The organism is Streptomyces sp. NPDC049887, assembly GCF_040656535.1.
GTDB lineage: Bacteria > Actinomycetota > Actinomycetes > Streptomycetales > Streptomycetaceae > Streptomyces.
This window is the reverse complement of sequence record NZ_JBFAMM010000004.1, coordinates 54,967-170,309: the sequence shown is the minus strand read 5'-3', so window position 1 is coordinate 170,309 and position 115,343 is coordinate 54,967. Positions and strand designations below refer to the sequence as shown.

92 protein-coding genes, 4 tRNA genes and 2 pseudogenes (2 of these 98 only partly in view) are annotated in these 115,343 nt (G+C 72.0%); 57 read left to right on the top strand and 41 right to left on the bottom strand.

Translation table 11 applies throughout. The features are described from left to right. Positions 1–2,167: the 5' portion of an MMPL family transporter gene (locus AB0J10_RS06845; RefSeq protein ID WP_363058569.1), read on the bottom strand. Its footprint begins 176 nt before the window's first position; 2,167 of the gene's 2,343 nt are visible here — the first part of the coding sequence; the start codon lies at positions 2,165–2,167; its stop codon lies beyond the left edge, outside the window. Between the two features lie 165 nt (positions 2,168–2,332). On the opposite strand from AB0J10_RS06845, the gene AB0J10_RS06840 reads away from it, so the two are divergent. Continuing rightward, positions 2,333–3,010 carry a TetR/AcrR family transcriptional regulator gene (locus AB0J10_RS06840; protein WP_363058567.1) on the top strand — a complete coding sequence of 226 codons (678 nt, stop codon included), beginning with the start codon at positions 2,333–2,335 and terminating at the stop codon, positions 3,008–3,010. A 111-nt stretch (positions 3,011–3,121) separates the two neighbouring features. Continuing rightward, positions 3,122–3,433 carry a heavy-metal-associated domain-containing protein gene (locus AB0J10_RS06835; RefSeq protein ID WP_363058564.1) on the top strand — a complete coding sequence of 104 codons (312 nt, stop codon included), beginning with the start codon at positions 3,122–3,124 and terminating at the stop codon, positions 3,431–3,433. A 725-nt stretch (positions 3,434–4,158) separates the two neighbouring features. Here the strand turns inward: AB0J10_RS06835 and AB0J10_RS06830 are convergent. Then, on the bottom strand, positions 4,159–5,448 hold the full coding sequence (locus AB0J10_RS06830; protein ID WP_363058562.1) for a citrate synthase: 1,290 nt from the start codon (positions 5,446–5,448) through the stop codon (positions 4,159–4,161). Between the two features lie 168 nt (positions 5,449–5,616). After that, positions 5,617–7,845 carry an ATP-dependent RecD-like DNA helicase gene (locus AB0J10_RS06825; protein WP_363058560.1) on the bottom strand — a complete coding sequence of 743 codons (2,229 nt, stop codon included), beginning with the start codon at positions 7,843–7,845 and terminating at the stop codon, positions 5,617–5,619. A gap of 718 nt (positions 7,846–8,563) precedes the next feature. On the opposite strand from AB0J10_RS06825, the gene AB0J10_RS06820 reads away from it, so the two are divergent. From AB0J10_RS06820 to AB0J10_RS06795, 6 genes are all read left to right on the top strand, one after another. Then, complete coding sequence (locus AB0J10_RS06820) at positions 8,564–9,664, top strand: LacI family DNA-binding transcriptional regulator (protein ID WP_363058558.1); 1,101 nt, start codon at positions 8,564–8,566, stop codon at positions 9,662–9,664. A 189-nt stretch (positions 9,665–9,853) separates the two neighbouring features. After that, positions 9,854–10,798 carry a helix-turn-helix domain-containing GNAT family N-acetyltransferase gene (locus AB0J10_RS06815; RefSeq protein WP_363058556.1) on the top strand — a complete coding sequence of 315 codons (945 nt, stop codon included), beginning with the start codon at positions 9,854–9,856 and terminating at the stop codon, positions 10,796–10,798. Then, the gene (locus tag AB0J10_RS06810; protein ID WP_363058554.1) at positions 10,795–11,577 is read left to right on the top strand and encodes a sugar phosphate isomerase/epimerase family protein; all 783 of its coding nucleotides are present in this window, start codon (positions 10,795–10,797) and stop codon (positions 11,575–11,577) included. The genes AB0J10_RS06815 and AB0J10_RS06810 overlap by 4 nt, the downstream gene beginning before the upstream one ends. Before the next feature lie 540 nt (positions 11,578–12,117). After that, on the top strand, positions 12,118–12,606 hold the full coding sequence (locus AB0J10_RS06805) for a hypothetical protein (RefSeq protein WP_363058552.1): 489 nt from the start codon (positions 12,118–12,120) through the stop codon (positions 12,604–12,606). A gap of 478 nt (positions 12,607–13,084) precedes the next feature. Further along, the gene (locus AB0J10_RS06800; RefSeq protein WP_363058550.1) at positions 13,085–14,920 is read left to right on the top strand and encodes a glycoside hydrolase family 3 protein; all 1,836 of its coding nucleotides are present in this window, start codon (positions 13,085–13,087) and stop codon (positions 14,918–14,920) included. Positions 14,921–15,078: 158 nt separating this feature from the next. Beyond that, entirely contained in the window at positions 15,079–15,651 is a 573-nt protein-coding gene (locus tag AB0J10_RS06795; protein WP_363058876.1) for a hypothetical protein, read from the top strand. A 168-nt stretch (positions 15,652–15,819) separates the two neighbouring features. On the opposite strand, the gene AB0J10_RS06790 is transcribed toward AB0J10_RS06795, so the two are convergent. The 7 genes from AB0J10_RS06790 to AB0J10_RS06760 form a co-directional block, all read right to left on the bottom strand. Beyond that, entirely contained in the window at positions 15,820–17,274 is a 1,455-nt protein-coding gene (locus AB0J10_RS06790; RefSeq protein WP_363058548.1) for a S28 family serine protease, read from the bottom strand. A gap of 99 nt (positions 17,275–17,373) precedes the next feature. Next, on the bottom strand, positions 17,374–17,754 hold the full coding sequence (locus AB0J10_RS06785; RefSeq protein WP_363058546.1) for a hypothetical protein: 381 nt from the start codon (positions 17,752–17,754) through the stop codon (positions 17,374–17,376). Positions 17,755–17,922: 168 nt separating this feature from the next. Then, positions 17,923–21,660: an ABC transporter ATP-binding protein gene (locus AB0J10_RS06780; RefSeq protein ID WP_363058544.1), complete on the bottom strand. Its 3,738-nt coding sequence runs from the start codon at positions 21,658–21,660 to the stop codon at positions 17,923–17,925. Between the two features lie 231 nt (positions 21,661–21,891). After that, positions 21,892–22,794: a serine hydrolase gene (locus AB0J10_RS06775; RefSeq protein WP_363058874.1), complete on the bottom strand. Its 903-nt coding sequence runs from the start codon at positions 22,792–22,794 to the stop codon at positions 21,892–21,894. A gap of 588 nt (positions 22,795–23,382) precedes the next feature. After that, complete coding sequence (locus AB0J10_RS06770) at positions 23,383–25,065, bottom strand: thiamine pyrophosphate-binding protein (protein WP_363058542.1); 1,683 nt, start codon at positions 25,063–25,065, stop codon at positions 23,383–23,385. Continuing rightward, entirely contained in the window at positions 25,062–26,033 is a 972-nt protein-coding gene (gene speB, locus AB0J10_RS06765; RefSeq protein ID WP_026164802.1) for an agmatinase, read from the bottom strand. The genes AB0J10_RS06770 and speB overlap by 4 nt, the downstream gene beginning before the upstream one ends. Before the next feature lie 69 nt (positions 26,034–26,102). Continuing rightward, on the bottom strand, positions 26,103–27,581 hold the full coding sequence (locus AB0J10_RS06760) for a sodium:solute symporter (protein WP_363058539.1): 1,479 nt from the start codon (positions 27,579–27,581) through the stop codon (positions 26,103–26,105). Between the two features lie 188 nt (positions 27,582–27,769). Between AB0J10_RS06760 and AB0J10_RS06755 the strand changes: the two genes are divergently transcribed. The 4 genes from AB0J10_RS06755 to AB0J10_RS06740 all read left to right on the top strand — a co-directional run bounded on the left by AB0J10_RS06755 (position 27,770) and on the right by AB0J10_RS06740 (position 37,949). Further along, positions 27,770–29,329, top strand: coding sequence for a PucR family transcriptional regulator (locus tag AB0J10_RS06755; protein ID WP_363058537.1), 1,560 nt, complete (start codon positions 27,770–27,772; stop codon positions 29,327–29,329). A 489-nt stretch (positions 29,330–29,818) separates the two neighbouring features. Further along, positions 29,819–31,165, top strand: coding sequence for a beta-ketoacyl synthase N-terminal-like domain-containing protein (locus AB0J10_RS06750; protein WP_363058535.1), 1,347 nt, complete (start codon positions 29,819–29,821; stop codon positions 31,163–31,165). A gap of 69 nt (positions 31,166–31,234) precedes the next feature. After that, on the top strand, positions 31,235–37,636 hold the full coding sequence (locus tag AB0J10_RS06745; protein ID WP_363058533.1) for a type I polyketide synthase: 6,402 nt from the start codon (positions 31,235–31,237) through the stop codon (positions 37,634–37,636). Positions 37,637–37,739: 103 nt separating this feature from the next. After that, positions 37,740–37,949: a DUF5988 family protein gene (locus AB0J10_RS06740; protein WP_363058531.1), complete on the top strand. Its 210-nt coding sequence runs from the start codon at positions 37,740–37,742 to the stop codon at positions 37,947–37,949. Positions 37,950–38,000: 51 nt separating this feature from the next. Here AB0J10_RS06740 and AB0J10_RS06735 read toward each other — a convergent pair whose 3' ends face one another. Further along, positions 38,001–38,300, bottom strand: coding sequence for a hypothetical protein (locus tag AB0J10_RS06735; RefSeq protein ID WP_363058529.1), 300 nt, complete (start codon positions 38,298–38,300; stop codon positions 38,001–38,003). Continuing rightward, on the bottom strand, positions 38,297–38,614 hold the full coding sequence (locus tag AB0J10_RS06730) for a hypothetical protein (protein ID WP_363058527.1): 318 nt from the start codon (positions 38,612–38,614) through the stop codon (positions 38,297–38,299). Before AB0J10_RS06730 ends, AB0J10_RS06735 begins: the two co-directional genes overlap by 4 nt. Before the next feature lie 120 nt (positions 38,615–38,734). On the opposite strand from AB0J10_RS06730, the gene AB0J10_RS06725 reads away from it, so the two are divergent. From AB0J10_RS06725 to tesB, 4 genes are all read left to right on the top strand, one after another. Then, positions 38,735–39,526 carry a helix-turn-helix transcriptional regulator gene (locus tag AB0J10_RS06725; protein ID WP_363058525.1) on the top strand — a complete coding sequence of 264 codons (792 nt, stop codon included), beginning with the start codon at positions 38,735–38,737 and terminating at the stop codon, positions 39,524–39,526. Then, the gene (locus tag AB0J10_RS06720) at positions 39,523–39,741 is read left to right on the top strand and encodes a DUF397 domain-containing protein (RefSeq protein WP_363058523.1); all 219 of its coding nucleotides are present in this window, start codon (positions 39,523–39,525) and stop codon (positions 39,739–39,741) included. The genes AB0J10_RS06725 and AB0J10_RS06720 overlap by 4 nt, the downstream gene beginning before the upstream one ends. Before the next feature lie 202 nt (positions 39,742–39,943). Continuing rightward, a complete protein-coding gene (locus AB0J10_RS06715; RefSeq protein ID WP_363058521.1) occupies positions 39,944–41,101 on the top strand; it encodes an acyl-CoA dehydrogenase family protein in 1,158 nt (385 codons plus the stop codon). Between the two features lie 4 nt (positions 41,102–41,105). Then, positions 41,106–41,981, top strand: a complete 876-nt coding sequence (gene tesB, locus AB0J10_RS06710) for an acyl-CoA thioesterase II (protein WP_363058519.1) — start codon at positions 41,106–41,108, stop codon at positions 41,979–41,981. 44 nt (positions 41,982–42,025) lie between these two features. On the opposite strand, the gene AB0J10_RS06705 is transcribed toward tesB, so the two are convergent. Then, positions 42,026–42,763, bottom strand: a complete 738-nt coding sequence (locus AB0J10_RS06705; RefSeq protein ID WP_363058517.1) for an alpha/beta fold hydrolase — start codon at positions 42,761–42,763, stop codon at positions 42,026–42,028. A 274-nt stretch (positions 42,764–43,037) separates the two neighbouring features. Between AB0J10_RS06705 and AB0J10_RS06700 the strand changes: the two genes are divergently transcribed. Continuing rightward, entirely contained in the window at positions 43,038–44,153 is a 1,116-nt protein-coding gene (locus AB0J10_RS06700; RefSeq protein WP_363058515.1) for a cation diffusion facilitator family transporter, read from the top strand. On the opposite strand, the gene AB0J10_RS06695 is transcribed toward AB0J10_RS06700, so the two are convergent. Together AB0J10_RS06695 and AB0J10_RS06690 are read right to left on the bottom strand one after the other, a co-directional pair. Continuing rightward, positions 44,089–44,868 carry a phosphatase gene (locus AB0J10_RS06695; protein WP_363058513.1) on the bottom strand — a complete coding sequence of 260 codons (780 nt, stop codon included), beginning with the start codon at positions 44,866–44,868 and terminating at the stop codon, positions 44,089–44,091. The genes AB0J10_RS06700 and AB0J10_RS06695 overlap by 65 nt on opposite strands. 89 nt (positions 44,869–44,957) lie before the next feature. Further along, complete coding sequence (locus AB0J10_RS06690; RefSeq protein WP_363058511.1) at positions 44,958–45,548, bottom strand: TetR/AcrR family transcriptional regulator; 591 nt, start codon at positions 45,546–45,548, stop codon at positions 44,958–44,960. 98 nt (positions 45,549–45,646) lie between these two features. Here AB0J10_RS06690 and AB0J10_RS06685 point away from each other — a divergent pair, with 98 nt between their 5' ends. The 10 genes from AB0J10_RS06685 (at position 45,647) to AB0J10_RS06640 (ending at position 58,827) form a co-directional block, all read left to right on the top strand. Further along, the gene (locus AB0J10_RS06685; protein ID WP_363058509.1) at positions 45,647–47,278 is read left to right on the top strand and encodes a carboxyl transferase domain-containing protein; all 1,632 of its coding nucleotides are present in this window, start codon (positions 45,647–45,649) and stop codon (positions 47,276–47,278) included. Positions 47,279–47,307: 29 nt separating this feature from the next. Next, the gene (locus AB0J10_RS06680; RefSeq protein ID WP_363058507.1) at positions 47,308–49,326 is read left to right on the top strand and encodes an acetyl-CoA carboxylase biotin carboxylase subunit; all 2,019 of its coding nucleotides are present in this window, start codon (positions 47,308–47,310) and stop codon (positions 49,324–49,326) included. Continuing rightward, positions 49,323–50,276, top strand: coding sequence for a hydroxymethylglutaryl-CoA lyase (locus tag AB0J10_RS06675; protein ID WP_363058505.1), 954 nt, complete (start codon positions 49,323–49,325; stop codon positions 50,274–50,276). The genes AB0J10_RS06680 and AB0J10_RS06675 overlap by 4 nt, the downstream gene beginning before the upstream one ends. A gap of 2 nt (positions 50,277–50,278) precedes the next feature. Then, positions 50,279–51,445: an acyl-CoA dehydrogenase family protein gene (locus AB0J10_RS06670; protein WP_363058503.1), complete on the top strand. Its 1,167-nt coding sequence runs from the start codon at positions 50,279–50,281 to the stop codon at positions 51,443–51,445. A gap of 171 nt (positions 51,446–51,616) precedes the next feature. Beyond that, positions 51,617–52,657: an ABC transporter substrate-binding protein gene (locus AB0J10_RS06665; RefSeq protein ID WP_363058501.1), complete on the top strand. Its 1,041-nt coding sequence runs from the start codon at positions 51,617–51,619 to the stop codon at positions 52,655–52,657. 3 nt (positions 52,658–52,660) lie between these two features. Next, the gene (locus tag AB0J10_RS06660; protein WP_363058499.1) at positions 52,661–53,509 is read left to right on the top strand and encodes a siderophore-interacting protein; all 849 of its coding nucleotides are present in this window, start codon (positions 52,661–52,663) and stop codon (positions 53,507–53,509) included. A gap of 249 nt (positions 53,510–53,758) precedes the next feature. Next, a complete protein-coding gene (locus tag AB0J10_RS06655) occupies positions 53,759–55,201 on the top strand; it encodes an aspartate aminotransferase family protein (protein ID WP_363058497.1) in 1,443 nt (480 codons plus the stop codon). Beyond that, entirely contained in the window at positions 55,185–56,465 is a 1,281-nt protein-coding gene (locus AB0J10_RS06650) for a lysine N(6)-hydroxylase/L-ornithine N(5)-oxygenase family protein (RefSeq protein WP_363058495.1), read from the top strand. Before AB0J10_RS06655 ends, AB0J10_RS06650 begins: the two co-directional genes overlap by 17 nt. Then, positions 56,462–57,049 (top strand): GNAT family N-acetyltransferase, encoded by a 588-nt coding sequence (locus AB0J10_RS06645; RefSeq protein WP_363058493.1) that lies wholly within the window; start codon positions 56,462–56,464, stop codon positions 57,047–57,049. Before AB0J10_RS06650 ends, AB0J10_RS06645 begins: the two co-directional genes overlap by 4 nt. Continuing rightward, positions 57,046–58,827 carry an IucA/IucC family siderophore biosynthesis protein gene (locus tag AB0J10_RS06640; protein ID WP_363058491.1) on the top strand — a complete coding sequence of 594 codons (1,782 nt, stop codon included), beginning with the start codon at positions 57,046–57,048 and terminating at the stop codon, positions 58,825–58,827. Before AB0J10_RS06645 ends, AB0J10_RS06640 begins: the two co-directional genes overlap by 4 nt. Positions 58,828–59,078: 251 nt before the next feature. Here the strand turns inward: AB0J10_RS06640 and AB0J10_RS06635 are convergent, their stop codons facing one another. Continuing rightward, positions 59,079–60,689 carry a beta-N-acetylhexosaminidase gene (locus AB0J10_RS06635; RefSeq protein ID WP_363058489.1) on the bottom strand — a complete coding sequence of 537 codons (1,611 nt, stop codon included), beginning with the start codon at positions 60,687–60,689 and terminating at the stop codon, positions 59,079–59,081. Positions 60,690–60,941: 252 nt separating this feature from the next. Here AB0J10_RS06635 and AB0J10_RS06630 point away from each other — a divergent pair, with 252 nt between their 5' ends. From AB0J10_RS06630 to glmS, 3 genes are all read left to right on the top strand, one after another. Beyond that, on the top strand, positions 60,942–61,805 hold the full coding sequence (locus AB0J10_RS06630; RefSeq protein WP_363058487.1) for a DUF4429 domain-containing protein: 864 nt from the start codon (positions 60,942–60,944) through the stop codon (positions 61,803–61,805). A gap of 125 nt (positions 61,806–61,930) precedes the next feature. Continuing rightward, positions 61,931–62,206 carry a hypothetical protein gene (locus AB0J10_RS06625; RefSeq protein ID WP_138055133.1) on the top strand — a complete coding sequence of 92 codons (276 nt, stop codon included), beginning with the start codon at positions 61,931–61,933 and terminating at the stop codon, positions 62,204–62,206. An 84-nt stretch (positions 62,207–62,290) separates the two neighbouring features. Further along, complete coding sequence (glmS, locus tag AB0J10_RS06620; RefSeq protein WP_363058485.1) at positions 62,291–64,108, top strand: glutamine--fructose-6-phosphate transaminase (isomerizing); 1,818 nt, start codon at positions 62,291–62,293, stop codon at positions 64,106–64,108. A gap of 113 nt (positions 64,109–64,221) precedes the next feature. Here glmS and AB0J10_RS06615 read toward each other — a convergent pair whose 3' ends face one another. Together AB0J10_RS06615 and AB0J10_RS06610 are read right to left on the bottom strand one after the other, a co-directional pair. Continuing rightward, positions 64,222–64,791: a GPR1/FUN34/YaaH family transporter gene (locus AB0J10_RS06615; RefSeq protein WP_363058483.1), complete on the bottom strand. Its 570-nt coding sequence runs from the start codon at positions 64,789–64,791 to the stop codon at positions 64,222–64,224. Between the two features lie 177 nt (positions 64,792–64,968). Beyond that, on the bottom strand, positions 64,969–65,490 hold the full coding sequence (locus tag AB0J10_RS06610; protein WP_363058481.1) for a universal stress protein: 522 nt from the start codon (positions 65,488–65,490) through the stop codon (positions 64,969–64,971). 1,297 nt (positions 65,491–66,787) lie between these two features. Here AB0J10_RS06610 and AB0J10_RS06605 point away from each other — a divergent pair. The 3 genes from AB0J10_RS06605 (at position 66,788) to AB0J10_RS06595 (ending at position 69,206) form a co-directional block, all read left to right on the top strand. Next, a complete protein-coding gene (locus AB0J10_RS06605; protein ID WP_363058479.1) occupies positions 66,788–67,984 on the top strand; it encodes a helix-turn-helix domain-containing protein in 1,197 nt (398 codons plus the stop codon). A gap of 10 nt (positions 67,985–67,994) precedes the next feature. Continuing rightward, complete coding sequence (gene orn, locus AB0J10_RS06600; protein WP_363058477.1) at positions 67,995–68,600, top strand: oligoribonuclease; 606 nt, start codon at positions 67,995–67,997, stop codon at positions 68,598–68,600. A 533-nt stretch (positions 68,601–69,133) separates the two neighbouring features. Beyond that, a tRNA-His gene (locus AB0J10_RS06595) sits at positions 69,134–69,206 on the top strand. Between the two features lie 410 nt (positions 69,207–69,616). Here the strand turns inward: AB0J10_RS06595 and AB0J10_RS06590 are convergent. Further along, the gene (locus AB0J10_RS06590) at positions 69,617–70,168 is read right to left on the bottom strand and encodes a hypothetical protein (RefSeq protein WP_363058475.1); all 552 of its coding nucleotides are present in this window, start codon (positions 70,166–70,168) and stop codon (positions 69,617–69,619) included. Between the two features lie 378 nt (positions 70,169–70,546). Between AB0J10_RS06590 and AB0J10_RS06585 the strand changes: the two genes are divergently transcribed. Beyond that, a complete protein-coding gene (locus AB0J10_RS06585) occupies positions 70,547–70,699 on the top strand; it encodes a hypothetical protein (protein WP_363058473.1) in 153 nt (50 codons plus the stop codon). Positions 70,700–71,039: 340 nt separating this feature from the next. Here the strand turns inward: AB0J10_RS06585 and AB0J10_RS06580 are convergent, their stop codons facing one another. Next, the gene (locus AB0J10_RS06580; RefSeq protein WP_363058872.1) at positions 71,040–72,107 is read right to left on the bottom strand and encodes a LacI family DNA-binding transcriptional regulator; all 1,068 of its coding nucleotides are present in this window, start codon (positions 72,105–72,107) and stop codon (positions 71,040–71,042) included. 250 nt (positions 72,108–72,357) lie between these two features. Here AB0J10_RS06580 and AB0J10_RS06575 point away from each other — a divergent pair, with 250 nt between their 5' ends. The 4 genes from AB0J10_RS06575 to AB0J10_RS06560 are packed head-to-tail and all read left to right on the top strand — an operon-like array spanning position 72,358 to position 77,063. Then, positions 72,358–73,671: an ABC transporter substrate-binding protein gene (locus tag AB0J10_RS06575; protein WP_363058471.1), complete on the top strand. Its 1,314-nt coding sequence runs from the start codon at positions 72,358–72,360 to the stop codon at positions 73,669–73,671. Between the two features lie 17 nt (positions 73,672–73,688). Then, positions 73,689–74,708, top strand: coding sequence for a sugar ABC transporter permease (locus AB0J10_RS06570; protein WP_363058469.1), 1,020 nt, complete (start codon positions 73,689–73,691; stop codon positions 74,706–74,708). Positions 74,709–74,720: 12 nt separating this feature from the next. Beyond that, positions 74,721–75,611 carry a carbohydrate ABC transporter permease gene (locus tag AB0J10_RS06565; RefSeq protein ID WP_363058870.1) on the top strand — a complete coding sequence of 297 codons (891 nt, stop codon included), beginning with the start codon at positions 74,721–74,723 and terminating at the stop codon, positions 75,609–75,611. 45 nt (positions 75,612–75,656) lie between these two features. Beyond that, on the top strand, positions 75,657–77,063 hold the full coding sequence (locus tag AB0J10_RS06560) for a GH1 family beta-glucosidase (RefSeq protein ID WP_363058467.1): 1,407 nt from the start codon (positions 75,657–75,659) through the stop codon (positions 77,061–77,063). Between the two features lie 136 nt (positions 77,064–77,199). Here the strand turns inward: AB0J10_RS06560 and AB0J10_RS06555 are convergent, their stop codons facing one another. The 3 genes from AB0J10_RS06555 to AB0J10_RS06545 all read right to left on the bottom strand — a co-directional run bounded on the left by AB0J10_RS06555 (position 77,200) and on the right by AB0J10_RS06545 (position 80,977). Next, a complete protein-coding gene (locus AB0J10_RS06555) occupies positions 77,200–78,678 on the bottom strand; it encodes a cellulose binding domain-containing protein (protein ID WP_363058465.1) in 1,479 nt (492 codons plus the stop codon). A 203-nt stretch (positions 78,679–78,881) separates the two neighbouring features. Then, on the bottom strand, positions 78,882–80,291 hold the full coding sequence (locus AB0J10_RS06550; protein WP_363058463.1) for a HAMP domain-containing sensor histidine kinase: 1,410 nt from the start codon (positions 80,289–80,291) through the stop codon (positions 78,882–78,884). Continuing rightward, a complete protein-coding gene (locus AB0J10_RS06545; RefSeq protein ID WP_363058461.1) occupies positions 80,288–80,977 on the bottom strand; it encodes a response regulator transcription factor in 690 nt (229 codons plus the stop codon). The genes AB0J10_RS06550 and AB0J10_RS06545 overlap by 4 nt, the downstream gene beginning before the upstream one ends. 69 nt (positions 80,978–81,046) lie before the next feature. Here AB0J10_RS06545 and AB0J10_RS06540 point away from each other — a divergent pair, with 69 nt between their 5' ends. Further along, complete coding sequence (locus tag AB0J10_RS06540) at positions 81,047–81,601, top strand: hypothetical protein (RefSeq protein ID WP_363058459.1); 555 nt, start codon at positions 81,047–81,049, stop codon at positions 81,599–81,601. 91 nt (positions 81,602–81,692) lie between these two features. Here AB0J10_RS06540 and AB0J10_RS06535 read toward each other — a convergent pair whose 3' ends face one another. Both AB0J10_RS06535 and AB0J10_RS06530 read right to left on the bottom strand, forming a co-directional pair. Further along, positions 81,693–82,559 carry a fused MFS/spermidine synthase gene (locus tag AB0J10_RS06535; protein WP_363058457.1) on the bottom strand — a complete coding sequence of 289 codons (867 nt, stop codon included), beginning with the start codon at positions 82,557–82,559 and terminating at the stop codon, positions 81,693–81,695. A gap of 113 nt (positions 82,560–82,672) precedes the next feature. Next, entirely contained in the window at positions 82,673–83,155 is a 483-nt protein-coding gene (locus AB0J10_RS06530) for a hypothetical protein (protein WP_363058868.1), read from the bottom strand. A 272-nt stretch (positions 83,156–83,427) separates the two neighbouring features. On the opposite strand from AB0J10_RS06530, the gene AB0J10_RS06525 reads away from it, so the two are divergent. Continuing rightward, on the top strand, positions 83,428–84,807 hold the full coding sequence (locus tag AB0J10_RS06525) for a tetratricopeptide repeat protein (RefSeq protein ID WP_363058455.1): 1,380 nt from the start codon (positions 83,428–83,430) through the stop codon (positions 84,805–84,807). A 7-nt stretch (positions 84,808–84,814) separates the two neighbouring features. On the opposite strand, the gene AB0J10_RS06520 is transcribed toward AB0J10_RS06525, so the two are convergent. Beyond that, the gene (locus tag AB0J10_RS06520; RefSeq protein ID WP_363058453.1) at positions 84,815–85,435 is read right to left on the bottom strand and encodes a histidine phosphatase family protein; all 621 of its coding nucleotides are present in this window, start codon (positions 85,433–85,435) and stop codon (positions 84,815–84,817) included. Positions 85,436–85,809: 374 nt separating this feature from the next. Between AB0J10_RS06520 and AB0J10_RS06515 the strand changes: the two genes are divergently transcribed. From AB0J10_RS06515 to AB0J10_RS06490, 6 genes are all read left to right on the top strand, one after another. After that, positions 85,810–86,985, top strand: coding sequence for a hypothetical protein (locus AB0J10_RS06515; RefSeq protein ID WP_363058451.1), 1,176 nt, complete (start codon positions 85,810–85,812; stop codon positions 86,983–86,985). 130 nt (positions 86,986–87,115) lie between these two features. Next, the gene (locus AB0J10_RS06510) at positions 87,116–88,705 is read left to right on the top strand and encodes a hypothetical protein (RefSeq protein WP_363058449.1); all 1,590 of its coding nucleotides are present in this window, start codon (positions 87,116–87,118) and stop codon (positions 88,703–88,705) included. An 8-nt stretch (positions 88,706–88,713) separates the two neighbouring features. Beyond that, the gene (locus tag AB0J10_RS06505) at positions 88,714–90,048 is read left to right on the top strand and encodes an AAA family ATPase (protein ID WP_363058866.1); all 1,335 of its coding nucleotides are present in this window, start codon (positions 88,714–88,716) and stop codon (positions 90,046–90,048) included. A 180-nt stretch (positions 90,049–90,228) separates the two neighbouring features. Next, entirely contained in the window at positions 90,229–90,588 is a 360-nt protein-coding gene (locus tag AB0J10_RS06500) for a hypothetical protein (RefSeq protein ID WP_363058447.1), read from the top strand. Between the two features lie 223 nt (positions 90,589–90,811). After that, positions 90,812–91,480 (top strand): bifunctional DNA primase/polymerase, encoded by a 669-nt coding sequence (locus tag AB0J10_RS06495; RefSeq protein WP_363058445.1) that lies wholly within the window; start codon positions 90,812–90,814, stop codon positions 91,478–91,480. Further along, positions 91,471–91,544 (top strand) — tRNA-Lys (locus tag AB0J10_RS06490). The genes AB0J10_RS06495 and AB0J10_RS06490 overlap by 10 nt, the downstream gene beginning before the upstream one ends. A gap of 85 nt (positions 91,545–91,629) precedes the next feature. On the opposite strand, the gene AB0J10_RS06485 is transcribed toward AB0J10_RS06490, so the two are convergent. Beyond that, positions 91,630–92,916: a M6 family metalloprotease domain-containing protein gene (locus tag AB0J10_RS06485; protein ID WP_363058443.1), complete on the bottom strand. Its 1,287-nt coding sequence runs from the start codon at positions 92,914–92,916 to the stop codon at positions 91,630–91,632. Positions 92,917–93,201: 285 nt separating this feature from the next. Here AB0J10_RS06485 and AB0J10_RS06480 point away from each other — a divergent pair, with 285 nt between their 5' ends. Further along, positions 93,202–95,058: an EAL domain-containing protein gene (locus AB0J10_RS06480; protein ID WP_363058442.1), complete on the top strand. Its 1,857-nt coding sequence runs from the start codon at positions 93,202–93,204 to the stop codon at positions 95,056–95,058. A 203-nt stretch (positions 95,059–95,261) separates the two neighbouring features. On the opposite strand, the gene AB0J10_RS06475 is transcribed toward AB0J10_RS06480, so the two are convergent. From AB0J10_RS06475 to AB0J10_RS06465, 3 genes are all read right to left on the bottom strand, one after another. Further along, a complete protein-coding gene (locus tag AB0J10_RS06475) occupies positions 95,262–96,419 on the bottom strand; it encodes an LLM class flavin-dependent oxidoreductase (RefSeq protein WP_363058440.1) in 1,158 nt (385 codons plus the stop codon). Between the two features lie 63 nt (positions 96,420–96,482). Continuing rightward, on the bottom strand, positions 96,483–97,220 hold the full coding sequence (locus tag AB0J10_RS06470; RefSeq protein WP_363058438.1) for an aspartate/glutamate racemase family protein: 738 nt from the start codon (positions 97,218–97,220) through the stop codon (positions 96,483–96,485). After that, positions 97,217–98,059, bottom strand: a complete 843-nt coding sequence (locus AB0J10_RS06465) for a decarboxylase (protein ID WP_363058436.1) — start codon at positions 98,057–98,059, stop codon at positions 97,217–97,219. Before AB0J10_RS06465 ends, AB0J10_RS06470 begins: the two co-directional genes overlap by 4 nt. A gap of 99 nt (positions 98,060–98,158) precedes the next feature. Here AB0J10_RS06465 and AB0J10_RS06460 point away from each other — a divergent pair, with 99 nt between their 5' ends. After that, positions 98,159–99,112 carry a D-2-hydroxyacid dehydrogenase gene (locus tag AB0J10_RS06460; protein ID WP_363058434.1) on the top strand — a complete coding sequence of 318 codons (954 nt, stop codon included), beginning with the start codon at positions 98,159–98,161 and terminating at the stop codon, positions 99,110–99,112. Further along, positions 99,102–100,520 (top strand): amidase, encoded by a 1,419-nt coding sequence (locus AB0J10_RS06455; RefSeq protein WP_363058432.1) that lies wholly within the window; start codon positions 99,102–99,104, stop codon positions 100,518–100,520. The genes AB0J10_RS06460 and AB0J10_RS06455 overlap by 11 nt, the downstream gene beginning before the upstream one ends. A gap of 126 nt (positions 100,521–100,646) precedes the next feature. Here the strand turns inward: AB0J10_RS06455 and AB0J10_RS06450 are convergent, their stop codons facing one another. Continuing rightward, positions 100,647–101,138: a DUF3830 family protein gene (locus AB0J10_RS06450; protein WP_363058430.1), complete on the bottom strand. Its 492-nt coding sequence runs from the start codon at positions 101,136–101,138 to the stop codon at positions 100,647–100,649. A 42-nt stretch (positions 101,139–101,180) separates the two neighbouring features. On the opposite strand from AB0J10_RS06450, the gene ehuB reads away from it, so the two are divergent. The 6 genes from ehuB to AB0J10_RS06420 all read left to right on the top strand — a co-directional run bounded on the left by ehuB (position 101,181) and on the right by AB0J10_RS06420 (position 105,258). Beyond that, positions 101,181–102,062, top strand: a complete 882-nt coding sequence (gene ehuB, locus AB0J10_RS06445; protein ID WP_363058428.1) for an ectoine/hydroxyectoine ABC transporter substrate-binding protein EhuB — start codon at positions 101,181–101,183, stop codon at positions 102,060–102,062. Next, positions 102,059–102,718, top strand: coding sequence for an ectoine/hydroxyectoine ABC transporter permease subunit EhuC (ehuC, locus tag AB0J10_RS06440; protein ID WP_138055042.1), 660 nt, complete (start codon positions 102,059–102,061; stop codon positions 102,716–102,718). Before ehuB ends, ehuC begins: the two co-directional genes overlap by 4 nt. Beyond that, a complete protein-coding gene (gene ehuD / locus AB0J10_RS06435) occupies positions 102,715–103,365 on the top strand; it encodes an ectoine/hydroxyectoine ABC transporter permease subunit EhuD (RefSeq protein ID WP_363058426.1) in 651 nt (216 codons plus the stop codon). Before ehuC ends, ehuD begins: the two co-directional genes overlap by 4 nt. Next, positions 103,355–104,122 carry an ectoine/hydroxyectoine ABC transporter ATP-binding protein EhuA gene (ehuA, locus tag AB0J10_RS06430; RefSeq protein WP_363058424.1) on the top strand — a complete coding sequence of 256 codons (768 nt, stop codon included), beginning with the start codon at positions 103,355–103,357 and terminating at the stop codon, positions 104,120–104,122. The genes ehuD and ehuA overlap by 11 nt, the downstream gene beginning before the upstream one ends. A gap of 167 nt (positions 104,123–104,289) precedes the next feature. Further along, on the top strand, positions 104,290–105,048 hold the full coding sequence (locus AB0J10_RS06425; protein WP_336553923.1) for an IclR family transcriptional regulator C-terminal domain-containing protein: 759 nt from the start codon (positions 104,290–104,292) through the stop codon (positions 105,046–105,048). Between the two features lie 136 nt (positions 105,049–105,184). After that, positions 105,185–105,258, top strand: a tRNA-Lys gene (locus AB0J10_RS06420). Between the two features lie 825 nt (positions 105,259–106,083). Here the strand turns inward: AB0J10_RS06420 and AB0J10_RS06415 are convergent. The 4 genes and pseudogenes from AB0J10_RS06415 to AB0J10_RS06400 form a co-directional block, all read right to left on the bottom strand. Next, the gene (locus tag AB0J10_RS06415) at positions 106,084–106,671 is read right to left on the bottom strand and encodes a lytic polysaccharide monooxygenase (RefSeq protein ID WP_363058422.1); all 588 of its coding nucleotides are present in this window, start codon (positions 106,669–106,671) and stop codon (positions 106,084–106,086) included. A gap of 143 nt (positions 106,672–106,814) precedes the next feature. Beyond that, a complete protein-coding gene (locus AB0J10_RS06410) occupies positions 106,815–108,728 on the bottom strand; it encodes an SPFH domain-containing protein (protein ID WP_363058420.1) in 1,914 nt (637 codons plus the stop codon). Next, positions 108,725–108,979, bottom strand: a pseudogene (locus AB0J10_RS06405) (peptidoglycan-binding protein); the annotation flags it as partial. The pseudogene AB0J10_RS06405 and the gene AB0J10_RS06410, both read right to left, overlap by 4 nt. 381 nt (positions 108,980–109,360) lie before the next feature. Next, positions 109,361–110,155: pseudogene (locus AB0J10_RS06400) on the bottom strand (peptidoglycan-binding protein); the annotation flags it as partial. Positions 110,156–110,833: 678 nt separating this feature from the next. Here AB0J10_RS06400 and AB0J10_RS06395 point away from each other — a divergent pair. Next, a tRNA-Lys gene (locus AB0J10_RS06395) sits at positions 110,834–110,907 on the top strand. A 203-nt stretch (positions 110,908–111,110) separates the two neighbouring features. Further along, complete coding sequence (locus AB0J10_RS06390) at positions 111,111–111,614, top strand: helix-turn-helix transcriptional regulator (protein ID WP_363058418.1); 504 nt, start codon at positions 111,111–111,113, stop codon at positions 111,612–111,614. 36 nt (positions 111,615–111,650) lie between these two features. On the opposite strand, the gene AB0J10_RS06385 is transcribed toward AB0J10_RS06390, so the two are convergent. The 6 genes from AB0J10_RS06385 to AB0J10_RS06360 all read right to left on the bottom strand — a co-directional run. After that, positions 111,651–111,899, bottom strand: coding sequence for a hypothetical protein (locus AB0J10_RS06385; protein WP_363058416.1), 249 nt, complete (start codon positions 111,897–111,899; stop codon positions 111,651–111,653). A 19-nt stretch (positions 111,900–111,918) separates the two neighbouring features. Next, complete coding sequence (locus tag AB0J10_RS06380; protein ID WP_363058414.1) at positions 111,919–112,218, bottom strand: IS3 family transposase; 300 nt, start codon at positions 112,216–112,218, stop codon at positions 111,919–111,921. A 20-nt stretch (positions 112,219–112,238) separates the two neighbouring features. Further along, the gene (locus tag AB0J10_RS06375; protein ID WP_363058412.1) at positions 112,239–112,532 is read right to left on the bottom strand and encodes a transposase; all 294 of its coding nucleotides are present in this window, start codon (positions 112,530–112,532) and stop codon (positions 112,239–112,241) included. A gap of 136 nt (positions 112,533–112,668) precedes the next feature. Beyond that, on the bottom strand, positions 112,669–113,355 hold the full coding sequence (locus AB0J10_RS06370) for a hypothetical protein (protein ID WP_363058410.1): 687 nt from the start codon (positions 113,353–113,355) through the stop codon (positions 112,669–112,671). Between the two features lie 76 nt (positions 113,356–113,431). After that, entirely contained in the window at positions 113,432–115,267 is a 1,836-nt protein-coding gene (locus AB0J10_RS06365; RefSeq protein ID WP_363058408.1) for a hypothetical protein, read from the bottom strand. 66 nt (positions 115,268–115,333) lie between these two features. Then, a protein-coding gene (locus AB0J10_RS06360; RefSeq protein ID WP_363058406.1) for a hypothetical protein crosses the window boundary here: on the bottom strand, positions 115,334–115,343 show its 3' end. It continues 206 nt past the right edge of the window; only the last 10 of its 216 coding nucleotides appear in the window; its start codon lies beyond the right edge, outside the window; its stop codon occupies positions 115,334–115,336.

The window sequence follows — 115,343 nt, the reverse complement described above, 5'->3', positions numbered from 1 at the left end:
TCGCATGGAGCGCCCGCAACGGAGCCGGGGCCCACCAGGTGGCCCTGCCCGTCAGCTTCATCACCGAGGGGACCAGCAGACTGCGCACCACCATGGCGTCCATGAGCACGGCGAGGGCGATGCCGAGGCCGAGCATCTTGGTGTTGCTCACCCGCGAGGTGCCGATCGCGACCATCACCACCGCGAGGATCACGGCCGCTGCGGTGATCAGCCCGCCGGTGCGGCGCAGCCCGAAGGCCACGGCGTGCTCGTGGTCGCCGGTGCGGTCGTACTCCTCCTTGATACGGGAGAGCAGGAACACGCCGTAGTCCATGGACAGCCCGAAGGCGACGCAGAACATCAGCACGGGAAGCGTCGTCTCGATCGCGCCCGTGGCGGTGAAGGAGAGGGGGCCGGAGAGGTGCCCCTCCTGGAAGATCCAGACCACGGCCCCGAACATCGCTGTGAGACTGAGCCCGTTGAGCACCACGGCCTGAAGTGGGATCAGCACACTGCCGGTGAGCAGGAAGACGAGCAGGAGAGTGACGACGGCGATGATCGCCGCGGCCCACGGCAGCCGTTCACCGATCGCGTCCTTGGAGTCGACCAGCATCGCCGCGGCGCCGGTCACGGAGGTCTCGAACGGGGCGGGCTCCGCGCGGAGGTCGCGGACCAGCCGCTGCGACTCCTCGCCGACGGACTCCTCCTCGGGCAGCACCGTGAACACCGCGTGCTCGCCGGAGACCAGCGGTCCGTCGACACGCAGTACGCCAGGAAGGGCCTCGACGCGCTCACGGTACCGGGCGTACTCGGCAGGGGTGGCAGGGCCCTCGGCGAAGACGTCGAGGCCACCGCCCGGGCTTCCGGGGAACCCCTCCCGGATGTGCTGCTGCACGACATGGGACTCCGCACCGGACGGGAGCTGGCGGTCGTCCGCCGGTCCGAACCGCACCCCGAGGAAGGGCAGCCCGAGCAGCACCAGCCCGGCGGTGGTGGCCACCGCGAAGACAGGGGCCCGGCGCATCACCAGGCGCACCAGCCGGGCCCAGCCCACCCCGTCGGCGTCTGCCGCCGAACTCGTTTCGGAGTGCGGCCGCCCGGCGTCGCCCGCCCTCTGCGGACCACCGCGACGGAACAGCTTCCGCAGATCGAGTGCGTTCACGCGGTCGCCGAGCAGCACCAGTGCGGCGGGGAGCAGCAGGAGCGCGGCCGCGGCGGCCAACAGGACCACGGCGATCCCCGCGTAGGCGAACGACCGCAGGAAGTACTGCGGGAAGACCAGCATCGCGGCCAGTGACACGGCCACCGTGAGCGCCGAGAAGAGCACCGTACGGCCGGCGGTGCGGACGGTGGTCGCGATCGCCTCCCGGCTCTGCGCCCCGGCAGCCAGTTCCTCCCGGAAGCGGCGCACGATGAACAGGGCGTAGTCGATGGCGAGTCCGAGGCCGAGGGCCGTCGTGAGGTTCTGTGCGAAGACCGAGACGTCGGTGAACTCGGTCAGTCCGCGAAGCACGGCGTTCGTCCCCAGGATGGCGACGATGCCGATGCCCAGCGGCAGCAGCGCCGCGACCGCGCTGCCGAAGACCATCACAAGCAGGAGCAGCGTCACCGGCAGCGCGATCAGCTCGGCACGCAGAAGGTCCTCCTGGATGGTCGTCTCCATCTCGTGCATGACCGCGACGGGCCCGCCGACGGAGACGTGCACGGGCCCGTGCTTGCCCCGGTACTCGGGCGCGATGCGCTCCAGCACCCCCGCGGCCGTCTTCTCGTCTCCTTCGATCCGGGCGGCGACGAGTGCCTCACGACCGTCCTCGGCGCGCAGGGCGGGCGACTTGGTCCGCCAGTAGGAGCCGACGCCCGTCACGCCCTCCTCACCGGCCAGCCGCTCGGTCAGCCGCTCGGCCTCGGCGGCGACGGACGGATCGTCCACACCCTCGGGACCGGTGCCGACGAGGAGGAGCAGATTGGGCCGCGCGGCGGGGAACTCTCGGTCGAGGGCTTCGGTCGCATACGTCGACTGCGCATCGGGGTCCTCCCACCCTCCGCTGCCCATCCGGTCGGCGACCCCGCCGCCCGCGAGGACGGCGAGGGCGGTGACGACGAGGGCGAGAAGCAGCGACAGCCGTGGTCGCGCGGTGACGAAACGGGTCCAGCCGCCCGGGCGCGGCTCGTGATTGACGTCGGACATCGGGTGGTGTTCCCCTCCCCCGAGACCGGTGCCGCGCAGGAGGCAGCACGGGTCGGCCATTGCCATAGACTGGCAAACACGAGTCATCGCTCGCGTTCCACAAGAATGCGAGCGCACACTCGCGTTTGTCAACCGAGCCCGGAGAACTGGGGATTGGTGGTTCACATGCCAGAGGCACCGGATGCCGGGGAACAAGGCGGGTCCGCGCAACCGCGCCGCCGCCAGGCACGGGGCGAGCGCCGGATCGCCCAGCTCCTGGAGGCCGCCGCCGGCGTGTTCTGCCGCTGCGGCTACACCGCCGCGAGCACCAACGCCATCGCCCGCGAGGCAGGCGTCTCACCGGGCACGCTGTACCAGTTCTTCCCGAACAAGGAGGCGATCGCCGTCGAGCTGGGCGGTCGACTGATGCAGCGCTGGCGCGAAACCCACGGCGCCGCATTCGACACCCTCGACCCGACCCTCCCGCTCGACGAACTGCTCGACTCGGTCCTGGATCCACTGATCGAGTTCAACTGCGCGAACCCCGCCTTCACCGTCCTCATGCACGGATCCGAGATCCCCGGCCGGATCACGGAGGAGCACGACGCCGTGCACTCGGCACTGCTCGAGCGCGTCGAGCAGGTCCTCGGCGACTTCCTCCCGAACTCCGCACCCGCCGAGCTCAGCCGTGTCGCAAACATGACGTTCTCCGCGGTCAAGGCGGGACTGGAGCTGATCCTCGCCCACGAGGGAGCACAGCGGGAGGCGTACAGGACCGAGCTGAAGAGGCTGGTGCACCGCTACCTCCAGCCACTGGTCGACGCCACCCCGCAGCCGGAGGGCACTCGCACTCATACCCCCTAGGGGTATAAAGTGAAGCGGGGGTCGGGGGAGTCACGCACCCCCGGACCCCGACGCACCACTTCGCCGGACGAAGTGACCACCGAGCGACACACCCGCACAGAGGAGAACGCCATGACCGCCGAGACGAACACCGGCACCATCGAGGCAAGCGGCTCCTGCTGCTCACCCACCGGCTCCTGCCACGGCAGCGCGGCGGACACCGAGCCGAGCGGCACCACCTCGGTCTACCTGGTGAAGGGCATGACGTGCGGCCACTGCGAGGGCGCCGTGACCGAGGAGATCTCCGCGATCGCCGGCGTCACGTCCGTCACGGCCGTCGCCACGACCGGACGGGTCACCGTGGTCTCGGCCGCACCGCTCGACGAGACGGCCGTGCGCGCGGCGGTCGACGAAGCGGGCTACGAGCTCGTGGGCGAGGCCTGACCTCCGCGCACGGCCATTCACCTCGCCCCTCCCCGACCGGGCACCGGCTCCGCCGGAACACCTCGACCACGCCTCCTGCCGCCCCGAACCTCCACCCGGGGCGGCTTCGGCGTTCCCGGCCCTTCGGCAGCCCCCGCGGCCCGCGGAGGCGACCCTCGCCCCGTCGGTCCCGCCAGAGAGCCCCGCCCGGACCAGCCCGCCCTCACGGCCCCTCCCCGGCCTTCGGCGACACGGGCCGGCCGTCCCCGGCCCCCTCGAATCCCGCGGTCCGGGAATTGCCAGGACCTACTCATCCGTTTCCGTGGCCGACGGGAGGCTGCATCTGCGATCCTTCACGTGGTACACAGGACCTTCACAAAGAGACCCAGATCACAGATATTTATGGGTAACCATTCGGGCTCTTCGCGAGTCTAAGTGGGCGATGCCAGAGCGTCTTGGGGGACGCTCATGGGATGTCTTGGGGGACGTCCCAGGCAAGCGTTGGCCGGGGCACGTACGACCGGGGAGCTTTGAGCGGCCCTCCCGAAGATACGTACCCCGGCAGACCGCGTCGCGAAGAGCTTCTGCTGGACACCAGCAGACGCCCGGCCGGATCCCGTGGGGGGAATCCGCACCGGGGATATGGGAAGCGCCCCGCTTGCCGACCCGTGGGGGGATCGGCAGCGGGGCGCTTCTCTGCGTACAGGACCCTCGCACCGGGGCGCGACGGGAGTGCCGAGCAGACCTCAGCGGGCCTCGACCGGGACGAAGTCGCGCAGGACCTCGCCGGTGTAGATCTGGCGCGGGCGACCGATGCGGGAACCCGGCTCCTTGATCATCTCGTGCCACTGGGCGATCCAGCCCGGAAGGCGGCCGAGGGCGAAGAGCACGGTGAACATCTCGGTCGGGAAGCCCATGGCCCGGTAGATCAGACCGGTGTAGAAGTCCACGTTCGGGTACAGCTTGCGCTCGACGAAGTAGTCGTCGGACAGCGCGTGCTCCTCCAGCTTCAGGGCGATGTCCAGCAGCTCGTCGGACTTGCCCAGGGCGGAGAGCACATCGTGGGCGGCAGCCTTGATGATCTTGGCGCGGGGGTCGAAGTTCTTGTAGACCCTGTGGCCGAAGCCCATCAGGCGGACGCCGTCCTCCTTGTCCTTCACCTTGCGAATGAAGGTGTCGACGTCGCAACCGGTGGCCGCGATGCCTTCCAGCATCTCCAGCACGGACTGGTTGGCGCCACCGTGCAGCGGGCCCCACAGGGCGGAGATGCCGGCGGAGATGGAGGCGAACATGTTCGCCTGCGAGGAGCCCACCAGGCGCACGGTGGACGTCGAGCAGTTCTGCTCGTGGTCCGCGTGCAGGATGAGCAGCTTGTCGAGGGCGGCCACGACGACCGGGTCCAGCTCGTACTCCTGGGCCGGGACCGAGAAGGTCATCCGCAGGAAGTTCTCGACGTAGCCCAGGTCGTTGCGCGGGTAGACGAACGGGTGACCGATCGACTTCTTGTACGCGTAGGCGGCGATCGTCGGGAGCTTGGCCAGCAGCCGGATGGTGGAGAGGTGGCGCTGCTTCTCGTCGAACGGGTTGTGGCTGTCCTGGTAGAAGGTCGACAGCGCGCTGACCACGGACGACAGCATGGCCATCGGGTGGGCGTCGCGCGGAAAGCCGTCGAAGAACCGCTTGACGTCCTCGTGCAGCAGCGTGTGCTGGGTGATCTCGCCCCGGAACGCAGCCAGCTGGTCGACGGTCGGCAGCTCGCCGTTGATCAGCAGATAGGCCACCTCGAGGAAGCTGGAGCGCTCGGCCAGCTGCTCGATCGGGTAGCCGCGGTAGCGCAGGATGCCCTGCTCGCCGTCGAGGTAGGTGATCGCGGATTTATAGGCGGCCGTGTTGCCGTAACCGCTGTCCAGGGTCACCAGACCGGTCTGCGCCCGGAGCTTCCCGATGTCGAAGCCCTTGTCGCCGACGGTGCTCTCGACCACCGGGTAGGTGTATTCACCGTCCGCGTACCGCAGTACTACAGAGTTGTCGCTCACGTCATCCCTCACCGACGTAGTGCCTCTTCTTCGAGGTGCCCTGACTGTCTCTACCATCCCCCATTTGGCTGAGGAGAGTGCACTCGGGGTCGACCATTCGGCCGGTCAGCGGCACTCAGTGCCGCCCAGCCTGCTCATCCTGCCCCCTTCGCCCCGGTTCCGGAAGTGTTAGGTGATCTTTGCCACGAACGCTCCACCTGTCAGCCTGTGGTCGAGTGCGGTAAAGCGCCTGCCTGCCGAGACGGTGCGGACCGCCTGCCCTACCGCCCTGCGGGAGCCGACGAGCACGACGAGCTTCCTCGCTCGCGTGACGGCCGTGTAGAGCAGGTTCCGCTGGAGCATCATCCAGGCCCCCGTGGTGACCGGGATCACCACGGCCGGATACTCGCTGCCCTGGGAGCGGTGGATCGTGACGGCGTACGCATGGGCGAGCTCGTCCAGCTCGTCGAAGTCGTACGGCACCTCCTCGTCCTCGTCCGTCAGCACCGTCAGCCGCTGCTCGACAGGATCGAGTGAGGTCACCACGCCGACCGTGCCGTTGAAGACTCCGTTCTTCCCCTTTTCGTAATTGTTGCGAACCTGAGTGACCTTGTCGCCGACGCGGAAGACCCGGCCGCCGAACCGCTTCTCCGGCACATCGGGGCGGGCGGGGGTGATCGCCTGCTGCAGGAGACCGTTCAGGGTGCCCGCGCCGGCGGGGCCCCGGTGCATGGGCGCGAGGACCTGCACATCGCGCCGCGGGTCCAGCCCGAAGCGGGCGGGAAGGCGCCGGGCGGCGACGTCGACGGTGAGCCGGCCCGCCTCCTCGGTGTCGTCCTCGACGAAGAGGAAGAAGTCGCTCAGCCCCGCTGTGAGGGGCTGGGCACCGGAGTTGATCCGGTGGGCGTTGGTGACCACGCCCGACTGCTGGGCCTGCCGGAAGATACGGGTGAGCCGGACGGACGGGACCGGACTGCCGTCCGCGAGCAGATCGCTGAGGACCTCTCCGGCGCCGACGCTCGGGAGCTGGTCCACGTCGCCGACCAGCAGCAGATGGGCGCCCGGCGCCACGGCCTTCACGAGCTTGTTGGCCAGCAGCAGGTCCAGCATGGAGGCCTCGTCGACCACCACGAGATCGGCGTCGAGCGGCCGGTCCCTGTCGTAGGCGGCGTCTCCGCCCGGCTTCAGCTCCAGGAGCCGGTGCACGGTGGACGCCTCGGCTCCGGTCAGCTCCGCGAGCCGCTTGGCCGCCCTTCCCGTGGGTGCGGCGAGGACCACCTTGGCCTTTTTGGCACGGGCGAGCTCGACGATGGAGCGGACCGTGAACGACTTGCCGCAGCCGGGGCCGCCGGTCAGGACGGCCACCTTGCGGGTGAGGGCGAGCCGGACCGCCTGCTCCTGCTCGGGCGCCAGCTCCGCGCCCGTGCGCGCGGCGAGCCAGGCCAGCGCCTTGTCCCAGGCCACGTCCCGGAAGGCAGGCATACGGTCCTCGTCCGTGCGCAGCAGCCGGGTCAGCTGGGCGGCGAGGGACAGCTCGGCGCGATGGAAGGGCACGAGGTAGACCGCGGTGACCGGGTCCCCGCCCTCGGGCGAAGGGACCTGCTGCCGGACGACCCCTTCCTCCTCGGCCGCCAGCTCGGCCAGGCAGTCGATCACCAGCCCCGTGTCCACCTGGAGCAGCTTCACCGAGTCGGCGATGAGCCTGTCCTCCGGCAGGTAGCAGTGCCCCTGGTCCGCGGACTGGGACAGGGCGTACTGCAGGCCGGCCTTGACCCGGTCGGGGCTGTCGTGGGGTATGCCCACCGCCTGGGCGATCCGGTCTGCGGTGAGGAAGCCGATGCCCCAGACGTCCGCCGCGAGCCGGTAGGGCTGGTTCCTGACCACGGAGATCGACGCGTCCCCGTACTTCTTGTAGATCCGCACGGCGATGGACGTGGAGACGCCCACTCCCTGGAGGAAGACCATGACTTCCTTGATGGCCTTCTGCTCCTCCCAGGCGACGCCGATCATCTTCGTGCGCTTGGGGCCGAGGCCGGGGACCTCGACGAGCCTGCCAGGCTCCTGCTCGATGACGTCGAGGGTGCCGGCTCCGAAGTGGTCGACGATGCGCTCGGCGATGCGGGGCCCGATGCCCTTGATGAGGCCGGAGCCGAGGTAGCGCCGGATGCCCTGGACGGTGGCGGGCAGGACGGTGGTGTAGTTCTCGACGGTGAACTGCTTGCCGTACTGCGGGTGGGAGCCCCAGCGACCCTCCATCCGCAGCGATTCACCCGGCTGCGCGCCGAGGAGCGAGCCGACGACCGTCAGGAGGTCGGAGCTGCCGCGGCCGGTGTCGACCCGGGCGACCGTGTACCCGTTCTCCTCGTTGGCGTAGGTGATCCGCTCCAGGACCCCTTCGAGCACTGCCAGATTGGACATGCGCAGACGCTACCGCCCGGCTCGGACAACCCGTCCGGCCTGTGGAGAACCCGGCGGGCCGGTCCTCTCGGAACGGGAGGGGCCGACCGCCCGGGCATCCAGGGGGCCCGGTCGAACGACCGGGCCCCTCGTTCCCCCACCCTCAGAACTCCTCCGAATCCCCCCGGAATCCCTCCCCAGGAGCCCTGACGCCCAGTACGACACACGTCACGCCGGAAGGGTTGCACGATTGCGGGCAGTTGTTCTTCCGGAATCTCGAAACGCCGATGCACGGGGGAGACTTGGCGTTTCGGGCATGAGTCACGATTCATTTGAGCAGGACGTCCTGACCGAACTCGGGAACCACCGGCTGCAGGAGGCCGCGGTCGCGCTCGGCACCGACACCATCGCCTTCTCTGAGGAGTGGTCGACGGACCTGGCCGCGGTGCTCGCCGAGGACCGCACCGTCGCCCAGGCCGATTCCGCCCTCTCCGCGTGTCACGAGGAGGGAGCGCACGAGGTGCTGCCGGAACCCATCCGCCCCGTGACGCCGTTCATGGCGATCCGCACGTCCTGCCTGTCACGAAGGCGCCTCCATGTCTCCCCGCTTGCTCGGTCTCCCCGATTGCTCGAAGCGGCGGCGAAATGGTCATGGCAAGCGCTTTCCGCCAGTGATGGCGCTAGCCTGCGGACAGTAGCCCGGGCAAGGGCCCGGCCGGATCCCCCTGGGAGGAAAGCGATGACAGTCACGCTGGCTGATGTGGCGGCTCGCGCCCGGGTCTCCCCGGCAACCGTCTCCCGGGTCCTCAACGGCAACTACCCGGTCGCGGCCCCGACCCGGGAACGCGTCCTGCGCGCGGTGGACGAGCTCGACTACGTCCTCAACGGGCCGGCCAGCTCACTCGCAGCGGCCACCTCCGACCTGGTCGGGATCCTCGTCAGCGACATCGCCGACCCGTTCTTCGGGATCCTGGCCGGCGCCGCGCAGAGCGCGATCGGCGAAGGCACCTCGGGCCGGGCGGGCGGCGAGAAGCTGGCGGTGGTGTGCAACACGGGCGGCTCCCCGGAACGCGAACTGACCTACCTGACACTGCTGCAGCGGCAACGGGCGGCCGCCGTGGTCCTCACGGGCGGGGCACCGGAGGACCCGGACCACCTCACCGCGATGGCAGCCAAGCTCGGGAAGCTCGCGGACGCGGGGACCACGGTCGTGCTCTGCGGCCGCCCACCCGTCCCCGGGGGCTCCGTCACCGCCACGCTCGCCTTCGACAACCGGGGCGGCGGGCGGCGGCTCACGGAACACCTGACCGGCCTCGGGCACCGGCGGATCGGGTACGTCGCGGGCCCCACCGGGCGCACCACCACACGGCACCGGCTCGAAGGCCATCGCGCGGCGCTGGAAGCGGCGAGGGCGGCCGACGCCGCGAAGGGGGGCGCGGGTGCGGCCGGATCCGTCCCGGAGGACCAGGAGCCGCTGACCATCCACGGCCTGTACGACCGGCGCTCGGGCTACGACGCCACGCTGGAACTGCTGCGCCGCGATCCCGGTCTGACGGCGATCGTCGCGGCCAACGACACAGTGGCACTGGGTGCCTGCGCGGCGTTGCGCGACCTGGGACTGCGCATCCCGGAGGACGTCTCGGTGGCCGGATTCGACGACCTGCCGTTCTCGGTGGACGCGGTGCCGGCACTGACGACGGTACGACTGCCGCTGCACGAGGCGGGGGTGCGCGCGGGCCGTCTCGCCATGGGCAGGGAGGCTCCGCCGCCGGGCGGCATCGCGACCGTCGGCGCGGAACTGATGGCGCGGGCGTCGACGGCGCCGCCGCGCAAGGACTGACGGGCGCACGACCCCGAGGGCAGGCGGCGGGACGCCGTAAAGGGCCCGGGCGGGGGCTCGTCGCGCCCTGCGATCCCGGTGCGAACGGTATGCCCGGCGGAGGCGGCGGGAGTTGTCCACAGGCCTTGCCGGGCGTCATTCCACGAACCTAGCCTTGACTCAGTCAAAGGAAAGGTCGGGGGGTTCGTCATGGCCATCCAGGAGATCCGCGCCTTCAACCGCTTCTACACCAACCTCATCGGCGCGCTCGACTACGGCAAACACCTCTACACGCCGTACACGCTCACCGAGTCACGGGTGCTGTACGAGCTGGCTCACGCCCCGCGGACCGACGCCGCGGACCTGCGGCTGGAGCTGTCCCTGGACGCCGGCTATCTGAGCCGGCTGCTCGGCAAGTTCGAGCGGGACGGTCTGGTCGAGCGGGCCCCGTCCGAGGAGGACTCGCGGCGGCAGCGCATAACGCTGACACCACGCGGGCGAGAGGCGACCGCCCTGTTGGACGAGCGCTCCCGGGAGGCCGTGGGCAGGCTGCTGGCCGATGTGCCCGCCGTGGAGCAGCCCCGGCTGACCGAGGCCATGCGCACCGTGCGCGACATACTGGGCGAGGTCCGGCCGGATCGGCAGGGGCACGGCGAGGGGCCGATGCTGCGCGACCCGGTGCCCGGTGAGCTGGGCTGGATCGTCCAGCGGCACGGCGCGCTCTACGCGGCGGAGTACGGCTGGAACGCGGACTTCGAAGGGCTGGTCGCCCGGATCGTCGCGGACTTCGCCCAGGACCACGATCCCCATCTCGAGCGGGTGTGGATAGCGGAGCTGGACGGCCGCCCGGTCGGTTCCGTGATGTGCGTACGGGACGAGGCCCCGGCCACCGCCCGGCTGAGGCTGCTGCTGGTCGAGCCGGAGGCGCGCGGCCACCGCCTGGGGGAGCGTCTGGTGGGCGCGGTGGTGGATTTCGCCCGGGACGTGGGGTACCGGGAACTGGTGCTCTGGACCAACGACGTCCTGACGGCCGCCCGGAGCATCTACCAGCGCGCAGGGTTCACGCTCGTCGCGGAGCAGCCGCACCGCTCGTACGGGGCCGACCTGGTCGGCCAGGACTGGCGGTTGCCCCTCCAGGAAGGATCACCCAAGTGAGGTTCGCCTTCTCGACCCTCGGCGTTCCCGGCATGCCCGTACCGGCGGTGGCCGCCCTGGCAGCCTCGACCGGCTGGCAGGGAGTGGAGCTGCGCACCCACCCGGAGGAGCCGGTCAACCTGGCCATGGGAATACGCGAACGCGACGCGGTCGTGGACGCGTTCGCACGCGCGGGCGTGGAGATCGTGACGGTCGCCGGTTACGCCCAGGTGGCGGCGGCCGGCGACGAGGCGGCCATGAGCGAGGAGCTGACAGAACTGGTCCGGCTGGCAAGGGATCTGAGGGCGACCTTCGTCCGGGTGTTCCCCGGGGGCGGCGACCAGCCCCGGGAGACCGCCGACGCGACGGCTGCCAGGCGGCTCGCCGCGGTAGCCGAGACCGCCGCCGACGCGGGTGTTCGGGTCCTGCTGGAAACCCATGACTCGCACCGCACGGGCACCGCGGTCTCCCGCATCGTGGGCCAGGTCGGGCACAAGCACGTGGGAGCTCTGTGGGATGTCCTGCACCCGTGGCTGGAGGGGGAACCGCCCGTCACCACCCGGGCGGCGCTCGGGCCCTACCTGGGCTGCGTCCAGGTCAAGGACGTCGCCTCGGCGGAGGACCTCACGCCGCTGCCACTGGGCGCCGGGGTCCTTCCCCTCGGTGAGTGCCTGGGGCTCGCGGACGGCGACGGCTGGGTGTGCTGGGAGTACGAGAGGCGCTGGCACCCGGGCGCGGCCGAGTTGCCGGGGATACTCGCGGCGGGGCGGGAGCACCTCGAGTCGCTGGTGCGCTCCTGAACCTTCCGGTCCGGTACCGTGCACGGCTTGGCCACGCCCCGGCCGGACCCGGCGCGCAGGGGAGCCTGCCCACGCCGGGCCGGCAGGTCCGGGCCCATGCGGGACCTGAGCCCGAACGATGCGGGGGCAGCCACCGTGGGCATGCCCGGCGAGCGGGTGCAGGACGGCCAGGACGGAAGCACAGGGCGGGACGGAAGCGCCGAATGAGCGCCGGGTCAGGGGCTCACCGACACGGGTCGGGGCAGGGGAGGACCGAGGCATGGCCGGCGAACGAGTGCCGGGCGGTACCGGGTCCCGGCTGAGTGGCGGACGCAGACCGGGGCCGGCCGGCTGCGGGCCAACGGCAGCGCGCCGGGACTGACCGATGCCGGAGCGAGGCAGCGAACGAACCGCAGCACCCCGGGACTGACCGGTGCCGGACCACGGCGGCGAACGAGGCCGGGACCCGGTGTCCGCCGGAACCGGCGGAGATCGCCGGACGAGCCTCCCGCAGTAGGCTGAAGTTCATCGGCGACAGCGTGAAGCCCATGGAGACCGCCCATGAGCCCGAACCCTCAGGACCCGAACCCTCAGGACCCGAACCCTCAGGACCCGAGCCTTCAGGGCCCGAGCGCCCAGGCCGCGAACGCGGCCCGCCACGGCCAGGGCCCGGTCGTCACCGGCTGGAGCCACGGTGACCGCGTCGTCCGCTGGACGCACGGCGGCGGGGTCGTGCAGAAGGACTTCGCGGGACCGACCCAGGCGGCACTCGCCTGGGACGGCCGGGTGATCGTCGTCGAGGCGCTGGACGACACCCCGTACACGCCCACGGACAACGCGGTCGTGTACGAGGCGGACGGGACGGAGCTGGTCCGGTTGGCGCCTCCGCGGGACCTGGTCGCCGAGCCTTCATGGGTGTTCGGGTTCTTCACGGCGCATCTGGACGCCCAGGGGCGGCCCGTGCTCGTCGTCGCCACGCAGGTCGGCGACTTCTGGGGGCATCCGGATCTGACCGCGGGCACGGTCGTGGACGTCCAGGAGTGGCGCTGAGTCCGTGATCTCCCGCCGGCAGACCCCGGCGGCGCCGCGGGGCCGCCCAAGGTCGTGAGCGCCCCGGCCCTCGGCGCCCGGCAGATACCCGCCCCGCCCCTCGGCGGAACCGGGAAACTCTCCGTGCGCGGGGAACCCAAGACGGGGCCCCGGCGTCCAAGTGCCGTGCCGCGGACGAGTCACCGCAGAGCGGCGTCGTCGGCCCTCGTTGCTGGCTGCGATCGCTGACTCCCTCCCTGGCCGCCTGCGGCCTGCGGCACGCCGCCACCGGTGCGCCCCCTCCCAGCTCCGGTGGCGGTCCCTCCTCTCCTCCAGGCGCTCCCTTGTCCACGCACCCTCTCCTCCACGCGCTTCCCTGAACCGTCGCAGCGCGGCTGCCGCCGCCACCGGTGCGCCCCGTCCGGCCGATTCCCTTGACTGGCAGTTACTTTCCGGATATCCGTGACCCTTGGAAGTTTCCTTCAGGGAAGGAGCACCAGTGCCCGACCGGACCACCCCGTCCAGACGTTCCGTTCTCGCCGCCACCGCCGCAGGTGCCGCGGCCGCGGCCCTCACCTCCGGCCCCGCACACGCGGGCTCCCCCGACCGCGGCCCCACGCGCGCACACCTCCAGCGGCTCATCTCCCGAATGAGCCTTGAGGAGAAGGTGGGGCAGCTCTTCGTGATGCGGGTGTACGGGCACTCCGCCACCGCACCGGACCAGGCCGACGTCGACGCCAACCTCAGGGAGATCGGGGTACGTTCGGCCGCCGAACTGGTCGAGCGCTACCACGTCGGCGGCATCATCTACTTCGTCTGGGCCCACAACACCCGTGACCCGCAGCAGATCGCCGAGCTGTCCAACGGGATCCAGCAGGCCGGACTCGCCCAGCCCACCCCCGTTCCGCTGCTGATCTCCACGGACCAGGAGCACGGGATCGTCGCCCGGGTCGGCAAGCCCGCCACGCTCGTGCCGGGCGCGATGGCACTGGGGGCGGGCGGTTCCCGCTCCGACACCCGGAAGGCCGCCCGGATCGCCGGCACCGAGCTCGCCGCGATGGGCATCCGGCAGAACTACGCACCGGTCGCCGACGTCAACGTCAATCCGGCCAACCCGGTCATCGGCGTGCGGTCGTTCGGCTCCGACCCCCGGGCCGTCTCGGAGCTGGTCGCCTCACAGGTGCGGGGCTACCAGGGCGCGGGCATCGCCGCGACGGCCAAGCACTTCCCGGGTCACGGGGACACCGTGTCCGACAGCCACCACTCGCTGCCGACGATCCACCACACCCGCGAGGAGTGGCGCGAGCTGGACGCTCCGCCCTTCCGGGCGGCGATCGCCGCGGGCATCCGCTCCATCATGACGGCGCACATCGTCGTCCCGGCACTCGACCCGAGCGGGGACCCGGCGACACTGTCCCGCCCCATCCTCACGGGGATACTGCGCGAGGAGCTCGGCTACGACGGGGTCGTCGTCACCGACGCGCTCGACATGGCCGGCGTACGGCAGAAGTACGGCGACGACCGGGTTCCGGTGCTGGCCCTGAAGGCCGGCTGCGACCAGCTGCTCAACCCGCCGAACCTGAGCGTCGCCTGGAACGCCGTCCTGGAGGCCGTGCGGAGCGGTGAGCTGACCGAACAGCGCATCGAGGAATCGATCCTGCGCATTCTGCTGCTGAAGGACGAACTGGGTCTCTTCCGGCAGCCGTTCGTCACCCGCGAGGGCGTGGACCGCACCGTGGGCAAGCGATCCCACCTGGCCGCCGCCGACCGGATCGCCCAGGACACCACCACACTGCTCGCCGATCCGGCCGGTCTGCTGCCGCTGTCCCGTCGCAGACACCGCAATGTGCTCGTGGTCGGCGCGGATCCGGCCTCCCCGTCGGGGACGACCGGGCCCCCGACCGCCACGCTCACAAAGGGCTTCACCGAACTGGGCTTCACCGCTACGGCGCTGTCCACCGGCATCACCCCCACGGCCGCCAGGATCGAGGAGGCGGTGGCCGCGGCGGCCGGGAAGGACGTCGTGGTCGTCGGCACGTACAACGTCTCGGCGACCAGTCCGCAGCGGACCCTCGTCTCCCGGCTGGTCGCCACGGGCGTCCCGGTGGTCACGGTCGCCATCCGGAACCCGTACGACATCGCGCAGTTGACGGGCACCGGCTTCGCGGCCTCGCTCGCGACCTACAGCTGGACCGACGTCGAACTGCGGGCGGCGGTAAGGGTGATCGCGGGCCGGGCCGAGCCCGAAGGCCGGCTTCCCGTACCGGTGCAGCGAGCCGACGACCCGACGCAGGTGCTGTACCCGGTCGGACACGGCCTGAGGTACCGGGGGTAGCGCGGCGTACACCGCGCGACCGGCGCGCCACCCTCACTCGTTGGAAAGCCCCCTGCTCCCCTGGCGTGCGCCCGCACCGGCGGGTCACGCTGGAGTGACCGAGCAGGGGGCGGCGATCCATGCATGTACGGCGTCTTTGGGCGGGGGTGGTCTGCGCGGTGCTCCTCTCCTGCCGGCCGGGTCCGGGCGGCGCCGGGAGCGAGAGCCCACAGACGCCACGCGAGAACTCGCTGCCGCCCGCACACGGACCGCTGTTCCTCGGGCCGGGGAGCTGCAGCGGCCGGGGCCCCGCGGACGCTCGCGAGGTGCCCTGCACCAGCGAGAAGGCGGTGGCGCGAGTGACAGCCCGACACGACGGACGGCGGACGGACACGCCGGTCTGCCCCGACACGACGGACTTCGTGCTGCACATCTCGGAACACCGACCGGCGTTCGACGAGGACGGCGACGGGTCGATTCCTCGGGGCTACGCCTGCATGCGCAATCTGGAGCCGCCGCATCCCGGCGATCCCGGGGGTGGGGGCGGACCGCACACGATCGTCGGCGACTGTCTCCGCACCTCGCGCCAGGGGCAGGTGAAGGAGACCGCCTGCGGCGGGTCCGGTGAGCACCGGCCCGAGTTCAGGGTGGCGTCGACCGTGGACGGACGCTCCCAGTGCCCGCCGTCGACGGATCTGTTCGTGGAACTGCCCGCCGGCAGCAAAGCGGTGGGCTGCGCCCGCCGCCTCTGACTCCGCGCATCGCGAGTCGTCGGCGACGGGGCGCAGCCCACCGTTCGCTGTTCACCGTTGACCAGCGGTCGCCGGCCACTGGTCGCCGGTCACGGGTTCCCGGCCGCGGTCACCGATCGGCAACCGCCGACAACCGATCACATCACCGGGCATCCGTCCCGGCCACGTTCACGGACGCAGCATCGGCTCCCGCATGATGTCCTGCCTGTCGAGCTTCGTGTCCGGCTTCGTCAGCCTCTTCGCCTTGGTCGGGTCCTCCTGGACGGCAGCCGGTGCGACGCCCGCCCACTCCAGGATCCGGGCGGTGGCCTTCGCCCGCTGGTCCGCCTTCAGACCGGCGATGTTGGCACCGTGGTTGGCGCCGGGAGCGGTGAAGACATAGCTGTCGCGCGCACCCTTGCCCAGCCGGAACGGTTCGGCACCCCACGGGTCGTTCTCGCCGTAGACGAACAGCATCTGCCGCGCGTGGTGACGGACCCAGCTGTCCACGTCGTCCATCACCCACGGCTTGAAGCGCATGGGGATCTCCCGCGGCACGAAGTTGCGCGGTGCCTGGTAGCCGTAGCGGCTCAGGCCCTTGAGGTGGGGCAGCTCGATGGCCGGCGCGCCGAGTTCGGTGCCCGCCTGGTAGTAGTACGGCGTGTACGGCTCCAGGCCCTGGTCGGTGTAGAAGGAGAAGCCGGAGATGGCGTCGACACTGTCCCAGATCTCCTGGTCCGAGGCGGTCGCCGCGACGGGGACCGACGCACAGTCGCTCACCAGGCTGTACTGCCAGAAGGCCCAGGCGTAGTCGAGGACGACGGCCTCGAAGGCCTTGTCGAGCGAGCCGATCGTCTTGAACGTGTGACCGTTGTCCGCCGCGTACTTGGTGTACAGCGCCTCCAGCGAGTCACGGCGGACGAGTGCCTCGCGCTGCACCGCGTTCAGCTTGTCGCGGCACTCGGCGGTGCCGACCTTCTCGAAGAACCGGTCGTAGGCGGAGTCCTCGTTGTTGTTCACGTCGTTCGGTGCGACGTAGGCGACGACACCGTCCATGTCCCGCGGGTAGAAACGCTCGTAGTACGTGGCGGTCATGCCGCCCTTCGAGCCGCCCGTGGCGATCCACTTCTTGCCGTAGATCTTCTTCAGTGCGGTGAAGACGCGGTGCTGGTCGCTGGCGGCCTGCCAGATGTCGAGCTTGGACCAGTCGGCCGGGTCGGGCCGCGACGGGCTGAAGAAGCGGTACTCCAGGTCGACCTGGTTGCCGTCGACGATCTGGGTGGGCTCACGCCGTCGCGGGGTCGTACCGACGTGGTAGCCGCTGGTGTAGAAGACGGTCGGCCGGGTCGTGTCCTTGTGCAGCACGGTGATGCGCTGCTGGAACGTGCCCTTGGACGGGCGCCGGTGGTCGACCGGCTGGGTGTAGTTGAGGACGAAGTAGCGGTAGCCGGGGTACGGCTTCTCCTCGATCAGGCTCATCCCGGGGATCGCGAGGATCCGGTCCTTGATGTCCTGGGACGTCACGCCCTTGGACGCGACGGGTGAGCCGATGGCGGGTTCGGCGGCGGTGGCCGCGCTCGCCGTCGTCCCCGCGCCACCTATGAGCACCGCGAGCGACAGCAGCCATCTCAGTGTTTTCCGCATGCACACACTCCCCTTGGTTCACAGCGGTCGCGGTGAACCTAGCGGGGGCAATGCCCCTATGGCCAGGGTGAGTTGAGCGAGAGTGCGGAACCGGAACCTTCAGCACAGGATCCAGCCGGTCGAGGCGCTCCTCCCGGCGATTGTGCCGGACAACCGGACACAGCGGTTGAGGGCGTGCACCGTGACGGGCCCGGCCCGCCGGGTGAACCGTCCCTTGTCCACGACGGCGCGCCCGCCGCGCGGCTGGAGGGACACCGACATCGCCCGTACCGCGCCCGGCCGTTTGGCGACGGTGAGCGCGCAGACCAGATTCCGTTTCTTGAAGATGCGCAGTTCTCCCGTGGCGAAGCCGACCGCCTTCACGGGACGGCCGGAGCAGACGGACGCGGCTTCCGCCCGCTGGACCCCCGGCCCGGGCAGGGAGAGGGCACCGACGACCGTGAGCACGGCGAGTACTTGCCTCAGCAGTTTCCCGAACACGTTTTCTCCCCTCCCGCACCAAGCCGTACTCACGTACGACGCAGCCGGGGTCCGGACGGTTGCCGTCCGGACCCCGGCTGGGCGGGAAACACCGCTCGGGCGGGCCGCGTCCAGGCACGTACCCACCCAGAGCCGCCCCGACCGATCGACGCCGGTCCCCGCGTCCGCTCAGGACCGGGCCGTTGCCGGCTCCTCCTCGCCGATGAAGGTCCGCCACAGCTCGGCGTACCGCCCTCCCCGCGCGAGAAGTCGGTCGTGCGTGCCGTCCTCGACCACCCGACCGTGCGCCATGACGACCACCCGGTCCGCGCGGGCGGCGGTGGTGAGGCGGTGTGCGACGACCAGCGTGGTGCGGCGACCGGTGAGCCGGTCGGTGGCCTGGTTGACCTGCGCCTCGGTCGCCAGGTCGAGCGCCGCCGTCGCCTCGTCGAGCAGCAGCACGTCCGGATCGACCAGTTCGGCCCGGGCCAGGGCGATGAGCTGGCGCTGGCCGGCGGAGAGATTGCGGCCGCGCTCGGCGACCTCGTGGAGGTAGCCGCCCTCCAGCGTGGCGATCATGTCGTGGGCGCCCACGGCACGGGCCGCGGCCTCCACCTCCGCGTCGCTCGCACCCGGCCGACCGTAGGCGATGGCGTCACGGACCGTGCCGGGGAAGAGGTACGCCTCCTGGGGCACGACGCCGAGCCGGTGCCGGTAGGAGGTGAGGTCCAGGTCCCGCAGATCGGTGCCGTCGACGGTGACACGTCCGCTCGTCGGGTCGTAGAACCGCGCCACCAGCTTGACCAACGTGGACTTGCCCGCGCCCGTCTCGCCGACGAAGGCGACCGTCTGCCCGGCCGGGATCCTCAGGTCGACGCCGCTGAGCGCCGCCTCCCCGCCGCCGTCGCCGCTGTCGTCTGCGTATGCGAAGGAAACGCCCTCGAAGGCGATGTCACCGCGCAGCGACGGCACCTCCAGGGGCTCGCGGGGCTGCTTCGTCGACGTCGGCTCCCGCAGCAGCTCCTGGATCCGGCCGAGCGACACGGTGGCCTGCTGGTAGCCGTCGAAGACCTGGGACAGCTGCTGCACCGGGGCGAAGAACAGGTCGATGTAGAGCAGATAGGCGACCAGCGCGCCCGTGGTGAGCGTGCCCGCCTCGATCCGGCCCGCACCCACGATCAGCACGGCCGCCACGGCGACTGAGGACAGCAACTGCACGAAGGGGAAGTACACGGAGATCAGCCACTGACCGCGCACCCGCGCCTCGCGGTAGCTCTCGCTGCGCTCGGCGAACCGCCGGTTGCCGGACCGCTCGCGGCGGAACGCCTGCAGGATGCGCAGTCCGCTCACCGATTCCTGGAGGTCGGCGTTGACGACGCTGATCCGCTCCCGCGCCAGCTCGTACGCCTTCACCGACTGTCGGCGGAAGAAGTACGTGCCGACGACCAGGACGGGCAGTGTCGCGAAGACCACCAGGGCCAGTTGGAGGTCGAGAGCGACGAGGGCGACCATGATGCCGAAGAAGGTGACGACGGAGACGAACGCGGTGACCAGACCGGTCTGCAGGAACGTCGAAAGCGCGTCCACGTCCGTGGTCATGCGGGTCATGATCCGGCCGGTGAGCTCGCGCTCGTAGTAGTCGAGCCCGAGCCGCTGGAGCTGGGCGAAGATCTTGAGCCGCAGGGCGTAGAGGATGCGCTCGCCCGTACGCCCCGTCATCCGTGTGGCGCCGATCTGGCCGGCCCACTGCACCAGCACCGTCAGCAGTGCCAGGGCGGAGGCGACCCAGACCGCGGTCATCACGGCCTGCTCGACACCGTCGTCGATGCCGTGCCTGATCAGCACCGGCAGCAGCAGGCCCATGCCCGCGTCGACGGCGACCAGCAGCAGGCTGAAGAGCAGCGGCAGCCCGAAGCCGCGCAGCAGTCTGCGCAGGTCGTAGGAGTCCTCGGGGGTCACCGCCCGGATCTCGTCGACCTTCGGCGTGTCGTCGGCCGGCGGCAGCGCCGCGACCTGGGCGAGGAGTTCGGGGGTGGCGCCGGCCGCCTCGTCCTCTTCCTCCTCTTCCTTGCGCACCCACAACGGGGGCGTGATGCCGCGCTCGGCGTCGAACTCGGCGTCCATCTCGGCGCGGAGGGTGCGGTCCTCCGGTATCTCGACGGGCAGGGTGTGGCCCGGGGAGACCCCGCCCAGTTCGTCGGGGTCGGTGAGCAGCCGCCGGTACAGCGCGGATCGTTCCTGCAGTTCCTCGTGGGTACCGATGTCGGCGAGCCGGCCCCCGTCGAGAACGGCGATGCGGTCGGCGAGGCCGAGGGTCGACCTGCGGTGGGCGATCAGCAGGGTGGTGCGCCCGGCCATCACCCCGCGCAGCGCCTCGTGGATCTCGTGCTCGACCCGGGCGTCCACGGCGGAGGTGGCGTCGTCGAGCAGCAGCAGCCGGGGGTCGGCCAGGATCGCGCGGGCGAGGGCGATCCGCTGGCGCTGGCCGCCGGAGAGGGTCAGACCCTGCTCGCCGACCTTGGTGTCGAAGCCGTGCGGCAGCTCGCTGATGAAACGGTCCGCCTGTGCCGTTCGCGCGGCCTCGGCGATCTCCTCGTCCGTCGCGTCCGGCCTTCCGAAGGCGATGTTGGACCGGACGGTGTCGGAGAAGAGGAAGCTGTCCTCCGGTACGAGCCCGACGGCGGCGCGCAGCGAGTCCAGGGTGAGTTCGCGGACGTCATGGCCGCCGACGAGGACCGCGCCGTGCGTGACGTCGTAGAAGCGAGGCAGCAGCAGTGAGACCGTGGACTTGCCGCTGCCCGAGGAGCCGACGACGGCGACGGTCTCGCCGGACCGGATCTCCAGGGAGAAGCCGTCGAGGACGGGCCGGGCGCCCTCCCCTTCCCCGTAGGAGAAGCCGACGTCGTCGAACTCGACGGTCGCCGGGGCGTCGGGCGGGAGTTCCTTGGTGCCGTCCTTGATCGCCGGCTCCGTGTCGATCAGCTCCAGGACCCGCTCGACTCCGGCGCGCGCCTGCTGGCCCACGGTCAGGACCATGGCGAGCATCCGCACGGGCCCGACGAGCTGCGCGAGGTAGGTGGAGAAGGCGACGAAGGTCCCGAGGGTGATCTGACCGCGCGTGGCCAGCCAGCCGCCGACCGCCAGCATCGCCACCTGCCCGAGTGCGGGCACGGCCTGCAGGGCCGGGGTGTAGACGGCGTTCAGCCTGACCGTGCGCAGCCTGCCGGCGAAGAGCCTGCGGCTGACGTCCCTGAGCTTGCCGGTCTCCTGGTCCTCCTGGCCGAAGCCCTTGACGACGCGGACCCCGGAGACGGCGCCGTCGACGACCCCGGCGACCGCGGCGGCCTGCTGCTGCGCGTACCAGGTGGCGGGGTGGAGCCTGAGCCGGCTGCGTCTCGCGATGAACCAGAGAGCGGGGGCGACGGCCACAGCGACCAGGGTGAGTGGCGGCGACAGCCAGGCCATGACGCCGAGGGAGACGAAGAAGAGCACGAAGTTCCCGATGGTCATCGGGAGCATGAAGAGCAGGCCCTGGATGAGCTGGAGGTCGCTGGTGGCACGGCCGACGACCTGGCCCGTGGACAGCTCGTCCTGGCGCCGGCCGTCGAGCCGGCTGATCGTCCGGAACATGTCGGTGCGCAGATCGTGCTGGACGTCGAGGGCGAGCCTGCCGCCGTAGTAGCGGCGCACGTAGGTGAGCGCGTAGACGACCAGCGCCGAGGCGATCAGCAGTCCTGTCCAGACGGCCAGTGACCGTGAGTGGTCGCCGATGACGTCGTCGATCACGACCTTGGTGATCAGCGGGACGATCGCCATCACCGCCATGCCGGCCAGGGACGAGCCCAGCGCGAGCACGACGTTCCGCCGGTACCGCCATGCGTAACCGGCCAGTCTCCGTGCCCACGATCGCTCTGCCGCCGCCGTCACCAGCTGCCTCCCCGTCGTCCTGATCTGCCGGAAGGCACCAACGCGGGCCGGGCCCGATTTCATCCCGTCACGACCCGACCGGGCGAAAGAACGGTCCCTGGTCCTAGGACCAGGGACCGTTCCCGGCGCACGTGCTCATGGGCCCACGGGTTCACGGGCGCGGCTCGTCGGGCGCCCGCCGGTGTGGGTGCGGGCGCCGGGCCGTTCGCCCGCGTGGAGGGGCTCGTCCCGCTACCGGAGCGCCGGGTTCGCGGACACCACGCCCTGGGCCGCGCGTCCCGGGACGGCCGGTACCGACTCCTGCGGGGTGTCCGTCGGCACATAGCCGAGGCGTGCCGGAGCCGTCGGGTTGAGGTCCTTGTGGACGGCGCGGGCGACGGCCTGGATGGTGGCGATGCCGTCGTTCATGGTCTTGTTGTCGTGGGTGAGGACGGTGAGCTGGTAGTTGTGCGCCGTGCCGGTGAAGGCCCCGATCGAGTGGACGCGCCAGCCCAGCGTGGCCCGCGGGAGCCAGCCGTTCTTGACGTGGATCTTCGCCGTGGAGGGGGCGCCGGCGGGTGTGCCCCAGCGCTGGTCCGGCACCACGGCGTTCATCAGCTGCAGTACGTAGCCGCGTGAGGCGTCGGTGAGGACGGTGTTCCTGGCCGTCAGGATCGCGAGCAGTCGCTGCTGGTCACGGGCGGTTATCTGGGTGAGCCCCCAGTAGCCGCCGGCGCCGGGCACGGTCCTGGTCATGCCGGCGGCGGCGAGGAATCCCTTGATCTTGGTCAGGCCGAGCCGGCTCCACAACGCGCTGGTGGCGTCGTTGTCCGACTTGGTGATCATGGCAGTGGCGCGTGACCTCTCCGTGGCGGAGAGCTGCCGGCCGGTCTTCTGCGCGTCCCAGAGCAGGGCCGCGAGGACGGTCGTCTTGACGACGCTGGCCGAGTCGAACCTCTGGTCGGGGCGGAGCACGCAGCTGGTCTTGGTGACCCGGTCGTTGACGAGCACCGCGGTCGTGGACGCACGTCCCTTGAGGGCGGCGGTGATGTCCTTGAAGAGCCTGGCCGCGAGTCCGGCCGTCTTCGAGGTGCACGCCACGGCGGGGGTGGCCGCGCCCGCCGTGCTCTGGGTCGCGCTGACGGTCACCGGCACGAGGACACCGAGAGCGGCTGCCGCGCAGAGAGCCCCGCGTCTGCGGCGGCTGGGTACGGAGTGTCTCTTCACGCCTCACATGACTCCGCAGCCTCCGAAAGGTTGTACGGGAGACGGCGGCTGCGGGCCATGCTCCCTCCCGTGGCCGTGGGAGGGTCTGCCGGGAGGCAGGACGGACTCAGCGACCGGACGAACGCGGCGCCGGGGTCCCGGCCCGACCAGAAGGTCCGAGCGGATGCCGGGGACCCATCCGCGCCGGGCGAGTTCGGGTCGAGCGGGCCCCCCGAGGGCTCGGTGACCTTGGTGCACAGGCCATCGAACCGTTCCGGCCGGCGTCCTGGTCGTGTGTACGGGGATCTCCGAGACGCGCACTCATACGCGGCGAGAGTGGCCCGTACGCACGAGCGACGAAACTCCCGCCGGGCGAGGAGCGCTGGCCTCCAGAACCGCTGGAGCCACCTGCGCGCCGACACGACGGGCCGCGTCGTGCAGGCGTGCAGGCGTGCAGGCGTTCCGCAACGGCCGGGCGGCGAACCCTGCCGCCGTGCCGTCCCGCGGCGCGGCGAGAAGCGCCGGAGCGACGCCCTCCTACAGGTGCGTCGGCGCGAACATCCTGAGCACCGCGGGCAGTACGACCACCGAGGGGCCGGGCTGTGCGAGGGCCTTGGCGAGGTCCTCGCGGAGCGACTGGGTGGTGGTGCGCACGGCCGGTACGCCGAAGGACTCGGCGAGTGCCACGAAGTCCGGGCGGGACAGCTCGGTCGCGGTGGCCTCGCCGAAGGTGTCCGTCATGTACTCGCGCAGGATGCCGTAGCCGCCGTCGTCGACGATCAGCCAGGTCACCGGCAGCTCGTACTGCTTCGCCGAGGCCAGTTCCGCGATCGAGTACATCGCGCCCCCGTCGCCGGAGACCGCGAGCACCGGCCTGGTGCGGTCCGCGGCGGCCGCGCCGAGGGCGGCGGGGAAGCCGTAGCCGAGGCCGCCGGCCCCCTGCGCCGAGTGCATCGTGTTCGGCCGCCGGGCGTCGAAGGCGGACCAGGCCCAGTAGGCCAGGATCGTCATGTCCCAGAAGCTCGGGGAGTCGTCCGGCAGGGCCTCGCGGACCGCGTCGAGCACCTCCTGTTCCAGGGTCAGCTCCTGGCCGGCGATCCGTTCCCGGACCTTCGCCAGCAGCGCGGAGACCCGCTCGGCGGCCGACGGGTCACGGCGTTCCTCCACCGTCTCCAGCAGCGCGGTGAGCGCGATCCGGGCGTCTGCGTGGATCCCGAGCCCGGGGTGGTTGGACTCCAGCTTGCCGAGGTCGGCCTCGATCTGGACCACCCGGCCGCGCGGCGCGAACGTGTGGTAGTTCGAGGAGAGTTCACCGAGGCCGGAGCCGACGACGAGCAGGACGTCGGCGTCCTCCAGGAGGTCGGTGGTGTGCCGGTCCTCCAGCCAGGACTGCATCGACAGCGGGTGCTCCCAGGGGAAGGCCCCCTTGCCGCCGAAGGTGGTCACGACGGGCGCGTCCAGCTTCTCGGCGAGCGCGAGCAGCTTGCCGGAGGCGTCGGAGCGCACGACACCGCCGCCCGCGATGATCGCGGGGCGCTCGGCGTTCTGCAGCAGGTGCGCGGCGACGGCGGTGAGCTCCGGGCGGGGCACCAGATCGTGCGGGGTGGCGTCCAGGGAGGTGACGACCGGCAGGGTCGTCCCGGCGAGCAGCACGTCCTGGGGGATCTCCACCCAGACCGGCCCGTGCGGGGCGGTCAGCGCGGACTCCCAGGCGGCGGCGATCGCCGAGGGGATCTGGGAGGCGGTGCGCACGGTGTGCACGGACTTCACGACGTCCCGGAACGACGCCTTCTGGTCGCGCAGTTCGTGCAGATAGCCGTGCCGGCCGCCGCCGATGCCCGGGCTCGGCACCTGGCTGGAGATCGCGAGGACGGGTGCGCTGGCCGCAGCGGCCTCCTGGAGGGCGGCCAGCGAGGTGAGCGCGCCGGGGCCGGTGGAGAGCAGCAGCGGGGTGGCCTGCCCGGTGATCCGGCCGTGGGCGTCGGCGGCGAAGCCCGCGTTGTTCTCCACACGCAGACCGACGTACTCCAGGTCGGAGCGGCGCAGTGCGTCGAACATGCCGAGGGCGTGCTGGCCGGGCAGTCCGAAGACCGTGGTGGCGCCCAGCCCGGCCAGGGCCTCTACGACGAGGTCCCCGCCGTTGCGGCCGGCCGGCGGGTTGAGCGCGGCGGCGACCTGCCCCGCCGTGGGGCGCAGCACGAGGTCGTGGTCGTGGGTCACTTGTCGTTCCTCGACGCGGCGATCTGGCGGGCCATGATCGTGGTGAGCTCGTACGCGGTGTGGGAGGCGGCGACCGAGGTGATCTCGGCGTGGTCGTAGGCCGGGGCGACCTCGACGACGTCGGCGGAGACCAGGTTGCAGGAGGCGAGCCCGCGCAGGATCTCCAGCAGCTCGCGGGAGGTCATGCCGCCCGCCTCGGGGGTGCCGGTGCCGGGGGCGTGCGCCGGGTCGAGGCAGTCGATGTCGATGGAGATGTAGAGGGGGCGGTCCCCGATGCGCTGGCGCAGCTGGTCGGCGACCTCGTCCGCGCCGCGGCGGTAGACGTCGGAGGAGGTGACGATGCCGAAGCCCATCTTCTCGTCGTCGGTCAGGTCCTGCTTGCCGTAGAGCGGGCCGCGGATGCCGACGTGGGAGAGGGCCTCGGTGTCGAGGATGCCCTCCTCCACTGCGCGGCGGAACGGCGTGCCGTGGGTGTACTCGGCGCCGAAGTAGGTGTCCCAGGTGTCCAGGTGGGCGTCGAAGTGCAGCAGCGCGACGGGGCCGTGCTTCCTGGCGACCGAGCGCAGCAGGGGCAGTGCGATGGTGTGGTCGCCGCCGAGGGTCATCATGCGGGCGCCGGTGCCGAGGATGTCGTCGGCGGCGGCCTCGATGGTCTCGACGGCTTCGTTGATGTTGAACGGGTTGGCGGCGATGTCGCCCGCGTCCGCCACCTGGGCGAGTGCGAAGGGTGAGGCGTCCTGGGCCGGGTTGTAGGGCCGCAGGAGCCTCGACGCCTCGCGGATGGCGTTGCCGCCGAAGCGCGCGCCGGGCCGGTAGGACACCCCGGCGTCGAAGGGCACGCCGACGACGGCGACATCGGTGCTGCCGACCTCGTCGAGCCGGGGCAGCCGGGCGAACGTCGCGGGTCCGGCGTACCGCGGGATGCGGGACGAGTCGATGGGGCCGCGCGGCGTCTCGTTGCTGCTCATGACCATGCCTCTTCTTCCTGCGCTTTTCTGCTTATCCGTCGGTTTGCAGTCGTTTGACTGTAACGGGGTTCACGGGGTGGCCGGGACCGACTCCGGTGCGGTCCGCTGCTCGGCCTCGGGGTCGCGGCCCGCGAGACGCTCGCGCCAGTTGGCCAGGACCGCCTCGTCGGTGGGCCTGGTCGCCAGCGAGACGACGACGTACGTCGCGAGGGAGGCGAGCAGGCCGTAGTAGATGGGCTCGTTGGCGAGGATGCCGAACTTCCACATCAGGGCGATGACGGCCAGTCCGCCGACGACGACGGACGAGAGGGCGCCGTGGACCGTGCCGCGCTTCCACAGCAGGCCGCCGAGGATCGGCACCAGCAGTCCGCCGACGAGCAGGTTGTAGGCCACCGTCAGTGCCTCGACCACGTTGTTGAGGGCGATGGCGATGCCGATCACGGCGACGCCCATCACCAGGATGAACATCCGGTTGCCCTTGACCTCGTCGTGGGGTCCACCCTCCGCCCGCCGGGTGACGGCGCCCCGCAGACGCTGCCAGATGTCGTTGTTGGCCACGGTCGCGCAGGCGATCAGGGCGCCGGAGGAGGTGGACATCACGGCGGCGAGGGCGGCGGCCAGGACCAGTCCGCGCACGCCCAGCGGGAGTTCGTCCTTGACGATGGTCGCGAAGGCGTCGTCGGCGTTGGCGAGGTTCGGGTAGAGCACCTTGGCCGCGGTGCCGATGACGGCGCCGGCGAGGGCGTAGGCGAGGCAGTACGTGCCGGCGACCGTGCCGCCCCAGCGGGCGACCCTGTCGTCGCGGGCCGTGAAGACGCGCTGCCAGATGTCCTGGCCGATCAGCATGCCGAACGTGTAGATGAGCACGTAGGTGAAGATCGTCTCGCCGCCGATGCCGAACGGCGCGAAGTACTCGGTGGGCAGCTGGGCCTTCATCTCGGCGAAACCGCCGGCCTTGACGACGGCGATGGGCAGCAGCAGGAGCAGCACCCCGATCGTCTTGACGACGAACTGCACCATGTCGGTGAGGGTGATCGACCACATGCCGCCGAGCGTCGAGTAGGCGACGACGATCGAGCCGCCGAGGATGATCGCGACGGTCCGGTTCATGTCGAACAGGACGTCGAAGATCGTGGCGTAGGCGATGGTCGAGGTGACCGCGAGCATCAGCGTGTAGGCCCACATGACCACACCGGTGATGAGTCCGGCCCGGCCGCCGTAGCGCAGGTCGAGCATCTCGGAGACGGTGTAGACCTTCAGCCGGGCGATACGGGCGGAGAAGAAGATCGACAGCGCCAGGAGACCGAGGCCGATGGTGAAGACCATCCAGGCGCCGGAGAGTCCGTACTTGTAACCGAGGCCCACGCCGCCGATGGTGGACGCGCCGCCGAGGACGATCGCGGCCATGGTGCCGGAGTACATCGAGGGTCCGAGCCGGCGGCCGGCCACCAGGAACTCGCTCTTGGACTTGGCGCGGCGCATGCCCCACCAGCCCATGGCCAGCATGCCGGCCAGATAGACGACGATCACTGCGTAGTCGACGGCCATGGGGCCCTCCTTCGCTCTCACCTCGGTGGCGTGTCGTGCAGAAGTGCAAGGAGACGCAGCGGCTGCTCCGCGGGGACATCCGCCCGTACCCGCGGCCGCTGGACGACTCGACGATAGGTGGCCGAAAAGCGACGATGAAGTGTACGTTTCCTCCATTCTCGAAGACGATCAGGGATGGAACGTCCACCATGCCGGACCCCGCCGCTCCCCAGGGCGCCCCTTCGGCGCCGCCGACCCCGCCCGTACCACTGGCCGCACTGCTGGCCCGGGAGGAGCTCGGGCTGCGGCTGGTCGCCGGCGTCCCCGAGCCGAGCGACGCGGACAGCGTCCGCATCCAGTGGGTGCACACCTCGGAGATGGCCGACCCGTACCCCTACCTCCTGGGCGGTGAGCTGCTGCTGACGGCCGGGGTCCTGTTGAAGGACCCGGAGATGTACGCGGCCCGGGTCGTCGAGGCGGGCGGCGCGGCGATCGGCTTCGGGGTGGCTCCGGTGTACGACACCGTCCCGGACGCTCTGGTCGCGGCCTGCGAGCGCCACCGGCTGCCGCTGCTCGAGGTGCCGCCCAAGACCCCGTTCACGGCGATCGCCCGTGCCGTCTGGGGCCTGATGGCCCAGGCCCGGCTCCGGGAGGTGCGCCGGGTGAGCGAGGCCCAGCAGGGCCTCGCCGGCGCGGCGGCCCGCCCCGACCCGGTGCCGGCGGTGCTGCAGCAGCTGGCCTCCCGCCTCGGCGGCTGGGCGGTGCTGCTGGCGCCGGACGGCTCGGCCCTGCACGTGGCCGGACGGGCACCGTCCCGGGAGGCCCGCGAGGCCCTGGGACGGCTGGCGCGGGTGGTGAGCCCGGGACCCGAGGACCAGGAGCCCGTCGAGGAAGCGGCCGCTCCCCCGGCATTCCGGGCGGGCGCAGCACGGACGGAAGCCGGCGCGCCGTCGCGCGCCGCACGCCGGGCACCCTCGTCGGCCACCGACACCGTCGGTCGGACGCACCTCGCGGCCTACGCGCTCGGCGGCGGGGGCCTGGTTCTCGGGGTCGCCGCCGAGGGCCGCGAACCGGGCGGGCACACCGTCGCCGGGGTCGCCGTCGTCCTGCTGTCCCTGCTCACCGCTCCGCACCGGGGAGCCGACGCGAGCGGGCGGACCACCGCACTGGTTCGGCTGCTGCTCGGCGGCACGCCCGCGGAGGTCGCCCGGGACCTCGGCCCCGGCCCCTGGACGGTGGTGCACGGGACACGGCCGGGGCAGCCGGACCGGATCGCCGCCTCCGCCCTGGGCGCGGCCCTGGGCAGCACACTGGTGGACACGGACGGGAACACCGTACGGGTCCTGCTCTCCGGCGACCGGCGCATCGAACCTCAGCCGGGCTGGACCCTGGGCGTGAGCGCCCCGGCCACGGCGGAGGACCTGGGCACCGCCGACACCGCGGCCGCCCGTGCCCTGCGCCGCGCCGAGGCCAACCGCGTCCCGCTCGCCCGCCAGCGCGACGCGGGCCTCGGCGAGCTGGTCTCGCCCGACGAGGCGGCCGTCCATGCGCGCACCCTGCTGGCGCCGGTCGCCGGCTCCCCCGCACTCACCGAGACCCTGCGGGTCTGGCTCTCCCTCCACGGCAGCTGGGACCGTACGGCGGTGGCCCTCGGCGTCCACCGCAACACCGTCCGCCAGCGCATCGCGCGGTGCGGCTCGCTGCTGGGGGTGGACCTGGACGACGCGGACGTGCGGATGGAGCTGTGGTTCGCGCTGCGGTACAGCTGACTTCGGTACCGCGACGGGGGAATGCCGAGGCAGGACCCGAAGAAAAGCGAGGGAAAGGCCGGGAGAAGGCCGAGGGGGAGCCGATGGGGGGAGGCGAGCAGAGAAAATCCTTATGATGTGTTTATCGGATTTATTTGACATCGTTGTCTGACTTACCCCCCGGCATACGCCGGTGGAATATAGGCGCACAAATTCCGGCACCCTGCGCTTCGAGCGCCGGGATACCGGAGGTGGGTAACTCACCGTTACGCCCCTACCCTGAATGTGGCTCCATCAGGGAGAACCGCCGGGCAGTTCCCAAAGATCGTCATGGCACGGATCGGCTGCCCCGAATATCACGCCCCGACGCAATCGACCGCCGACTCGAGCGCGCCTCGGCTGATTGCCGATCCCGCACCGAACCCCTGAATGACCTTCTCGATCACATCCCGGCCCAGCTCAGCGGCGTGGATTCACCGTGCCGCCCCTCGATCCATCCGGAGGTGCGCCATGAGCGGTCGGGCGACGGCAGCGCGGGAATTCCCGGAGGGCCGGGAGACCGTCGTCACCGGAATGGGATTCTGCCTGCCGGGAGACGAGCATCCCGTTTTCACCGCGCACGAGGTGTGGGACGTCGCCGCCCACGGTCGGACCTGCCTCCTGCACGACGGTGTCCACCACGGTCCGGTACGTCTTTCCGAAGCGGCGTTCCAGGAGCGCTTTCCCGAGCTCCCCGGGGTCTTCTCCCGCCATTTCACCTCCGCGCACCGATTCGGCCTGGTGTCTCTGGCCGAGGCCGCTCTGGACGCCGGACTGGACCTGGATGCGGGCGACTTGGCCGGGGCCGCGATCCTGGCCGGCCGGGGAGGGGTGGACGCCCAGGTCGCCAGCTATCAGGCAGTCATGCAGGCCGACCCCGCGGTGATCGGCCCGCTGGGCGCGATGGACCTGTTCATCGGGACGGAGCTCGCGGTCACCCCCTCCGACGTCGCACTGGTGCAGAGTGCGGTGACCCGCTCCACCGGACCGTGCTACACCGTCTCCTGCGGGTGCGCGTCCTCCGCCGTGCAACTCGGTCACGCGCGCGGCATGATCGCCGCCGGGGTGGTGGACCTCGCGGTGGTGACCGGCGTCGACGTCTTCGACGTGGAACTGGTCCGCAACGCCCAGGTCCTCCTGCGCATCGCGCAGGAGGCCGACGCCTCCCGCCGGGCGGCGGGCAAGCCCGCCCTCCTGCCCTCCTTCGACCGTCTGATGCGCCCGTACGACCGTCGCGCGGACTGCGTGAACTACGGCGAGGGTTCGGCGACACTCATCCTGGAGAGCCGCGAGCACGCCGAGCGGCGGGGGGCGCACGCATACGGCCGGATCCTGAGCCAGGCCACGACACGCGACGGACTGGCCAATCCGCTGACGAGCGACGAAAGCGGCTCGGGTCTGGTGGCCGCCGTCCGCGCCTGTCTGGGGGACCGGTGGTCGATCGAGCAGATCCCCTACGTCCACGGTGGCAGCGACGGTGACGCCCTCGTGACGGCCTTCGAGGTGAACGCCGTCCGGCAGTTGTACGGACCCGCCGCGGCGGGCCTGCTGATGACCTCCCAGGAAGGCTGTTTCGGGCACAACGGCGCCCCCGCCGGCTGCCTCGGCGCGGCGCTGACCCTCCTGATGATGGAACGCGGCCAGGTCTGCCCCACGGCCAACTGCGAGGAGCCGGCCGAGGGGTTGGTGTTCGACCCGGTGCCCGGCACGAGCACGCGCCCCCTCGCCTTCGAGTACGCACTGAACTTCACGTATCAGATCGGCGGTGTGAAGAGCGCCATGCTGCTCGGACGTGCCGACGCCCCCTCGTCGCACTGAGCACCAGGCGCCACCACTCCCGTCGCACGTCAATCGGAACCCGTCAACGACGGGACCAGGGAGGCCCACATGGTCGAGCACACGTACGCCGGCAACGGAGGGTACGAGCGGATCGCCGTCGTCGGACTGGGATGCCGGCTCCCCGGCGACGCCGATTCCCCGGCCGCCTTATGGCGGCTGCTGACCGGTGGACGGGACGCCGTCGGACCGCCCTCCGCCGCGCGCGCACGGCAGCGGGGACCGGAAAGCCTCCCGGCCGGCATGGACTCCGCGGGCCCGGCCGCCCGGGAGGCGGGCTACCTCGCCGACGTGGCCGGCTTCGACGCCGGCTTCTTCGGCGTCTCCGGCCGCGAAGCCGATGTGCTGGACCCCCAGCACCGCCTCTTGCTCGAGGTCTCCAGCGAGGCACTGGAACACGCCGGGCTGCCGCCGGAACAGCTCTCCGGGAGCACCACGGGCGTCTACGTGGGCATCAGCTACAACGACTTCTACGAGGGGCTGGCCGGTCGGCCCCTGGAAGTCGAGGGCTCCCTCCTGACCAACGGCCACTGCGTCGCGGCGGGCCGCATCTCCTACCTCATGGGACTGCACGGACCGAGCATCGCCCTCGACACCGCCTGCTCCTCCTCACTCGTCGCACTGCACCTCGCCTGTCGGGCACTGGCGGAGGGCGAGTGCTGCCTCGCTCTCGCCGGAGGCGTCAACCTCCTGCTCGGCTCCCGCACGACGAGGTCCTTCGCGCGGATGGGCATGCTCTCCGCGACCGGCCGCTGCCACACCTTCGACGCCGCCGCCGACGGTTTCGTGCGCGGCGAGGGGTGCGGTGTCGTCGTTCTCAAGCGCCTGGCGGACGCCCGGCGGGACGAGGACCGGATACTGGCGGTGATACGCGGCTCGGCCGTGAACCAGGACGGCAACTCCGACGGGCTGGCCGCGCCTTCGGCGGACGCGCAGGCCGCGCTGTTCCGCCGGACCCTGGAACGCGCCGGTGTCGACCCCCGGGACCTCGGGATGATCGAGACCCACGGGACAGGCACGCCGGTGGGCGATCCGATCGAGTTCTCCAGCCTGTCCCGTGTCTACGGCGCGGGGCACGGCAGGTGCGCCCTCGGATCAGTGAAGACCAACGTGGGTCACCTGGAGCCGGCGTCCGGCATCGTCGGCCTCATCAAGGCAGTCCTGTGCCTCCGGCACGGAGTGGTGCCGCCCAACCTGCACTTCACCCGGTGGAATCCCGCGGTCTCGGCCGAGGGCACACGGTTCTTCGTTCCCACGGCGCTGACGAACTGGCCCGTCGGCGGCTCCCGGCTCGCCGCGGTCTCCTCCTTCGGATACTCCGGCACCAACGCCCACGTCGTACTCGAGGAGGCGCCGGCGGCCGGCCCTCGACGCTCACGTGCCCCGCGTCGCCCCGGGGCACCGGCTCCCGACGTCTTCCTCGTGCCGGCCGGATCACCCGGGGTCCTCCCCTCGGCGGCGCAACGGCTCGCCGACTGGGTCGAGCAGGCCGCGGGAGACGTACCGCTCGGCGACATCGCTCACACCCTCGCGCTGAGGCGGTCCGCCGGACGCGGCCGTCTCGGCGTGGTGGCCTCCTCGCACGAGTCCCTGGTCCGCTCACTGAGGAACTTCGCGGCCGGTCGTGCCCAGCCCCACGTGGTGACGGGAACCGCCCCCGCCCGGGTCTCCCGCCGACCGGTGTGGGTGTTCTCCGGACACGGCTCGCAGTGGTCCGGGATGGGACGCGGGCTGCTGGAGCGGGAACCGGCGTTCGCCGCAGCACTGGCGGAGGCGGACGCGCTGATCTCGGCCGAGGCGGGCTTCTCGGTCCTCGACGCGGTGTCGGGGAGCGCGACGGCCAACGGCCCGGCGCAGGTGCAGCCCCTGCTCTTCGCCGTGCAGACGTCGCTCGCCGCCCTCTGGCGGGCGTACGGTGTCGAGCCCGCGGCCGTCGTGGGCCACTCCATGGGCGAGGTGGCGGCCGCGGTGGCGGCCGGAGGACTCACCCTCGCGGACGGGGTGAAGGTCGTGTGCCGTCGTTCCTCGCTGCTGGCGCGGATCGCGGGCTCCGGCGCCATGGCGACGGTGAGCCTGGACCCGCGGTCCGTCCAGCGGGAACTGCAACGGGCGGGGATGAGCGAGGCGGTCTGCGTGGCCGTCCTCGGGGCTCCCCGGTCCACGGTCGTCGCCGGCGGGCCGCGGGAGATCGCGGAGTTGGTCGCCGCCTGGGAAGCACGGGGCGTTCCCGCCCATGTCGTCGCGGTGGACGTGGCCTCGCACTCCCCCCAGGTGGACCCGTTGCTCCCCGACCTCTGGAGGTCCCTGCGCGGTCTGACGCCACAGCGGCCCCGCGTCCCCTTCTACTCGACGGTCCACAAGGACCACCGCCGCGCGCCCGCGTTCGACGCCGCCTACTGGTGCGCGAACCTGCGTCGCCCGGTGCAGTTCGCCTCCGCCGTCGCGGCGGCCGGCGCCGACCGGCACCGCGTCTACGTCGAGGTGTCCCCCCATCCCGTCGTCACCCGCTCGGTCACCGAGAGCCTGCCGGGCACCCTGCTCGACCCCGTCGTCCTGCCGACCCTCCGGCGGGACGAGGACGAGACGACCACCTTCCGCACCCAGCTCGCCGCCCTGCACTGCACCGGCGTCAAGGTCGACTGGTCCGTCCTCTACGCGGGAGGCGGCCTCTGCGACGCCCCGGGCCTCACCTTCGACCGGCAGTCCCACTGGGTGCACGACCCGGACGCGGCGGGCACCTCCGCGACCACCACCACGACCTCCCCGGGTGCGGCCGTGCTGCCCGGGGCCCACTCCGAGGTCCCCGGCGAGCGCGTCCACCACTTCTGGCAGGCGGACGCGGGCACCGAGGCCGTCCCGTGGCTGACCGACCACAAGGTCCGCGGGAATCCCGTCTTCCCCGGCGCCGGTTACTGCGCCATCGCCGCCACGGCGGCCTGCGAGATGTTCGACGCACCCGAGCCGGACGTTCACGTCACCGGCATCCGCTTCCTGGAACTGCTTCGGCTCGACCCGCACACCGAGCTGGTCACCAGCGCGACGGCGACCGGAAGCGGCCGCGCGAGCTGCGAGATCCACGCACGCGGTGACGAGGGCGCCTGGACGCTCCTGGCCACCGCCGAGCTGCACCGCGCCGGCCCCACACCACCACCCCGGGTTCCGCCGCTCACGAAGCTGCCCGAACGGCATCCCGTCGTGATCGACCCCGCCTCCCTCTATGCGGGCATGCGGTCCCGGGGCATCGAGCACGGGCCCGCCTTCACCGGCATCACGAGCCTCAGGACATCGGCCGACGGCAGGAGCAGTTGGGCCCGCATCGCCGTGCCCACGCCCGCGACACGCACGCCGCACCGGCTGCGCGTCCACCCCGTTCTCATCGACTGCTGCGCCCAGACCCTCGTGGCCGGACTGCTCCAGGACCGCGATCCGGGCCTCGCCCTCCCCGTGGGGGCCGAGTCGCTGCGCATCCTCGACGACCCGGCGACGGCCGTCTACTGCCTCGGCCGCGTCACGCAGGACGACGACAACGGTGTCACCGGGGACCTCCATCTGCTCGACCACGCGGGCCGGCCCGTTCTGGCCGTCGAGGGGTTACGTCTCTTACGCCACCGACCGCCCGGGACCGGGGAGACGGGACGCGTCGACCACTGGTTCCTGGAGCCCCGGTGGCACACCGCTCCCCGAACGGAGGTGGCCACGGCCTCCCCCGCACCGGGGAACTGGCTCGTCGTCGGAGAAGGCGACGGCTCCGCGTCGGAACTGGCCGACCGGCTCCGCACCGCGGGGGCGAGGGCCCGCGTGTTCGATGCCCCGCTCGGTGACGGGGATGACGCGGGTGACGGCGCCCTCGGGCCCTTCCGGCACGCGCTGTCCGAGGCATGGGCCGAATCGCCGACCGGGCGTGCGGCGGAACCAGAAGCGGTGGTGGTGCTCTGCCCACCCCTCGCCGACAGCCCTGAACCCGCCGAGCAGGGGCTGCTCCGCACGCGCCGGCTCCTCGGCACGGTCCAGGCCGTGCTGGCCGGCCTCCCGGGCACGCCGCGGCTGTTCGTCGTCACCCGCGGGGCCCAGACAGTGCGGGCTGCGGAGTCGGGCGACCCCGGGCAGTGCGCCCTTCGCGGGGTGGTGCGCGTTCTCGCCTACGAACACCCGGAGTTGCGCGCGACCCACCTCGACGCCGACCCGGGGGACACCACACTGCACGACGTGGCGGCCGAACTGCTCGACGCGGGCCCGGAGGACGAGATCGCCCTGCGCAGCGGCTGCCGCCACGTCGCCCGGCTGGAGTACACACCGCTCACCGAAGCCGAACGCACCCAGGCGACCACGCGGACCGTCAGCTACGGCACGGACGGCTTCCGCCTGCGCGTCGGCCGTTTCGGCGACCTGGAGAGCCTCGAACTGGCCGCGGCGGGCAGGACGCCTCCACGAGCCGGGGAGGTCGAGGTCAGGGTCGCGGCCGCAGCCGTCAACTTCCGCGACGTCCTGACGGCGATGGGGCTGCTGAGCGTCGACGACGAGGCAAGGAATCGCATCGGCTTCGAATGCGCGGGGACGGTCACCGCGGTGGGGCCGGACGTGCGCATCGTCCGCCCCGGCGACGAAGTCCTCGCCGTCGATCTCCGGGGCGGCGCCTTCGGATCCTTCGTCACCGTGCCCGAGCACTCGATCGCCCCCGTGCCGGCCGGACTCGGCCCGACCGCCGCGGCGGCGCTGCCGGCCGCGTACGCCACCGCCTGGTACGCGCTGCGCCGCGTCGCCGGGCTCACCGCGGGCGAGCGGGTCCTCATCCACTCCGCGACGGGCGGAACCGGATTGGCGGCCGTCGCCGTCGCCCGTATGACGGGCGCCGAGATCCTCGCCACGGCGGGCTCGCCCGAGAAGCGCGCGCATCTGCGCGACATGGGGATCGAGCACGTCATGGACTCCCGGTCGACCGGCTTCGGTACGGAGACACGCGCGGCGACCGGCGGCGAGGGCGTGGACGTCGTCCTGAACTCGCTGTCGGGGCCGGGGATCCGCGTCGGGCTCGAGGCCCTGCGTCCCTTCGGCCGGTTCGTCGAGCTCGGCGTGCGGGACATCCTCGCCGACGCCCCCGTCGGGCTCGGGCCGTTCCGCAACAACATCACCCTCAGCACCGTCGACCTCATCCAGTTGCAGCGTGAGAGGCCCGAGGTGTTCGCCGCCGTGATCCGCGAGGTACTCGCGGAGATCTCCTCGGGACGGCTCGCCCCCCTGCCGCACCGGACGTACCCCCTGGACCGGTCCACGGAGGCGTTCCGCCTGATGGCCGGTGCCGGCCACATCGGCAAGATCGTCCTGACCGTCCCGGAGCGGGGCGAGACCCTCGCGCGCACCGACCGGGAGCCCTCCCCGGTCCGCTCCGACGGCTCCTACGTCGTCACCGGCGGGCTGCGCGGTGTGGGACTGGAGACGGCTCGCTGGCTCGCGGCCCAGGGCGCCGGCCACGTGGTCCTCAACGGCCGCTCGGCGGGGCCGCCATCCACCTCGGCGGTACTGGACGAGCTGCGGGCCGGCGGCACACGGATCACCGCCGTCCTCGGCGACATCGCCGAGGACGGCACGGCGGAACGACTCGTGGCCGCCGCCACCGCGGGCGGCCTGCGGCTGCGGGGCCTGGTGCACGCCGCGATGGTGCTCGACGACGCCGTGATCACCAATATCTCCGACGAGCAGCTGACGGCGGTCTGGCGCCCCAAGGCGGTGGGCGCGTGGCGGCTGCACGAGGCCACCGCCGGTCACACCCCCGACTGGTTCGTCGTGTACTCGTCGATGGCCTCCCTGCTGGGCAACCCGGGGCAGGGGGCCTACGCCGCCGCCAACTCCTGGCTCGACGGGTTCGCCGCCTGGCGCACCGGACGCGGCCTGCCCACGCTGGCCGTCAACTGGGGCCCTTGGGGCGAGACGGGAGCCGCGGTCGACTTCGCCGACCGCGGATACCGGACCATCCCCACGCAGAGCGGACTCCAGGCGCTCGGCACCCTGCTCGTGCACCAGCGCACCCGGACCGGGGTCATCCCCGGCGAGCCCGGGACGTGGATCCTCCCCGCGGTCCTGCGGTCCTCGCTGTTCGGCCTGCTCGCCGACGACCGGGCCGCGCAGTCCGGGCCGGTCACCGCCCCCGACATCCGCGGCAGACTCGCCTCGCTTCCCCCGGGACTCGCCCGCCGCGCCGAGTTGGAGGAGTACCTCGCCGGCCACATACGCGCCGTGCTCCGACTCGGCGACGCCACCGTCCTCGACCCCCAGACCCCTCTCAAGTCCCTGGGATTCGACTCGCTGCTCTCGCTGGAGCTGCGGACCCGCCTCGAAGCGGGACTCGGTATCAAGATCGCCGCCAACTTCGTCTACCAGCATCCGACGCTCGCGGCCCTCGCCGCGGGCCTGGCCGGCCACATGGGCCTCACCCTCGAGGACCACGCGGAGTCCTGAGCCCGTGAGGAGGGAGGCCGGGGCCGTCGGTGCGCACACCCGCGGCCCCGGCACCGCTCCCCCTCCTCAGCCCCCACCCGTGCAAGGCCGACGGAGACGAACCATGAGCCCCTCGAACCTCGTGCTCCTCGAAGGCGGTCCCGACGACCTGCCCCAGGTCTGGCCCCTGCCCTCCGGCGGGTGCTCGGAGCCGATCAAGATCCCGCGCCACAACGCCTACGAGCACTTCGAGTTCGCGCACCGCCACCGCACCCTGCACGGGGAAAGCCTGCCGGTGTACCGCTGGGTCTACCGCACCTACGTCGCGGAGTGACCGCTTGCCCGTGCGCCCCTGCGGGGCCGGGCCCAGCGCCCTGCCTGAGACTCAGTCCCGGACGGGAGGACGCGCGCCACGGCTCCGCGCGATCCGGTGCACGTCCCGCAGCGCCTCGATCATGCGGGCCACGACGAAGCGGAGCTGGGCGTCGGTGGCCCGGCGGTCGGCGAGCAGGTCGCGGGCATGGTCGATCAGATCCGCGGCCATCGCGAGCTGTACGGCCTCGATGTCGTCCGCGAGCCGGGACACGTAACCGGCGCCGTCCCCGATGACGTAGCACGGCTTTCCACCGGACCCGGTCCAGGGCAGCAGCCGCACGACGTCCTCGCCGTGCCCCTCGCCCGTCACGCCGGCACTCCCTCGCGTCCCGGGAAGGGAAGCGGGCCGACACCGCGGACGGCGAGCCACAGTTGCGGCCTCCGCGGCCGCCGTCGCAACGCCTCCCGACGCTCGTCCGCCAGGAGATACGGCCTGACGAGCGCGGTGTCCTCGCCGCGCAGCACGGCGGTGTGCGGGCTCACCGGGAGCGCCGGACGCGCCGGACGAGGAGCGGAGACGGCGGGCTCCGCGGGGAAGGGCGGCGGCGACGCGGGCTCCGCGTCGGGGCGCACGAGCCGCAGCAGCGGCTCCAGCAGGCGGGCGAGCAGGTCGCGCACGTCCATCAACTCCGGTGGTTCGACGAGGTGTCGCTCTGTAGCGATCCGATCACACAGTGGGCCCCTCGCGGCTAGGCTCACCAGGGGGTTCGACGTGACGGATCGGCAGTCACACGGGAGTTGACGATGGGCAGCATGTACGGGGAATGGCTGCGGGCCCAGCGCGAGGCCGCCGGGCTCACCCAGCAGGAGCTCGCCGACGCGGCGATCATGACCCGCTCGCACATCGCGCACATCGAGGCGGGCCGCCGCGTCCCGTCGAAGGAGGACGCGCGGCGGCTGGACGGAGCGCTGAACACGGGGAACGTGCTGAGCAGTTTCCTGCCGAGGGACGACGGCACGATCGCCGACTACTTCGAGAACGCACGACAGCTCGAACAACAGGCCACGATGATCCGCGAGTTCGCGCTCACCTTCGTGCCCGGCATCCTCCAGACAGAGCGCTACGCCCGTGCCGTTCTCGGCACGACGTTCCCACCCCGGAGCGACGAGGAGCGTGACAGGCACGTCGTCACACGACTCGAGCGCGCAAGGATCCTTGATGATCCGCTGACGCCGGTGGTGTGGGCCCTGCTGGACGAGACGGTGCTGCGCAGGCCGGTCGGCGGACCGGATGTGATGGCGGAGCAGATCACGCACATTGTGCGGCTCGTGGAATCCCGTCGGGTTCGCGCGCACGTCATCCCACTCGAGCTCGGAGCCCACCCACTGATGCAGAGCATGCTGACCCTCATGTGGTTCGAGGACCAGCCGCCGGCGGCCTACACCGAAGGCATCTCCATCGGCAGGGTCCACGATTCACCGGCCGTGGTTCAACGACTGCAGGGCGCCTACGATCTGGCCCTGGGCGACGCGCTCCCGCTTCAAGAGTCACTTGCCCTGATGAGGGCGATCGCGAGGGACTACGGAACACCATGACTGATCGAACCATCCCGAGAGCCTCCACGCTGCGAGGCTGGCGCAAGTCGTCGTACAGCGGCAACGAGTCCGGCAGCTGCGTCGAGGTCCTCGACGCACACCCCTCCCACGTCCCCGTGCGCGACTCCAAGCAGCCGCACGGCCCCGCACTCGTGTTCCCGCGCGGAAGCTGGGGCGCGTTCACCGCCGCCGTGAAGGACGGAACGCTGCCCTGACCCCGACCCCACCCGCCCCCGCACCGGCCCCGTCGTGTGACGGGGCCGTCGTCACATCCTGCCGCCGCCCCCGCACGTGCCCCTCATCACTCTGGACAGTTTCAACAACCGCCGGGTAACTTATTCTGAGCAAGCGCTTAGACAGCTCTGTGTGCTCGTCTGTGCCCAGCCAGTCACCCGTCACCCTGCCGAGGAGGCGTCCGTGCGCCGGACCGTATTCAACGAGGACCACGAAGCGTTCCGGGAGACCGTCCGCGCCTTCATCGAGGCCGAGGTCGTCCCCGTCTACGACGAGTGGTTCGCCGCCGGCCAGGCGCCGCGCGACTTCTACCACAAGCTCGGTGAGCTCGGCATATTCGGCATCAACGTGCCCGAGGAGTTCGGCGGCGCTGGTCTGGACACCCACAAGTTCGAGGCCGTCCTCTACGAGGAGACCGCGCGTGCGGGCGTCAACTTCGGAGGCTCCGGCGTGCACGTGCTGCTCGCCCTGCCGTACATCAAGATGCTCGCCACCGACGAGCAGAAGAAGCGCTACCTCACGAAGTTCGTCACCGGCGAGGAGATGTGGGCACTGGCGATGACCGAGCCGGGCACCGGCTCCGACGTCGCGGGCATGAAGACCACGGCCAAGCTGTCGGACGACGGCAGCCACTACGTCCTGAACGGCGCCAAGACGTTCATCACCGGCGGCGTCCACGCCGACCGGGTGATCGTCTGCGCCCGCACCTCCGCCCCGCGCGAGGACGACCGCCGCTTCGGCATCTCCCTCTTCGCGGTGGACACCAAGTCCGAGGGCTACTCCGTCGGCCGCAAGCTGGACAAGCTGGGTCTGCGCACCTCAGACACCGCCGAGCTGGCGTTCGTCGATGTCAAGGTCCCGGTCGAGGACCTGCTGGGTGAGGAGAACAAGGGCTTCCACTACCTCGGCCAGAACCTGCCGTCGGAGCGCTGGGGCATCGCCTTCGGCGCCTACGCGCAGGCCAAGGCCGCGATCCGGTTCGCCAAGGAGTACACGCAGGACCGCACGGTCTTCGGCAAGACGGTCGCGTCCTTCCAGAACACGAAGTTCGAACTGGCCGCCTGCCAGGCCGAGGTGGACGCCGCCGAGGCCGTCGCCGACCGCGCCCTGGAGGCGCTGGACGCGGGCGAGCTGACCCCGGCCGAGGCCGCCTCCGCGAAGCTCTTCTGCACCGAGGTCGCCCACCGCGTCATCGACCGGTGCCTCCAGCTGCACGGCGGCTACGGCTACATGAACGAGTACCCGATCGCCCGCCTCTACGCCGACAACCGCGTCAACCGGATCTACGGCGGCACCAGCGAGGTCATGAAGTCGATCATCGCCAAGTCGATGGGCCTCTGACCCTGTGAGCGAGGCTCTCGACGACCTGCTCGATCTGCTCGACCTGGAGCGGATCGAGCAGGACATCTTCCGCGGCCACTCGCGCCCCACGATCGTGCCCCGCGTCTTCGGCGGACAGGTCGCGGCCCAGGCGCTCGTCGCCGCGGGCCGCACCGTGCCCGAGGACCGTGCGGCGCACTCCCTGCACGCGTACTTCCTGCGCATGGGCGACCCGGGCGCACCGATCGTCTACACCGTCGACCGCATCCGCGACGGCCGGTCCTTCACCACCCGGCGGGTCGTCGCCGTCCAGCACGGCCAGCCGATCTTCCACCTCTCGGCGTCCTTCCAGGTCTGGGAGGACGGGCTGGACCACCAGGCGGTGATGCCCGACGCGCCGGATCCGGAGAGCCTGCCGACCGCCGCCGAGCGGCTGCCCGAGTACGCGGGGAACCCCCTTCACCCGGAGATCGTGCAGCGCATGCTGGAGGCCCGTGCCGCGGTCGACATCCGGTACGTCGGCCGGCCCCCGTACGCGAGCATCGGTGAGCGGCGTGAGCCGCACTCCCAGGTGTGGTTCCGCACGAACGGCAAGCTGGCGGACGATCCGCTGCTGCACGTCTGCCTCGCCACCTACGTCTCCGACATGACGCTGCTCGACTCGGTGCTCCTGGCCCACGGGCGCGGCGGCTGGGCGGTCGGGGACGTCGTCGGGGCCTCGCTGGACCACGCCATGTGGTTCCACCGCCCGTTCCGCGCCGACGAGTGGCTCCTGTACGACCAGGAGTCGCCGAGTGCGCACGGTGGCCGCGGCCTCGGCCAGGCCCGCATCTACACCCAGGACGGGCGGCTGGCGATCTCGGTGATCCAGGAGGGCGTCGTCCGCGTCCCGCACGACTGACCGGCTCCGAGGCGGCCGGCGGCACCCCGCGTGCACGGCCCGGCTCAGTCCCCGCCGGCGACGTCCCCGCCCGCGACGTCCTCGAGCAGACGGGCCGTCGCCTCGGGCGCTTCCAGCATCATGTCGTGCCCGCACGGCATGGTCCGGATCTCCCAGCCGCCGGAGCGGGCCAGGTCGAGGGACGGCTGAAGGTTCTGCAAAAACGGTTCCGTGTGCCGCACCCACACCTTGCGCAGGGCGTCGAGGGGGCCGGGGTCGAAGTGCACGGGGTCGGTCTGGCAGCGGAAGGGGAAGTCCGTGAGGCGGGGCCCCGCCCAGCCCCTCAGCCGCGGGTCCCGGACGCCCCACTGCGCGAGGAAGGAGTCGTCGGCGGGCAGGTACCAGCCGTCGCCCGAACCGGCGACCTGCTCCCGGTAGCGCCGGGCCACGTCGGGCGGTTCGACGTCCAGCAGGCACTGCCCGGGCCGTAGAAGGAACGCCCCGAGGCAGACGACCGAGGCCAGGCGCTCGCCGGCGCGCTCGGCCAGCGGCCCGGCCAGGATCCCCGCGTAGCTGTGGAGCACCAGGTGGACGTCCGTGACGTCCTCGTACCAGAGAAGGGCCGCCACGTCCTCGACGTGCGTGGCGACACCGACCTCCCGGGTGAGCAGGTGGTGGCGCTCCCCCTGGCCGGTGAGGCTCGGTGCGAGCACCCGGTGGCCGCGGGCCGCCAGCAGATCGCGCACCCGGCGCCAGCACCACCCGCCGTGCATGGCCCCGTGGACCAGGAGAAAGTCGGCCAACGCCTCACCGCCTGCCGATCGTCGGAGCGCGCCCGCGGCGCCGGAGCGCACCGGCCCCGCCGACCGCCGCCGGGCGACCGCGGCGGCAGGCCCGCGAACGAAGAGGTTCGTCGTCAGTCTCGCACCGGGCGGCAGCGGCTGCGATCTCGGACCGGACCCTCGGGACCGCGGCCCACGGGCGCCACCGGCGGGCCGCACCCGAACGCGCGGGCGGCACTCCGGGGTGGGGCGCCGCGCCCGAGCGAGGGGGGCACAACGGACATACGCTCCCCTCATGGCGAGCGACGAGATCACCGGCGACCCGTCCGGGAAACCGCGCGTGCCCGGCGGACCGGCCGACGCCCCCGTGCCCGCTCCCGAGCGGATCGAACCGGTCAAGGGACCGGAAAGCACCTTCACGGTGATCGTGGCGGCGCTCGCGAACCTCGGCATCGCCGTCGCCAAGGCCGTCGCCGGCGTCATCAGCGGATCGAGTGCGATGCTCTCCGAGGCCGCCCATTCGGTCGCCGACACGGTGACCGAGGTGCTGCTGCTGACGGCCCTGCGGCGGAGCGCCCGGCCGGCCGACGAGGAGCATCCGCTGGGATACGGCCCCGAGCGCTACATCTGGGCGATGCTGGCGTCCGTCGCCACCTTCGCCGGCGGTGCGGTCTTCTCCGTCTACGACGGCGTCCGCACCCTCGTACAGGGCGAGACGCTCGGCAATCCGCTGCCTTCGTACGCGGTTCTGGCCGTCGCCGCCGTGCTGGAGGGCTACTCGCTGCGGACCGGTGTCCGGCAGATCCGCGGCGAGGCGGCCCGCTTCGGCACGCCCGCGCGCCGCTATCTGCGCTACACCCCCGACACGGCGGTCAAGGCCGTGGTCATGGAGGACTCCGCGGCGCTGAGCGGGCTGCTGCTGGCGGCGGGCGGACTGGCCGGCGCCCAGCTCACCGGCTCCTCCGTCTGGGACGGGATCGCCTCGATCCTCATCGGCCTGCTGCTGGTGTACGTGGCCTGGGTGCTGGGCCGCAGCAACGCCCAGCTGCTCATCGGCCGACCGCTGCCGCCCCGGATGCGGAGGGCCGTGCACGAGGAACTGCTCACGGTCCCGCACATCGTGGAGGTACTGGAGCTGACGACCCTGGTCCAGGGGCCGGCCGAGATCCTGATCGCGGCCAAGGTGAACTTCCGGGACGTCGCCTCGGCCGAGCAGGTGGAGTGGGCGTGCGAGGACGCCGAGGAGCAGCTGCGCCAGCGCTTCCCGGCGATCCGCCGGGTGTACCTCGACCCGACGCCCGCCGTGCACCAGGTGCGGCCGGCCTCGGCCGGGGAGCCGCCGGGGCTCAGAGGAGACCGGCCGCGTCCAGCAGGTACGCCGTCACCGGGTCGTAGAAGCGCGGGTCCGTGACATGGTCGTCCAGCGGGACCGTCACCCGCACCGTGCCCTCCGCCTCACCGATGAACAGGGCCGGGTCGTTGCAGTCGGCGAAGCCGACCGCGTCGACGCCCCGCTGTCCCGCGCAGCCGGCCCAGCCGTGATCGGCGACGACCAGGTCGGGCCGGGCCCGTCCGTCCCGCTCCAGCCCGTCCAGGATCGCGGCCATCGGCGCGGGGGAATGGGTGTGCCACAGGGTCGCGCCGCGCTCCAGCACGGCCACGTCGGCGAACTGGTGGACCATGCCCTCGTCCGCGGTGAGCCCGGACGGAATGCGGACGATCTCGCAGCCCGTGGATCTGAGCGCGTCGGCGATCCCCCGGTGGACGTCGAGCAGGCCCCCGGGGTGGCCGGTGGCGAAGAGGACCGACTCCCGTCCGGCGGCGGCCTGCTTCAGCCGGGCCGCCATCCGGTCCAGTGCGTCGACGGTCAGCTCGGGATCGATGGTGTCCTGGCCGTACCGGTACTGCGGATCGTCGTTGACGCCGCAGCGCTCGGCCATGACGGCCAGGACGTCCTGCTCGTCGCTCCAGCGGTCGCCGAGCTCGAGTCCCAGCCAGTAGTGGCGGTCCCCGTTGGCCAGCTTGCGGTAGTGGGAGAGGTTGTTGTCGCGCGGGGTGGCGACGTCTCCGGCGATACGCGTGCGGACGAGATGGTCGACGAGGGCGGCGCGGTTCGGTATCGGCATGCGCCCATTGTGCCGCCAGGTGTGCGGAGCGTGCCCGGCGTCCCGGTGGCCGGACACCCGGGGCGCCGGCTGCCGCCGCGGGCCGCCCCTTACGACAGCGAGGCGAGCGCCCCGTGGGCGAGCTTGCGCAGCAGGTCCTCCATGGCCGCGCGGCCCGGCAGCCCGTTGCCGTACGAGCCCAGGTGCGGGGTGGAGTTCAGCAGGCCGAAGACGGCGTGGACGGCCGCCCGGACCTGGTTCTCGCCGGTCTCGGGGTGCAGCCTGCGGACGACGTCCACCCACAGTTCGACGTACTGGCGCTGGAGCTGGCGTACCAGCTTGCGGTCGCTGTCCCGCAGCCGGTCCAGCTCCCGGTCGTGGAGCGTGATGAGCGGGCGGTCGTCGAGGGCGAAGTCGATGTGCCCGTCGATGAGGGAGGAGAGCACCTGCTCGGGGACGCCGTCCGCCTCGGCGACCCGGCGCCTGCCGCCGTCCAGGAGCCGACCGGAGATGCCGACCAGCAGCTCGGCGAGCATCGCGTCCTTGCCGGGGAAGTGGCGGTACAGCCCGGGGCCGCTGATACCGACGGCGGCGCCTATCTCGTCGACTCCGACGCCGTGGAAGCCGCGCTCGGCGAAGAGGCGCGCGGCCTCCTTGAGGATCTGCTCGCGACGGGTCGGAGCGTCGGTCCTGGTGCTCATGCCACTGATTCTAGACAAGGCTGTTAGCGATCGTTAACCTGAACACGTGGGTTAACGCCCATTAACACGAACGATGCTCTGACAGGGGGCACGACACGATGCGGCAAGCACCTGTGCTGACGAGTGCGGAAGATCCCGCCTCGGACGCCTGGCAGGCCAACGAGGCGGCGCACCACGCCCTGGCCGACACCCTGCGCGCGAAGCTGGCGGCGGCCCGGCTCGGCGGTGGCGAGAAGGCCCGGGCGCGCCACACCGCGCGCGGGAAGCTGCTGCCGCGCGACCGGGTGGACACGCTCCTGGACCCGGGCTCGCCCTTCCTGGAGCTGGCCCCCCTCGCGGCCGACGGGATGTACGACGGGCAGGCCCCGGCGGCCGGGGTGATCGCCGGTATCGGCCGGGTCGGCGGCCGCGAGGTCGTCGTCGTCGCCAACGACGCCACGGTCAAGGGCGGCACGTACTACCCGATGACGGTGAAGAAGCACCTGCGCGCCCAGGAGGTGGCCCTGGAGAACCGGCTGCCGTGCGTCTACCTCGTCGACTCGGGCGGCGCCTTCCTGCCGATGCAGGACGAGGTCTTCCCCGACCGCGAGCACTTCGGCCGGATCTTCTACAACCAGGCGAGGCTCTCCGCGGCGCGCGTCCCGCAGATCGCCGCGGTGCTCGGCTCCTGCACGGCCGGCGGCGCCTACGTCCCCGCGATGAGCGACGAGGCCGTGATCGTGCGGAACCAGGGCACGATCTTCCTCGGCGGCCCGCCGCTGGTGAAGGCCGCGACCGGTGAGGTCGTCACGGCCGAGGAGCTGGGCGGCGGCGAGGTCCACTCCCGGGTCTCCGGCGTCACGGACCACCTCGCGGAGAACGACGCGCACGCGCTGAGGATCGTGCGGAACATCGTGTCCACCCTCCCCGGGCGCGGTCCGCTCCCCTGGTCGGTGGAGCCCGTCGAGGAGCCCAAGGCGGACCCGTTCGGGCTCTACGGGGCGGTGCCGGTGGACTCCCGCACGCCGTACGACGTCCGGGAGATCATCGCCCGTGTCACGGACGGATCCCGCTTCGCCGAGTTCAAGGCGGAGTTCGGCACGACGCTGGTCACCGGCTTCGCCCGGATCCACGGCCACCCGGTCGGCATCGTGGCCAACAACGGCATCCTGTTCGCAGAATCGGCCCAGAAGGGCGCCCACTTCATCGAACTGTGCGACCAGCGGGGCATCCCCCTGCTGTTCCTGCAGAACATCTCCGGCTTCATGGTCGGCAAGGACTACGAGGCGGGCGGCATCGCCAAGCACGGCGCCAAGATGGTCACGGCCGTGGCGTGCACCCGGGTGCCGAAGCTGACCGTCGTCGTCGGCGGCTCGTACGGCGCGGGCAACTACTCCATGTGCGGCCGGGCCTATTCGCCCCGCTTCCTGTGGATGTGGCCCAACGCCAAGATCTCGGTGATGGGGGGCGAGCAGGCCGCGTCCGTGCTGGCCACCGTCAAGCGGGACCAGTTGGAGGCGCGCGGCGAGGAGTGGCCCGCCGACGCGGAGGAGGCGTTCAAGGACCCGATCCGCGCCCAGTACGAGCAGCAGGGCAGCGCGTACTACGCCACGGCCCGGCTGTGGGACGACGGAGTGATCGACCCGCTGGAGACCCGGCAGGTGCTGGGGCTCGCCCTGACCGCCTGCGCCAACGCCCCGCTGCCCGAGAGGGACGCCTCGGCGCCCGGCTTCGGCGTATTCCGGATGTGAGGACCACTGTGACGTTCGAAGGACAGCGGATGTTCGACACCGTTCTGGTTGCCAACCGAGGCGAGATCGCGGTCCGCGTCATCCGTACGCTGCGGGCCCTCGGTGTCCGCTCGGTCGCCGTGTTCAGCGACGCCGACGCCGACGCCCGGCACGTCCGCGAGGCGGACACCGCCGTCCGGCTCGGCCCGGCGCCCGCCGCCGAGAGCTATCTCTCCGTCGAGCGCCTGCTCGCCGCGGCACACCGCAGCGGCGCCCAGGCGGTCCACCCGGGCTACGGCTTCCTCGCGGAGAACGCGGGGTTCGCCCGCGCCTGCGAGGAGGCGGGACTGGTGTTCATCGGGCCGTCCGCCGACGCCATCTCGCTGATGGGCGACAAGATCCGCGCCAAGGAGACCGTGCGGGCGGCCGGGGTTCCGGTCGTCCCGGGATCCTCCGGCTCGGGACTCACCGACGACCAACTGGCCGAGGCGGCGCGGGAGATCGGCATGCCGGTCCTGCTGAAGCCCTCGGCGGGCGGCGGCGGCAAGGGCATGCGGCTGACCCGTGTGGAGTCGGCCCTGCTGGAGGAGATCGCGGCCGCCCGGCGGGAGGCGCGTGCGTCGTTCGGCGACGACACCCTGCTGGTGGAGCGGTGGATCGACCGGCCCCGGCACATCGAGATCCAGGTCCTCGCGGACGGCCACGGCAACGTGGTGCACCTCGGCGAACGCGAGTGCTCCCTGCAGCGCCGCCACCAGAAGATCATCGAGGAGGCGCCCTCGGTCCTGCTGGACGAGGAGATCCGCGCGGCGATGGGCGAGGCAGCGGTGCAGGCGGCCCGGTCCTGCGGCTACCGGGGCGCGGGCACCGTCGAGTTCATCGTCCCCGGCGGCGACCCGTCCTCGTACTACTTCATGGAGATGAACACCCGGCTCCAGGTCGAGCACCCGGTGACCGAGCTCGTCACCGGCCTGGACCTGGTGGAGTGGCAGTTGCGGGTGGCCGCGGGCGAGGAACTGCCCTTCGGCCAGAAGGACATCGCGCTCACCGGGCACGCGGTCGAGGCCCGCGTCTGCGCGGAGGACCCGGCCCGCGGCTTCCTGCCGTCGGGCGGCACGGTCCTCGCCCTGAGCGAGCCCCGGGGCGACGGGGTGCGCACCGACTCGGGCCTCAGCGAGGGCACGGAGGTCTCCAGCCTCTACGACCCGATGCTGTCGAAGGTCATCGCGTACGGCCCCGACCGCGCGACCGCGCTGCGCAGGCTGCGCGCGGCCCTGGCGGACAACGTCACCCTGGGCGTGCCGACGAACGCGGGCTTCCTGCGCCGGCTGCTCGACCACCCCGAGGTGGTGGCGGGAGACCTGGACACGGGCCTCGTCGAGCGGGAGGCGGACTCCCTCGTCGACGGCGCGGTCCCGGCGGAGGTGTACGCCGCCGCCGCGCTGCTGCGGAAGGTGCCCGCGCCGGTGGACGCGTCCGGCTGGACGGACCCGTTCTCCGTCCCCGGCGGCTGGCGTATGGGCGGTGAACCCGCCTGGACCGTCCACCACTTCCGGGTGTCGGGCCACGAGCCGGTGGAGGTCCGGCTGCGCGGCTCCGAGGCCGTGCTGGACGGGCTGCCCGTCCAGCACGTCCGGTACGCGACGGACACCGCCCCGGTGGCGGGCACGGCGACGGTCACGGTCGAGATCGACGGCCTCACCCACACCTTCCACCACGCCGCCGCCCCCGGCGGGACCTGGCTCGGCCGCGACGGCGACTCCTGGTACGTCCAGGACCACGACCCGGTCGCCGCGAGCCTGAGCGGGGCGGCCCGGCAGGGCGCCGACACGCTCTCCGCACCGATGCCCGGCACCGTCACGGTCGTGAAGGTGGCGGTCGGGGACGAGGTGGCCGCGGGCCAGAGCCTGCTGGTCGTGGAGGCGATGAAGATGGAGCACGTCATCTCGGCCCCGCACGCCGGGACCGTCTCCGAACTGGACGTCACCCCGGGGACCACCGTCGTGATGGACCAGGTCCTGGCGGTCGTCGCCCCGCACGACGGCGGGGGCGAGGAGGGCACGGCATGACCGAGGGACTGCCGATGGAGGTGCCCGTGGCCGGACTGCCGCCCCGGGTACGGATCCACGAGGTCGGGCCCCGCGACGGGCTGCAGAACGAGAAGCAGGTCGTCCCGACCGAGGTGAAGGCGGAGTTCGTCCACCGCCTCGCCGGGGCCGGACTGACGACGGTCGAGGCGACCAGCTTCGTCCACCCCAAGTGGGTGCCCCAACTGGCGGACGCCGAGGACCTGTTCCCACGGCTCGCGGACATCGGGGGCGTGGCCCTGCCGGTCCTCGTCCCGAACGAGCGCGGGCTCGACCGTGCCCTCGCCCTGGGCGCGCGGCGGATCGCCGTCTTCGCGTCGGCGACGGAGACCTTCGCCGCGCGCAACCTCAACCGCACGGTCGAGGAGTCGCTGGCCATGTTCGAGCCCGTGGTGGCCCGGGCGAAGGACGACAAGGTCCATGTCCGCGGCTATCTCTCGATGTGCTTCGGCGACCCGTGGGAGGGCGCGGTGCCCGTCCACCAGGTCGTCCGCGTGGCCCGGCGGCTGATGGACCTGGGCTGTGACGAGCTGAGCCTCGGCGACACCATCGGCGTCGCCACCCCGGGCCATGTCCAGGCGCTGCTCGCCCGGTTGAACGAGGAAGGCGTGCCCACCAGCGCCATCGGGGTGCACTTCCACGACACCTACGGCCAGGCACTGGCCAACACCCTCGCGGCGCTCCAGCACGGCGTCACCACCGTCGACGCCTCCGCGGGCGGCCTCGGCGGCTGCCCGTACGCGAAGAGCGCCACCGGGAACCTCGCCACCGAAGACCTCGTGTGGATGCTCCACGGCCTCGGCATCGAGACCGGGGTCGACCTCGGCCGGCTCACCGCCACGAGCGTGTGGATGGCCGAGCGGCTGGGCCGTCCCAGCCCGTCACGCACCGTTCGCGCCCTCGCGGGCACGGCTTCCCACAAGGAGTCCTAGCCATGTCGCTCGACCACCGCCTCACCCCCGAGCACGAGGAACTTCGCCGCACCGTCGAGGAGTTCGCCCACGATGTCGTCGCCCCCAAGATCGGCGACTTCTACGAGCGGCACGAGTTCCCGTACGAGATCGTCCGCGAGATGGGTCGGATGGGCCTGTTCGGCCTGCCCTTCCCGGAGGAGTACGGCGGGATGGGCGGGGACTACCTCGCCCTCGGCATCGCCCTGGAGGAGCTGGCCCGCGTCGACTCCTCCGTCGCCATCACCCTGGAGGCCGGGGTCTCGCTCGGCGCCATGCCGGTCTTCCGGTTCGGCACCGAGGAGCAGAAGCGGGAGTGGCTGCCCCGGCTCTGCTCCGGTGAGATCCTCGGCGCCTTCGGGCTGACCGAGCCGGAGGCCGGTTCGGACGCGGGCGGCACGAAGACCACGGCCGTGCGCGACGAGTCGACCGGCGAGTGGGTGATCAACGGCTCCAAGTGCTTCATCACCAACTCCGGCACCGACATCACGGGCCTGGTCACGGTCACCGCCGTCACCGGCCGCACGGACACCGGCAAGCCGCTGATCTCCTCCATCATCGTCCCGTCGGGCACCCCCGGCTTCACGGTCGCCGCCCCGTACTCGAAGGTCGGGTGGAACGCCTCGGACACCCGGGAGCTGTCCTTCTCCGACGTGCGCGTGCCGTTCGCGAACCTGCTGGGCGAGGAGGGCCGGGGCTACGCCCAGTTCCTGCGCATCCTCGACGAGGGCCGGATCGCCATCGCCGCCCTCGCCACGGGTCTGGCGCAGGGCTGTGTGGACGAGTCGGTGAAGTACGCCAGGGAGCGCCACGCCTTCGGCCGCGCGATCGGCGACAACCAGGCCATCCAATTCAAGATCGCCGACATGGAGATGCGGGCGCACATGGCCCGGATCGGCTGGCGGGACGCGGCGTCGCGGCTCGTCCTCGGCGAGCCGTTCAAGAAGGAGGCGGCGCTGGCGAAGCTGTACTCCTCCACGGTCGCCGTCGACAACGCCCGTGACGCCACGCAGATCCACGGCGGGTACGGCTTCATGAACGAGTACCCGGTGGCCCGCATGTGGCGCGACTCCAAGATCCTGGAGATCGGCGAGGGTACGAGCGAGGTGCAGCGGATGCTGGTGGCCCGCGAGTTGGGGCTGCAGTCGTAGGACCCACGGGCCGTCCGGCGGCGCCCCGCCCGTCGGCGAACGCCCTGCTCACGGCGCGGTGATCAGCGTCACGTGGGGGCGGCCTCTCGACAAGATCTGAGGTTAGGCTAACCTACCTTCGACTTGCTCAGAGGCCGCCCCCACCGGCACGCACCGAAAGCGAACCCTTTCATGCCCAATGCCCGCGCTTCCCACCTCACCCGTCGCGGTCTGCTCGCCGCGGGCGGCGCTCTCGGCCTCACCGCCGCCCTCTCCGCCTGCGGTTCCGAGGACAAGGGCGAGTCGGGCTCGGACGCGAAGAAGTCCGGCCCCTGGCAGTTCAAGGACGACCGCGGCCAGGTCGCCGAGACCAAGGCGACGCCGAAGAACATCGTGGCGTTCACCGGCACGGCGGCCTCGCTCCACGGCTTCGGCATCGAGGTGAAGGGCGTCTTCGGCCCGACCTACGTCGAGGACAAGGCCAAGGGCACCAGGACCCCGGACGTCCAGGCGGGCGACCTCGACATCGACAAGGTCGAGGTCCTCGGCAACGTCTGGGGCGAGTTCAACGTCGAGCAGTACGCGGCCCTGGCGCCGGACGTGCTCATCACCGACATGTGGGAGAAGGACGCCCTCTGGTACGTGCCGGACCAGTCCAAGGACAAGATCCTGAAGCTGGCCCCGAGCGTCGCCCTGTGGGCCTCCGACTCCTCGATGCCCAAGGTCCTGCAGCGCCACGTCGAGCTGGCCGAGTCCCTCGGCGCGGACGTCAGGACCAAGAAGGTCACGGACGCCAAGGCCGCCTTCGAGAAGGCCGCCGCCCGGCTGCGCGCCGCCGCGAAGGCCAAGCCCGAGATCAAGGTGCTCATCGGCTCCGCGAGCGCCGACCTGTTCTACGTCTCCACCCCGGCCCGGCCGACCGACACGCTCTACTTCAAGGAGCTCGGCGTCAACTTCGTGACGCCCGACAAGCTCGACGCCGGCGGCTGGTTCGAGGGCCTCAGCTGGGAGAACGTCGACAAGTACAAGGCCGACATCATCATGATGGACAACCGCGCCTCGGCCCTCCAGCCGGAGGCCCTGAAGTCCAAGCCGACCTGGGCCCAGTTGCCCGCCGTGAAGGCCGGCCAGGTCGTCCCGCGCGTGACCGAGCCGATCTACTCGTACGAGAAGTGCACGCCGATCCTCGAGGACCTGGCCAAGGCCATCGAGAACGCGAAGAAGGCCGTCTGACCCATGCCGACAGCCGTAGCCGCCCCGTTCCGTTTCTTCCCTCTCCAGGTCGCGCGGACGCGGCGGCTCGGCCCGTCGCTGATCCGCGTCACCTTCGGGGGCGAGGCCCTCGAAGGCTTCGCCTCCGGTGGGCGCGACCAGTCGCTCTCGCTCTTCCTGCCGCACCCGGGACAGGAGGAACCGGTCATCCCGCTCCCCGGCGAGGAGGACATGTACGCGCGGCTCGGCGCCTGGCGGGCGCTGCCGGACGACGAGCGGGCCGTACTGCGCTCGTACACGGTCCGCGAGCAGCGGCCCGACGCCGGCGAACACGGAGAGATCGACATCGACTTCGCCGTGCACGAGGACGGCGGACCGGCCTGCCGCTGGGCGCAGAAGGCTTCCCCCGGTGACCGGGTGACGATCCTCGGGCCCGCGGTCGCCGACAACACCGCGGTGCGCTTCCGGCTGCCGGAGGGCGCCGACTCGGTGGTGATCTGGGCGGACGAGACCGCGCTGCCCGCCGCCTCGGCGATTCTGGAGTGGCTGCCCGCCGGGATCCGCGCGCAGGTCTGGATCGAGGTCCCGCACGCCGGTGACCGGATCGAGCCGGAGACCGCGGCCGACGCGACCGTCACCTGGCTGGTGCGGGACGAGGGCGCGCCACCGGCCGTCGAGGCCCTGCGCGCCGCCGAGTTCACCGGCTCCGCCCCGTACGCCTGGATCGCCGGCGAGTCGGGCTCCGTCAAGGCACTGCGCCGCCATCTGGTGAACGAGCGCGGACTCGACCGCCGCCGGGTCACCTTCGTCGGCTACTGGCGCAAGGGCCTCAGTGAGGACGCCCTGCGCGAGACTCCCGAAGACGACGCGTAGGCCCCGAACCTCCGTCCCGCTCGAAGCCGTTGCCCGCGGCCCCGTCCACCGCCGACGGGGCCGCGCCGTCATGCGCTCCGCCGGGCGAGCCGAGCCGGATGTGAGCCAACTCGCTGCCGCTTCCGTGGAGTAGGGGGCGGACGGAAGCGGGGATTCAGGTTAGGCTAACCTAAGTTCCAGTCGCCCCACCCTCCGCTCCTGCCCCAGGGGGCGGTGCTGTCACGTCCCCGCACCGGGAGGACCCCCACCATGCGCTCGCACCTGCTCAACGACACAACGGCGGAGCTCTACCGCAGCTCCGTGACCGAAGGAGTCGAGCGGGTGGCGAACAAACTCGCCACGACCAGGCGCCCGTTCACGGGAGTCACCCCGGACGAGCTGGCACCGGCGATCGCCGCCGTCGACCTCGACCAGCCGCTCGGCGACTCCTCCGCCGCGCTGGACGAGCTGGAGCGGGTGTACCTGCGCGACGCGGTCTACTTCCACCACCCGCGCTACCTCGGCCACCTCAACTGCCCGGTCGTGATCCCCGCCGTGCTCGGCGAGGCCGTCCTCTCCGCCGTCAACTCCTCGCTGGACACCTGGGACCAGAGCGCCGGCGGCACACTGATCGAGCGCAGGCTCATCGACTGGACCACCCGCCGGATCGGCCTCGGCCCCGCCGCCGACGGCGTCTTCACCAGCGGCGGCACCCAGTCCAACCTCCAGGCGATGCTGCTCGCCCGCGAGGAGACCAAGACGGACGACCTGTCCAAGCTGCGCGTCTTCTCCTCCGAGTGCAGCCACTTCAGCGTCCAGAAGTCCGCGACCCTCCTCGGCCTCGGCCGGGACGCGGTCGTGTCCGTGCCCGTCGACCGCGACCGACGCATGCAGACCGTGGCCCTCGCCGCCGAACTGGAGAAGTGCCGGCGCGCCGGGCTGGTACCGATGGCGGTCGTCGCCACCGCCGGCACCACGGACTTCGGCTCCATCGACCCGCTGCCCGAGATCGCCGCGCTGTGCGAGGAGTACGGCACCTGGATGCACGTCGACGCCGCCTACGGCTGCGGGCTGCTCGCCTCGCCCACGCGCCGCGGGCTCCTGGAGGGCGTCCAGCACGCCGACTCGGTGACCGTCGACTACCACAAGTCCTTCTTCCAGCCGGTGAGTTCCTCCGCGCTGCTGGTACGGGACGGGGCGACACTGCGGCACGCCACCTACCACGCGGACTACCTCAACCCCCGGCGCACGGTGGAGGAGAAGATCCCCAACCAGGTGGACAAGTCCCTCCAGACCACCCGCCGCTTCGACGCCCTCAAGCTGTGGATGACCCTGCGCGTCATGGGCGCGGAGGGGGTCGGGCAGCTCTTCGACGAGGTGTGCGACCTCGCGTCCGAGGGCTGGCGGCTGCTCGCCGCCGACCCCCGCTACGACGTCGTCGTCGAGCCCCCGCTGTCCACCCTGGTCTTCCGCTACGTCCCGGAGCGGGTCACCTCCCCCGCGGAGATCGACCGCGCCAATCTGCACGCCCGCAAGGCCCTGTTCGCCTCCGGGGAGGCCGTCGTCGCCGGGACCAAGGTCGACGGCCGCCAGTACCTGAAATTCACCCTGCTGAACCCCGAGACGACCGTGGCCGACATCGCCGCCGTCCTCGACCTGATAGCCGGCCACGCCGCGCAGTACCTTGGAGAGAGCCTTGTCCACGCCTCCTGAGCACCGTGACATCCACGATTTCATCGGTATCGGACTGGGTCCGTTCAACCTCGGCCTCGCCTGCCTGACCGAGCCGGTCGACGAGCTGAACGGCCTCTTCCTGGAGTCCAAGCCGGACTTCGAGTGGCACTCGGGCATGTTTCTCGACGGCGCCCACCTGCAGACCCCGTTCATGTCGGACCTGGTCACGCTCGCCGATCCCACGTCGCCGTACTCCTTCCTCAACTACCTGAAGGAGAAGGGCCGACTCTACTCGTTCTACATCCGCGAGAACTTCTACCCGCTGCGCACCGAGTACAACGACTACTGCCGCTGGGCCGCCGCCAAGCTGAGCAGCATCCGCTTCGACACCTCGGTCACCCGGGTCGACTTCGAGGCCGAGGACGAGGTCTACGCCGTCCGCACCGCCGACGGCGAGACGTTCCGCGCGCGCAGACTCGTCCTGGGCACCGGCACCCCGCCCTACGTCCCGGAGTCCTGCCAGGGCCTCGGCGGCGACTTCATCCACAACTCGCGCTACCTCCAGGCCAAGGAGGAGCTGCAGAAGAAGGAGTCGATCACCCTCGTCGGCAGCGGCCAGAGCGCCGCGGAGATCTACTACGACCTCCTCGCCGAGATCGACGTCCACGGCTACCGGCTCAACTGGGTCACCCGCTCCCCGCGGTTCTTCCCGCTGGAGTACACCAAGCTGACCCTGGAGATGACCTCCCCCGAGTACGTGGACTACTTCCACGCGCTGCCGGAGGCCACCCGCTACCGGCTGGAGACCCAGCAGAAGAACCTCTTCAAGGGCATCGACGGAGATCTCATCAACGAGATCTTCGACCTGCTCTACCGGAAGAACCTCGGCGGCCCGGTGCCGACGCGTCTGCTCACCAACACCGCGCTGTGCACCGCCTCCTACGAGAACGGCGCGTACACACTGGGTCTGCGCCAGGAGGAGCAGGAGAAGGACTTCGAGATCCGGACCGAGGGCCTGATCCTCGCCACGGGCTACAAGTACGTCACCCCCGAGTTCCTGGAGCCCGTGCGCGACCGGCTGCGCCGGGACGGCCAGGGCCGCTTCGACGTCGCCCGCAACTACTCGATCGACACCACGGGGCGTGGCGTCTTCCTGCAGAACGCGGGGGTGCACACGCACTCCATCACCTCGCCCGACCTGGGCATGGGCGCGTACCGCAACGCGTACATCATCGCCGAGATGCTCGGCAGTGAGTACTACCCCGTGGAGAAGACCATCGCATTCCAGGAGTTCGCCGTATGAGCAGCACCGCCCCCGCCCTGGGGACGTTCTCCGTCCGTCCCCTCGACCCGACCCGTGCCTCCGGTGGGGAGAGCCCGAGCGACGCCGAGCTGCTGCACCGCTGGGTCACCCACCCCAAGGCCGCCTTCTGGATGATGCAGGACGCGAAGCTGGAGGACGTCGAGCGCGAGTACATGAGGATCGCCGCGCACGAGCACCACGACGCCTTCATGGGGCTGCACGACGGTGAGCCCGCCTTCCTGATGGAGCGCTACGACCCGCGCCACGTGGAGCTGGTCGGCCTCTACGAGCCCGAGCCGGGCGACGTCGGCATGCACTTCCTGGTCGCCCCGACGGACACCCCGGTGCACGGCTTCACCCGGGCCGTGATCACCGCCGTGATGCGCGAGCTGTTCGCCGACCCGGCGACGCGGCGCGTCGTCGTCGAGCCGGACGTCGGGAACAAGGCCGTGCACGCGCTCAACGAGGCTGTCGGTTTCGTGCCCGAGCGCGAGATACAGAAGCCCGAGAAGGCGGCGCTGCTGAGCTTCTGCACGCGCGAGCGGTTCGAGGCGGCCGTCGGCGATGTGGAGGTGCCGCGATGACCACGGCGATCGACAGCGTCTCCCACCTCACCCCCGAGCTGTGGGCCGAGGCCAACCGGCAGCTGGTCCGCAAGGGCCTCGCCGAGTTCTCCCACGAGCGGCTGCTCGCGCCGAAGGACCTCGGGGACGGCCGCTGGGCGGTGCTCAGCGACGACGGCAGGACCGAGTACCGGTTCGCCGCCGGCCGGCTGGCACTCGACCACTGGCAGGTCGATGCGGACTCCGTGACCCGCCACCGCGACGGCACCGAACTTCCCCTGGACGCACTGGAGTTCTTCACCGAGCTGCGCGGCGCCCTCGGCCTGTCCGACGAGATCCTGCCGGTGTACCTGGAGGAGATCTCCTCCACCCTGTCCGGCACGGCCTACAAGCTCACCAAGCCCGAGGTGTCCGCGGCCGAGCTCAGCCGCGCCGGGTTCCAGGACATCGAGACCGGGATGACCGAGGGCCACCCCTGCTTCGTCGCCAACAACGGACGGCTGGGCTTCGGCATCCACGAGTACCACCGGTACGCGCCGGAGGCCGCGGCCCCGGTCCGGCTGCTGTGGCTGGCGGCGCACCGCTCGCGTGCCGCGTTCACCTCCTGCACCGACCTCGGCTACGAGAACCTGATGCGGGCCGAGCTGGGCCAGGGGACGCTCGACCGGTTCGACGCCCGGCTGCGCGGCCTCGGGCTGGACCCGGCGGACTACCTGCTGATGCCCGTCCACCCCTGGCAGTGGTGGAACAAGCTCTCCGTCACCTTCGCCGCCGAGGTGGCCCGGCGGCGGCTGGTGCCGCTCGGGGAGGGCGACGACGAGTACCTGGCCCAGCAGTCGATCCGCACCTTCTTCAACACCAGCAACCCCTCCAAGCACTATGTGAAGACGGCGATGTCCGTCATCAACATGGGCTTCATGCGGGGACTGTCCGCCGCGTACATGGAGGCCACACCCGCCATCAACGACTGGCTCGCCGGGCTGATCGAGAGCGACGAGGTGCTGACGGCGGCGCGTTTCTCGATCATCCGAGAGCGGGCCGCGGTCGGGTACCGGCACCTGGAGTACGAGGCCGCGACGGACCGCTTCTCCCCCTACCGGAAGATGCTGGCCGCGCTCTGGCGCGAGAGCCCGGTGCCCACCCTCCAGGAAGGGGAGCGGCCGGCGACGATGGCCGCGCTGCTCCACACCGACCGCTCGGGGAAGTCCTTCGCCGGTGCGCTGATCGCGGGGTCTGGGCTGGCGCCCGAGGTGTGGCTGCGCCGCTACCTGGACGCCTACCTGCTGCCGGTACTGCACTGCTTCTACGCGTACGACCTCGTCTACATGCCGCACGGGGAGAACGTCATCCTGGTGCTCGGCGAGGACGGCGCGGTGCGGCGCGCGATCTTCAAGGACATCGCCGAGGAGATCTGCGTGATGGACCCGGACGCGGTCCTGCCACCCGCGGTCGAGCGGGTCCGCGCCGAGGTCCCCGAGGACATGAAGCTGCTGTCGGTCTTCACGGACGTCTTCGACTGCTTCTTCCGGTTCCTCGCCGCCGCGCTGGTCACGGAGGGCGTGCTCGACGAGGAAGCCTTCTGGCGGACGGTCGCCGAATGCGTCGCCGGCTACCAGGAGTCGATGCCGCACCTGCGGGAGAAGTTCGAGCAGTACGACATGTTCGCACCGGAGTTCGCGCTCTCCTGCCTCAACCGGCTCCAGCTGCGCGACAACAAGCAGATGGTGGACCTGGCCGACCCGTCGGGCGCCCTCCAACTGGTGGGTGACCTGGAGAACCCGATCGCGCGGTTCCGGTAGCCCACACGGGGTCGCGGACCGGGCGGGCGCCCGGCGGAGTACGGTCCTCCGCCGGACGCCCGCTCTCCTTGCGCCCGCCCTCGTGTCGAGCCCGCCCTCGTGTCGAGCCCGCCCTCGTGCGGGCCCGTTGCCCGCTCCTTCCCGCCGCGTTCCCGCCCGCTCCTTCGCGCCGGGGCGGACCGTTCCTTCACGCCGGGGCCGCCCGGTGCCGACCGCCGCGTACCGCTCCCGAGCGGCGGCGCCCGGCCGCGTCAGTCCGCGGGCCAGGGCACCTGCGGCGAGCGGTAGTAGTCGATGCCGAGCGCCGACATCCGCGGCCCCTGCGCCGCGAGCCGCACCCTGTAGGCGTCCCAGTCGTGCGTGGAGGCCGGTGACCAGCCCAGCTCGGCGACCCCGGGCAGCCTCGGGAAGGCCATGAACTCCAGCTGGTCGCTGGTGGCGAGGGTCTCGGTCCACAGCGGGGCCTCGACCCCTGCGATCGCCGACACGGGCACGCCCGGCAGATAGGCGCCCGGGTCCCAGTCGTAGGAACGCCGGACCTCGACGTACCCCGCCCAGGCCAGGCCGAGGGGGGTGTCCTTGTGGTACTTCATGTCGAGGTAGATCCGGTCGGCGGGCGACAGGACGATCCCGGTGCCGTTCCGTGCGGCCCTCGCGACCTGTTCCTTCTCCGCGGCGCCGGTGCCGTCCAGTCCCCAGTACTGGGCGACGGCACCCTCGGCGGGCCTGGCCCCGGTGAGCTGGTGCCAGCCGACGACCGTCTTGCCGTACTCGGCGACGGCGGCCTGCGCCCGGTCCATGAACGTCACATAGTCCTCGTGGCTGGTGGAGTGGGCCTCGTCGCCGCCGATGTGGAGGTACCTGCCGGGCGTCAGCGCGGCGAGCTCGCGCACGACGTCGTCCACGAAGTCGTACGTGACGGCCTTGCGCACGCACAGCGAGCTGAAGCCGACCGCCGTGCCCGTGTAGAGCGGAGGGGCGACGCCGTCGCAGTTCAGCTCGGCGTAGGAGGCGAGGGCCGCGTTGGTGTGGCCCGGCATGTCGATCTCCGGGATCACCTCCATGTGGCGGGAGCCTGCGTGGGCGACGAGCTCCCTGTACTGGTCCTTGGTGTAGTGGCCGCCCGGGCCTCCGCCGACCTGGGTGGACCCGCCGTAGGTCGCGAGCCGCGGCCAGGAGTCGAGGGCGATCCGCCAGCCCTGGTCGTCGGAGAGGTGCAGGTGCAGTTTGTTGATCTTGTAGAGCGCCAGTTGGTCGATGTAGCGCTTGACCTGGTCGACGGTGAAGAAGTGCCGGGAGACGTCGAGCATCGCGCCGCGGTGCCCGAAGCGCGGCACATCGGTGATGGTCCCGCCGGGGACCTGCCACGGCCCCGCCTGGCGGGTGTCCTTCTCCACCGCGGCCGGCAGCAGTTGGCGGAGCGTCTGGACGCCGTGGAAGAGGCCCGCGGGCTTCCGGGCGGTGATCGTGACACCGCCGCGGCCGGACTCCAGCCGGTAGCCCTCGTCGCCGAGTCCCCTGTCGCGCGAACCGAGCACGAGCCGGATGCCGCCGCGGCCGTCGCCGCCGGTGACCGGCAGCGCGTAACCGGTGGACGGGCGCAGCACGGCGGCGAGTTCGGCGGCGATGCGGCGGGCTTCTCGGGAGCCGGTTTCGACGCGGATCCGGGTCGCGGGCGTGAGGGTGTACGGCGACCCCGCGGGACGGACGGAGGCGGGTGCCGGCACGACCTCGCCGAGCGGTCTGGGGCCGGGCGCGGGCCCCTGTCCGGGCGCGGGGGCCGCGCCGACTCCGGCGACGCCGGCGGTGGCGACCAGCAGAAGTGATCCGAGGAGCCGGGGGAGCGTTCTGCGCTGTCTCACAGGCTGGGTCCCTTCGAGGGGCGTGGCGACTGTGGTGCCGAGCAACCGAACGGTCACCATGCGTACCGCGCGCCTCAGGAGCGGTCAAGGTGTAGACCACTTCCCGGTGCCGGTGCAGACCACTTCGCCCGAACGGTCACCGTCCCGTGCCCGGGTACGGGTCCAGCCCGCCGCCGCCCCCTCAAGTGCACGGCACGCCCGCACCCTTCGCGCCGCCTCCGACCCCCCGGCCCGTGGTGCGACAATCCCACAATGGCGGAAATCATCCAGAAGGACGGCACCTGGACGTTCGACGGGCGGACCGTGCGCATCGTCCCCGGAACCGGCAAGACGCATCCCCTGCGGCAGGCGCTCGGTGAACTCGCCGTCCCGCTGGAGGCGTTGGCCGGGGTCGCGTTCGAACCCGGACGCCGCGGCGGGCGGCTGCGGCTGAAGCTGCGGGACGGCAGCGACCCGCTGCTGCTCGCCGCCGACGGACGGTTGCCGGAGAGCGGCGACCCCTACCGGCTGCCGGTGGAGCACGACCGCAGCGGCGTGGCCGAGTACTTCGTGGACGAACTGCGCAACGCCCTGCTGCTGGACCAGGTACCGGACGGCCCGGTGGACCGCTTCCTGCTGCCGGGCCCGGCGGTGCCGGTCTCGGGCGGCGGGGGCGACGGATCGGCCTCCTTCGACGGGGACACCATCCGCCTCACGTGGAACTGGAAGGCAGAGGAGTCCAAGGCGTCGTCCGGAGCGAGCACGTTCCCGCTCTCCGAGGTGAGCGGCGTGCGCTGGCTGCCGGCGATCGGCCTGGAGAACGGCCATCTTCGCTTCCTGCTGAGCGGCCGACCCGCCCAGCGGCCCGCCAAGCACGACCCGTACGCGCTCGACCTGTGGGGACTGTCGCGCAAGGAGTACACCACCGTCCTGGTCGCCGCCGCTGTGACCGCCCGACTCCCGCACCCGAGCACGCCGCCGCGGACGGCCGGGGCACTGCCGTCCGCCGCCCCGACGGCGGACGGTCACGACGTGCTGCTGCGGCGGCTGCGGGAGCTCGGCGAACTTCGTCAGGCGGGGATACTGACCGACGAGGAGTTCTCCACGGCCAAGCAGGCCGTCCTCAAGCGCATGTGAGCGGCTCGGTGGGCGAACCCGTAAAGCGGGCGTAAACATCGACTGTAACCATGATCACGCAGGTCCCTGCCCGAAATCGGGCAGGAATCTTGCGTTCAGGCCCTGCGACACCCCAATATCTACGGGTGCTCGATCGCCGCACGTCGCATGACGACCTCATCGACCATCTGGTGCGCAGCACCGCGCTCCAGCGCGGTGAGGCGGCCCGGGTGGTGCTGGACGTGCTGGCGTTCTTCGACGAGACGACCGAGGAGTTCGTGCGCCGCCGCCACCGGGAGCTGCAGGCCGGCGGAGGCGTGAACACGGAGATCTTCGAGCGGATCGCGGCCGAGCTGCCGCACCGCGCGGTGGCTCCCCCGGACCTCTCGCTCAGGCAGCTGCGCCGCATCGTCTACGGCTGAGCCGCCAGGAGACCGCGTGCACCGCGCACACCGTGCGGCGCGGCCGGGCACACACAGGAACGTCGTTGGAGGGGCAGAGACTCTATGTGCGGAATCGTCGGTTACATCGGGAAGCGCGACGTCGCGCCGCTGCTGCTGGAGGGCCTGGCGCGGCTGGAGTACCGGGGCTACGACTCCGCGGGCATGGTGATCACCAGCCCCAAGAGCACCGGCCTGAAGATGGTCAAGGCCAAGGGGCGCGTCCGCGACCTGGAGGCCCGGGTCCCCAAGCGCTTCACCGGCACCACCGGCATCGCCCACACCCGCTGGGCCACCCACGGCGCCCCGAGTGACATCAACTCGCACCCGCACCTGGACCCCGAGAACAAGGTCGCCGTCGTCCACAACGGCATCGTCGACAACGCCGACGAGCTGCGCGCCAAGCTGGAGGCCGACGGCGTCGTCTTCGCCTCCGAGACCGACACCGAGGTGATCACCCACCTGATCGCCCGCTCGCAGGCCGGGACCCTGGAGGAGAAGGTCCGCGAGGCGGTCAAGGTCATCGAGGGCACCTACGGCATCGCCGTGATGCACGCCGACTTCAACGACCGCATCGTGGTCGCCCGCAACGGCTCCCCCGTCATCCTCGGCATCGGCGAGAAGGAGATGCTCGTCGCCTCCGACGTCGCCGCGCTGATCGCCCACACCCGCCAGGTCGTCACCCTGAACGACGGCGAGATGGCCACCCTGAAGGCCGACGACTTCCGCACCTACACGACGACGGGCACGCGGACCACCGCCACGCCCGAGACCGTGGAGTGGGAGGCCGCCTCCTACGACATGGGCGGCCACGACACCTACATGCACAAGGAGATCTCCGAGCAGCCCGACGCCGTGGACCGCGTGCTGCGCGGCCGCATCGACGACCGGTTCTCCACGGTGCACCTGGGCGGCCTGAACCTGGACGCCCGCGAGGCCCGCGGGATCCGGCGGGTCAAGATCCTCGGCTGCGGCACCTCGTACCACGCGGGCCTGATCGGCGCCGGGCTCATCGAGTCCCTGGCCCGGATCCCCGCCGACTCCGAGCCGGCCTCCGAGTTCCGCTACCGCAACCCGGTGGTGGACCCGGACACCCTCTACATCGCTGTCTCCCAGTCCGGTGAGACCTACGACGTCCTCGCGGCCGTCCAGGAGCTCAAGCGCAAGGGCGCCCGCGTCCTCGGCGTCGTGAACGTGGTCGGCTCCGCCATCGCCCGCGAGACCGACGGCGGCGTGTACGTGCACGCCGGCCCGGAGGTCTGCGTCGTCTCCACCAAGTGCTTCACCAACACGGTGGTCGCCTTCGCGCTGCTCGCACTGCACCTGGGCCGCATCCGCGACCTGTCCGTCGCCGACGGCAAGCGGATCATCGAGGGCCTGCGCAGGCTGCCGTCCCAGATCTCCGAGATCCTCGAGTCCGAGGACGAGATCAAGAAGCTGGCCGCCGAGTACGCCGAGGCCAAGTCGATGATGTTCATCGGCCGGGTCCGCGGCTACCCGGTGGCGCTCGAGGCCTCCCTGAAGCTCAAGGAGATCTCCTACATCCACGCCGAGGCCTACCCGGCCTCCGAGCTGAAGCACGGCCCGCTGGCGCTGATCGAGCCGGCGCTGCCGACGGTCGCGATCGTCCCGGACGACGAGCTGCTGGAGAAGAACCGCGCCGCGCTGGAGGAGATCAAGGCCCGCAGCGGCCGGATCCTCGCGGTCGCCCACCAGGAGCAGGAGAAGGCCGACCACACGATCCTGGTGCCCAAGAACGAGGACGAGCTGGACCCGATCCTCATGGGCATCCCGCTCCAGCTCCTCGCCTACCACACGGCCCTGGCCCTCGGCCGGGACATCGACAAGCCGCGCAACCTGGCCAAGTCGGTCACCGTGGAGTAGTCCCGCACGGCCGTACCCACGACGGCGACCCCCTTGCGCACGCCACCAGTGCCGCAAGGGGGTCGCCTCGTTCACCACCGGCGTCGAGACGGCTCACGCCGGCGGCCCACCGCTCAGCCGGTGGCCGTCACACCCCGGCCTGCGGCACGCCCGGAGAAGGTGGGCCAGTGCGCCAGCGCCGCGGTGGCGCCGTACCACGCCACGAGGCCCGCGACCGCGGCGGCCCAGCCGCCGGCCTTCGCCAGCCCGTCGTTCCCCGCGAACGAGGCGATCGCGAGGAGCAGCATGGACACGCACAGCAGCCCGTACACGCCCTGACCGAGGATCCCGCTGCCGGACGCTCCCGCGGTGAGCGTGAGCGCCAGGAGCGCGAACAGGAGCATGAACAGCCCGGCGGCCTCCGCCGAGACCTCCGCGCCGGTGCCGGTCCCCCAGGTGAACCAGAAGGCGCCGAGGCCCGCGAAGGCCGTACCCGTACCGCCGTTGCCCGCACGGAACTCGAGCAACCCGACGACGAACAGTGCGACCCCGCCCACCCAGGTCGCGAGGGCTGCGGCGTCGGACGCCGCGACATTGTCGATCACACCGGTGTTGCCGACCCCGAAGGCCAGCAGTGTCAGGCCCAGTGCGAGGTGGCCGAGAGTGGTTGTCGTGGCGCTTCCCGCGGAGACGTCCTTGTCCACGGCGGGCTCCCTTCGTGCGCGCTTGGTGCTGATTCCCAGCCACCCTTACCTACCCTTCACAAGCGCACAATCCACCCCGTACGGCCGAGTAGCCATGACGGTCGTCAAAAAGTTACAAAACCCGCGCCGACCTGCGTGAAAGATGGTGCGAAAGGGGCTCGTGGCGCCTTCTGGGGGCTACGGGATGACGATGACGGGCCGTTGCGCCCGGCGGGCCAGCCGCCCGGCGACCGAGCCGAAAATGCGCCCCACGATGCCGTGGGTGGAACCGACCACGATGGCGTCGGCCGAATACTCCCGGCCGACCTCCTCGAGCTCGTGGCAGATGTCGCCGCCGCGCTCGACGAGGATCCACGGAACCTCGGAGAGGTAGTCGGCACAGGCGAGTTCGAGCCCCAGCACCTCGGTGCGGTGGTCCGGGACGTCGACGAAGACCGGCGGTTCGCAGCCCGCCCACACCGTGGTGGGAAGGCGGTTGGCGACATGCACGATGATCAGTCCCGAACCGGAGCGACTGGCCATCCCGATCGCGTACGCCAGCGCCCGCTCGCTCGAGGTGGATCCGTCGAAACCGACCACGACTCCGTGCCGGAAGGCGGGATCGCAGGAGTGGCGCGACTGTTCCGCCGCCTGCAGATCCGACACGGGGTCGGCTACCTGCTTGCGGTCCGCGGGTTCGGGAGTTTCGTGACCGGCCATCGGTTGTCTCGGCGTTCAGATCCTCATGGGAGGGCGACGGTTGGCTGCGGAGCTCTGTCCGGGAATCAACTTCCCAACCCCATACCCCCAAGGGTACGGCGCCACTCCTCGCCTGCCCAGGGCTCGGGGTTCCAGTCCCGGCGAGCCGACGGAGCACGCGTCCCAGGGAGCATGCACGAGCACGCTCCGTATGGCAATGGCGCCTGCACCGTACAGGCTTCGCCTGGAACTCCCGCCGGAATGGCCCGCGGCCCGCCCGTACAGGGCCGGAGCCGGCCGCCGGGAGAGGAGCGGAAGGCCGGAGGACCGCTGGGGAAACGGAGGCGCGACAGTGACCGGAGGGCTCCGCTCCTCGTTGGTCTCCCGTCGCCCCACCGGCGGGACGGCTCAGCCGGCTTCGCCGCGTCCCCGCCGAACCTCCGCCCCGAGGAGCTCCCGTGCCCGCATCCCCGGCCGCCCGCGCCTCCACCCCCGCATCCGGCCGGACTCCCCCACGGGGCCGCCGCAGGGCGCCGCGGACGACGGCCGCACGTCCGGCGGCGGTACCGGCACCGGCTGCGCCGACGGCCTCCGGGAGGAACCACCGAGCCGCCGAACGCACCGACTCCGCCACCCGCTCCACCGGAGAGCGCCCCGGAGCGCCCGGGAGTCCCGCCGCACGCACCCCGGCGGCCGTCGCCGCGGGCGAAGTGGTTCGATGGGCAACTTTCGGCTGCGCCGTCGTCCCGGTGGTGCTGGTGGCGTACGGCACATCCGCCGGCGGGGCGGCCGCGGTCGCGGCCGGCCTGGCAGCGGTGACCGGCGCCTGCCGGATGCTGATGCGCCGGTCCGAACGGGTGCCGCGGCGCACCGCGGGAACGCGAGGACGCCGGGGCGGCGGCCGTCGGGCGCGGCCCGCTCCTCGGATCTGACGGATTCGCACACACGCACCCATATGTTTTCAGCCAACTTCGCCTGCTCGGGCGTTCCTTGCGGAAATGACCCGCCAACCCCCGTGCCACCAGGGAAGAAAGGACCGCACGCGCCGCTCGCACCCTACGGGGATGGGCCATGCATGCGCCGCGCACTTCCCTGCGCGGCCTCCGGATGCAACGCTTCGTGATCGAATGCTTCGCGCCAAGTTGCCTTGTCGACAATGTGCCGGTTCTGGAACTTGTCACGCCGGCACCACGGGACGCAGTAGATTCGATCATGAGTATCGAAGGCTGGGGACTCGTGCAGAACCGAGGGGAAACGTGCAGGAGCGACAGGCCCGACAAGAACGGGGAGACGCGAACACCGAGGGGGGCTTAGCGTCATGAGTCAGGACTCCGCCGCGCCGGAGGCCGTAAGGAAGCTGTCCGGGCGCCGCCGCCGAGAAGTCGTCGCGGTGCTGCTGTTCAGCGGCGGTCCCATCTTCGAGAGTTCCATTCCGCTCTCGGTGTTCGGAATCGACCGCCAGGATGCCGGAGTTCCCCGCTACCGGCTGCTCGTATGCGCCGGTGAGGATGGCCCCCTGCGGACCACAGGGGGACTCGAACTCACCGCGCCCTACGGGCTGGAAGCGATCGGCAGAGCGGGCACGGTCGTCGTGCCGGCCTGGCGGTCCATCACCTCACCACCGCCACCGGAGGCGCTCGAGGCGCTGCGCCGCGCCCACGAGGAGGGCGCCCGCATCGTGGGGTTGTGCACCGGGGCGTTCGTACTGGCCGCCGCGGGGCTGCTGGACGGCCGCCCGGCGACCACGCACTGGATGTACGCACCGACGCTCGCCAAACGCTATCCGTCGGTCCACGTGGACCCGCGGGAGCTGTTCGTCGACGACGGCGACGTCCTCACCTCCGCCGGCACCGCGGCCGGCATCGACCTCTGTCTGCACATCGTGCGGACCGACCACGGCGCGGAGGCGGCCGGTGCACTGGCCCGCCGACTGGTCGTCCCGCCGCGGCGCAGTGGCGGGCAGGAGCGCTATCTCGACAGGTCTTTACCCGAGGAGATCGGCTCCGACCCGCTCGCCGAGGTCGTGGCCTGGGCCCTGGAGCACCTCCACGAGCAGTTCGACGTGGAGACCCTGGCGGCCCGTGCGTACATGAGCAGGCGGACCTTCGACCGCAGGTTCCGCTCGCTCACCGGGAGCGCTCCCCTGCAGTGGCTGATCACCCAGCGGGTGCTTCAGGCGCAGCGGCTGCTGGAGACCTCCGACTACTCGGTCGACGAGGTCGCGGGCCGGTGCGGCTTCCGCTCCCCGGTGGCGCTGCGCGGGCACTTCCGCCGCCAGCTCGGCTCCTCCCCGGCCGCGTACCGGGCCGCCTACCGGGCCAGGCGTCCGCAGGGCGATCCGGTGGGGTCCGGGGCGTCCGAGCCGGTGGTGCCGGCCCAGGCGTCCCCGGGGCACACCAGGAGACCTCCGGCCGCCACGGGTGCCTCCCCCGGTTCCCCGGAACCGGGCCGGCACGGCTCGGACGCCTACGCCCCCGGGCGTCCGGCGCTCCCCGGCCAGCGGAGTGCGCCATAAGGTAGGACGCATGAACGATCGCATGGTGTGGATCGACTGCGAGATGACCGGGCTCTCGCTGGCCGACGACGCACTCATCGAGGTGGCCGCGCTGGTCACCGACTCGGAACTGAACGTGCTCGGTGAAGGGGTGGACATCGTGATCCGCCCGCCGGATGCGGCGCTGGAGACCATGCCCGAGGTGGTGCGGCAGATGCACACCGCCTCGGGCCTCCTCGACGAACTCGCGGCCGGTACGACCCTGGCCGACGCCGAGGAGCAGGTCCTCGCGTACGTGCGTGAGCACGTCAAGGAGCCGGGCAGAGCGCCGCTGTGCGGGAACTCGGTCGGAACCGACCGCGGCTTCCTGCTCCGCGACATGCCGAAGGTGGAGGAGTACCTCCACTACCGGATCGTCGATGTCTCCTCGGTCAAGGAGCTGGCCCGACGCTGGTACCCGAGGGCGTACTTCAACAGTCCGGAGAAGAACGGCAACCACCGGGCCCTCGCCGACATCCGCGAGTCGATCGCCGAGCTGCGCTACTACCGCGAGGCAATCTTCGTCCCCCAGCCGGGCCCGGACTCCGACACGGCGAAGGCGATCGCGGCGCGCCATGTGGTGCCCGCGGCGCAGTAGGCCGCACGCGCGCCGGGCGGAGCAGCGACCGCTGCCCGCCCGGCGCGGGCGTGTCCGGGGTCGGGCGACGGGCATCCCTCACCACTCCCACCCCACGGCGGACCGGACACCCGGGTGCCTGTGCGAAGGGACCGTCGCGTGCCGGGCGCAACGGGCGTTCCGGTCCGGCTCAGGGCGACAGATCTCGATACCCGCGTCCGCTCCCGGGCCCCGGGCCGGCGTCACAAGGCCCTGCACGGCTCCTCGTACACGGCCCCGCACGGCGCTCGTAGACGAGACCACGGTGCCGGCATCCGCCTGGCGCGCCCGCACGATGAAACCTGCACCTGGGCCGGGAGCCCCCCACGGGCCTCGCCGCACCGGCGTCCGCACCGGGCCGCGCCTGCCTCCGGACGGGAGGGTACGTCCCAGGTCGCGAGCCCCGTCCCGCCGCGCGCGCAGGGCACACGCCGGGCCGACGTAAACACGGGCGCGAGCACCCTCCCGGACCCTGTACACTTTTTCTCGGCCGGTCGGGAGAACGACCGGTCATGGTGGGTGTAGCTCAGCTGGTAGAGCACCTGGTTGTGGTCCAGGATGCCGCGGGTTCGAGTCCCGTCACTCACCCTGAACGATCAAGGCCCGGCCTGCGGAAGCAGGCCGGGCCTTGATCGTTCCTGAACTCTTGGGAACATCGCGGAAGCGACGGGGAGGCTCAGCGGGCGTACGTTCCCTTCACGGCAAGCATCGTGGAGCGCCCCGAGAAGAGCGGCGACAGCAACTCGTACCGCCGCGCCGTCTCCTCCAGGCGAGCCCGGGCCGCGCCCACAGGGCACGGATTTCCTCGTTGATCGCTGCCGCGGAGCGCGCGGAACCGGCACGGTTCACGAGTCCGCCTGATGGTCCTACGAGCTGCTGAGGCCGATCCTCACGATCAACCCTGCTTCAGCCGAACCGGGCCGTCCTCTGCCCGTTCTGACATCGCCCGGCGCCGCAGGCGCCCGTCGGCGGGCACCGGTCTCGGCCGTGGTGACCGGCTACCGCAGGATCAGGAACCACACCGCGCAGACGGCCGCCGTCAGCAGCATCGCGTCTGCGACGACATCGGCGACCACCTTGCGGCGCACCGGGCCGTCCGCCCCGGGGGCGCGTCGTCCGCGGCTGCGGTACTTCTTGAGCTCGGCGGCCGCTTTGTCGGAGGTTTTGAAGAGGCGGTCGAGCAGGGAGCCCGCGAAACCGACCACGAGGTACCCCTCGCCCTCGGTGTCCGCGATCCTCTCCTTGGGGAGTACCGTCAGACTCCCGGACCCGCTGACTTCGATCTTGTGGATCGAGGCGTAGGGCACCTCGTAGCTGAACAGCGGATTGACCACGGTGAGAGAGCTCTCATCTGCGTGCACCCGGGAACGGGTGACCCGGTAGCAGAGCGATCCCACGGCGAGTATGAGCGCCGCCCCGAACATCGGCCCCGCCTCACCGCTCGACAACGCTTCGGAAGCCGCGAACAAAGCGGCGCCCGCGAAGCCGAACAGGCAGACCAGGGCGAGCACCCGGAACGACCGGCGGCGGAGTACTCGCCCCCCCGTCACACGACCATATTCCATTGCGCTTTCCATCCTCCGGACAGGCGCCCGCCGGAGGACGGGTGAGGTCCCCCGGCGGGCCTTCAGGCTCTCGGCCGCATCAGCAGGAGCCCACCAGCTTTCCCGGACTCATGGAGCCGGCTCCACAGAATCCCAGTGCGAAGTTAGCGTTCGAACCCATGTTCCCGCGAGTGACGCTCCAGTTGATGAGTCCTGGCTGCCGAATCGCCCCGCTGGTAGTGGTCGCCGGCTTCACGACGACGGAGGACCGGGTGATCGCGCTGCCCCAGGCGGTACGCGGGAACCGACTCCGCCGGCAGCGGTCTCGGCGACGGCCCCGCGTCGACCGTCATCGGCACCGGATGGACCGTCACCCACCGCCCGTTGATCGCCGCTCTGCCCGACGTGAACGGCGACGGCAAGAGCGACATCTGGTCCTCGGGCGGCGACACCAAGCTGTACTTCCACAGCAACATCCAGGGCCCCGGCACCGAGGTCGGCACCAGCGGATGGCAGAACTTCTCCGCCCTGAGCTGACCGACGCCGACCGGCGCACCCGGAATGGCCCCGAGGGGGCGGGAGCCCAGACTCCTGCTCCCTCGGCTGTGGCTGGGCCTCCGCAGCCTTCCAGGCTTGTGGCGGTCGGCCGGGACTTCCGTGACAGGGCGGGTTCGAGTCCCGTCACTCACCCTGCATGCCGAGGGGCCGATCCGTGAACGGATCGGCCCCTCGGCGTGTGTGCCCCACATGCCCCTCGTGCGCGCCCTCGGCTTGTCGGTCCGCGCGGCAGATCCCACCGGCGGCCGGGGCTGGCTCCGGGCGGACCCGCCGCCCTGTCCGCCGTCGGGCTTCTCGCCGATCCGCCGCCGATCCGCCGTCAGGACGAGTCCCTGACCACCAGCTCCGTCGGCAGGACGACCCTCGGCCGTTCCGGTCCGCCGGGGCCGGCGATCTCCTGGAGAAGGAGCCCGGCCATGGTGCGGCCCATCTCCTCGATCGGCTGGCGGACGCTCGTGAGGGCCGGGTCCATGTGGCGGGCGACCGCGGAGTCGTCGTAGCCGACCAGGGCGACGTCGTCGGGGATGCGCCGGCCCGCCTCGCGCAGCACCTGGCGGGCGCCGGCGGCCATGACGTCGGAGGCGGCGAAGACCGCGTCCAGCGAGGGGCGTCGGTCGAGCAGGGCGCGCATGGCCAGCCGGCCCCCCTCCTCGGTGAAGTCGGCCGGCGCCACCAGCCGCTCGTCGGCCACCGCACCCGACTCCGCGAGCGCGGCGCGGTATCCGTCGAGGCGGCACTGGGCACCGTAGACGTCGAGCCGCCCCGTGATCGTGGCGATGGTCCGGCGCCCGCGGGACAGCAGATGGGCGACGGCCGCGCGGGCGCCCCCGGTGTTGTCGGAGTCGACCGCGGCAAGGGGGTCGGAGGCCGAGCGGCGGCCGCTGATGACGGCCGGGATGCCCAGCTGTTCCAGCAGATCGGGCAGCGGGTCGTCGGCGTGCACCGACACCAGCAGCACACCGTCCACCCGGCCGGCCGCGAGGTAGTCGGCCAGTCTCCGGCGTTCACGGTCCGAACCCGCGAAGGTGAGGAGCAGTTGCATGTCGGTGTCGGCGAGGGCCGCGCCCACACCGCGCACGATGTCGGAGAAGTACGGCTCCGCGAAGAACCGCGCCTCGGGCTCGGGGACGACGAGCGCGATGGCGTCGTTGCGGTTGGCGGCGAGTGAGCGGGCGGCCCGGTTGGGGACGTAACCGAGTTCGGCGACGGCCGCCTCGACGGCGGCGCGGGTCGCCTCGCTCACCCGGGGCGACCCGTTGATCACCCGGGAGACCGTGCCGCGGCCGACTCCGGCCCGTGCGGCGACCTCCTCGAGCGTCGGTCTGCCCCCGCCGCGACCCGAAGCCCTCGCCCCGCCGCGGGACGCGGCACGCGCATCGCCCCCCACGGGGAAACCGGCATTCCGGCGATCCACCATGATCCGCCTCCCGTCCTCCCTGCCCCGGAACATTACGCGCCCGGAGCCTTGACACCCCCGCGGGGAGCCGCGACCCTTCAAGCCATCACCTATGGGAGCGCTCCCACACTACCTGCCCCATTCAGAACCCGCACGTTCCCCGCCCGGCCGCGGCTTCAACCGATGGGCACACCGGGAGAGTTGGCCGGGGGTCGGCACGTCAGGGCACTAGGAGGACGCAATGCGCAGGACCGTAATCCTGGCGGTCGTCGCGGCGCTCGGCGCCGGGCTGCTGGCCGGCTGTGCCGAGGACGGCGAGGAACCCGGCAGCAGCTCCGCGAACGGCGGGGCCGGCGGCAAGGGCAGGACCACGATCACCGTGGGGGTCTTCGGGGCCTTCGGCCTCAAGGAGGCCGGTCTCTACGACGAGTACATGAGGCTCCACGGGGACATCGAGATCAAGCAGACCTCGATCGAGCGGAACGAGAACTACTACCCGCAACTGCTCACCCATCTGGGCAGCGGCAGCGGGCTGGCCGACATCCAGGCCGTCGAGGTCAACAACATCGCCGAGATCACCGCCACCCAGGCGGACAAGCTCGTCGACCTCGGCAAGGCCGAAGGCGTCAGCAGGGACGCCTTCCTGCCGTGGAAGTGGGCACAGGCCACGTCCAAGGACGGGAAGACCGTCGGACTCGGCACGGACATCGGCCCGCAGGGCATCTGCTACCGCAAGGACCTCTTCGCCAAGGCGGGTCTCCCGACGGACCGTGAGGCCGTCGGCGAGCTCTGGGCCGGCGACTGGAACAAGTACCTGGCCGCCGGGAAGCAGTTCAAGGCCAAGGCGCCCAAGGGCACGGCTTTCGTGGACTCCGCCTCCGGGGTCATGGCCGCGATCACCGGCAGCAGCGCCAGGCGGTTCTACGACGAGAACGGCGAGATCGTGTACAAGACCAACCCGGCCGTGAAGGAGGCATGGGACATCGCCGCCGCCTTCGCCACCGAGGGACTGACCGGCAGACTCCAGCAGTTCACGCCCGCCTGGGACCAGGGCTACGCCAACGGCACGTTCGCCACGGTCTCCTGCCCGGCCTGGATGCTCGGCTACATCCAGGACAAGGCCGGCGCGGCCGGAAAGGACAAGTGGGACGTCGCGCCCGCGCCGAAGCCCAGCAACTGGGGAGGCTCGTTCCTGATCGTGCCCGAAGCGGGCAGGAACAAGACCGAGGCGGCGAAGCTCGCGGCCTGGCTGACCGCACCCGAGCAGCAGGCGAAGCTCTTCGAGAAGCGCGGCAGCTTCCCGAGCGCCAGGGCCGCGTACTCGCTGCCCGTCGTGGCCGGCGCCGAGCACGACTACTTCGGGGGCGCGCCGATCGGCGAGATCTTCTCCCGGGCCGCCGAGGGCATCCCGGTCACGATCATCGGCCCGAAGGACCTGGTGATCGCCCAGAACCTGGCCGACGTCGGCATGCTCCAGGTCGACCAGAAGGGCCGGTCGTCCAAGGAAGGCTGGGCCGCAGCCGTGAAGGCCATCGACAACGCGCTGGACCGGTGATCGGGCCGGTGACTCCCGTGACCGGCACGGCCGGTGACCCGGCTGCCGCCGCGCCCTCCCGGGAGGAGGGCGCGGCCCCGACCCGGCGGCTCCCCGACCGGGAGACCGCTGCGGCCGGGCGGCGCCGCGAGCGGCGCAGCCGCTGGTACCGGCGGGACGTACGGTGGAGCCCGTACGCGTTCGTCGCCCCCTTCTTCCTGTTCTTCGCGGCCTTCGGGCTCTTCCCACTGCTCTACACCGGCTGGGCCTCGCTGCACCGGGTGGAGCTGACGGCCCCGACGGACATGGAATGGGTGGGCCTGCGGAACTTCGCGCGGCTGATCGAGGACGAGTTCTTCTGGAACGCGCTGAGGAACACCTTCACCATCGGGATCATCTCGACGGTGCCGCAGCTGCTGATCGCCCTGGGCATCGCGCATCTGCTCAACTACAGGCTGCGCGGCTCGATGTTCTTCCGGGTCGCGGCGCTCACCCCGTACGCCACGTCCGTCGCGGCGGCCACGCTCGTCTTCGTCCTGATGTTCGGCCGGGACTACGGGATGATCAACTGGGCACTGGGCCTCGCCGGGATCGATCCGGTCGACTGGCAGAACGGCGAGTGGACGTCCCAGATCGCGGTCTCGACGATCGTCATCTGGCGCTGGACCGGCTACAACGCGCTGATCTACCTGGCGGCGATGCAGGCGATCCCGAACGAGCTGTACGAGTCCGCCGCGCTCGACGGGGCCTCCCGCCGGCAGCAGTTCATCCATGTGACCGTGCCGTCGTTGCGGCCGACGATCCTGTTCACATGTGTCGTGTCGACGATCGGCGCGACCCAGCTCTTCGGCGAGCCACTGCTGTTCAACGGCGGTGCCGGGGCAACGGGCGGCGCCGACCACCAGTTCCAGACCCTCGGGCTCTACCTGTACGAGCAGGGCTGGGTGAACCTCCATCTCGGCCGGGCGTCGGCGATCGCCTGGACGATGTTCCTGATCCTGCTGCTGATCGGCGCGGTGAACTGGCTGCTCGTCCGCCGGCTCCGCAAGAGCGCCTAAGGGGATGACGTGCTGACCACCACCCATGAGCGGGCCGCCACCACTACCACCACCGCCGGGCGCCCGCGGTCCCGCGCCGGCAGGCACCTGCACGGCGGGCGCATCACCCATGCCGTGCTGATCGTTTTCACCCTGGGCTCGCTCTTCCCCCTGGTGTGGACGGCGATCGCGGCGTCCCGCACCAACACCCGGCTCGCGCAGACGCCCCCGCCCTTCTGGTTCGGCGGCAACCTGTTCAGGAACCTCGAAATCGCCTGGACCGACGCCAACATGGGCACGGCCCTGCTCAACACCACCGTCGTGGCGGGGTCCGTCGCAGCGGGCACCGTGGTCTTCTCGACCCTCGCCGGCTTCGCCTTCGCCAAGCTCCGCTTCCGGTTCAGGAACGCCCTGATGCTGCTGGTGATCGGCACGATGATGGTCCCGCCGCAGCTCAGCGTCGTCCCGCTGTACATGCTGATCGCGGAGCTGTCCTGGACCGACCGGCTGCAGTCCGTCATCCTCCCCACGCTCGTCAGCGCCTTCGGCGTGTTCTTCATGCGGCAGTACCTGAGCGAGGCGCTGCCGACGGAGCTGATCGAGGCGGCCCGGGTGGACGGGGCGAGCAGTTGGCGCGTCGTGTGGCACGTGGTCTTCCCGGCCGCCCGGCCGGCGATGGCGGTCCTTGGCATGCTCACCTTCGTGATGGCGTGGAACGACTTCTTCTGGCCGATCATCGCTCTGACGCAGAACGGCAGTCCCACGGTCCAGGTGGCGCTGACCGGACTGGGCCGCGGATACATCCCCGACCAGTCCGTGATCATGGCCGGTGCGCTGCTGGGCACGCTGCCGCTGCTGCTCGCCTTCGTGCTCTTCGGCCGGCAGATCGTCGGCGGCATCATGCAGGGCGCGGTCAAGGGCTGACGCCGCCTCCACTTCCCTCCTCCTTCACACCTCGGGAGCTCCTCCATGTCCGTCAGCTTTCCGCCCGGCTTCCTGTGGGGCACCGCCACCGCCGCCTACCAGATCGAGGGCGCAGTGCGGGAGGGCGGCCGTACGCCGTCGATCTGGGACACCTTCAGCCACACGCCCGGCAAGGTGGAGAACGGGGACACCGGCGATGTCGCCGTGGACCACTTCCACCGCCGCGCGGACGACGTCCGGCTCATGTCCGGGCTCGGCGTCAACGCGTACCGCTTCTCGGTCTCCTGGCCTCGGGTCCAGCCCACCGGCCGGGGCCCTGCCGTCCAGCGCGGTCTCGACTTCTACCGGGCACTCGTCGACGACCTGCTGGACCACGGGATCACCCCTGTGCTGACGCTCTACCACTGGGACCTGCCGCAGGAGCTGGAGACGGCCGGCGGCTGGCCCGAACGGGACACGGCGCACCGCTTCGCCGACTACGCCCGTATCGTCGCCGACGCGCTGGGCGACCGGGTGGAGCGCTGGACCACGCTCAACGAGCCCTGGTGCAGCGCCTTCCTGGGATACGCCTCGGGGGTGCACGCGCCGGGCCGCACCGATCCCGTGGCCTCGCTCCGTGCCGCGCACCATCTGAACCTGGGCCACGGGCTGGCCGCCCAGGCGCTGCGCACGGCTCTGCCCGCCCGCGGCCAGGTGTCCGTGAGCATCAACCCCAGCGCGGTCAGGGCCAGAAGCGGCACGGAGGCCGATCTGGACGCGCGGCGCAGGATCGACGCGCTGGCCAACCGCGTCTTCACCGACCCGATGCTGCACGGCACGTACCCCGCGGACCTCCTCGTGGACACGGAACGCCTCACGGACTGGTCCTTCGTCCACGGTGACGACCTGACCGTCATCCGGCACCCCCTCGACTCGCTGGGCATCAACTACTACTCACCGACCGTTGTATCCGGTGCCACTGACAGTGACGGTGCGCCGGAGCGGAACGACGGTCACGGCGGCGGCGCCCACTCCCCCTGGCCGGGCGCCGAGGCGGTCGCCTTCCACCGGGCGCCGGGCGACGTCACGGACATGGGCTGGCCGGTGGACCCGACGGGCCTCCACGAGCTGCTGACGCGCTACTCCCGCGAAGCCCCGGGGCTGCCGCTCGTCATCACCGAGAACGGCGCCGCGTACCCCGACAAGCCGGGCGCCGACGGAACCGTCCACGACCCCGAGCGGATCCGCTACCTCCACAGCCATCTCTCCGCCGTGCACCGTGCGATGGCGGACGGCGCCGACGTCCGGGGCTACTTCCTGTGGTCCCTGCTGGACAACTTCGAGTGGGCGTACGGCTACGGGAAGCGCTTCGGCGCGGTGTACGTCGACTACGACACCCAGGCCCGCATCCCGAAGTCCAGCGCCCGCTGGTACGGCGAGCTGGCGCGGACGGGGGTGCTCCCCGACTGCTGACCCGCTGCGGCGGACGCGCGCCCCGGCCGGGTGGGGGGTCACCGGCCGGGGCGCGCCGCGTGGGGGGTGGTGGCCGCGGGCCACCGGTGGTGCGGGAGGGGGCTCCACCGGGGGCCCGCGGCCACGGGGCGGGCGGCTACTCGTAGGCGGCGAACGCCTTCGTGAACGCCAGGGGCTCCTGGAGGATCGAACTGCAGGTCGCGTCGGCGGAGTTCCGTGCCCCGCCCGGGCACTGCCTGTCGCGGGTCGAGGACCACATGGCGAGCCACCGGATCCCCTTCGACCGCGCGAAGGCGACCAGTTGCGTCGCGTCGTCGACCGTGAAGATCTCGGTCGTGACGTCGTTCACCCCGATCATCGGGGTGACCGCGACGGTCCTCCACGCGGCGGCGTCGGAGAGTCCGAGAACGCCCTTGATCTGGGCCTGGGTGGCGGTGGCCGCCTGGATCGCGTAGGTGCCCATGTCGCCGCCGTAGGCGGGCCCGTAGTCCATCGCCATGATGTTGACCGCGTCGATCCGCACGCCGTTCCTCCTGGCGTCGGCGAGCAGGTCGACCCCGGGCTGGGTGAGTCCCTCCGGCATGACGGGGAGGGTGAAGGAGACGTCCAGCCCCGGATGCTTCTTCTGGAGCTGTGCGATGGCCTGCGACCGGCGGGTGTTGGCGGCCGCGTCGGGCAGCGCGGCGCCCTCGATGTCGAAGTCGACCTTGGACAGCCGGTACCGGTCGACGACCTTGCCGTAAGCGGCCGAGAGGTCGCCGGGCGACGTGCAGTCGAGGGCGAGCTCACGGCCGGCCGCGCCGCCGAAGGAGATCCGGACGTCGCCGCCTTCGGCGCGCAGCGCGTTGATCTGGGCCGCGACCCCGTCGTTCGCGAGGTCGGTGACGCCGCCCCACAGCGGGGCGCAGCCGCCGCCGGAGGTGACGAAGGCGAGCGTGAAGTCCTTCACCCCGGTCCTGGCCGCCGTGTCGAGCATGTCGTACGCCGGGTGGAGGGATGTGTCGATGTAGGGGGCGAACCTCGCGGCGCCGTCGGGGGACGGGGGGGTGGCGGTGACGGTGGCGGTCGGTGTGGCGCTGGGCGACTGCGGGGCCGTCGCGGTGGGAGCCGTGGGCGCCGTGGTGCCGCTCGCCGTGGGCTGCCCGGTCGGGCGCCCGCCGGGGGTGGACGGGACGCCCGCGTCGGGCGAACAGGCCACCTCGTCGATGAGGCAGCCGGACGGGTCGCCCGCTTCGCCGCTCGCGGAGGTGACGAAGCCGACGGTGACGGACGCGCCCGGCGCGAGCTCCTTGTTCCAGCTCGCCGGCTTCACCGTGACGTGCCGTCCGCTGACGGTGTGGTCGCCGTTCCAGAGGGAGCCGATGCGCGTGCCGGCGGGCAGATCGAACTCGAGCGTCCAGTCGGACCGGGCCTCACCGGTGTCGTTGGTGATGACGTACTGCCCGGTGTAGCCGCCGGCCCAGGAGCTGGTCCTGGTGTACGCGGCTCCCACCGCGGCCGCCTGCGCCGTCCCGGAGAACGCGAACGCCGCGCCGGCGACGAGCGCGGCGGCCACGACCGCACCGATCGCCTGCGCTCTGCCGCTCGCCCTGCGCCGGTGCGTGCTGGTGCCCATCGCGTGTGCCTGCCTCTGCGTGACGGAAGTGGGGGGTGCGGCAGCACGCTAGCGACTCCGGAACGGACAAAGCTCCCCATCCGGACGACCGTTGTGGTTCTTAGGGTGCGCTTAAGGACGGCATCGGAGACGGTTAATCCCTCTGGTCCTCGTCGCGCCCGTGTCCGTGCGCGGCGGGCTCGGCGCTCCCGTCTCCTCCGGCGTCAGACCTCCGCTCCCCTGCGGCTCCCGTACCCGCCCTTCCTGCGCCGCTTGGTGCGGTGGCCGAGCCGGCCCTGCGGACGCTGCGAGGCCCCGGCGAGCCCGATCCAGACGCGGACCTCCGTGCCGCCCAGCACCGAGTGCCCGATGCGCACATCGCCGCCGGTGGACTCGGCGACCCTCCGCACGATGTCCAGGCCGAGCCCCGTGGAGCCGTCCCTGGCTCCGCTGTTGCCGCGGGTCAGGGCCGCCTCCGGGTCGGCTATACCCGGGCCGGCGTCCGAGACGAGCACGATCACGGCGTCCTCACCGTTGTGCACGTCCACCGAGAAGGCCGTGCCCTCCGGCGTGTGGCGGAAGACGTTGCCGAGCAACGCGTCGAGGGCGGCGGCGAGTTCGGGTCTGGCCACGGGAATGCGCACCGGCCGGTCCACGCCCGCGAGACGCACCTTGCGCCCCTCGTCCTCGGCCAGCGCCGACCAGAACTCCATGCGCTCCCGCACGACTTCGGAGACGTCGCAGCCCGCACCCGGCCCGGTCGCCTGGGTCTGCGGCTTGGCCTCGCGAGCCGTGCGGATGATCGTGTCGACCTCGCGTTCCAACTGCTCGACCGCGGCCCTGGTCTGGTCGGCCGCGGGGCCCGTGCCCAGTGAGGCGGCGTTGAGCCGGAGCACGGTCAGCGGGGTGCGCAGCCGGTGCGACAGATCGGCGGCCAGCTCGCGTTCATTGGCGAGCAGCTGGACGACCTGGTCCGCCATGGAGTTGAACGCGACCGCGGCGGAACGCAGTTCGGTGGGCCCCGATTCCGGGACCCGTGCCCCCAGCCGTCCTTCGCCGAGGTCGTGCGCGGCGCCGGCGAGCCGCTGGGCGGGCTGCACCATTCGTACCCCCAGCCGGTCGGCGACGGCGACGGAGCCGACGACCAGCGCCGCACCGACTCCCGCGAGCACCAGCCAGGCAGTGGTCACGCCCCTGCCGACCTCGTCCTCCGGTACGTACACCTCGACGATCGCGATCTTCCCCGAGCTGAGCGCGGTGGGCTGGAGCAGCGCGGAGCCGTCCGTGACCTCCGTGATGGAGGCGCGGCCGATCCGCTGCGTGGTGGCGAGGTCCTTGACCGCGGCCCGCCGGGTGCCGATCTCCAGCTCCTGGCCACCGGTCTCGTCGGAGGCGGGCACGTGCACGGCCATCCGCCCCGCCGCACCCGCCTGCGTGGAGGCGACGGCGCGCTCCAGCTGGCGCCGGTCGGTGGTGATGGACAGCGTCGGTCCGATCGCGGCGGCCTGCCGCTCGGCGTTGGAGAACGCCCGGTCCCTGGCCATCTCCTGGATGACGAGCCCGAGCGGTACGGCGAAGGCCAGCACGACCATGGTGGTGACCGCCAGGGAGACCCTGACCAGGGCCCATCTCATCTCGGCGGCTCCAGTTTCACCCCGACACCGCGGAGGGTGTGCAGATAGCGGGGACGCGCGGCGGTCTCGCCCAACTTCCGCCGCAGCCAGGACAGATGGACGTCGATGGTCTGGTCGTCCCCGTAGGACTGCTGCCACACCTCGGCGAGGAGTTCCCTGCGGGGTACGACCACGCCCGGACGCCCGGCGAGGAAGGCGAGCAGATCGAACTCGCGCCGGGTCAGATCGAGTCGGCCGCCGTCCAGTTCCGCCTGGCGGCGGAGCGGGTCGATGCACAGCCCGCCGACCTGGATGACCCTGCTGGGCGGGGCCTCGTCCGCGGCGGCGCGCGACCGGCGCAGCACGGCCGACATCCGCGCCGACAGGTGTTCCACCGAGAACGGCTTGGTGAGATAGTCGTCCGCACCGTCGTTGAGAAGCCGCACGATCTCCGTCTCGTCGTCCCGCGCGGTCGCGATGATCACGGGTACGTCGGTGATTCCGCGCAGCATCTTCAGTGCCTCGGCCCCGTCGAGATCAGGCAGTCCGAGGTCGAGAATGACCACGTCGAAGCGGAGATGGGCCACTTCGCGCAGCGCCTCCAGGGCAGTCCCGACGCTCCTGACGGTGTGGGATGCCTCGGTCAAGTGCCTGATGAGGGCGGAGCGCACGAACTGGTCGTCCTCGACCACGAGCACACTTGCCATGGGCGGCACCGTACGCCATCCGGAGTAACGAAGTCCCCCCTGGGACAGGGACGGCGGGCGTGGTGCAGTATGGCCCGGATGCGGAGAGGACTCGTACACGCCATGGCGTGGTCGCTCGCCACGGGCGCGGCGGTCACCCTCTCGTGGTGGGGTGTGCACACGGTCATGGCGGGAACGGCCTACGACCGCCCGCGCGCGCTGCCCATCACGGCGGACGCCCGCACTCCGCAGCCCTCCCCGACCCGGTCGTCCCCGACACGGGACCCCGGCACTCCGGCGCCGGCTCCGTCGTCCGGCGACGAGCCGGGAAGAGGCGTGGGTTCTCCAGAGGCGACCCCGCCTGCCGAGAAGCCGAAGGCGCCGCCCAGCAGGAGCAGGAGCCCCTGGTCGCCGCCGCCTGCCGGGAATGTGAAGAGCTACACGGTCGAGGGCGGACGGGTCGCGTTCGACATCGGGCCCAGCTCGGCCGAGCTGGTCTCGGCGACCCCGTCGGGCAGTTGGACGATGCAGATCTGGAAGCAGCCGACCTACATCCGGGTGACGTTCTCGCTGGGCGGCCGGGAGATCGACGTCTTCTGCACCTGGCACGACACGGCGCCGCGCGTCGAGATCGAGGAACGCTGAGGGACGCCGAGGGGCCCTGGGGCTCTGCGCACTTGGCCCCCCGGAACCGGAGCCCGGGCAGCAGTGGTGCCTCGGCGAACGCGGCGGGCGCTCAGCGGAAGACCGAGGACGGCGGCGCCGGCGAGGGCCTGGCCGCCGCGTCGTTCACGGCGACCGCGCCGCCGGTGAAGTCCGTGAGCGCCTTGCCGTGTTCGAGCCGTCCGGCGTGCGGGTCGCTCGCCACCCTGCGGGTCAGTTCGGCGACGGGCAGCGGCCGGTCCGAGGCCACCAGCACGGCGTTCCCGAAGCGCCGGCCGCGCAGCACGGTGGGGTCGGCGGCCAGGGCGAGTTCGGGGAAGACCGTCGCCGCGGTGGCGATCTGCCCGCGCAGATGGGCGAGCGGCGGGCCGTCCGCGAGGTTGGCGGCGTAGGTCCCCCCGGGCTTCAGCACCCGCCGCACCTCCGCGAGGAATTCGGTGCTGGTCAGGTGCGCCGGGGTGCGCGCACCGCTGAAGACGTCGGCGATGACGAGGTCGGCCGAGCCGTCGCGGAGCTTTCCGAGCCCGGCCCGGGCGTCGACGGAGCGGACCCGTATCCGGGCGCCCGGGTCGAGCGGGAGCCGGTCGCGGACCAGGCGGACGAGACGTTCGTCCACCTCGACGATCTGCTGGGTGGAGCGCGGGCGGGTCGCTGCCAGGTAACGCGCGAGGGTGAAGGCGCCGCCGCCGAGGTGGACGGCGTGGAGGGGCCGGCCGGCGGGCGCGGCGAGATCGACGACATGCCCGAGACGGCGCTGGTACTCGAAGGTCAGCAGGGCGGGATCGTCCAGATCGACGTGGGACTGGGGCGCTCCGTCGATCAGCAGCGTCCAGCCGCGGGGCCGGTCGCGGTCGGGTATCAGCTCGGCGAGCCCTCCGTCCACGGGCTCGGCGACCCCGTCCGCCGCCTCCGACCGACCGCGCTGTCTGTTTCTCGCCACCCGGCCATTATCGACGGGCACCGGTGCGACCGCGTACGCCGGTCAGGGCCGGGGCCCGGCCGACCTCACCCGTGCGCGGCCCGGACCGGGGAGCGGGAGCCGGGACAGCACACCTAGATGCTGTCCGCGGCCTCGATCATGCGGGCCGCCTCGCCCAGGGCCTCGCGCAGCATCACCGGGTCGGTGAGCGGAGCCTGGTCGGTGCCGCCGGGCGGCAGCAGCCAGTTCGAGCCCGCCATGGAGGGCTCGGAGGCCGGGCCCACCGGGCAGCCCGCCGAGGCGCCGGGGATCCGGATGCCCCGGCCCGAGGTCTCCGTGCACGCACTGCCCGGCATGTCCCAGCCGGCCGCCGTGCCGGGCGGCACCAGGAAGCCGAGGGTGTCGCAGCTGCCGTCGTGGAGCACCGGCCCGACGACGGGGGCGCCGCCCCGGCGCAGGATGTCCACCGCCTCGAGACCCTGCCGGGCGGGCACCGTCACCAGGTCGCAGGGCTCGACGGCTCCGCCGGGTGCCGGTGCTGCCGGGCCCGGTGCCACGCTGTACTCCTGGGTGGGCAGATGCTGGGCACTCGTCCGTGAGCCGCCACTGGTCTCCACGCCAACCTCCAACAAGGGAACCCTCCTCGCCGAGCAGGGGCACGTACCGCGTCCCCGCATGGTTCAACGCCCGACGGCGTCAAGGGCTACGGCGGCACGCCGCCGCAAAGGGTGGCAGTTCATGGCAGATCGTGGGTGAGATATCCCGTTTGTAGGCAAACGCTGCGTGGCCGACCCCTCACAGCCGGTACGTTCTTCCTCCGCCGGAGCCAGGCGTCCCACATCCGAACGGACCGGGAGGGCTCCGGACGTGGCACAGGAGAGGACTCGCCATGGCATCGTCACGGGCAGTTCCCAACCTCAAGTTCCGGCAGTTGCGCGGACAGCGCTCTCCCGGCGAGTTCGCAGCGCTCGTCCGGCGCGCGGCGCGGGAGATCGGTGAACAGGTGGCGTGCGACGCCCGCTACATCGGGCGGGTCGAGGCGGGCGAGATCCGCTGCCCCAACTACGCCTACGAGCGGGTCTTCCTCCATATGTTCCCGGGCCTGACTCCGGCCGACCTGGGGTTCTCCGCGCGCGAGGCGGTACGGGGCCGAGCGGCCCGCGGGCGAACGCCACGGCTCGGGGATCCGTACTACAGCACCAACGGCACCAACAGCACCTACAGCAACGAGGAGAGCGACGTGCTGCGTCGCGCGTTCATGACCGGCGGCACCGTCACCGTGGCGGCCGCGTCCCTGGGGTTCGGCCCCCTGCCCGGCACCGAGGCCCTGCGTTCCGACCTCCCCCGGCAACGGGTCGGCGCGTCCGAGGTGAACGCCGTCGAGGCCGCGGTGCGGCAGATCCGGCTGCTGGACGACCGCCACGGCGCGGACGGGCTCTACAAGCGGGCCGCGCAGCCGCTGCGCGCCGCCTACGCGCTGCTCGACGCCGGTGCCACCACGCGCGGCTCGACGGCGGACCGGCTGGCCGCGGGCGCGGGCGAACTCGCCATCTCCGTCGGCTGGCTGGCCCATGACTCGGGCCGGCTGGAGGACGCCCGATCCCACTACGCCGAGGCGCTGGCGACCGCACGCGTCGCCGGCGACGCGGCGCTGGAGGCGCACGCCTTCTGCAACACCTCCTTCCTCGCCCGGGACACGGGCCGGCACCGGGAGGCGGTCCGGGCCGCGCAGGCCGGGCAGCGCGCGGCGGGACGGCTCGGTTCGGACCGGCTGCTGGCCCTGCTCACCCTGCGCGAGGCGGGCGCCTGGGCCGGTCTCGGCGACCGCGCCGGCTGCGAGCGCGCGCTGTCCCGCGCCCATACGCTCTTCGGTCGCGGGCCCTCGGACACGGACCCGGAGTGGATGTCGTTCTTCGGCGAGCCGGAACTCCAGGCCCTGGAGGCCCAGTGCTGGTCGGCGCTCGGCGAGTGGCCTCGCGCCGCCCGTCACGCGCACCGCGCGGCCGCGCTGCAGGACCCGCACTTCGCCCGCAACCTCGCCCTCTACCGGACCCAGCTGGCCGCGGACCTCGCCCGCGCCGACGCGCCCGCCGAGGCCGCCGCGGTCGGCGAGCGGGTGCTCGACGCCCTGGAGGGCGACGTCGAGTCCGGCCGCATCCGCGCGATGCTCGCCGACACGGCGCGAGAACTCGGGCCGCGCCGGAGGACGGCCGGGGTGGCGGCGTTCCTGGACCGCCACGCGGCGTCCGAGGCCGTGGCCCGGGTCTGAGCGGGGCTCAGGTGCCGAGGTGCCCGGTGTCGTTCCAGCGGTCGACCGCCGGGGCGCCGTAGGCCCAGCCGAGCACCGAGAGACTGGCCGGGCTCAGCTTGATGCGGGCGGCGAAGGAGACGTCCTCGCCGATCCAGCGGGCACACAGGACCCGCAGGATGTGGCCGTGCGCGAAGGCCAGCACGTCGCGGTCGGCCGAGCGCACGTACTCGATGACCCCGTCGGCGCGGTCGGAGAGCTCGGCGAGGGTCTCCCCGCGCGAGGGCGCTCCGGGCACCCCGACGGGAACGCCGTCCCGCCAGATGAACCAGTCGGGGTCCGTCTCCCGGATCTCGGCCTGCGTCCTGCCCTCGTAGGCGCCGTAGTCCCACTCCATCAGAGCGTCCCAGTCCTGCGCGCGGTCGCCGAATCCGGCCAGGTCGCAGGTCTCGCGGGCGCGGGAGAGCGGGCTGGTGCGGACCTCGACGTCCGGTAGGCCGTCCCAGGGGGACCGGTGCAGCCGCTCCCCCAGCAGCTTCGCCGTGCGGCGGCCCTCGTCGAGGAGAGGGATGTCCGTCCGGCCGGTGTGCCGGCCGAGCAGGGACCATTCGGTCTGGCCGTGCCGGGCCAGGAATATGCGCGGTGCCATGGGTCCATCATCCCCGGCGGTCCCCCCGGGCGCCCGCGCTGGGACGGGGGGCCGGCGCGAGGGGCCCCGCCCTCCCGTACGGGAGAAGCCCTCCCGTACGGCGACAGGCAGCCCTCCCGTGCACCGTACGTGGCACGACGGCCCACGCACCACGGTCCACGAGGGCCCCGCGGCGGCACCCGGCCGGTGGGCGCTGCGGCCCGGTGGCGCGAGGGGACGCGGGGCAGGGCACGAACGGACGTGCGGGTCCGGGCGCGGGGACCTGCCGGGGCAGGCACGGAACGATGTGCGGGCCGGGAGGCGCGACGGTGTGCGGGGCGCCGTCTCCGGCAACCGTTCCCCCGTTGTCGGTGGCGGATGCGAGACTTCCGCGGGTGAGCACATCCCTCGACAGCGGACCTCTCCCACCCGCGCCGGCGACAGCACTCCGGCAGCGACTGGCCGAGCTGCGCGGGCCGTCCACCGCGCCGCATCCGCTCGACGCCCGGGCGCTGGCCGCGCTTGCCGCGAACCCGGGTTGCAAGCGGCGCGCGCTGCTGGACGGCGCGGGAGTGGACAAGGCGGCGCTCGCCCTGGCACTGGGCTCGCCCGCCACCTTCGGCCAGTCCCAGTTCGCCTTCATGCGGGGGAACGCGTTCGAGGCCAGAGTCAAGGCCGACGGCGGCACGGAACTGCTCGGGCTGCTCGGCGTGGCCGATCCGCACGGGGCGCTCGTCCCCGATCTGACGGCGGCCGGTCCGGAGGGCCGCGCGGCGCGCACCGCGCTGGCCCTGCGGGAGGCCACGGCGGCCGGGGCATGGACACTGCTGGACCACCCGATGCTGGCACTGGAGGTCGCGGGCTCGCCGGCGTTCCTCGAGCCGGACGCGGTCGTCGTGCACCCCGACGGCCGGTGGACCGTCGTCGAGATCAAGTCCTTCCCGATGGTCGACGGCGCCGCCGACCCTTCGAAGGTCGGCGCGGCGGCCCGCCAGGCCGCGGTGTACGTACTGGCGCTGGAGCGGGTCGCGGAGCTGACGAAGGACGCGTCCGTGGACCACTCCGTACTGCTGGTGTGCCCCAAGGACTTCTCCAACCTGCCGACCGCTTCGGCCGTCGACGTGCGCAAGCAGCTCTCCGTCACCCGGCGGCAACTGGCGCGGCTGACCCGGATCGAGGAGATCGCCTCGGCGCTGCCGGACGGGGTCGGCTTCGACCTGGAGTCCCGCTCCTCCGGCGAACTGGCCTCGGCGGTCGAGTCGGTCCCCTCCGCCTACGCCCCGGAATGCCTGTCCGCCTGCGAACTCGCCCTGCACTGCCGGGAACGGGCCCGTTCCACCGGCGCGGTCGAGTCGCTCGGCCGGGCCGTGAGGGGCGAGCTGGGAGGGCTGACCGCGGTCGCCGAGGTCCTTTCCGCGGCCCGCGGCGAATCCGGCGACCCGGCGGACCCGGCGGTCGCCGCGCTGCGCCGCGCCGCGCGGCTCCGCACGGACGCCCTCGCCGCGGGTACGCGGGCCCCGGGCGCGGGTGCCGGCGAGGACACGGCCGGAGCAGGGCGGGGGACGGCGTGACGGCGCGCGGCGCGGCCGGCGGTCCGCTGAACCGCCGGCGGGAGCTGCCCGGCGTCGTGCGGCAGCCGCGCGCGGCCGACGCCGGTGCGGGGGCGGGTCCCTCGGCGGACGCCGGCGCGAGGAGGCCGGGATGTCGCTGATCAGTACGCTCGCCCGGCTGGAGGCCGTCGAGAGCGGGCGGGCGCAGCCGCTCGCCACCGTGCGGCACCGCCACCTCTCGCCGCGCCCCATGGTGTTCGTCCCCCTCACCACGGCCGGTGAGGCAGGCGCCCCGCTCGGGGCGCTCGTGGGAACCGACCGGGACGCTCCGCGACTGCTCGCCGTCGCCCAGCCGAGGGACCGTGAGCTGCGGTTCGCCTTCCTCGCCAAGCTGGCGGAGACGCTGCTTCCGTACCTCGACGGATACGCCGACCACGTGGAGCCCGCCGAACGGAGCGAGACGGACCCGGAGACCGGCAGACGGGTCAGGGTCGAGGTGGAGCTGTGCGCGGACGCGCCGCAGCTCATCGTGCCGAGCAGGCCCGGCGTCGATTTCGTGCGCCTCCTCGGGCGGTCGATGCGGTTCCGGCGGACCGCCGAGCAGGACCCCGACGCCCCCTACCCGGCTCCCCCTCGCGTGCCGCTGCTCGGGCGCTGGCTGACGCACTACGGCGAGCGGGCGCGGGTGCCCGGCTCGTCGCTGCTGCTCGCGATGACGGATCTGCTGGGCCGGCACTGGGCGACCGGGCAGTCCCACCTGGAGGACCAGCACCTCGGTGCGCTGCTCGCCTGGATCGCACCGCCGGAGGGGTGGTCCGGCGCCGAGGCGGCGCTCCGGGCCGAGGTGGCACGCGACCGCGAGGGCCAGTTGGTGTGCCCCCCGGCCGGGCCCGCCACGGACCCGGCGTTCGACAACAGGCTCCTCTCGCCCGCGATGGAGCGGTACGACCGCGCCCGCCAGGCCCTCGCCGCCGCCGAGGACGGCGCCGCGGCCGAGGAGCAACTGGCCCGGCTCACCTCGGCCGAGCGGGAGATCCGCGGCCTGCTCGAGGGGGTGCTGCGCCCCACGTGGGACGCGGTGTGGGCCGGTATCAGCCTGCTCCGGGAGCTGCCGGAGGGAGGGCACGTCGCCGACCGGTGGACCCGCGACCGCTGGTCGTTCACGGGTCACCGCGACCGGGTGCGGGCCGGTGAGCCCCCTCAGCCGCGCCGGGACGACGCGGTCACCGCCGCGCGGAAGCTGTCCGCGCGCGAGACGGCCCAGGCTCAGCTGGAGGCCCAGGAGGCGCTGGACGATCCGCTGGTGCTGGCGGCACGGCGGCTCGCGGGCGAGGCGTTCGTCGGCGTGGTCACCGATGTGGTCATGGCCTGGTCCGAGTCGAAACGCCCGTCGCCCCGACCGCTGCTGACGGTGCGTACGGACGACGATCCGCACCTGGGTGCCGGCGCGAAGGCCTACCGCTCGCTGGACGGCAGGCCGCAGTCCGCCGAGTTCGTGCGGTACGAGCAGGACGGCGCGATCGTCCTGCGGCTGCTGGACCGGATGGGCCGCTCCAGGGACCCGGCGGAGGGCTCCGTGCCGGAGGAGGGCGAGCCCGTCGCCTGGACGCTGTTCGAGCACGACCAACGCGGCGGGCCGAAGCTGCCGGAACCGGAGGACACGCCGTGGACCCACGGCGGCCCGCCGCGTACCGACTCCGCCGAGAGCCCCGACGCCGTGACCCCGGAGGACCTGCTGTGACGGGGACCGTGACCCCTTTGTTCGACCCGGGCTCGGAGGCGGCCCGTGCCACCGCCGCCATCCTGGCGGACACCCTCCACGGAGACGCCCGGGGCGTCGTCGTGGACTCCCCGCCGGGCGCCGGGAAGTCGACGCTCGTGGTGCGGGCGGCACGGGAACTCGCCGCGGCCGGGCGCCCGTTGATGGTCGTGGCGCAGACCAACGCCCAGGTCGACGATCTGGTGGTGCGGCTCGCCGAGAAGGAGCCGGAGCTACCGGTCGGCCGGCTGCACAGCAACGACCCCGACCCCTACGACAGGGCGCTCGACGAGCTGCCGAACGTACGGAAGTCGGCGAAGGCGGGCGATCTCACCGGGCTGGACGTGGTGATCTCGACCGCCGCGAAGTGGGCGCACGTCAAGGGCGTCGAACCATGGCGGCACGCGATCGTGGACGAGGCGTACCAGATGCGGTCGGACGCGCTGCTCGCCGTGGCGGGGCTGTTCGAGAGGGCGCTGTTCGTCGGGGACCCGGGGCAGCTCGATCCGTTCTCCGTGGTCGGGGCCGAGCAGTGGGCCGGGCTGTCGTATGACCCGTCGGCGAGCGCGGTGTCCACGCTGCTCGCCCACAACCCGGAGCTGCCGCAGCACCGGCTGCCCGTGTCCTGGCGGCTTCCGGCATCGGCCGCGCCCCTGGTCTCCGGCGCGTTCTACCCGTACACGCCCTTCCGCAGCGGTACCGGACCCGGGGACCGTCGGCTGGCGTTCGGGGTCGCGTCGAACGGCACCGGTCCCGACCGGGTGCTGGACGAGGCGGCCGAGTCCGGCTGGGGCCTGCTGGAACTGCCCGCCCGGCACACCCCGCGCACCGATCCGGAGGCGGTACGGGCCGTGGCCCTCGTGGTCCGTCGGCTGCTCGACCGCGGGGGCGCGTCGGTCTCCGAGCGCTCCCCGGACCCGGTGCCGCTCACCGCTGACCGCGTCGCCGTCGGCACGGCCCACCGGGACCAGGCCGCTGCCGTCCGGGCTGCCCTCGCGGAGCTGGGTGTGTCGGGTGTGACGGTGGACACGGCCAACCGGCTCCAGGGCAGGGAGTTCGATGTCACGGTCGTGCTCCACCCCCTCTCGGGCCGCCCGGACGCGACAGCGTTCCACCTCGAGACCGGCCGCCTCTGCGTACTGGCCTCCCGCCACCGCCAGGCGTGTGTCGTGGTGTGCCGGGCGGGTGTCACCGAGCTCCTGGACGAGCACCCGTCCACGGAGCCGGTGCAGCTCGGCGTCACGGTCAAGTTCCCGGACGGCTGGGAGGCGAACCACGCGGTGCTCTCCCACCTCGGGGAGCACCGGGTCACCTGGACGCCGTAGCGGACTCGGCCCGGGTCCTCGGCCGTGCGCGCGGTGGTGGGCCCGGCCGGCCACAGGTCCGGGTGGCGCCGCCGCCCGGCCCCGCCCCCGCGGGGCAGCCGGGTCGGGTCCCGGGGGCGGGGCCCTCTTGTGCGGGGCGGGACAATAGGGATGGTCCGGAACCACGAGAAGGAGAGACGCATGGCGGAGTCGTCGGGGCGGAGCGAGCGGCGGGTACGGCCCTCACCGCTGCTTTTCGAGCCCGCGGAGGTCGCCTCCGACCCGGAGCACTTCTTCGATCTGGAGTCGATCGAGGATCCCCGGGAGCTGCTCTCACGTGCGACGGAGCTCACACAGGCGTTCCAGGCGGCGACGGACCGCGCCCTGGAGTACCAGGCGGTCGCTGCCGCGCAACTCGCCGACCCGCGCCGCTTCGACCGGCTGACGGCGGAGGAGATCGCACGTCGGGCGGAGTGGAGCGAGGACTACGCGAAGCGCATGATCGATTTCGGCCGCGACCTGCTGCGGGGGCCCGACCCCCGGCCGGCGCCCCGCTCCTAGTCGTACGCCCGGGGCGCCGCCCACCCTCCCGGGACAGCAGGCCCGGCTCGTCGCCCCCCGCGGCGGACGTCCCGGGTCAGGGACCGTTCCCGCACCCCGGATGCCGATCGCATATGACGAGCGGTGATGCCGGGTGGGGCAAGATACTCCTCCCGGCGCTCCCTGTCCCCAATTTCCGCAACTCGCGGAAACCGGCCGATAACTCCGCGTACACGTAATCGTCATGAGTACTCGGCCGCGAGACGACATCAGCGCCGCACCGTGCAGTCCCGCCCGTCACGACGAGCGCCGGCGGGACATCTTCGCCTTCCTCCGAGAGGACGGACGGCATCAGACAGCCCAGATCACCGCGCCCGGCGCGGACTGGCTCGCGTCCGCGAGCACGCACCCGCGGTCCGCGCTGGCGCTCTGGGAGTCGCGGCCCTCCGCGCCGTTCGTCGTGTCGTGCGGCGCGGGCGTCTTCGACGTGGTGAACGTGCCCTCGATGTTCGGGCGCCGGATGCTCGACCGGCTGTGGTCGGAGGGCCCGGGCTCGGGGCCGGTCGCGTACCACCGGGGCCGGATGCTGCTGTTCGTGGCACCGGGCACGGCCCAGCGGCTGCCGAGCCTGCTGGAATGGGAGGAGTGGGGCGGTTCCGTGCCGCCCCTGATCTGCCACGGCACGGGTGACGCGATCACGGCGCCGCCGCTCGCCCCGATGCCCGCCGGCGGGTCCGGGCCGCGCTGGGTGGTGGCCCCCGACACCCGGCACCCCTGGCTCCCGGGGCCGGAGGTGCTGCTCTGGGCCTGTGTGCGGGCGGCCCGTACGACCTCCGCCGCGACGGTGCGTATATCGATTTTTCCTCCCGCCGATCAGGGTGCTAAGGTCTACGACGTCAGCAGGCGCCGCTAGCTCAGTTGGTTAGAGCAGCTGACTCTTAATCAGCGGGTCCGGGGTTCGAGTCCCTGGCGGCGCACAGACGGAAGAAAGCCCCTCGCGGAAGCGGGGGGCTTTCCTCGTGGGCCCGCTGCGCCCCGCTCGCCGGGCCCGCCGGCATCCGCTCACCGCACCGTCGTGATCTTGATCGTCCACGCCCCCGTGCGGGTACGGTCCGCCACCTCGACGCGGACCCGCTCGCCCGGGACGGTGTAGGCCTCCCCCACGCCGAGCGGGGCGTCCGCCAGCTGCGGGTAGACCGAGCGGTCCCAGCACGCCCCGCTCTTGGGATGGGTGTCGATCACCTCGACGGGGCCGGCACCGGACGCCTCCTCGTTCCGCACCCGGTAGAGCAGCACGCCCTCCTTGCAGGTGTCCCGGTCGTTGCCCGTCGCTCCCCGCGCCTCGATGGCCAGCGCACTGTTCTGCCCGGTCCTGACGACCGCGAGCCGGGTTCCCGCGGGGCGTCCGGGCGTGGGAGCGGCCGCGAGAGGCTCCAGGGTGAGGACCCGGTCGGCCGGTCCGGTGACGCACCGGACCTGGTTCCGGTCCAGCCATCCCAGCTTCCACTTGTGCCAGCCGAGCAGCTCCGGGGCGAGGCCGAACTGGCTGCCCATCACGTCCCAGTCCCCCACATGGGTGTCCCAGTCGCCCTTGCCGTCCGTGGGCCGGTGGTAGAGGTCCGGCAGGTCGAAGACGTGACCGGTCTCGTGCGCCAGTACATGGCGGTCCGGCGGATGTCGTTCGAACACGGTGACGGCCCGTTTCAGCTCGATTCCGTCGGCCTTCGTCGCCGGCTCGAAATTGACCACCTTCGTCGCGTCGGAGTCCACCCCGGGGGCGTCCGGGTCGGCGACCAGATAGATGACGTCGTAGCGGGAGAAGTCCACGAGCGGGTCCGCGACGGAGACCGCGTCCCGCAGGTAGGCGGCGCGCCGCCCGGCGTCCCAGTCCCGCTTTGTGCGGTACTCGGTCGACGCCTTCGGCATCCGGATCCACTGGCGCACGGGGTGCGGCCGCAGCTGGAACTTCCCGTACGAGGCGTTGCGGAAGAAGTCTCCGGTCGCGGGGAAGTGGTCGGCGACCAGGTCGTCCGGTGTCGTGAGGGGGGTGGAGTCCGGGAAGGAGAGGAAGACCATGACGGCGTCGACGGCCCGGTCGGGCCGCGGGTAGGCGGAGTTCCAGCTGTCCAGTCCCAGCGAGTGGTGTGCCGCGGTCCGGGGCAGGGCGCAGGGGTGCGGAGAGGTCGCGGCCGAGGCGGGACCGGCCGCGAGGGTGGTCGCGACGAGGGCCACCAGGGAGGTGAACACAGCGGCGCCGGCTCGCAGGGTCGGCCGCTGCACTCCCTCGGGTGGATCCTCGAGCGTCTGCTGACCCTCCACGTGGACCTCCGGCTGCGGAATGCGGGACATCCAACCCAGCTTGTGCGTTTTTATGATGATTCGCACTGTTCCGCTGCACCGGTCGGGTGAGCAGACCACGACACCCCGGTGATACACGGAAAGTCACAACCGATCACGAGAGCCCTGGCCCGGTCCTCACCCGGGCAGAAACGATCGGTCTGGACCTTCCGGTCCCCCTGATCGCCGTCCGAAAGCTGGAACGCCCACCCGGCCGGCCTCTATGATCGGCACACTTTCCTGAGATTCCGGCCCTGGCCCGGCCTGAACGACACGACTGCACCGCGGGAGCGAGAGGTGAGCGGACACACGGAAGGACGGGGAAGCGCGACCGTCGCGGCACCCGACAGCGACCATCCTCCCGTCACGGAGGGTGAGATCCCCACGCCCCCTCCCGGCCCCGCCGGGCCGGTCCGCGGCCGGGCGGCCGAGACGCAACTCGCCGACTACCGCGCCGCGTTCAACGCCTCCCGGCTCGCCATGGCCCTCGTCGACCGCGAGGGCCTCGTCGTATCCGCGAACGACGCGCTCGCCGCCCTCCTCGGCGCCGAGCCGGACGCCCTCCGCTCGCGGCCCGCCGCCGATCTCGTCGACCTCGGCTCCGACGGCCGCTCCCTGCTCGCCTACGGCGAGGTGCTGAACGGGCGGAGCTCATGCTTCCGCTGCACCCGCCGCCTCAAACACGCGGACGGCCACCCCGTCTGGGCCGAGGTGACGGTCGCTCCCGTCCCCGGCGGAGAGCGCGTACTGCTCTCGGTCGCGGACATCAGCGACCGCCGTGAACTCCAGGCACGGCTGCGCCATCTCCAGATGCACGACCCGGTGACCCGGCTGCCCAACCGCGCCCTGTTCTTCGAACGCCTCAGCACCGCCCTCGACTCCTCGTCCTACGAGCACGGCGGCACGGGCCGGATCGGGCTCTGCTACCTCGACCTCGACGGCTTCAAGGCGGTCAACGACACCCTCGGCCACCGGGTGGGCGACCGGCTGCTCACGGCGGTGGCCTCCCGGCTGACCGAGTGCGCGGACCGCGACGGCCAGTCGCGCGGCGGTTCCCATCTCGTGGCCCGGCTCGGCGGCGACGAGTTCGCGATCCTGGTCGAGGACTCCACCGGCACGGAGCAGCTCGCCGATCTGGCCCGGTCCGTCCTGGCCGCGCTCCAGCAGCCGTTCGACCTGTCGGGGCAGCGGCTGTCGGTGTCCGCGTCCATCGGGGTGGTGGAGCGCGCGGCCGGCGGCACCACCGCCACCGGGCTGATGCAGGACGCGGACACGACGCTGTACTGGGCCAAGGCGGACGGCAAGGCCCGCTGGACGTTCTTCGACCCCGAGCGCAACGCGCACCGGATGACCCGTCAGGCCCTGTCCTCGTCGCTCAGACCGGCGGTGGAGCGCGGGGAGTTCACGCTGGAGTACCAGCCGCTGGTGTGCATGGCGGACGGAGCGGTCCGGGGTGTGGAGGCCCTGGTGCGCTGGAGGCACCCGCAGTTCGGCACGCTCGCGCCGAATCGGTTCATCGGAATCGCCGAGGAGGACGGGTCGATCGTCCAGCTGGGCCGCTGGATCCTGCGCACCGCGTGCCGGCAGGCCCGTCGGTGGGAGCTCCAACACCCGGCGGAACCGCCGCTCTTCGTCAGCGTCAACGTCGCCGTGCGCCAGCTGTGGGACTCCGACCTGGTCGCCGATGTGGCCGGGATCCTCGACGAGACGGGCCTTGCGCCCCAACTGCTGCAGCTGGAGCTCACCGAGTCCGCGGTGATGGGCTCGGCCGGGCGGCCGCTGCAGGTGCTCCAGGCACTGAGCGACATGGGCGTACGGATCGCGATCGACGACTTCGGGACGGGCTACTCGAACCTGGCCTACCTGAGCCGTCTTCCGGTGTCGGTGCTGAAGCTCGACGGTTCGTTCGTGCGCGGCTTCCGCTACGACGACGGCACGCATCCGAACCCCGCGGACGAGACGATCGTCGAGGCGATGGTCGAGCTCGCCCACCGGCTCGGTCTCACGGTCACCGCCGAGTGTGTCGAGACCGCGGGCCAGGCGGAACGGCTGCGTCGCATCGGCTGCGACACCGGCCAGGGCTGGCTGTACTCGCGCGCGGTGGCACCGGACCGGATCGCCGGGATGATCGGGATCAGTCCCCTCGCCGTCTGACCCCGGACAGGGCCTCCCCCACCGACGCGGACGGTCGTGGAAAAGCCGCCGTGCGGGCAACGCGTCGACGGCCCGACCGGATCGGTGACCGGACCGATCCGGTCCTCCTCGCCGCTGGGGCCCTTGTCGGCAGGCGGTCGGGGGCTTCCTTCGGGAACCCCGCGGCCGGGCCTTCCGCGAGGTCCCACGCCCGGCGCCGGGTCCTACCCGGGCAGCCCGTACGCGTCCGCGATCAGCTCGTAGGAGCGCAGCCGGGCCTCCCCGCCGTGGGCGTTGGTCGTGATCATCAGTTCGTCGGCGCCCGTGCGCTTCACGAGCGCGTCCAGGCCGGCGCGCACCTCGTCGGGCGTGCCGTGGACGATGTCGGCCAGCCTGCCGTCCACGAACTCCCGCTCCATCGGGCCGAAGTCGTACGCCTCGGCCTCCTCGGGCGCCGGGATCAGCCCCGGCCGGCCCGTGCGCAGCCGCAGCATCGAGAGCACCCCGGTCATCACCTGGCGGCGCGCCTCGCGTGCGTCGTCCGAGGCGAGCGCGGCCACGCCGATCAGTGCGTAGGGGGCGTCCAGGACCTTCGACGGGCGGAAGGAGTCCCGGTAGAGGTCGAGCGCCGGGACGGTGTTCCGCGCGGAGAAGTGGTGGGCGAAGGCGAACGGCAGCCCGAGCACCCCGGCGAGCCGGGCGCTGAAGCCGGAGGAACCGAGCAGCCAGACGGGGGGCCGGGCGGCGGTCTGGACCCCGCCGGCGGCAGTCGCCTGTACCGGACCGGGGACGGCGTGGACACGGGCGTACGGGTGGCCGTCCGGGAAGTCGTCGTCCAGGAAGCGCGTCAGCTCGGCGAGCTGCTGCGGGAAGTCGTCGGCACCCTCTCCCCCGGCCTCCCGCGCGGAGGCCCCCAGCCCGTCGGTGCGGCGCAGCGCGGCGGCGGTGGCGCCGTCGGTCCCCGGCGCGCGCCCGAGGCCGAGATCGACTCTGCCCGGCGCCAGCGCCTCGAGCGTGCCGAACTGTTCGGCGATCACCAGCGGAGCGTGGTTGGGCAGCATGACGCCGCCGGAGCCGAGGCGGATGCGCTCGGTGTGGGCGGCGAGGTGGGCGAGGATCACAGCCGGGGAGGACGAGGCGACGCCGGGCATCGAGTGGTGCTCGGCGACCCAGTGCCGGTGGTAGCCGCGCCGTTCCGCGAGCCGGGCGAGGTCCACGCTGGTGCGCAGCGCCCGGCCGGCGGTGCTGCCGCTGCCCACGGTGACCAGGTCCAGTACCGAGAGCGGCACGGGCGCTCCGCCCTGCGCCGTTGCCCGGATCTCGTCGGCGGCGCGCGCTGGGTCCGGTGTGTCCACGGAGGTGCCTCCTGCGTTGTCGTACATGTCCCAGCCACTAACAGGAGGGCATCTCCGTTTATTCCGCCCCATCGGCCCCGGCGGCGGGCCCTACTCCTCTTCCGGCCCTTGGTCCGGGCGGGCGAACAAGGCCCCCAGGCCGTCCGCCCACGCCCTCCGCTCGGCCAGCCGCAGGCCCTCCCACACGGTCACCTGGTTCGCCGTGAGGACCGGCTTGCCGAGGGCCTCCTCAAGTTCCTGGAGGTGGGCGGCGGTGTGCAGCGCGGTGTCCGGCATGAGCACCGCCTCCGCCCTCGGGTCGTCCCCGGCCCGGGCCAGCTCCAGCACCTGCTCGCGCTCCCAGGTGCCGACCTCGGCGGCCGTGACGATCCCGCTCGCCCGGGCCGCGACCACCCCGATGCCCGCCGACTCCAGGAACTTCTCGAAGAGCCCGGTCACGTCGTCCGGGTAGGTGGCCGCGACCGCCACCCGGCCGACGCCCAGCGCCTGCGCGGCGTGGACGAAGGCGAACGACGTGCTGGACGCCGGCAGCCCGGCGGCCTGCGCCAACTCGCGGATCTGCTGCTGGGCGCCGTCCCGGCCCCGGACGAAGCTGCCGCTCGTACAGGCCCACACCAGGGACTCCGCTCCGGCCAGCCGTAGTTCCTCCACCCCCGCGGCCAGCCGGTCCGCGGCCCCCATCTCGATCAGCGCGTCCTCACGGTGCGCGTCCTCGCCGATGTCGGTGTGGAAGACGGGAAGCCTGATGTCGCTTCCGAGCAGGACCGCGATCCTGGGGTAGTCGTCCTCGGCGGAGTGCCCCGGGTAGAGGAGTCCGACTGTCGTCATGTCCATCCTTCCTTTTCCTCCGGCTGGGCGACGGGGGGCACGACCGGCGGCACGGGCGGGGCCGGCGGGGGCGGCGGCTCCTCGTGCGGACCGGCGGTCCGCATCAGGAGGGCCTGGTAGGGACCGACGGCGTACACGCCGATCCTGCGCAGCGCCGCCCACATCGTGACCTGGTTCGCGGAGAGCACCGGCATGCGCAGCTCCGCCTCCAGCTGGGGTATCGCGTCATACGTCGGCAGGTTCGTGCAGCTGATGAAGAGGGCGTCCGCCGCACCCACCACCGCCTGGCGTGCCATGTCCACCACCGACCGGTAGGGCACCCTCCAGATGTGCCGGGTCAGTCCGAGGAAGGCGCGGCCCGTGACCGATACCCCGCCCTCGGCCAGGTAGTCCTCCAGCGACCGGGTCACCGACTCCGTGTACGGCGTGACGACGGCGATCCGGCGGGTGCCCAGCTCCTCCAGGGCCTCCAGCAGCGCGCCCGAGGTGGTCACCGAGGCGACCTCCCCCGCCGTGGTCATCGCCTCGCACATCGCCCGCTCGCCCGCCACACCGCCGACGAAGCTGCCGCTGGTGCAGGCGTAGGCGACGACCTCGGGCTCGGAGGCGGCCAGTGCCCGGACCGCCTCGCGCAGGGTCTCGTGCTCACTGACGATCCGCGCGAGGTCGAGCGAGACCTCGACCGGCACGAACGGGGTCCGGGTCAGACGCAGCGAGACGCTGTCGGGCACCCAGCGCCACAGCTCCCGGTCGAGTGCGAAGTCGAACGGGGCGACCACCCCGATCCCGCGCTGCGGGTCGGGACCGCCCAGAAACGAAACTTCGAGGGACACATCCATCACAGGCCCCCTCATTCACGCCTTGTTGACGACGGTAGGTTCGAGTGCGAGCGTGGGTCAATCCGTACATGTCAGACGTTCAGAAACGGTTTCCGCGCGATGTCCCTACCGGTTCTCCTCGTACTGGAAGCAGACCCTCCGCCGCGGCTCGGAAGTCTCACCGGGCGCGCCGACGTCCGGTACGCGGACGCCGGCTCCCTCGCCGCCGAACTGCCCGGGGCCGACGCCCTCCTGGTGTGGGACTTCACCTCCGACGCGGTGCGGCTGGCCTGGCCCGGGGGCGGTTCGCGGCCCCGCTGGGTGCACACCCCGAGCGCCGGCGTCGACCGGCTGCTCTGCCCCGAGTTCTCGGCCTCCGACACGGTCCTGACCAACGCCCGCGGAATCTTCGAGCAGCCCATCGCCGAGTACGTGGCCGCACTGGTGCTCACGATGGCCAAGGACCTGCCGGGGACGCTGGAGCTCCAGCGGCAACGGCGGTGGCGGCACCGCGAGTCACTGCCGGTGGCGGGCGGCCGGGCGGTGGTGGTCGGCGCCGGCCCGATCGGACTGGCGATCGCACGCACGCTGCGGGCGCTGGGCCTCGACGTCGCCGTCACCGGACGCACGGCCCGCCCCGGGGTGCACGGCGCCGAGGAGCTGGACGGGCTTCTCGCACGCGCCGACTGGGTCGTGTGCGCGGCCCCGCTGACGGAGGCCACCCGGGGCATGTTCGACGCCCGGCGGTTCTCGCTGATGCGCCCCTCGGCCCGCTTCGTCAACGTCGGACGTGGCGCGCTGGTGGTGGAGGACGACCTGGTCCCGGCACTGACCGGGCGGAGGATCGCGGGCGCCGCCCTGGACGTCTTCGAGGAGGAGCCGCTGCCGCCCGACAGCCGGCTGTGGGACGTGCCGGGGCTGATCGTCTCGCCGCACATGAGCGGGGACACCGTCGGCTGGCGCGATCGGCTGGGCGAACAGTTCGTCGGGCTGTTCGACCTCTGGGCGGCCGGAAAGCCGCTGCCGAACGTGGTCGACAAGAAACGTGGGTACGTCCCCTCCCATGACTCCTGAGCCGAACGACCTGAGTGCCCTGACCGCACGTCACCTCATCGCCGGCTACGAGCGCGGCGACTTCTCCCCGCTGGAGGCGGTACGCGCGGTGCTCGACCGGGCCGAGGCGGCGCAGCGCCTCACGAACGCGTTCGTCCGGATCGACGGCGATCGGGCGCTGGCGCAGGCGGAGGCGGCCACCGAGCGCCGCCGGAGGAAGGAGCCACTGGGGCCCCTCGACGGCGTACCGGTCACGGTCAAGGACATCCTGCTGCAGGCGGGCGGGCCGACGCTCCGGGGCTCCAGGACGGTGCGCCCGGACGGCCCGGCCTGGGACGAGGACGCCCCTGCCGTGGCACGGCTGCGCGAGCAGGGCGCGGTGTTCGTCGGCAAGACCACGACGCCGGAGTTCGGCTGGAAGGGCGTCACGGACTCCCCGCTGACCGGGGTCACCCGGAATCCGTACGACGTCTCCCGCACGGCCGGCGGATCCAGCGGCGGGAGCGCGGCGGCCGTGGCGCTGGGCGCGGCCCCGCTGTCGATCGGCACGGACGGCGGCGGCTCGGTCCGCATCCCGGCGTCGTTCTGCGGGATCTTCGGGCTGAAGCCGACGTACGGCCGGATCCCGCTCTATCCGTCGAGTCCGTTCGGCACGCTGGCCCATGCCGGGCCGATGACCCGGGACGCGGCGGACGCGGCACTGCTGCTGGACGCGCTCAGCGGCCCCGACTGGCGGGACTGGTCACAACTGGCTCCCGCGCCGAGGACGGGCGAGGGCCTCGCCGAGGGCGTGAAGGGACTGCGGGTCGCGTACTCGCCTTCCTTCGGCGGTCAGGTGGCGGTCCGCCCGGCCGTCGCCTCGGCGGTGCGCGGCGCGGTGGAGCGGCTGGCCGGGCTGGGCGCCTGGGTCGAGGAGGCGGACCCGGACATCACCGACCCGGTGGAGGCCTTCCACACCCTGTGGTTCACCGGTGCGGCACGCGTGGTGCAGCACTTCGGCCGGGAGCAGCGGGATTTGCTGGACCCGGGGCTGCGGGAGATCTGCTCGGAGGGCGAGCGGGCCTCGGCCCTCGACTACCTCGCCGCCGTGGACGCCCGGATGGAGCTCGGGCGCCGGCTCGGGCGGTTCCACACGGCGTACGACCTGCTGATCACGCCGACGCTGCCGATCACCGCCTTCGAGGCGGGCGTGGAGGTGCCGAAGGGCTCCGGCCACCGGCGCTGGACGGGGTGGACCCCGTTCACGTACCCGTTCAACCTCACCCAGCAGCCGGCGGCGACGGTGCCGTGCGGGGTGGACGGGGACGGGCTGCCGGTGGGGGTCCAGCTGGTCGGTCCCCGCCACGCGGACGCCCTGGTCCTTCGCGCGGCGCACGCCCTCTACGCCTCGGGCGCGGCGGCGCTGCCGGCACCGCCCGCCGCCGGCTGAGGGCTTGCGGATCACCGACACGGCGTTCGGTCCGCACGCCCCCGGTGCCGCACCGGACGGCGTTCACTCCGGCGCGGCACCGGGAAGCGGGCGCCCCGGCCCTCCGGGGGCCCTGGCGCGCCCCGGTCAGGCGCGGCGGAACGACAGCGTCTCGCCGAGTGCCCCGGCGCGCCACAGGTCCTGGCAGGCGTCGGCCATCCGGTCGAGGCCCTCGACCACCTGGCCCCACACGATGCCCGGCACCCAGCCGGTGTCGCCGTTGAGCAGCAGGTTGTTGCGCTCGTAGAAGAGCGCGAGGTCGACGGTCACCGGCCGGGACAGGTCCCGGTCGTAGCCGTACGCGGCGGTCCCCAGCTCCGTACCGCTGAAGGTGAAGTAGCAGAGGTCGCCCGGGATCGGGGTCACCGTCGGGTTCTCCAGCGGTGGCTCCCGGTCGGCGAAGGCGGGGAACAGGGCGTAGATCTCGTTGCGCGCGTACTTCGCGTGGTACACGTCGCCGCCGAGCGGCAGCGCCTCCCACACGGCCTGGCAGGTCAGCGGCGCCCGGTCGTCCAGGAGCCGCGCGGTGCAGCGCACTCCGCGCTTGGTGAGCGAAACTTCGATGAATCGATCGGCCATTGCCGACGCATACCCCGTCTGAGGCCGGGTAGCCGCGCCGCCATGGCTCCAGACACCAGACATCCGATACGCAGGCGCAGCCTGCTCCTGGGGACCGCTGGTGCACTCGGCGCGGCCGGCGTTGCCGGCGCGACCGGTTGCGCACGGGTCCCCTCCGGCGACAGCCTGGCCAGGCTGAGATCCCAGGGCACGGTGCGGCTCGGCATCGCGGGCGAGGTGCCGTACGGATACATAGACGAACAGGGCGAGTTCACCGGGGAGGCCCCGGAACTGGCGAAGGCGGTCTTCAAACGGCTCGGGGTGGCGAACGTGCAGCCGGTGGCGACCGACTTCGCCTCACTCATCCCCGGCCTCAACTCCCAGCAGTTCGATGTCGTTTCAGCCGGAATGTACATCAACAAGGAGCGCTGCGCGCAGGTCATCTTCTCCGATCCCGAATACCAGATGCTCGACTCCTTCATCGTGCGCAAGGGGAATCCGAAGAACCTGCACAGTTACGAGGATGTCGTGCGGACGAAGGCGAAGTTCGCAACGGGCACCGGATACGCCGAGATCGGCTACGCAGTGGCGGCCGGGTACCCCGAGAAGGACATCGTCATCCTCCAGGACCAGGTGGCCGGACTGAACGCCGTCGAGTCCGGGCGCGTCGACGTCTTCGCCGGGACCGCGCTCACGACCCGCGAAGTGGTCCGCAAGAGCAGGAAGGCCGAGGCGACGAAGCCGTTCGCGGCGATCGTCGACGGCAAGAAGAAGATCGACGGCGGGGGCTTCGCCTTCCGGCCGACCGACACCGAGCTGCGGGACGCCTTCAACGCCGAGATCCACAAGATGAAGAGGAGCGGCGAGCTCTTCCGCATCCTGAGCCGGTTCGGCTTCACCAAGGCCGAGATGACCGAGCTCACGGCGAAGGAGCTGTGCCGATGACCTCCGGACTCTGGCAGAACTGGGTGCTTCCCGGGATCTGGATCACCGTCCAGCTCACCCTCTACAGCGCCGCGCTGGCCACCGCCGTCGCGTTCGGTGTCGGTATGGCCAGAACTCATCGCTCCAAGGCGGTCCGCTTCGTCGCGGCCTTCTACACCGAGGTGTTCCGCGGGACCTCGGCCCTGGTCCTGATGTTCTGGCTGTTCTTCGTCCTCCCGCCGCTGCTGGGCTGGCAGTTGGTACCGATGTGGGCGGCCGTGCTGGCCCTCGGCCTGTCCTACGGCGCGTACGGCGCGGAGATCGTGCGCGGTGCGCTGAACGCCGTCACCCCGGCCCAGCGGGAGGCCGGCGTCGCGCTGAGCTTCACGCCCTGGCAGCGGATGCGGCTGATCCTGCTGCCGCAGGCCGTGCCCGAGATGATCCCGTCCTTCTGCAACCTGGCGGTCGAGCTGCTGAAGGGCACGGCGCTGGTCTCGCTGCTGGGTGTGGGCGACGTGTCGTTCGCGGCCTACCTGGTGCGGCTGGCGACCCAGGAGAGCGCGCAGATCTACACGGTCACGCTGGTGATCTACTTCGTGCTCGCGTTCCTCATCACCCGCTCGATGAAGGCCCTGGAACGGAAGACCAAGGCGAACCTGGGGGTGGTGGTCAAGTGACCTGGGACTGGTCCGCGGTCGCGGACTTCATGCCGCGTTTCTGGGAGGGCGTGCTCGTCACGCTGCAGATCCTGGTGCTGGGCTCGCTGCTGTCCTTCACGCTCGGCCTGGTCTGGGCGCTGGGACTGCGCTCCGGCTCGCGCTTCGTGCGCTGGCCGGTGGGGATGGTCACCGAGTTCATCCGCAACACCCCGCTACTGGTGCAGCTGTTCTTCCTGTTCTTCGTGCTGCCGGAGTGGGGGGTGCAGTTCTCCGCGCTCACCACGGGCACGATCGCCATCGGCCTGCACTACTCGACGTACACCGCGCAGGTCTACCGGGCCGGCATCGACGCCGTACCGGCCGGGCAGTGGGAGGCGGCGACGGCCCTGAGCCTGCCCGCCCACCGGACCTGGTCCGCCGTGATCCTGCCGCAGGCGGTCCGCCGGATCGCGCCCGCCCTCGGCAACTACGTCATCGCGATGCTCAAGGACACTCCGCTCCTCGCCGGGATCAGCGTGCTGGAGATGCTCCAGCAGTCCCGGCTGGAGAGCGCGGCGACCTTCCAGTACACGGAGCCGCTGACGGTCGTCGGCATCGCCTTCATCCTCATCGCCTACCCGGCATCCCTGCTCGTACGGACCCTGGAGCGCCGCCTTGCCCGCTGACACCGACCTCACCAAGCAGAACGACGAGCTCATCCGTTTCACGAACGTCACCAAGCGCTTCGGGGACAACACCGTCCTGGACGACCTGTGCTTCTCGGTCCGCCCCGGCAAGCACGTCACGCTGATCGGGCCCTCCGGGTCCGGGAAGACCACCATCCTGCGGCTGCTGATGACGCTGGCGAGCCCCGACTCGGGCACCATCGACGTCAACGGCGGCCGGCTGTTCCCCGCCGGCGAGAAGGAACGCAGAGAGGTGCGCAAGAAGATCGGCATGGTCTTCCAGCAGTTCAACCTGTTCCCCAACATGACCGTGCTGCGGAACATCACCGAGGCCCCGGTGCGGGTGCTCGGGCTCTCCAAGGACGAGGCCGAGGAACGCGCCCGCGAGCTGCTGGACCTGGTCGGCCTCGCCGACCGCGTCGACGCGCGGCCCTCCCAGCTGTCGGGCGGCCAGCAGCAGCGGGTGGCCATCGCCCGGGCGCTCGCGATGCGGCCGCAGGTGCTGCTGCTGGACGAGGTGACCTCGGCACTCGATCCGGAGCTGGTCGCGGGAGTGCTCGACGTCCTCAGGGACATCGCCCACACCACCGACATCACGATGCTCTGCGTGACCCACGAGATGAACTTCGCCCGGGACATCTCCGACGAGGTCCTGATGTTCGACGCCGGGAAGGTGATCGAGTCCGGACCCCCGGAGAAAATCTTCTCGGAACCCGAGCACGACCGTACTCGTGAGTTCCTCGGAGCGGTGCTCTGACCTCTCCCTCCAGGCACCACTCGTGACTCTGGCATATGCCAAAGTCGTGCGCCCCAGGATATGAGCCTGGGGCGCCCTGCATTTCTCGCCAACAGCCGCCCACTAAACGGTTCTTGGCGGCTATCGTGGTACGGAAGCTTGCGGTCACAACCTGGTAGGGGGAAACCGTGGCGCTGAAGCCCGAGCCGACCGCGCCGTTCCACTCGGTGCAGTACGCACTGCGTGTCCTGGAGACGATCTCCAGGCACAGCGGCGGGGTGACCGACGTCCAGATCGCGCGCGAGACCGGACTGCCGACCGGCCATCTCACGTCCCTGCTGCTCATGCTCCGCCGCGAGGGCTACGTGGAGCAGGTCGCGGACGGGGCGTATGTGATCGGCGACTCCCTGGTCCTGCTGGGCTCCGGCGTCACCCGGCGGGAGGCCCTGGAGCGCAAGCTCCAGGAGACGCTGAGCGAACTGCGCGACTCGGTCGGCGCGGCGGTCTACATCAGCCGGTACATCGACGGCGAGGTCAAGATCACCCAGTTCGCCGACGGTCCCCGCACTCCCAAGGTCAACGAGTGGGTCGACTTCCGCTCGGCGGCACACGCCAGCGCGGTCGGCAAGTGCCTGCTGACCCAGCTCGACCAGAACGGCCGCCGCGACCATCTCGCACGGCACAAGATCGCCCGGCTCACCTCCCGGACGATCACCAACGAGAAGATCCTCTTCTCCAAGCTGGACGCCCAGCCGCCCACCGTCCCGGTGCTGGACCTCCAGGAGTACGCGGTGGGCACGGTCTGCGCGGCGGTGCCGCTGACGGCCGGCTCCTCCGTGGGCTGCCTGGCGCTTTCGCTCCCGATCGAGCACGCCCACCGGCTGCGCGCCGCGGCCGACACCCTGAATCGCCGGGCGGCTCCGGTGGTGCTGTCACTGGCCCTGTGACCGGCCGGGCCCGCGAGGCCCCGAGGGCCCACGACCGTGGCGCCGGCGGCCTGCGTCCGGTGGTCGGGAGCACCCCTGCGGACCGGGTAGTATTACTTCTGTCGTCAGCCGCCGAGAGCGGTGAGTACGGCAGCCCGCGCCGCTAGCTCAGTTGGTTAGAGCAGCTGACTCTTAATCAGCGGGTCCGGGGTTCGAGTCCCTGGCGGCGCACAACCTCACGAGGGGCCCTCGCAGTTGCGAGGGCCCCTCGTGGTTTCCCGGAGCCCCGGCGCCCTCCCCGCGTGAGCCGAGGGCAGCCGTCCCCGCGCAACCGCCCGGTCACCGCGGGCCGACCCGGCCGGAGGCCCGCACCCGGGAGCCGCGCCGGCCGCGGACACGGCCGTGCCCACCCCTTGCTGGTCCTCGCGGGCAGGAACGGCAGGCTCCGGAGGTGACATCCATCACGTTCGCGGCCTCGATGCGTGCCACAGCGCCCAGCGGCCGGTGCGGGCGGGGGCCGGGGCCGGATTCCGCCGGCCCGAGCGAGGTCTCCGCGCCCGGACCGGGGTCTCTCCGGGCCGGCGGATCCCGTCGGCCCGGAGCGGAGTCCCGTCCGCCGACCGGCGACCGCCCGGCACGACCGGGACCCACCGCAGGACCACCCCGCCCGTCGGCCGGCGGTGAACCCGGAGCCCCCGCCCCGCCGGCCGCACCGGGGAGACCCGTCCGTCGGAACGACGGCCGGACTCACCGATCCAGGAGCCGGCCCTGCCCCTGCCGTTCACAGGAGCGGCGCAGCCGGGCGGCGTCGGCCGCCGTCAGCGGGCGGTGACCGTCCGTGCCGGGCTCCCGCCACCAGCCGGGCCCGGGCCCCGGAGCGGCAGCTCCGTGAGCGGTACGGCCGGTCCGGCGGCACCGGGGGCGACCTGGTGGTGGCTGGGCACGAGCCTCGTGGACCAGCCCCAACCGGTGACCACCCGCCGGCGCCTGACCGGCTCCGCGAAGGTCGTACCGCTCCAGGTGGCACCCGTACCGCGGCACGCGACTGACGAGACGTCAGAACTGTACGTCGGAGCAGGCGTAGAACGCGTTCGGGGTGTCGGCGATGGTCCACACCGCCAGGATCAGATGGCGGCCCGACTTCGACGGCAACGTGCCCGAGTGACTGAGCGTCCCCGGGGGGCGCTGGCCGTTGTACGGGATGGTCAGGAAGGGCTGCGGATCGAGTGCGGCCCTGGTGAGCGGCCGGCCGGGGTTCCAGCCGTTCCTGGTGATGTAGTACTTGAAGTCGGTCGTGGCGTGCATGGCGGTGAACTGCCACCGGAAGGTGTGGTTCTGGCCCGACGACACCCTGGTGGTGGGCCAGGCACCGCCGCGCGGGTCGTCGAGCTGCGCGAAGCGGCTGTTGCCGCCGGCGCAGATCTTCCCGTCCGCCGGACCCGCGCCGGGGAAGCCCTTGGGCCCCTCGACGCTCTGGGGCTCCCACTGGATCTCGCCGCAGTTGCCCACGGTGCCGTTGGCACACAGCTTCTGACGGCTGATCGGGGAGTCGGTGTAGCCGTGGCTGCCGGCGCTCCCGGTGGCGAGCAGGGTCGCCCCCGCCACCGCGAGGCCGACGACGCCCGCGCCTATTCGCTTTCGCATGCTGTCGCTCCTTGAGAACGTGGGGGAGTTCTGTGAGCCGTACCGTGCAGCTGCGCTTGTGCGGTCGTGCGGATTCCGGTCTAGACCAAGTCCCAAGCTATTGACGAATTTTGAACATGTCCAGACCAATCACCAATCCCCCGTCACGGGGTCTCCGCGCCGCCCGTCCTCGCCGTGCAGAACGCCACCGTCAGATCGCGCACGAGGGCCTTGCGCTCGTAGTCGTCGAACTCCACCAGCCCGCGCATCGTGAGCCGTTGCACCGTGTCGTCCACCGCGTCGACCACCGAGCTCAACACGGTGTCGCGGCGCTCGGCCTCCAGGGCGGCGACCCGACGGCGGCGCATCGCCGCGGCCACCTCGGGTGCGTACTCGATGCGCGTCGGCTGCGCAGAGAAGACGTCGATCCCGATGGGGGCGCACTCCGCCGCGAGCGTCTTCGTCAGGGCGTCGCCGACGGCCTCGGCGTTGCGGAGCGTCGGACGCAGTTCGAGGGCGGGACCGCCGCCGGCGGCCGGCGCCGAGGCATCGGCCGGGATCTGGGACAGCACCCGTGCCAGGGCCGCCTCCACCTGCTCCCTCAGGTACGACTCATGGTTCGCGACCCCGAGCACGGCCCGGGCCGTGTCCCGGACCCGCCACACGACGAGGACGACGGCCTCGAGCGCGGTGCCGTCGGCGTCGACCGACGGCATGGGGTCGCTGCGCCAGTGCCGCAGCCGTACGTCCACCCGGCGGCGGAGCAGCAGCGGACTCACCCACATGAGACCGCTGCGGCGGACACTGCCGCGGTACTCCCCGTACAGCGTCAGCACCCAGGCGTGGCCGACCCGGCCGCGCGCGAGCCCGCCGAGCGAGAACAGCGCGACGGTAAGGGACACGGCGAGCACGCCCCAGTGCACGAACCCGAGACCGCCGTAGGGCCGTTCGCCCAGCCCGAAGAGCGTCGTCACCTCGGGCGGGAATGCGCCCGCCCAGTGCAGCACGGCCGCGCAGACGACGAGGGAGACGACCCCGGCGAGCAGAGCCGTCCAGCCGGGGAGGACCGGCCCGGGCCGTTCGGTCAGCCGGGGGTCCGGCGGGGGTGCCGGCCGGCAGGTGGCCCGGCCGGCGGCCGGTGTGGACCGCCGTCCGGTGGCGGAGGTCACCGGGGGCATGGCGATGGTGTCGGGGCCGCTGTCGCCGTCGGCGTCCTTGGTCAGCCCGTACACGCCGAAGGCGCTCCCGCGGTCCTTGGGCTGTGCGCCGCCGTCCGGCCCCTTGCGGGCGGACGTCCCGTTGAGAGGGCGGGTGGCGTCCGCACCGCCGGCCGGCTCCGTCCGCAGGTCCTCCGCGGTCTTCCCGGCCGGGCCCCGGGTGGTCGCTCCGGCGGACGCGACGGCGTCCCGGTAGAGCAGGTGGACGGGGATGGCCCCGGTCGTATCGGTGCCGATGACGACCGTCCGACGACCGCCGGCGCCGCTGAACTGCCGCTCGGCCCGTTCGGTCGCGGGCGGGGTGTCGCGCGTGCCGCCGGACTGCTTCCCGCCCGCCTCGGACAGGACGCCCGGGTGGCAGCGGGCGTCGGTGACCCCGTCCGCGGAACCGCTCGGCTCGGGCGGGAAGGCGGTTCCGGGCCCCGTCCCGGACCCGCCCCCCGGAGCGGGCTCATGGGCGGGCGCGGGCAGTCCGGCCTCCGCGGGCACGCCGCCACGCCCGGCGGTGCCGTGCACGTCCGGTGTGCCGTGCGGAGCCAAGGTGCGGTGCCCGTCCGGACCGCCGTGCACCGCGGGGGCGTTGTACGGGTCCGCAAAGCCGTGCCCGTCAGGAGTGCCGTGCGCGTCCGGGCCGCCGTCGAACGACGTCGGCGCCTCCGGGCCCGACATGACCTCGGGTTCGGGCCCGCCGGAGGCCGTGCTGCCCGCGACGGGGAGCCCCGCGCTGTGGACGGCGACCGACGCAGAGGTCAGCCGGCCGAGCGGAAGAGAGGGACCCGGAGGGTCCTCGGAGTAAGGGGTCGTCGGGGTCACCGCGGTCGCCTCCTCGCGGGTTCGGTGCACATCGGAGTTGTGAATCATGAGAAGAGCCGCCGCCAGGTCTCGGGGCCGGGGTAGCCGTCGGCCGCCGCGCCGTGCCAGCCCTGCGCGCGCTGGAACGCCTCGACGCTGCGACGGTCCGCGTCGCCCCAGCGCGGACCGGGGCGGGTGGAGTAGTGCCTGGCGAAGCCCCGCTTCACCAGCTGCCGGCGGAGAGTGTCCAGATGCCTTCCGGAGCTGCCGGGGCGGAAATGTCCGTGACCCGGGAAACCCGGCGCGGAAGCGGCGGCTCCGGACGCCTGCCTCCGGGAACCGGCCGGAGCCGCCGTCGCGGCGCCCGGCCGGCGGGGTGCAGCCGCGGCGGGCGGTTGTCTGCGGGGAGCGGCAGGGACGGATCGGACGGTGGAAGCGGGCCGGGCCGGAGCGGCCGCTGCACGACCGCCGGACGGCGTCCCGGTCACGGGGGTCGGCGCGGGGACCGCCTGCCGGGCCCCCGCGGAAACGGATCCCGCAGCCGTGGCACCCGACCCGGCGGGGGCCCGCGCGGCGGAGGACGGCACCTGTTCCGGACCGGTCGCGGTCGGGCCCGCCGCCGGCGCGGGTGCCCCCGCCACCGAACCCACCTGCCGCCCGGGCCCGTTCGGCGCGGCCGCGTCGGCGCCGGCCGCCGCCTTCCTGCCCGTGCCGTTCACCAGCAGGCGCCAGGTGTCCGGCCCCGGCACCCCGTCCGCCTCCCTGCCCCTCCAGCCCTGGGCGTGCTGGAACGCCTGGGTGGCACGCCGGTGCGCCTCCCCCCAGCGCGACCCCGGACCGGCCGTGTCGTCGCTTCCGAAGCCCTGCTCCGCCAGCAACCTCGCGAGCCGGGCGACGTGCGCGTTGTCCTCGCCGGGCGCGAAGACCCCCACACCGGGGAACCCGATCTCCCCGATCTCCCCGAGCCCCTCGATCCCCTCGATCGTCCCGCCCGCGGTGCCGACGCCCTTCACCGCCTTGTAGCGGTAGGCCACGTACTGGTCGGAGTTGCTCCAGTAGGCCAGGGGCGTGGTCTGCCTGCGGGTGTTCGGCCTGGCCTGCTCGTACGCGATGTACTTCGTGCGGGCACTGTCCGCCCAGCCGCCGAAGATCGTGACATGGGAGCCCTTGGACGGATTGCTCAGGTTGTGGAAGAGCAGGATGTCGCCGGGCTGCAGGTCCTTGCGTTCGATGCGCGTGCCGAACTGGGCGAGGCTGCCCGTCCATTCGTTGCCCGGGAGGTGCCAGGCCATGGAGACGTAGCCGGAGCAGTCCTGCCGGTAGCCGTCCGCCCAGTACCTGCTCATGGAGTACGGGACCTTGGCGTTCACCCAGCGCTTCGCCCGGTTCATGATGTCGGCACGGGCCATCTTGCGCAGACCGGCCGTCCCGGCGGGGCCGGCGATCGGGCCGCCGTGCAGCGGTTCCTGACCGCCCTGCGGGGTCTCCGGGTCGGGGCGGGGATCGCGCCCGGACCCGGCGGGGCCCACCGCGCGGACACGATCGGCACGGGGGCGGTCCGTACCGCCGGGGCCCACCGGGGCACTGTCCGTTCCTGCACGCTCCACCGGGGCCGGGGCCGGGGCCGGGTCCCGTTCCGGCCGGTCGCGCCCCGGTCCGGCGCGCCCGGCCCGGGCGGTGTGGACCCTGGCCGCCCGCTCCCCGACCGGTCGCCGTGGCGGAGCCGCCGCTTGCGCCGCGACGGCAGGCGCCCCGGACCGTGCGGTCCGGGGCGCGGCCGCTTCCGGTTCGGGCACCGGGGGACGCCCCGCTCCGGGGTCGGCCAGGGCCCCCGCGTTCCCGCCACTCAGCACCGCTCCCGCCGCGGTGACCAGTACGAGAGCGCGGCGGGCGCCGTGCGCGGCCGGGTGACCGCCGGCACGCACCGGCAGGGCACGGGCCCGCTCCCGCCGCTGCTGGGCGCAGCCGGGGCAGACGCAGTCGCCGGCCGGCTCGTACTCCTCGAACACCGGAACGGTCATCCCTTACCTCTCCAGATCCACCACGCACTTTCGTAACGACAAATCGCATTTTGACGGAGCAAAGCGAAAAAACGACCATCCGACAGGCCGGAACGCGCAAGGAAATGGTCAGGAGCATCGCAGGGGGTCCGGTAAAGTTCTCCGGGTCAGCAGGCGCCGCTAGCTCAGTTGGTTAGAGCAGCTGACTCTTAATCAGCGGGTCCGGGGTTCGAGTCCCTGGCGGCGCACCGGCGATCAGTTCGCTGACCTGGGCGTCCTCGGCCTCCGAGGGCGCCCTTTCGCATGCGCGCGCAAGCCCGCCCGGCGCTGGGCGCCCACCGCCGGGAGACCTCCGGACGGCGGGCGGCAAGGGAGGGACACCCCGCCTGCGGCATACACTCGGACTCACCCGTACGCGTCACTCCGTCCCACGGCAGGAAGAATCCCTCGCGTGGCCAACGCACTGCAGGAATTGGTGAAGAGCCGGCTGGAGCAGCAGGGCTGGTCCTACGGCGACGTGGCCCGGCGCGGGGGCGTCCCGCGTTCCACCGTGCACCACCTGGCCACCGCCGAACGCGTCACCCGCATGCCGCAGCAGGCCACGCTGGAGGGCCTGGCCAGAGGGCTGGAACTACCCCTGGACTCCGTCCGCAGAGCCGCTGCCGAAGCCTGCGGGATCCACCTGTACTTCGAGGAGACCCCCGGCGCACCCGCCGACCCCGAGGTCGCCACCCTCATCGCCAGCGTCCAACAGCTCTCCCCCGCCGACCGCCGCCACGTCACCGCACTCGTCGAATCCCTCCTGCGCAACACCCACCGACCCGACACCGACACACCCGCACGTACCGACACCGGCACAGGTACCGACACCGGCACAGGTACCGGCGTCGGCGCAGACACCGGCACAGGACCCCGCACGGGCCACCGCACCGACCCCCACCCCACCGGCGACTGAACCGCGCCCCACCGGCACCCAACCGGCCCACAGGGGTCAGCGCTCGCTCAGCGTCCGCAGCCAGCCGATCACGGCGTTCACCGTGTGGAAGTCGAGTTCGGCGATCCGGGCGACGGCACGGGTGTCGGTCAGCCGCACCGGGACGCATGCCGCGTCCAGGGCGCAGTGCAGCATCACCTGGTGGGCCTGGGTTGCCGGTAGGTCCTCCCCCACCCGCAGATGAGGGCGCAGACACGCGGAAATGGGCAGCGGCGGTGTCGGGAACGACGGGTATTCCATGCTCATGGTCGGATCGCTCTCTCGTTCAGGCCGGCAACCTCTTGGGAGTCGGCCGGGGACGGCGCCGTTCGCCGACGGAGAGACCCCGGAGTCCGGCGCGGCGCATCAGGAGCTGCACCGTGCCGTGGCTGACCGCGATGCCGTGGCGCGAGGTCAGTTCGTCGTGGATGCGCCGGTATCCATAGGTCCCGTGCGAAGCGGCGTGGATGGCGGAGATGACTTCGGTGAGCCAGGAGTGACGGACGGAACGTGCGGAGGGAGGACGGGAACGCCAGGTGAAGTACCCGGACTCGGTCACCCCCAGGACGCGCGTGGTGATCCGCACGGGCAAGCCCTCGTGAGCCATCACGCGTACTGCCTCGAATCGTCTTTTGGGGACATCGCGTCCCGCAGCAGTTCGGTCGCGCGCCGGAGGACGGCGACCTCGGTCTCCAGTTCCGTGATGCGTCTGCGCGCGGCCGTGAGTTCCGTCCCGGCGTCGGGGAAGTACCGCTGGTGCCGCAGTTGCGGCAGGTATCTGCGCCGCCACTGGTAGAGCGTCCGCTCGCTGAGGCCGAGGTCGACCGCGACCTTCTTCACGGGCTCGCCGACGGCCAGCAGGTCGAGGGCCCGACGACGCACCTCGGGTGGGTAACTCATGGATGGTGGTCCTCCGGAGGACTGGAGACGGGTTCACCTGCCGGCTCGGGGAGGGGGCCCCGAGCCGGCAGGCGGGTGGGGTACGGCGCGGAGCGGCGGGCAGACCCCGTCTGCCGCACGTGTGCCGCAACACGCCCTAGTCGATGTGGCGCCGCAGGGTGACGGTGGGCCGGAAGCTCTGCAGCGGGTTGACGGTCTCGCCGCGAGGTGCGGCCGCCACCGCCCCCCTGAGCAGGTTCACGACCTCGGAGGCCAGGGAGTCGGCGCGGGTCCTGACGGTGCTGATCGGCTCGCGGCTGCGCTCCAGTTCGCCCAGTCGCCTTTCGAGCCGGGCGAGTTCGTTCCTGACCGGGCGGCTCAGCGTGAACGAGTACGGGGTGGAGACGATGAACTGGTAGGCGCCGGCGAACGTCTGGCAGCCGTCGCAGTGGTCGTTGACCGCGCGGCTGTTGTTCGCGGCGTTGAGGCGCGTGATCGTGCCGGTGACGGTGACGACCTGGAACGACAGGGCGACCGAGCGGCACGGGTTGTCGAGCGAGCAGCCCGTGGAACGGGCGACCGCCCTGTTGCGCGCACCGACGCCGAGGCGTGTTCCGAGTTCATGGACCGCGAACTCGTCGTCGTAGTCGAAGCGGTGCCTGGGTCCGGCGTTCGCGTGTGCTTCGTCCACCGCGACGCCGACATGGCGGTTGCCGGTCGACACGGACGATGCCGCCCCGGCCGGGCTCGCCGTGGCGAAGCCGGCCGTGCAGGCGGCGACGAGCATGCCGAACCGTGCGGCTCTGCGGCCGCCGTGGCCGGTGCGTGGTTTTCGGTGTGTCATCGGGATGCTCCTTTGCGGATGTACGGGGAATCGGAAGGGGCTCTCGGGGCCGGAGAGGTGGATGGGGCGATCCGGCCTACGGCTCCTCCGTCGCGCTCTGCGACTCCGAGGGGGTCACCGAGGGCGAAGGGGATCCGGACGGCGTTGTGCTCGGCGACGGCGAGGCGCTGGGGCCGGCCGTAGGCGACGCCGAGGTACGGCTCGGACTCGGCGTCGGGCTCGCCGGGCCCGGTGTCGGCGCGTTCGTGACGGGGCTCGCGGACGGGGAACCGCTGGTGGTGGCGGTCGGGCCGGCGAGGGCGGCGCCGGAAGTCGCCCTGGGTGCGGGGGCCTCGGGCGGTGGGCCGTCGAGGACGGTCGGGGCCGGGGTGACAGGGGTGGGCCGCTCCCCGGCGGGGGCCGCGGCCGTCGGGCGGACCGTGGGCACACCGGGCTGGAGGATGGGGGCGATGGGCGGCTGCCTCGGCAGCGGCTCCGGGGTCATGCCGGTAAGCCACGCCGTGCAGAGCGCGCCCGACCCCACCAGCACCCCACCCCAGACGGCCACCCGCAGCCGGGTGTTGCCCTCCGTGGCCCGGCCGACGACCTTCACCAGCCGGCCCACCAGCCGTACGGCGAGGTAGGTCGCACCGGCCAGGGGGCAGATGAGCATGAAGCTCCCGACGAGACCGACGAGACCGGCGGAGATCTGGCCGTCGGCGAAGGCCGACCAGGTCCCCGCCACCTGTTCCGCAAGTGAGCGCAGGCTGGTGGTCAACAGGCGGGGGAGGTTCCACAGGACGTAGCCGAGTTCGGCGGCGATCAGCGGCACCATGGTCACGACCCATGCGGTGACCATGATCCTGGCGGGCCGCTTCAGCCCGGCCACCTCCGGGGACGGCGAACGTCCCGGCAGCATGGAGCGCAGGATGGGCTTGATCTTCCCGAAGAGGTCGGGGATTCCCGCGAGGTCCCCGAGGATGTAGTAGCCGTCCAGCCTGACAACCGGCAGCAACTGCTCCAGGATCTCGAAGTGCACGAGGTAGATCGCTGCGAGGAAGAGGGGCTGGCCCGTGAGGGCGTACGCCAGGGCGAGCCCCAGCACGAAGACCACGTTGAAGTAGATCCCGCCCAGGTCGGTCCGGATCCGGCCGGCCCGCCCGATGCGGTAGACATCGGTGACCTCCGTGTACATCGAGGGCCAGATCAGGAAGAGGCCGCAGCCGATGCTCCCGGGGCGCGCGCCGCCGTATCTGCACGCCGAGGCGTGGCCGAACTCGTGGAAGACCAGCGATGCCACGATCAGCGCGAAGACGGCGAGCATCAGCACGGGCTGTTCCAGCACCTGCAGCACCGGCGCGATCGCTCCGTGGACGGCGAACAGCCAGACGTCCACGCAGAGCGCCGCGGACAGCACCAGGACCACGACCGGCGGCCGGTGCAGCCAGGCGAGCGCCGCTGCGATACGGGCCACCTGCCGCTCACGGAAGATCACCCGATGGCCCTTGAGGACCAGGAGGAGGTCGGTGGTGGGACCGGCGACCTGGTCGCCCTCCTGTCCGAAGGGGACGGTGATGCCGAGCGGTTCGAGCTTCTGCTCGATGAGGTACTCGATGTTGTCGGCGCTGACCTCCCGTCCGTAGCGCCCACTGACCCGGTGCGAGACGGTCTCGGTGTCTCGTACGCCGTCGATGGCCTCGGCCACCAGGTAGAGCAGCCGGGAGAGCTGGACCACCTGTCCGTCCCCTCGGCGGACCAGGTACTTGCGCTCCGTGAAGCCGGATCCCTGGTACTCGCCGAGAAACTGGAGTCCCGCACCGAGGCGCGGAACGGGGAACAGCGTCTCCGTGTATTCGTACGGGTGAGCCACCTCGCCCGTACCGCAGGCCGCCGCCCCCACGGGACCGGGGTGGACCTTATGGCTTTCGGTCACCGTCCTGCTCTTCCTCCCGGTGCGGGCCGCGCCCCCAAGAACGCGGCCCGCACACGACCGGGCTCGTTACTGACTG

Coding starts and splice junctions, on each gene's coding strand:
- AB0J10_RS06655 (WP_363058497.1), top strand. CDS start 53,759: ATGCGCTCGCACCTGCTCAACGACACAACGGCGGAGCTCTACCGCAGC.
- AB0J10_RS06375 (WP_363058412.1), bottom strand. CDS start 112,532: ATGAGTTACCCACCCGAGGTGCGTCGTCGGGCCCTCGACCTGCTGGCC.
- AB0J10_RS06750 (WP_363058535.1), top strand. CDS start 29,819: ATGAGCGGTCGGGCGACGGCAGCGCGGGAATTCCCGGAGGGCCGGGAG.
- AB0J10_RS06415 (WP_363058422.1), bottom strand. CDS start 106,671: ATGCGAAAGCGAATAGGCGCGGGCGTCGTCGGCCTCGCGGTGGCGGGG.
- AB0J10_RS06545 (WP_363058461.1), bottom strand. CDS start 80,977: ATGGCAAGTGTGCTCGTGGTCGAGGACGACCAGTTCGTGCGCTCCGCC.
- AB0J10_RS06730 (WP_363058527.1), bottom strand. CDS start 38,614: ATGGACGTGCGCGACCTGCTCGCCCGCCTGCTGGAGCCGCTGCTGCGG.
- ehuC (WP_138055042.1), top strand. CDS start 102,059: ATGACCTCCGGACTCTGGCAGAACTGGGTGCTTCCCGGGATCTGGATC.
- orn (WP_363058477.1), top strand. CDS start 67,995: ATGAACGATCGCATGGTGTGGATCGACTGCGAGATGACCGGGCTCTCG.
- AB0J10_RS06370 (WP_363058410.1), bottom strand. CDS start 113,355: ATGACACACCGAAAACCACGCACCGGCCACGGCGGCCGCAGAGCCGCA.
- AB0J10_RS06805 (WP_363058552.1), top strand. CDS start 12,118: ATGAGCCCGAACCCTCAGGACCCGAACCCTCAGGACCCGAACCCTCAG.
- AB0J10_RS06575 (WP_363058471.1), top strand. CDS start 72,358: ATGCGCAGGACCGTAATCCTGGCGGTCGTCGCGGCGCTCGGCGCCGGG.
- AB0J10_RS06815 (WP_363058556.1), top strand. CDS start 9,854: ATGGCCATCCAGGAGATCCGCGCCTTCAACCGCTTCTACACCAACCTC.
- ehuB (WP_363058428.1), top strand. CDS start 101,181: ATGGCTCCAGACACCAGACATCCGATACGCAGGCGCAGCCTGCTCCTG.
- AB0J10_RS06460 (WP_363058434.1), top strand. CDS start 98,159: ATGTCCCTACCGGTTCTCCTCGTACTGGAAGCAGACCCTCCGCCGCGG.
- AB0J10_RS06820 (WP_363058558.1), top strand. CDS start 8,564: ATGACAGTCACGCTGGCTGATGTGGCGGCTCGCGCCCGGGTCTCCCCG.
- AB0J10_RS06690 (WP_363058511.1), bottom strand. CDS start 45,548: ATGAGCACCAGGACCGACGCTCCGACCCGTCGCGAGCAGATCCTCAAG.
- AB0J10_RS06540 (WP_363058459.1), top strand. CDS start 81,047: ATGGCCCGGATGCGGAGAGGACTCGTACACGCCATGGCGTGGTCGCTC.
- AB0J10_RS06645 (WP_363058493.1), top strand. CDS start 56,462: ATGAGCAGCACCGCCCCCGCCCTGGGGACGTTCTCCGTCCGTCCCCTC.
- AB0J10_RS06455 (WP_363058432.1), top strand. CDS start 99,102: ATGACTCCTGAGCCGAACGACCTGAGTGCCCTGACCGCACGTCACCTC.
- speB (WP_026164802.1), bottom strand. CDS start 26,033: ATGAGCAGCAACGAGACGCCGCGCGGCCCCATCGACTCGTCCCGCATC.
- AB0J10_RS06755 (WP_363058537.1), top strand. CDS start 27,770: ATGCCGGACCCCGCCGCTCCCCAGGGCGCCCCTTCGGCGCCGCCGACC.
- AB0J10_RS06510 (WP_363058449.1), top strand. CDS start 87,116: ATGTCGCTGATCAGTACGCTCGCCCGGCTGGAGGCCGTCGAGAGCGGG.
- AB0J10_RS06610 (WP_363058481.1), bottom strand. CDS start 65,490: ATGGCCGGTCACGAAACTCCCGAACCCGCGGACCGCAAGCAGGTAGCC.
- AB0J10_RS06550 (WP_363058463.1), bottom strand. CDS start 80,291: ATGAGATGGGCCCTGGTCAGGGTCTCCCTGGCGGTCACCACCATGGTC.
- AB0J10_RS06725 (WP_363058525.1), top strand. CDS start 38,735: ATGGGCAGCATGTACGGGGAATGGCTGCGGGCCCAGCGCGAGGCCGCC.
- AB0J10_RS06685 (WP_363058509.1), top strand. CDS start 45,647: ATGCGGCAAGCACCTGTGCTGACGAGTGCGGAAGATCCCGCCTCGGAC.
- AB0J10_RS06410 (WP_363058420.1), bottom strand. CDS start 108,728: ATGATTCACAACTCCGATGTGCACCGAACCCGCGAGGAGGCGACCGCG.
- AB0J10_RS06470 (WP_363058438.1), bottom strand. CDS start 97,220: ATGACGACAGTCGGACTCCTCTACCCGGGGCACTCCGCCGAGGACGAC.
- AB0J10_RS06630 (WP_363058487.1), top strand. CDS start 60,942: ATGGCGGAAATCATCCAGAAGGACGGCACCTGGACGTTCGACGGGCGG.
- AB0J10_RS06835 (WP_363058564.1), top strand. CDS start 3,122: ATGACCGCCGAGACGAACACCGGCACCATCGAGGCAAGCGGCTCCTGC.
- AB0J10_RS06450 (WP_363058430.1), bottom strand. CDS start 101,138: ATGGCCGATCGATTCATCGAAGTTTCGCTCACCAAGCGCGGAGTGCGC.
- AB0J10_RS06700 (WP_363058515.1), top strand. CDS start 43,038: ATGGCGAGCGACGAGATCACCGGCGACCCGTCCGGGAAACCGCGCGTG.
- AB0J10_RS06670 (WP_363058503.1), top strand. CDS start 50,279: ATGTCGCTCGACCACCGCCTCACCCCCGAGCACGAGGAACTTCGCCGC.
- AB0J10_RS06520 (WP_363058453.1), bottom strand. CDS start 85,435: ATGGCACCGCGCATATTCCTGGCCCGGCACGGCCAGACCGAATGGTCC.
- AB0J10_RS06560 (WP_363058467.1), top strand. CDS start 75,657: ATGTCCGTCAGCTTTCCGCCCGGCTTCCTGTGGGGCACCGCCACCGCC.
- AB0J10_RS06525 (WP_363058455.1), top strand. CDS start 83,428: ATGGCATCGTCACGGGCAGTTCCCAACCTCAAGTTCCGGCAGTTGCGC.
- AB0J10_RS06825 (WP_363058560.1), bottom strand. CDS start 7,845: ATGTCCAATCTGGCAGTGCTCGAAGGGGTCCTGGAGCGGATCACCTAC.
- AB0J10_RS06500 (WP_363058447.1), top strand. CDS start 90,229: ATGGCGGAGTCGTCGGGGCGGAGCGAGCGGCGGGTACGGCCCTCACCG.
- AB0J10_RS06720 (WP_363058523.1), top strand. CDS start 39,523: ATGACTGATCGAACCATCCCGAGAGCCTCCACGCTGCGAGGCTGGCGC.
- AB0J10_RS06495 (WP_363058445.1), top strand. CDS start 90,812: ATGAGTACTCGGCCGCGAGACGACATCAGCGCCGCACCGTGCAGTCCC.
- AB0J10_RS06385 (WP_363058416.1), bottom strand. CDS start 111,899: ATGAGCATGGAATACCCGTCGTTCCCGACACCGCCGCTGCCCATTTCC.
- AB0J10_RS06745 (WP_363058533.1), top strand. CDS start 31,235: ATGGTCGAGCACACGTACGCCGGCAACGGAGGGTACGAGCGGATCGCC.
- AB0J10_RS06660 (WP_363058499.1), top strand. CDS start 52,661: ATGCCGACAGCCGTAGCCGCCCCGTTCCGTTTCTTCCCTCTCCAGGTC.
- AB0J10_RS06680 (WP_363058507.1), top strand. CDS start 47,308: ATGTTCGACACCGTTCTGGTTGCCAACCGAGGCGAGATCGCGGTCCGC.
- AB0J10_RS06760 (WP_363058539.1), bottom strand. CDS start 27,581: ATGGCCGTCGACTACGCAGTGATCGTCGTCTATCTGGCCGGCATGCTG.
- AB0J10_RS06475 (WP_363058440.1), bottom strand. CDS start 96,419: ATGTACGACAACGCAGGAGGCACCTCCGTGGACACACCGGACCCAGCG.
- AB0J10_RS06555 (WP_363058465.1), bottom strand. CDS start 78,678: ATGGGCACCAGCACGCACCGGCGCAGGGCGAGCGGCAGAGCGCAGGCG.
- AB0J10_RS06605 (WP_363058479.1), top strand. CDS start 66,788: ATGAGTCAGGACTCCGCCGCGCCGGAGGCCGTAAGGAAGCTGTCCGGG.
- AB0J10_RS06740 (WP_363058531.1), top strand. CDS start 37,740: ATGAGCCCCTCGAACCTCGTGCTCCTCGAAGGCGGTCCCGACGACCTG.
- AB0J10_RS06485 (WP_363058443.1), bottom strand. CDS start 92,916: ATGTCCCGCATTCCGCAGCCGGAGGTCCACGTGGAGGGTCAGCAGACG.
- AB0J10_RS06695 (WP_363058513.1), bottom strand. CDS start 44,868: ATGCCGATACCGAACCGCGCCGCCCTCGTCGACCATCTCGTCCGCACG.
- AB0J10_RS06665 (WP_363058501.1), top strand. CDS start 51,617: ATGCCCAATGCCCGCGCTTCCCACCTCACCCGTCGCGGTCTGCTCGCC.
- AB0J10_RS06840 (WP_363058567.1), top strand. CDS start 2,333: ATGCCAGAGGCACCGGATGCCGGGGAACAAGGCGGGTCCGCGCAACCG.
- AB0J10_RS06465 (WP_363058436.1), bottom strand. CDS start 98,059: ATGGATGTGTCCCTCGAAGTTTCGTTTCTGGGCGGTCCCGACCCGCAG.
- AB0J10_RS06790 (WP_363058548.1), bottom strand. CDS start 17,274: ATGCGGAAAACACTGAGATGGCTGCTGTCGCTCGCGGTGCTCATAGGT.
- glmS (WP_363058485.1), top strand. CDS start 62,291: ATGTGCGGAATCGTCGGTTACATCGGGAAGCGCGACGTCGCGCCGCTG.
- AB0J10_RS06640 (WP_363058491.1), top strand. CDS start 57,046: ATGACCACGGCGATCGACAGCGTCTCCCACCTCACCCCCGAGCTGTGG.
- AB0J10_RS06675 (WP_363058505.1), top strand. CDS start 49,323: ATGACCGAGGGACTGCCGATGGAGGTGCCCGTGGCCGGACTGCCGCCC.